General features: G+C 39.0%; 98 protein-coding genes and 2 pseudogenes (1 of these 100 running past the window's edge). 57 read left to right on the top strand and 43 right to left on the bottom strand.

The features are described from left to right. The 4 genes from glgA to KME09_14055 all read left to right on the top strand — a co-directional run. On the top strand, positions 1-1,199 hold the 3' portion of the coding sequence (gene glgA, locus KME09_14040) for a glycogen synthase GlgA (protein ID MBW4535052.1). The gene continues 226 nt to the left of window position 1, outside the view; the window shows 1,199 of its 1,425 coding nt (coding positions 227-1,425); its start codon lies off the left edge, out of view; it ends in the stop codon at positions 1,197-1,199. 92 nt (positions 1,200-1,291) lie between these two features. Further along, entirely contained in the window at positions 1,292-1,531 is a 240-nt protein-coding gene (locus KME09_14045; protein MBW4535053.1) for an Arc family DNA-binding protein, read from the top strand. Continuing rightward, positions 1,528-1,938, top strand: coding sequence for a type II toxin-antitoxin system VapC family toxin (locus KME09_14050; GenBank protein MBW4535054.1), 411 nt, complete (start codon positions 1,528-1,530; stop codon positions 1,936-1,938). Before KME09_14045 ends, KME09_14050 begins: the two co-directional genes overlap by 4 nt. Before the next feature lie 259 nt (positions 1,939-2,197). Continuing rightward, positions 2,198-3,373, top strand: a complete 1,176-nt coding sequence (locus tag KME09_14055) for a GIY-YIG nuclease family protein (protein ID MBW4535055.1) — start codon at positions 2,198-2,200, stop codon at positions 3,371-3,373. A gap of 200 nt (positions 3,374-3,573) precedes the next feature. On the opposite strand, the gene KME09_14060 is transcribed toward KME09_14055, so the two are convergent. Continuing rightward, entirely contained in the window at positions 3,574-4,308 is a 735-nt protein-coding gene (locus tag KME09_14060; protein ID MBW4535056.1) for a 2-phosphosulfolactate phosphatase family protein, read from the bottom strand. Positions 4,309-4,500: 192 nt separating this feature from the next. Between KME09_14060 and KME09_14065 the strand changes: the two genes are divergently transcribed. After that, entirely contained in the window at positions 4,501-6,069 is a 1,569-nt protein-coding gene (locus tag KME09_14065; protein ID MBW4535057.1) for a DUF1565 domain-containing protein, read from the top strand. A gap of 67 nt (positions 6,070-6,136) precedes the next feature. Continuing rightward, positions 6,137-6,667: a hypothetical protein gene (locus KME09_14070; GenBank protein MBW4535058.1), complete on the top strand. Its 531-nt coding sequence runs from the start codon at positions 6,137-6,139 to the stop codon at positions 6,665-6,667. A 319-nt stretch (positions 6,668-6,986) separates the two neighbouring features. Here KME09_14070 and KME09_14075 read toward each other — a convergent pair whose 3' ends face one another. From KME09_14075 to KME09_14085, 3 genes are all read right to left on the bottom strand, one after another. Next, positions 6,987-7,754 carry an RNA polymerase sigma factor SigF gene (locus KME09_14075; protein ID MBW4535059.1) on the bottom strand — a complete coding sequence of 256 codons (768 nt, stop codon included), beginning with the start codon at positions 7,752-7,754 and terminating at the stop codon, positions 6,987-6,989. 407 nt (positions 7,755-8,161) lie between these two features. Beyond that, positions 8,162-9,766 carry an aminotransferase class I/II-fold pyridoxal phosphate-dependent enzyme gene (locus KME09_14080; protein MBW4535060.1) on the bottom strand — a complete coding sequence of 535 codons (1,605 nt, stop codon included), beginning with the start codon at positions 9,764-9,766 and terminating at the stop codon, positions 8,162-8,164. A 323-nt stretch (positions 9,767-10,089) separates the two neighbouring features. Continuing rightward, on the bottom strand, positions 10,090-11,058 hold the full coding sequence (locus tag KME09_14085) for an RNA polymerase sigma factor, RpoD/SigA family (protein MBW4535061.1): 969 nt from the start codon (positions 11,056-11,058) through the stop codon (positions 10,090-10,092). Between the two features lie 604 nt (positions 11,059-11,662). On the opposite strand from KME09_14085, the gene KME09_14090 reads away from it, so the two are divergent. Further along, the gene (locus KME09_14090; protein MBW4535062.1) at positions 11,663-12,439 is read left to right on the top strand and encodes an RDD family protein; all 777 of its coding nucleotides are present in this window, start codon (positions 11,663-11,665) and stop codon (positions 12,437-12,439) included. A 209-nt stretch (positions 12,440-12,648) separates the two neighbouring features. Here KME09_14090 and KME09_14095 read toward each other — a convergent pair whose 3' ends face one another. From KME09_14095 to KME09_14105, 3 genes are all read right to left on the bottom strand, one after another. Continuing rightward, positions 12,649-13,338, bottom strand: coding sequence for a J domain-containing protein (locus KME09_14095; protein ID MBW4535063.1), 690 nt, complete (start codon positions 13,336-13,338; stop codon positions 12,649-12,651). 75 nt (positions 13,339-13,413) lie between these two features. Then, positions 13,414-14,367, bottom strand: coding sequence for a cysteine synthase A (cysK, locus tag KME09_14100; protein ID MBW4535064.1), 954 nt, complete (start codon positions 14,365-14,367; stop codon positions 13,414-13,416). A 540-nt stretch (positions 14,368-14,907) separates the two neighbouring features. Further along, on the bottom strand, positions 14,908-16,311 hold the full coding sequence (locus KME09_14105) for a cobyrinate a,c-diamide synthase (protein MBW4535065.1): 1,404 nt from the start codon (positions 16,309-16,311) through the stop codon (positions 14,908-14,910). Between the two features lie 164 nt (positions 16,312-16,475). On the opposite strand from KME09_14105, the gene KME09_14110 reads away from it, so the two are divergent. The 5 genes from KME09_14110 (at position 16,476) to KME09_14130 (ending at position 24,563) form a co-directional block, all read left to right on the top strand. Next, entirely contained in the window at positions 16,476-17,696 is a 1,221-nt protein-coding gene (locus KME09_14110; GenBank protein ID MBW4535066.1) for a response regulator, read from the top strand. A 158-nt stretch (positions 17,697-17,854) separates the two neighbouring features. Further along, positions 17,855-18,220: a response regulator gene (locus tag KME09_14115; protein MBW4535067.1), complete on the top strand. Its 366-nt coding sequence runs from the start codon at positions 17,855-17,857 to the stop codon at positions 18,218-18,220. Between the two features lie 219 nt (positions 18,221-18,439). After that, positions 18,440-18,922 carry a chemotaxis protein CheW gene (locus KME09_14120; GenBank protein MBW4535068.1) on the top strand — a complete coding sequence of 161 codons (483 nt, stop codon included), beginning with the start codon at positions 18,440-18,442 and terminating at the stop codon, positions 18,920-18,922. A 38-nt stretch (positions 18,923-18,960) separates the two neighbouring features. Continuing rightward, entirely contained in the window at positions 18,961-21,360 is a 2,400-nt protein-coding gene (locus KME09_14125) for a HAMP domain-containing protein (GenBank protein ID MBW4535069.1), read from the top strand. A 101-nt stretch (positions 21,361-21,461) separates the two neighbouring features. Continuing rightward, complete coding sequence (locus KME09_14130) at positions 21,462-24,563, top strand: response regulator (GenBank protein ID MBW4535070.1); 3,102 nt, start codon at positions 21,462-21,464, stop codon at positions 24,561-24,563. 159 nt (positions 24,564-24,722) lie between these two features. On the opposite strand, the gene ilvB is transcribed toward KME09_14130, so the two are convergent. The 7 genes from ilvB to KME09_14165 form a co-directional block, all read right to left on the bottom strand. After that, complete coding sequence (ilvB, locus tag KME09_14135; GenBank protein MBW4535071.1) at positions 24,723-26,576, bottom strand: biosynthetic-type acetolactate synthase large subunit; 1,854 nt, start codon at positions 26,574-26,576, stop codon at positions 24,723-24,725. Between the two features lie 211 nt (positions 26,577-26,787). Further along, on the bottom strand, positions 26,788-27,309 hold the full coding sequence (locus KME09_14140) for a hypothetical protein (protein ID MBW4535072.1): 522 nt from the start codon (positions 27,307-27,309) through the stop codon (positions 26,788-26,790). Positions 27,310-27,447: 138 nt separating this feature from the next. After that, positions 27,448-28,269 (bottom strand): SWIM zinc finger family protein, encoded by an 822-nt coding sequence (locus KME09_14145; protein MBW4535073.1) that lies wholly within the window; start codon positions 28,267-28,269, stop codon positions 27,448-27,450. Positions 28,270-28,405: 136 nt separating this feature from the next. Then, the gene (locus KME09_14150) at positions 28,406-29,188 is read right to left on the bottom strand and encodes a D-alanyl-D-alanine carboxypeptidase family protein (protein ID MBW4535074.1); all 783 of its coding nucleotides are present in this window, start codon (positions 29,186-29,188) and stop codon (positions 28,406-28,408) included. Positions 29,189-29,218: 30 nt separating this feature from the next. Next, positions 29,219-30,619, bottom strand: a complete 1,401-nt coding sequence (locus KME09_14155) for an NAD-dependent malic enzyme (GenBank protein ID MBW4535075.1) — start codon at positions 30,617-30,619, stop codon at positions 29,219-29,221. A gap of 286 nt (positions 30,620-30,905) precedes the next feature. Further along, complete coding sequence (gene trmB, locus KME09_14160; protein MBW4535076.1) at positions 30,906-31,538, bottom strand: tRNA (guanosine(46)-N7)-methyltransferase TrmB; 633 nt, start codon at positions 31,536-31,538, stop codon at positions 30,906-30,908. 33 nt (positions 31,539-31,571) lie between these two features. After that, a complete protein-coding gene (locus KME09_14165) occupies positions 31,572-32,111 on the bottom strand; it encodes a DUF4330 domain-containing protein (GenBank protein MBW4535077.1) in 540 nt (179 codons plus the stop codon). Positions 32,112-32,396: 285 nt separating this feature from the next. Between KME09_14165 and KME09_14170 the strand changes: the two genes are divergently transcribed. Further along, complete coding sequence (locus KME09_14170) at positions 32,397-32,822, top strand: TerB family tellurite resistance protein (GenBank protein MBW4535078.1); 426 nt, start codon at positions 32,397-32,399, stop codon at positions 32,820-32,822. 21 nt (positions 32,823-32,843) lie between these two features. Here KME09_14170 and KME09_14175 read toward each other — a convergent pair whose 3' ends face one another. Beyond that, complete coding sequence (locus KME09_14175) at positions 32,844-33,731, bottom strand: sugar ABC transporter permease (GenBank protein MBW4535079.1); 888 nt, start codon at positions 33,729-33,731, stop codon at positions 32,844-32,846. A 107-nt stretch (positions 33,732-33,838) separates the two neighbouring features. Continuing rightward, complete coding sequence (locus KME09_14180) at positions 33,839-34,477, bottom strand: Uma2 family endonuclease (protein MBW4535080.1); 639 nt, start codon at positions 34,475-34,477, stop codon at positions 33,839-33,841. A gap of 190 nt (positions 34,478-34,667) precedes the next feature. Here KME09_14180 and KME09_14185 point away from each other — a divergent pair, with 190 nt between their 5' ends. The 7 genes from KME09_14185 (at position 34,668) to KME09_14215 (ending at position 40,376) form a co-directional block, all read left to right on the top strand. Continuing rightward, positions 34,668-35,408: a 15,16-dihydrobiliverdin:ferredoxin oxidoreductase gene (locus tag KME09_14185; protein MBW4535081.1), complete on the top strand. Its 741-nt coding sequence runs from the start codon at positions 34,668-34,670 to the stop codon at positions 35,406-35,408. A 20-nt stretch (positions 35,409-35,428) separates the two neighbouring features. Next, complete coding sequence (locus KME09_14190) at positions 35,429-36,172, top strand: phycoerythrobilin:ferredoxin oxidoreductase (protein ID MBW4535082.1); 744 nt, start codon at positions 35,429-35,431, stop codon at positions 36,170-36,172. 689 nt (positions 36,173-36,861) lie between these two features. Then, positions 36,862-37,380 (top strand): phycocyanin subunit beta, encoded by a 519-nt coding sequence (locus tag KME09_14195; GenBank protein MBW4535083.1) that lies wholly within the window; start codon positions 36,862-36,864, stop codon positions 37,378-37,380. Positions 37,381-37,468: 88 nt separating this feature from the next. Beyond that, on the top strand, positions 37,469-37,957 hold the full coding sequence (gene cpcA / locus KME09_14200; protein MBW4535084.1) for a phycocyanin subunit alpha: 489 nt from the start codon (positions 37,469-37,471) through the stop codon (positions 37,955-37,957). Positions 37,958-38,126: 169 nt separating this feature from the next. Next, positions 38,127-38,960, top strand: a complete 834-nt coding sequence (locus tag KME09_14205; protein MBW4535085.1) for a HEAT repeat domain-containing protein — start codon at positions 38,127-38,129, stop codon at positions 38,958-38,960. 75 nt (positions 38,961-39,035) lie between these two features. Further along, complete coding sequence (locus KME09_14210; protein MBW4535086.1) at positions 39,036-39,674, top strand: Uma2 family endonuclease; 639 nt, start codon at positions 39,036-39,038, stop codon at positions 39,672-39,674. Between the two features lie 72 nt (positions 39,675-39,746). Then, the gene (locus KME09_14215; protein ID MBW4535087.1) at positions 39,747-40,376 is read left to right on the top strand and encodes a HEAT repeat domain-containing protein; all 630 of its coding nucleotides are present in this window, start codon (positions 39,747-39,749) and stop codon (positions 40,374-40,376) included. Between the two features lie 33 nt (positions 40,377-40,409). Here KME09_14215 and KME09_14220 read toward each other — a convergent pair whose 3' ends face one another. The 6 genes from KME09_14220 to KME09_14245 all read right to left on the bottom strand — a co-directional run bounded on the left by KME09_14220 (position 40,410) and on the right by KME09_14245 (position 44,992). After that, positions 40,410-40,724: a DUF202 domain-containing protein gene (locus tag KME09_14220; protein MBW4535088.1), complete on the bottom strand. Its 315-nt coding sequence runs from the start codon at positions 40,722-40,724 to the stop codon at positions 40,410-40,412. Positions 40,725-40,833: 109 nt separating this feature from the next. Continuing rightward, complete coding sequence (locus tag KME09_14225) at positions 40,834-41,889, bottom strand: TOBE-like domain-containing protein (protein ID MBW4535089.1); 1,056 nt, start codon at positions 41,887-41,889, stop codon at positions 40,834-40,836. Positions 41,890-41,925: 36 nt separating this feature from the next. After that, the gene (cysW, locus tag KME09_14230) at positions 41,926-42,729 is read right to left on the bottom strand and encodes a sulfate ABC transporter permease subunit CysW (protein MBW4535090.1); all 804 of its coding nucleotides are present in this window, start codon (positions 42,727-42,729) and stop codon (positions 41,926-41,928) included. After that, positions 42,719-43,576: a sulfate ABC transporter permease subunit CysT gene (gene cysT / locus KME09_14235; protein ID MBW4535091.1), complete on the bottom strand. Its 858-nt coding sequence runs from the start codon at positions 43,574-43,576 to the stop codon at positions 42,719-42,721. Before cysT ends, cysW begins: the two co-directional genes overlap by 11 nt. Positions 43,577-43,594: 18 nt before the next feature. Next, positions 43,595-43,885: a hypothetical protein gene (locus KME09_14240; protein MBW4535092.1), complete on the bottom strand. Its 291-nt coding sequence runs from the start codon at positions 43,883-43,885 to the stop codon at positions 43,595-43,597. A gap of 45 nt (positions 43,886-43,930) precedes the next feature. Continuing rightward, positions 43,931-44,992, bottom strand: coding sequence for a sulfate ABC transporter substrate-binding protein (locus tag KME09_14245; protein ID MBW4535093.1), 1,062 nt, complete (start codon positions 44,990-44,992; stop codon positions 43,931-43,933). A 178-nt stretch (positions 44,993-45,170) separates the two neighbouring features. Here KME09_14245 and KME09_14250 point away from each other — a divergent pair, with 178 nt between their 5' ends. After that, the gene (locus KME09_14250) at positions 45,171-45,602 is read left to right on the top strand and encodes an ACT domain-containing protein (protein ID MBW4535094.1); all 432 of its coding nucleotides are present in this window, start codon (positions 45,171-45,173) and stop codon (positions 45,600-45,602) included. Between the two features lie 232 nt (positions 45,603-45,834). On the opposite strand, the gene radC is transcribed toward KME09_14250, so the two are convergent. Further along, the gene (gene radC, locus KME09_14255; protein MBW4535095.1) at positions 45,835-46,566 is read right to left on the bottom strand and encodes a DNA repair protein RadC; all 732 of its coding nucleotides are present in this window, start codon (positions 46,564-46,566) and stop codon (positions 45,835-45,837) included. 73 nt (positions 46,567-46,639) lie between these two features. Next, positions 46,640-47,176, bottom strand: coding sequence for a bifunctional pyr operon transcriptional regulator/uracil phosphoribosyltransferase PyrR (pyrR, locus tag KME09_14260; protein MBW4535096.1), 537 nt, complete (start codon positions 47,174-47,176; stop codon positions 46,640-46,642). A gap of 168 nt (positions 47,177-47,344) precedes the next feature. On the opposite strand from pyrR, the gene pyrC reads away from it, so the two are divergent. Continuing rightward, complete coding sequence (gene pyrC / locus KME09_14265) at positions 47,345-48,364, top strand: dihydroorotase (GenBank protein ID MBW4535097.1); 1,020 nt, start codon at positions 47,345-47,347, stop codon at positions 48,362-48,364. A 140-nt stretch (positions 48,365-48,504) separates the two neighbouring features. Beyond that, complete coding sequence (locus tag KME09_14270) at positions 48,505-48,672, top strand: hypothetical protein (protein ID MBW4535098.1); 168 nt, start codon at positions 48,505-48,507, stop codon at positions 48,670-48,672. A gap of 185 nt (positions 48,673-48,857) precedes the next feature. On the opposite strand, the gene KME09_14275 is transcribed toward KME09_14270, so the two are convergent. The 3 genes from KME09_14275 to KME09_14285 all read right to left on the bottom strand — a co-directional run bounded on the left by KME09_14275 (position 48,858) and on the right by KME09_14285 (position 51,038). Then, positions 48,858-49,037, bottom strand: a complete 180-nt coding sequence (locus KME09_14275) for a hypothetical protein (GenBank protein MBW4535099.1) — start codon at positions 49,035-49,037, stop codon at positions 48,858-48,860. A 194-nt stretch (positions 49,038-49,231) separates the two neighbouring features. Beyond that, positions 49,232-50,230 (bottom strand): protein-methionine-sulfoxide reductase catalytic subunit MsrP, encoded by a 999-nt coding sequence (gene msrP / locus KME09_14280; GenBank protein MBW4535100.1) that lies wholly within the window; start codon positions 50,228-50,230, stop codon positions 49,232-49,234. Positions 50,231-50,369: 139 nt separating this feature from the next. Continuing rightward, positions 50,370-51,038 (bottom strand): HAD-IA family hydrolase, encoded by a 669-nt coding sequence (locus tag KME09_14285; GenBank protein MBW4535101.1) that lies wholly within the window; start codon positions 51,036-51,038, stop codon positions 50,370-50,372. Positions 51,039-51,171: 133 nt separating this feature from the next. Between KME09_14285 and KME09_14290 the strand changes: the two genes are divergently transcribed. The 10 genes from KME09_14290 to KME09_14335 all read left to right on the top strand — a co-directional run bounded on the left by KME09_14290 (position 51,172) and on the right by KME09_14335 (position 60,246). After that, a complete protein-coding gene (locus KME09_14290) occupies positions 51,172-51,624 on the top strand; it encodes a DUF2656 domain-containing protein (protein MBW4535102.1) in 453 nt (150 codons plus the stop codon). Between the two features lie 33 nt (positions 51,625-51,657). Further along, entirely contained in the window at positions 51,658-52,215 is a 558-nt protein-coding gene (locus KME09_14295) for a phycobiliprotein lyase (protein MBW4535103.1), read from the top strand. A gap of 655 nt (positions 52,216-52,870) precedes the next feature. Further along, positions 52,871-53,746, top strand: a complete 876-nt coding sequence (locus KME09_14300; protein ID MBW4535104.1) for a phycobilisome linker polypeptide — start codon at positions 52,871-52,873, stop codon at positions 53,744-53,746. A 119-nt stretch (positions 53,747-53,865) separates the two neighbouring features. After that, positions 53,866-54,630 (top strand): phycobilisome rod-core linker polypeptide, encoded by a 765-nt coding sequence (locus tag KME09_14305; protein ID MBW4535105.1) that lies wholly within the window; start codon positions 53,866-53,868, stop codon positions 54,628-54,630. Between the two features lie 45 nt (positions 54,631-54,675). Beyond that, complete coding sequence (locus tag KME09_14310; protein MBW4535106.1) at positions 54,676-55,440, top strand: phycobilisome rod-core linker polypeptide; 765 nt, start codon at positions 54,676-54,678, stop codon at positions 55,438-55,440. 85 nt (positions 55,441-55,525) lie between these two features. Beyond that, positions 55,526-55,834, top strand: a complete 309-nt coding sequence (locus KME09_14315; protein MBW4535107.1) for a hypothetical protein — start codon at positions 55,526-55,528, stop codon at positions 55,832-55,834. 150 nt (positions 55,835-55,984) lie between these two features. After that, the gene (locus KME09_14320) at positions 55,985-56,536 is read left to right on the top strand and encodes a phycobiliprotein lyase (GenBank protein MBW4535108.1); all 552 of its coding nucleotides are present in this window, start codon (positions 55,985-55,987) and stop codon (positions 56,534-56,536) included. Between the two features lie 156 nt (positions 56,537-56,692). Continuing rightward, complete coding sequence (locus KME09_14325) at positions 56,693-57,325, top strand: chromophore lyase CpcT/CpeT (GenBank protein MBW4535109.1); 633 nt, start codon at positions 56,693-56,695, stop codon at positions 57,323-57,325. A 114-nt stretch (positions 57,326-57,439) separates the two neighbouring features. After that, complete coding sequence (locus KME09_14330) at positions 57,440-57,748, top strand: CpeR family transcriptional regulator (protein ID MBW4535110.1); 309 nt, start codon at positions 57,440-57,442, stop codon at positions 57,746-57,748. 311 nt (positions 57,749-58,059) lie between these two features. Next, a complete protein-coding gene (locus KME09_14335) occupies positions 58,060-60,246 on the top strand; it encodes a hypothetical protein (GenBank protein MBW4535111.1) in 2,187 nt (728 codons plus the stop codon). A gap of 135 nt (positions 60,247-60,381) precedes the next feature. Here KME09_14335 and KME09_14340 read toward each other — a convergent pair whose 3' ends face one another. Then, a complete protein-coding gene (locus tag KME09_14340; protein MBW4535112.1) occupies positions 60,382-61,185 on the bottom strand; it encodes a hypothetical protein in 804 nt (267 codons plus the stop codon). Between the two features lie 5 nt (positions 61,186-61,190). Here KME09_14340 and KME09_14345 point away from each other — a divergent pair, with 5 nt between their 5' ends. Beyond that, positions 61,191-61,886, top strand: coding sequence for a TIGR04283 family arsenosugar biosynthesis glycosyltransferase (locus KME09_14345; protein MBW4535113.1), 696 nt, complete (start codon positions 61,191-61,193; stop codon positions 61,884-61,886). 50 nt (positions 61,887-61,936) lie between these two features. On the opposite strand, the gene KME09_14350 is transcribed toward KME09_14345, so the two are convergent. After that, positions 61,937-63,190, bottom strand: a complete 1,254-nt coding sequence (locus KME09_14350) for a hypothetical protein (GenBank protein MBW4535114.1) — start codon at positions 63,188-63,190, stop codon at positions 61,937-61,939. Between the two features lie 171 nt (positions 63,191-63,361). Here KME09_14350 and KME09_14355 point away from each other — a divergent pair, with 171 nt between their 5' ends. From KME09_14355 to KME09_14415, 13 genes and pseudogenes are all read left to right on the top strand, one after another. Beyond that, a complete protein-coding gene (locus tag KME09_14355; protein MBW4535115.1) occupies positions 63,362-65,842 on the top strand; it encodes a dynamin family protein in 2,481 nt (826 codons plus the stop codon). Between the two features lie 75 nt (positions 65,843-65,917). Beyond that, positions 65,918-66,016: pseudogene (locus tag KME09_14360) on the top strand (IS1 family transposase). A gap of 58 nt (positions 66,017-66,074) precedes the next feature. Beyond that, positions 66,075-66,938: a fructosamine kinase family protein gene (locus KME09_14365; GenBank protein ID MBW4535116.1), complete on the top strand. Its 864-nt coding sequence runs from the start codon at positions 66,075-66,077 to the stop codon at positions 66,936-66,938. A gap of 40 nt (positions 66,939-66,978) precedes the next feature. Next, positions 66,979-67,257, top strand: a complete 279-nt coding sequence (locus KME09_14370; protein MBW4535117.1) for a Uma2 family endonuclease — start codon at positions 66,979-66,981, stop codon at positions 67,255-67,257. Between the two features lie 261 nt (positions 67,258-67,518). Continuing rightward, entirely contained in the window at positions 67,519-67,962 is a 444-nt protein-coding gene (gene cynS / locus KME09_14375; GenBank protein ID MBW4535118.1) for a cyanase, read from the top strand. Positions 67,963-68,266: 304 nt separating this feature from the next. Further along, positions 68,267-68,668, top strand: a complete 402-nt coding sequence (locus KME09_14380; GenBank protein MBW4535119.1) for a fasciclin domain-containing protein — start codon at positions 68,267-68,269, stop codon at positions 68,666-68,668. Positions 68,669-68,907: 239 nt separating this feature from the next. Beyond that, positions 68,908-69,087 carry a hypothetical protein gene (locus KME09_14385; protein ID MBW4535120.1) on the top strand — a complete coding sequence of 60 codons (180 nt, stop codon included), beginning with the start codon at positions 68,908-68,910 and terminating at the stop codon, positions 69,085-69,087. 323 nt (positions 69,088-69,410) lie between these two features. Continuing rightward, positions 69,411-69,812 (top strand): response regulator, encoded by a 402-nt coding sequence (locus KME09_14390; GenBank protein MBW4535121.1) that lies wholly within the window; start codon positions 69,411-69,413, stop codon positions 69,810-69,812. 232 nt (positions 69,813-70,044) lie between these two features. Then, positions 70,045-70,446: pseudogene (locus tag KME09_14395) on the top strand (four helix bundle protein). Positions 70,447-71,287: 841 nt separating this feature from the next. Continuing rightward, positions 71,288-73,591, top strand: a complete 2,304-nt coding sequence (locus KME09_14400) for an NACHT domain-containing NTPase (protein ID MBW4535122.1) — start codon at positions 71,288-71,290, stop codon at positions 73,589-73,591. A gap of 252 nt (positions 73,592-73,843) precedes the next feature. After that, positions 73,844-74,365, top strand: a complete 522-nt coding sequence (locus KME09_14405) for a hypothetical protein (GenBank protein ID MBW4535123.1) — start codon at positions 73,844-73,846, stop codon at positions 74,363-74,365. A gap of 364 nt (positions 74,366-74,729) precedes the next feature. Beyond that, positions 74,730-75,215 (top strand): allophycocyanin, encoded by a 486-nt coding sequence (locus KME09_14410; protein ID MBW4535124.1) that lies wholly within the window; start codon positions 74,730-74,732, stop codon positions 75,213-75,215. A gap of 120 nt (positions 75,216-75,335) precedes the next feature. Further along, positions 75,336-75,962: a DUF2834 domain-containing protein gene (locus KME09_14415; protein ID MBW4535125.1), complete on the top strand. Its 627-nt coding sequence runs from the start codon at positions 75,336-75,338 to the stop codon at positions 75,960-75,962. A gap of 268 nt (positions 75,963-76,230) precedes the next feature. On the opposite strand, the gene KME09_14420 is transcribed toward KME09_14415, so the two are convergent. After that, entirely contained in the window at positions 76,231-76,695 is a 465-nt protein-coding gene (locus KME09_14420) for a hypothetical protein (protein ID MBW4535126.1), read from the bottom strand. A 439-nt stretch (positions 76,696-77,134) separates the two neighbouring features. On the opposite strand from KME09_14420, the gene KME09_14425 reads away from it, so the two are divergent. Further along, on the top strand, positions 77,135-78,826 hold the full coding sequence (locus tag KME09_14425; protein MBW4535127.1) for a diguanylate cyclase: 1,692 nt from the start codon (positions 77,135-77,137) through the stop codon (positions 78,824-78,826). 112 nt (positions 78,827-78,938) lie between these two features. Here the strand turns inward: KME09_14425 and KME09_14430 are convergent, their stop codons facing one another. Continuing rightward, positions 78,939-79,619: a lecithin retinol acyltransferase family protein gene (locus KME09_14430; GenBank protein MBW4535128.1), complete on the bottom strand. Its 681-nt coding sequence runs from the start codon at positions 79,617-79,619 to the stop codon at positions 78,939-78,941. Positions 79,620-79,631: 12 nt separating this feature from the next. After that, a complete protein-coding gene (locus KME09_14435) occupies positions 79,632-80,627 on the bottom strand; it encodes a GntR family transcriptional regulator (protein ID MBW4535129.1) in 996 nt (331 codons plus the stop codon). Between the two features lie 228 nt (positions 80,628-80,855). Between KME09_14435 and KME09_14440 the strand changes: the two genes are divergently transcribed. The 4 genes from KME09_14440 (at position 80,856) to KME09_14455 (ending at position 85,243) form a co-directional block, all read left to right on the top strand. Then, positions 80,856-83,126, top strand: a complete 2,271-nt coding sequence (locus KME09_14440) for a PhoD-like phosphatase (GenBank protein MBW4535130.1) — start codon at positions 80,856-80,858, stop codon at positions 83,124-83,126. A 67-nt stretch (positions 83,127-83,193) separates the two neighbouring features. Further along, positions 83,194-84,075 carry an alpha/beta fold hydrolase gene (locus KME09_14445; protein ID MBW4535131.1) on the top strand — a complete coding sequence of 294 codons (882 nt, stop codon included), beginning with the start codon at positions 83,194-83,196 and terminating at the stop codon, positions 84,073-84,075. 280 nt (positions 84,076-84,355) lie between these two features. Then, positions 84,356-84,775: a DUF2384 domain-containing protein gene (locus KME09_14450; GenBank protein MBW4535132.1), complete on the top strand. Its 420-nt coding sequence runs from the start codon at positions 84,356-84,358 to the stop codon at positions 84,773-84,775. Positions 84,776-84,778: 3 nt separating this feature from the next. After that, positions 84,779-85,243, top strand: coding sequence for an RES family NAD+ phosphorylase (locus KME09_14455; GenBank protein ID MBW4535133.1), 465 nt, complete (start codon positions 84,779-84,781; stop codon positions 85,241-85,243). A gap of 36 nt (positions 85,244-85,279) precedes the next feature. Here KME09_14455 and KME09_14460 read toward each other — a convergent pair whose 3' ends face one another. Next, positions 85,280-86,272: a methyltransferase domain-containing protein gene (locus KME09_14460; protein ID MBW4535134.1), complete on the bottom strand. Its 993-nt coding sequence runs from the start codon at positions 86,270-86,272 to the stop codon at positions 85,280-85,282. A 167-nt stretch (positions 86,273-86,439) separates the two neighbouring features. Between KME09_14460 and KME09_14465 the strand changes: the two genes are divergently transcribed. Both KME09_14465 and KME09_14470 read left to right on the top strand, forming a co-directional pair. Then, a complete protein-coding gene (locus KME09_14465; protein MBW4535135.1) occupies positions 86,440-87,195 on the top strand; it encodes an SDR family oxidoreductase in 756 nt (251 codons plus the stop codon). A 118-nt stretch (positions 87,196-87,313) separates the two neighbouring features. Then, entirely contained in the window at positions 87,314-87,484 is a 171-nt protein-coding gene (locus KME09_14470) for a hypothetical protein (protein ID MBW4535136.1), read from the top strand. 131 nt (positions 87,485-87,615) lie between these two features. Here KME09_14470 and KME09_14475 read toward each other — a convergent pair whose 3' ends face one another. The 8 genes from KME09_14475 to KME09_14510 form a co-directional block, all read right to left on the bottom strand. Next, the gene (locus KME09_14475; protein ID MBW4535137.1) at positions 87,616-88,506 is read right to left on the bottom strand and encodes an ABC transporter permease; all 891 of its coding nucleotides are present in this window, start codon (positions 88,504-88,506) and stop codon (positions 87,616-87,618) included. 34 nt (positions 88,507-88,540) lie between these two features. Continuing rightward, on the bottom strand, positions 88,541-88,795 hold the full coding sequence (locus KME09_14480; protein ID MBW4535138.1) for a Txe/YoeB family addiction module toxin: 255 nt from the start codon (positions 88,793-88,795) through the stop codon (positions 88,541-88,543). Beyond that, positions 88,792-89,067 carry a type II toxin-antitoxin system prevent-host-death family antitoxin gene (locus KME09_14485; GenBank protein ID MBW4535139.1) on the bottom strand — a complete coding sequence of 92 codons (276 nt, stop codon included), beginning with the start codon at positions 89,065-89,067 and terminating at the stop codon, positions 88,792-88,794. The genes KME09_14480 and KME09_14485 overlap by 4 nt, the downstream gene beginning before the upstream one ends. A gap of 57 nt (positions 89,068-89,124) precedes the next feature. After that, entirely contained in the window at positions 89,125-90,081 is a 957-nt protein-coding gene (locus tag KME09_14490; protein ID MBW4535140.1) for an ABC transporter permease, read from the bottom strand. Positions 90,082-90,510: 429 nt separating this feature from the next. Next, the gene (locus KME09_14495) at positions 90,511-91,578 is read right to left on the bottom strand and encodes a fatty acid desaturase (protein MBW4535141.1); all 1,068 of its coding nucleotides are present in this window, start codon (positions 91,576-91,578) and stop codon (positions 90,511-90,513) included. Positions 91,579-91,951: 373 nt separating this feature from the next. Beyond that, positions 91,952-93,292 carry a TrkH family potassium uptake protein gene (locus tag KME09_14500; GenBank protein MBW4535142.1) on the bottom strand — a complete coding sequence of 447 codons (1,341 nt, stop codon included), beginning with the start codon at positions 93,290-93,292 and terminating at the stop codon, positions 91,952-91,954. A gap of 150 nt (positions 93,293-93,442) precedes the next feature. Continuing rightward, positions 93,443-94,444 carry a glycosyltransferase gene (locus KME09_14505; protein ID MBW4535143.1) on the bottom strand — a complete coding sequence of 334 codons (1,002 nt, stop codon included), beginning with the start codon at positions 94,442-94,444 and terminating at the stop codon, positions 93,443-93,445. 82 nt (positions 94,445-94,526) lie between these two features. Next, on the bottom strand, positions 94,527-95,339 hold the full coding sequence (locus KME09_14510) for a hypothetical protein (GenBank protein ID MBW4535144.1): 813 nt from the start codon (positions 95,337-95,339) through the stop codon (positions 94,527-94,529). Positions 95,340-95,525: 186 nt separating this feature from the next. On the opposite strand from KME09_14510, the gene KME09_14515 reads away from it, so the two are divergent. The 3 genes from KME09_14515 (at position 95,526) to fba (ending at position 98,835) form a co-directional block, all read left to right on the top strand. Next, complete coding sequence (locus tag KME09_14515) at positions 95,526-96,251, top strand: Crp/Fnr family transcriptional regulator (GenBank protein ID MBW4535145.1); 726 nt, start codon at positions 95,526-95,528, stop codon at positions 96,249-96,251. Positions 96,252-96,347: 96 nt separating this feature from the next. Continuing rightward, positions 96,348-97,607, top strand: coding sequence for a transposase (locus KME09_14520; protein MBW4535146.1), 1,260 nt, complete (start codon positions 96,348-96,350; stop codon positions 97,605-97,607). 148 nt (positions 97,608-97,755) lie between these two features. Beyond that, a complete protein-coding gene (gene fba / locus KME09_14525; GenBank protein ID MBW4535147.1) occupies positions 97,756-98,835 on the top strand; it encodes a fructose-bisphosphate aldolase class II in 1,080 nt (359 codons plus the stop codon). 398 nt (positions 98,836-99,233) lie between these two features. Here the strand turns inward: fba and KME09_14530 are convergent, their stop codons facing one another. Both KME09_14530 and KME09_14535 read right to left on the bottom strand, forming a co-directional pair. Continuing rightward, positions 99,234-100,658 carry a hypothetical protein gene (locus KME09_14530; GenBank protein ID MBW4535148.1) on the bottom strand — a complete coding sequence of 475 codons (1,425 nt, stop codon included), beginning with the start codon at positions 100,656-100,658 and terminating at the stop codon, positions 99,234-99,236. A 286-nt stretch (positions 100,659-100,944) separates the two neighbouring features. Continuing rightward, entirely contained in the window at positions 100,945-102,435 is a 1,491-nt protein-coding gene (locus KME09_14535; GenBank protein ID MBW4535149.1) for an alpha/beta hydrolase, read from the bottom strand. Between the last annotated feature and the right edge of the window lie 61 nt (positions 102,436-102,496).

The raw sequence follows: 102,496 nt of genomic DNA on the forward strand, positions 1-102,496 counted from the left end.
CAGACAGTGATGTCCCGTTATATTTATTTGGTCATCCTGTTTTCGATCCCGATCGCATTTACGGAGGGGAAGATGAACCCTGGCGCTTTACATTTTTTAGCAATGGCGCAGCTGAGTTTTGCTGGAACTATTGGAAACCTGAAATAGTTCATTGTCACGATTGGCATACGGGAATGTTGCCAGTGTGGATGAATCAAGCACCTGATATTGCTACTGTTTATACCATTCATAATTTAGCTTATCAAGGCCCTTGGCGCTGGTATTTAGAGCAAATTACCTGGTGTCCTTGGTATATGCAGGGACATAATGTGATGGCTGCTGCGGTACAGTTTGCCAATCGGGTAACTACTGTTTCTCCGACCTACGCTGAACAGATCAAAACTATAGAATATGGTGAGAAGCTAGAGGGTTTACTATCATTTATTAGCGGTAAAACGAAGGGGATTCTCAACGGCATTGATGTAGATAGTTATAATCCTGCCACCGACAAGGCTTTAACCGAGAATTTTACCCATAATTCTCTAGCTAAAAGAGCCATAAATAAAGCTGCACTTCAAAAAGAATTAGGTTTAAATGTAGACCCAGATGTCTTTTTAATGAGCGTTGTCTCGCGGTTGGTAGATCAAAAAGGGATTAGCTTGCTGTTGCAGATCATCGATCGCTTTATGGCTTACAGCAATTCTCAACTGGTAGTTTTAGGAACTGGCGATCGCGAATTGGAAACTCAGCTATGGCAGCTAGCAGCACGTTTCCCAGGCAGAATGTCGGTACAGCTACTTTATAGCGACACTCTAGCACGCCGAATTTATGGTGGTTGTGATGTCTTTCTGATGCCATCTAAATTTGAACCCTGTGGCATTAGTCAGATGTTAGCCATGCGCTATGGTTGCATTCCGATAGTTAGGCGTACTGGCGGGTTAGTCGATACAGTAAGCCACCACGAACCAATGAATCAAAAAGGCACTGGCTACTGTTTCGATCGCTATGAACCGTTGGATCTATTTACCTGTATGGTGCGTGCCTCCGAAGGTTTTAGCTATAAAGATAAATGGCAAGAACTTCAACAAAGAGCAATGCTGCAAGACTTTAGCTGGGTCAAATCAGCTTTGGAATATATCAAAATGTATAAAGAAATCTTGGGACAGTCTACGGATTTAACAGTAGATGAACAGAAAAAGCTGGAGGCGTTAAGCTCGTAGTTACTATAATACGTCTGATGTGAATTAGGAAAAAGTAACGATCGTTATGCTAAGATTGCAATCAACCAAAGTGCAACCAAAATGCAACCAAAATGCCCAACATAACTATTAAGAATATCCCTGAAAATCTTTTACAAAAAATTAAAGAAAGTTCTGTTAATAACCGTCGAAGTATGAACGCAGAAATCATTTTTCGACTAGAGCAAGGATTAGTTGAAAACAAACGTAAAAAACTGAGCTTAGATAAAATACGCTCTTTGAGAGCTACTACACAACAGCATTTCCTGACAGAAGTAGAGTTGACCAAAATTAAAGATGAGGGTAGAGCGTGATTGTCGCAGACACCAATCTGATTGCCTACTTATTTATTGAGGGAGAATTTACTCTTCAAGCAGAATCGATCTATCAATTTGATCCTGACTGGGTTGCCCCGTATCTTTGGCGTTCTGAGTTTCGCAATATATTGACTCTTTATCTAAGAAAAAAAATTTTATCTTTAGCAGAAAGTAGAGCGATCGCCGATTTGGCAGAAGATCTTCTTTTAAATAACGAATTCGAGCTAAATTCAGATGCTATTTTAGATTTAGCTTTTTTTAGCTCTTTGTCAGCCTATGACTGTGAATATGTAGTGTTAGCTCAAAAACTAGGAATTAAGCTGATAACTAACGATAAAAAAATACTCCGCCTCTTTCCCGATCTGACTATCAACCTAGCAACATTTGAAAAGCGCGAAAATTAAAGGTTTTTTATGATTGTTCCCAAACCGAAATTGATTTTTAGCGATCGCAACCCAGATTAAAGCAGGAGGTAAAAAGCGATCGCTCTGTGTACTGTGATGGAAAATGCGATCGACCCTAAAACAAAATACTGGTGCGAAAACTTTTCCGATAAATTTAGACATTGCTTTACCAGAAAACACATGTGCGATCTCATTGTGATTTATGATTACAAACTAAAAAAACTATCCCTAAATTTACCAATGCCAATATTTTTGTTAAATGATTGATGACTTTAGTTTAGATAAATTACCTTCAATAAACCTTTTAAATAGAGATAAATTACCGCAAAGAGCAGGTATCTATTTTGCTGTTGATGACAAAAAGCGATTGTTATATGTTGGAAAAGCACAAAATCTTTATAAAAGATGGTTGAATCATCATAGATTCGCTCAGCTAGAGAAAATTAATAAAAAAAATACCATTATGCTGAAATGGTACGAATGTGAAAACAAAGAAGAAATTCTTACTTCACTAGAAAATTATTTTATCGAGACTTATTTTCCTGAACTCAATCAAACAAAAGTTGAATTAAAGCGAATAATTCCTGCCGAAATAACTTTAAGGGAAACATTAGTTAAAATATCTAAATATGTGATTATTTGTGGTTATGAAGAAAATAGTATTATTTTTGGATTGCCAACAGTATTTTTGAAATATGATTCACTTTCTTATAATCCCGCAAGAATTCTCAGAAGAATATTCAACGCCGATAGTAAAAAAGGCTATTTGAAATGGAGTTATTATAGCAGAAGGCAAACTACTCCTATTTGGCAAACCAAATGCAATGGAATAGCTATAGTAATAGGTTGTGACATGAATATTAATTATTATATTCAGCATGGACAAATTACAACCTTAGCTGGGATTTCGTTATTAAGTCTTGCAGAAGAAAACTATCAGCAGTGCATTTTGGAGCGAGATTGGTCGCAATCTTATCATCCGAATATAGAAGCATATGATAAAGATCCGATTTCTCTATTGTGGTCAAAAAACTTAACATTTAATCAACTTGACGCAAAAACTATTAAAAAATTTAATCAAAAAAGAACCGAATCAAAAATAGGAAAAGGTAGAGTTAGAGGTAAACAAATAGAAGTCTACTGTGAAGCTATTGGTAGAGGAAAATTTGCAATAAAAGCTTATCAAGAAGCAATAGATTGGTTTGGTGGTTGTGAAATATTGGGATTAGAAAAAGCTGATTATACATCCTCAAAAATCAACTCTGCTCCCAAGTGGTTTAAATCTCATAAGATCACAGTGAGAATTTTAGAAGAAAGTAGCTACAGATCATTATCCGCTCCAATTAGTGCAGCAAATCATGCCGAATTAGAACAAAGACTAGAGCAGATAAGACAAATTAGCCCTTGGCATCAAAAAATTAAGTTTAAACCGTAGAGAAATCTCCAATTATTTTTTTATTGTAAGGTCGCCCTGCGAGAAGACTTTGCGATCGCTTTTCTCATAACATTACAATTACGATTGGCATGAGAAGTAACTGAGCAATAAGAACTGCTTCTACCATAGCAATTACCATTACTTCCGTGGCACTACCAGAGAAATCTAAAGAACATTCAATTGCGATCGCAAACTAAAGCTCAGTACTTAACTAAAACTCCAGGCTGCTTTTGAATTGGTAAAACATCTAAAATATCAGTCTGAGAACAGTAATCAAGATCTTCATCTCCATTAAGTTTTAATAGCCTTTGTCCATGGCTACACTGACGAAAAACATTTAAGAGATTGTCTTTCCACTGTTCATAAAGAGCGATCGCACCAATCACCTCATCATTCCCAAATAGGTCGAGCAAAGACGTATCACTTTGCTGTAAAATCGACTGGGCGATCGCTCCTGCACAAGCTGTATCTTCTACGGAATAGTCTCCTTCCCAACCTGAACCGATAATCCACACGGTTTCTGGTTGAGTTTCTAGTAAATAATTAACTGCTGCTCGGCGATTGATCTGCGCTGCGGTGATTACTTGGGGTGAATGTTCGACTCGTTGCAGAGCGCGAGTCCCATTAGTTGTAGTTAGAAATAATCGTTTATCTTTGACTACGGAAGGTTTACAGGCGAGGGGAGAATTGCCCATCTCAAAGCCTTCTACCGTCATACCACCTCTTTCTCCTGCTCGCAAACGCTTATCCGCAGACCACGATTCCGCTTGACGCATCAGTTCTTCTATGTTACTAAATGTTTGAACAGCCTCAGCGCCAGCATCAAGAGCAGTGGCAATGGTGGTGGTTGCTCTTAAAACGTCAATAACTACCGCACAATCAGGTAGTCTATCTGTCGGAGTTCTCTCAGGAGTATGATAAACAAATAATTTCACGCTGGCACAAGTAAATAATTAAATACAGTCAAATACAGTCATCAAAACTTACGCAATTATACGTTATTTATCTAACCTAGATATTATTTACCGCAAAGAAGAATAACTTTGCAGTCTAAACACTCAAAGTAATGCTTGTTACTCTCCTTTAAGTCTAATTTAGCAATCTCATTTACCCTCAGAAGCGAAATTATGGAAAGCAGCGATTGTCACACCAACCCAAAACTGAGCTTGAGTTTACGCCAGTTATCGCGACTAAACCGATTGACTAATTTGCTCCTGATGGCATCGATTATTACTTTGTCCTGTAGTATTGTCCTGCAAGCCAATCCAATCATGGCACAAGAGATTGCTCAATCTCCTTCTTTAGATAAAAATAACAATACTATTTATGTCGATCCTCAAGGCGGTGATGATAATCGACTAGGTAAAAAAACATCTCCCCTGCAAACCATTACTCAAGCATTAAAAGTAGCTGCTGCTGGCAGTACGATTCAGTTAGCCAGTGGGACATATAGCGAAGCAACAGGAGAAACCTTTCCCCTGGTACTTGATAATCAGATTGTTCTCCAAGGCGATCCCCAAAATCAAGGATACAAAACAATTATTCAAGGAGATGGTTACTTCCTCAGTCCTACAGGTGCAGGACAAAATGTAGCGATCGCTGCACTCAAAGATGCAGGCGGAATCACTGGTATTACTGTCACCAACAATCACTCTAGGGGACACGGTATTTGGGTTGAATCTGCTAGTCCCCAAATAGTCAGCAATACCTTAACCCGCAATGGTAATACAGGCGTTTCTGTTAACGGTCAAAGTTCTCCATTAATCGAAAATAATTATTTTTACAACAATTTGGGTAACGGGTTACTAGTCTACGGTGATTCTCAACCTGAAGTAATTAAAAATACCTTTGAAGAAACAGGGTTTGGTATTAGCTTAGTGCAACATGCTGCTGCTAAGATTAGCGAAAATCTCTTTGATGGCAATCGCATTGGGATTATTTTGGAAGGTAGTTCCCAAGGAATTTTGCGCCAGAACGAAATTATTAATTCTGGTGAAGCTGGCTTAATGGCGATCGCTGAATCTCGCGTCGATCTTGGCACTGATGATGAACCTGGTAACAATGTCTTTCGCAGCAATAGAAAGTTAGATATTCAAAACGCTACTAGTAGCGAAATTGTGGCAGTAGGCACAGAAGTTCAAGGAGAAACCCAAGGGGACATTAATTTTGTTCAAGGAACATCTGTTGTAAGTAATGTAAGTAACGATAATTCCTTGAAGGATTTAGCACCTTTACCTCCTCTACCTCCTCGCCGAGATCTGCCACCGCCTGTAGCTCAACCTGCAACCCCCACATCAATAGAACCCGCGCCAGCCGATTTACCGGCACCGCCACCTGTAATAGCCAGCAGCACTAGTGACATTAATACAGATAACAATAATAAAGAGTTAGTATTTAGATCTTCCTCAGATTCTCTAGAAACTGCCGAGCCAGAAAATTCCCATGTCTTACCCGTACCATCCCCACCGACTATTAGCAGCTCTTCTAGCACAGCTCAAGTTAAATACAAAGTCTTAGTAGAAGTCTTAGATGATGAAGAAGCAGATGAAGTGCGATCGCTTTATCCTGAAGCTTTTGAAACCATTTTAGGCGGGGAATCTTGGCTACAGGTAGGTGCTTTTAGTAATCGGGATAAAGCCAAACGAGCAGAACAAAACTTGGTCGATCTGGGTTTAGCAACTTATCTTTTAGAATAGATGTCTAAACAGAGGTAGATGCTTTGTCCTCATCAACTCTGATAATCAATTAATTACTGGAAAAACAATGACCACAATTGTTAAGCACCGTCGCACAGGTAACGAATATATTTTGTTAGGCATTAATGGTGAGACAAACAAAGCTAATCCATCTCGCTTTATTAGTGAGCTGTTTAATCAGGAAAAGTCAGAAGTATCTTGTTCAGCAACAGTTTGTGATGTTCAGGGCAATATTTTTCTTGCTTATATTGATGATCTGGTGGTAACTGAGATAGACGGGGTTAAACCCGCCGAAATTCTGCCTGAAGCTACTTTTGAAGCCGTAAATGATAGTTCGCGATCGCGCAGCGGAGGCGGAGCCTCATCGCCAAATTCTAAAGGATTTGCACCTCCAGGCGCGCCTGTGGAGGTTGTCCAATCACCAGTTACTGAGTTTGATGAGGAGGATTTTGACGAGGAAGATTTTGAGGATGAAGATGAAGATGAACTCGATCTAGAAAGTTCTGAACCAACTGTAGCAAAGGTTTCTGTAGATGTTGTTAATAGTCTAGATGCAGCAGATCGCGATCGTATTAATGATGATGAAGATTGGATCTAAATCTTGCCACCCGATCTTAAGCTCTCAGGTATTTAATTTGTTGATTGAGATTGACGCGGTGACGGGGTGATATCAAGTCCGCTTGATTACTTCTTATAAGATCTTTGCGCCTTTGCGTCTTTGCGCGAGTTTTGATTGGGATTGTCTAAACGGACTTCATATGATGAGAAGAGAGGGAGAAAGTTTAAAAAAATAAGCATCTAAATATATAGATGCTTGCTCAATAGACTATCGAAACTGTTTTAAGAAATAATATATAAGAAATAATATATTTTCAAACCAATAAAATTAACTATATCTAATCTAAATTAGTAGGCTTTCATGCCACTTGATGTTCTAACATTGCACCTAACTGTTCGATCCCTTTATGTAAATGTCTAGTAACAGTCATGGGACTAATGCCAATATGTTTAGCAGCTTCTTTACGGGGTAGATCCCAAAGAAATACACATTCGATCGCCGCTTTGGTTTTATCTTCTAATTGGTTCATGGCTCTTTGTAGCTGAAGCTTATCATCTTCTAGTTTACGTTGTTTCATATAGTTTGGATCGGCGATCGTGTCACCAAAAGTAATTGATGAATCCAACGAATTATTAACTACTGCATCTAAACTAATTGGCAGACGATTTTGCAAGGCTAGCTGACACTCACTCCATTCTGCTAAAGGAATACCCAAACCAGCAGCTAATTCAGTATCTTTAGGTAAACGTCCTAGTTGTTCAATTAAATCTTTACGTAGTTTTTTACCTCTAGCATAAAGTTCTTGCCACCTGCGGGGAATCCGCATCATGCTACCTTTATCTCTTAAATAGTGCAGCATTTCACCACGAATATAAGGAATCGCAAAAGAACTAAATGCTGCTCCCTGCAAAGGATCGAATCTTTCGATCGCTCTAATCAAACCTAAATAACCAATTTGTTCTAAATCTTCATAAGGTTCAGCACATTTACGACAGATTTGATGTGCTACTTTTCTAACTAAACCTATATTTAACTCAACTAATTTATTACGTAATTTTAGAGAAGGATGGCGATGGTAATTTTGCAGCAATTCCATGCAGCGATAACTAAGAGTTTGTGTAGCCATAACAAAAAGTTTTTGGGATCAACAATCTATGTATATGAATCTAAATCTCATTTTCTGTTGAGAATAGAAACAATACCATCGTTGTTTTACGGAAAAAACTTAATTAAAATTTTGTATTCTCCGAACAAATACGTATTTTACGTTTGGCTATCTCTTAATTTTATTAGTTAATAAAGTGCTTATTTTAATCTAATTAAATGTAGCTTTTAACAAGTATAATTCTTTACTCAACTAAGAGTTGTGACTTTGAGTATTTAATCTTCTTCTTAGTAAAAATGCTTAGATTAATGATGATTTTATTAAAAAGCAAACAATAAGAATTAATAGCTTAATTAAAATAAAAATAGGAAGAGAAATTTCTCTTCCTGTACTGTAAAAAATATTTGGATTTAGATTGAGTTATAAAGTTATAGTTTGTTCAATTCGTCAGCAAGAATCTCAATAGTTGAACGAATTTGCGCTTCAGTATGATTGCAGGTAATAAAAAATCTTAACCTAGCAGCATTTTGCGGTACGGAAGGATAAATCATAAACGGCACGTTAATTCCTCTTTTAAACAAATTTTGCGATAGCTGAATTGATTTAAGAGAGTCCCCGACAATAATTGGGATTACAGGAGAATCTTGGCTCATGCCAGTATCTAAACCCTGTTCTTGAGCTAAGTCTAAAAATAATTTTGCTCTAGCTTGAAGGGTAGTTGCTCTGGCTGGCTCGGCTTTTAGCACCCGCACCGCTGCTAGAGTTGCAGCAGCATTAGGAGGAGACATACCAACACTAAACACGAAACCTGGGGCAGTATATTTAAGATATTCTACTAGAGCAGATGAACCTGCAATATAGCCACCACAGCTAGCAAAAGACTTACTCAGAGTTCCCATCCACAAATCGATATCATTAGGATCGAGATTGTAGTATTCGCTGATACCTCTACCAGTCTTGCCGATCGTGCCAATAGAATGAGCCTCATCTACCATTAGAAAGGTCTTATACTTCTGTTTAACTTTAACTACGGCAGGCAGGTTAGCCACATCACCATCAGTGCTGTAAACCCCTTCAATGACGATTAAGACTCTTTGATAACGATGACGGCGATCGCTGAGGATTTTTTCTAAAGCTTCGACATCATTGTGCGGAAAGGCAACTAAGCTAGCTCCAGAGAGAAAACACCCCTGAAGAATACTGTTATGACTCAGTGCGTCATAGATAACTAGATCTCCTTTGCCGAACAAATGACCAATAGTAGTGACGTTAGTTGCATGACCACCAACTAAAACAATACTCTCTTCTACACCTATAAAATCAGCCAGTTCTCGCTCCAGTTCTCTATGTAAAGGTTTTTCCCCAGAGATTAAGCGACTGGCACAGGCAGAAGTTCCGTATCGATCGATCGCCTCCTTGGCAGCCTGAGTCACCTGGGGATCGCCACACATACCGATGTAATTATAGGTAGCAAAATTAATTAGTTCACGACCATCAATGGTAGTGCGATCGTTAACTATTCCCTCTTGAGGAACAAAAAAGGGATTACCATTACCTAAGCTAGCAACCTGTTCTTGTTGAGCTAATAATTTTTTATATTCGGGAAATTCGTTAAATTGATAATTTTCTAAAGGTATATTAGAGATAAAATCTGAGCTATGACTGGGTAAAGCTTGAAGTTCTAAAGTATCAGCCTGGTTGTCAGATAAGTTTCCCTTAGCTAAATATTGAGCTAGAGTTTCAATGTTCTGATAGTCCCATAACAGGGTAGGAGGCAGACGGCAACTAAGATAATCTTCCAAATCTCCCGATAGGTTGATTGCTTCGGCCGATTCCAAACCGTATTCCTCAAAATCTTGTCCGACATCAATTTGATTTGGTTCAATCTCCAGCACTTCTGCTAGCTTATCAATGAGCCAACCCTGTATTGCTTCAGCTTTTGTCGCAGTACTTAAAACGCTAGATTGAGCGTTATTATTAGCAGAAACATTGGTGCTGTCTTTGCCATTTAAAGTTTCGTTGAATAGTGTCATTGTATACTCCTGCACCACTAAATTAAGAATTCACTGAGGAGAATTCTCTTCCCCATCGAGAAAAGAAATCCTGCGGGTCATTAAATCTGTTGGTCTAGCCGACACCTTCGAGACCATAATCGCTCACGATGGTTATTTTGCCATGAACCCCCACTAAAATACCAGGGTATTCAGCAGGGGTTAGTTTTAGTTGCTTATTTGGCAATCTTAAGATAATGGCGACCTCCCTTCCTGTTATAAATAAACAAATCTACTGAATAATAGATCGAATTTATAACAAACTTGGGGAGATCGCCAGTAATTCCTGAAAATATCTGCTAACTTTAGCTAGCTACATACTCTCTAACGTAGTTTCTACGTCTTCTCAATTGAGCTAAAGCCTGATGCTCTAACTGACGTACACGCTCGCGACTAATGCTCATTCTCTGACCAATTTTTGCCAGAGAAAGCTCATTCCCATCATCCAAACCAAAGCGTAAAGCAATGACTTCTTGTTGCTGAGGGGATAAATCTGCCATCAGACTATATAAGTCTTGGCGCAATAGCTGCTGAGTTGCATAGTGATCGGGAGAAATCCCATCATCTTCCAATAATTCAGATAATTCAGTGTCTTGGTTTTCCCCTACTCGAACATCTAAAGAGATCGGCTGACGAGCAATACTAAGATATTCACGAATCTGTTCTGGCTTAAGCTCTAATTCTTGAGCAATTTCAGCTACTTCTGCACTACGTCCGAGCTTTTGGGCTAGCTCTCGCTGAGTTTTCTTAATTTTGTTCAGCTTTTCCGTAATGTGGATGGGTAGGCGGATGGTACGAGCTTGTTGAGCGATCGCTCTTGTGATCGCCTGGCGAATCCACCAGTAGGCATAGGTGGAAAACTTATATCCTCTGGTGGGGTCAAATTTTTCCACACCTCTTTCTAAACCAAGACTACCTTCTTGAATCAGATCGAGAAATTCCATATTGCGCTTTTGATATTTTTTGGCGATCGCCACTACTAAACGCAGGTTTGCCTCGATCATCTTTCGCTTGGCTCTTTCACCTTGTTTAATGATCCTGTTAAGTTCAATTTCACTCAGTTGGACATTGGCTGCCCACTCCTTCAGGCTGAGTTCGCTTCCTAACTCTTCTTTTTCAGCTAACAGGGTCATCATTTTCTGCACTTGCTTCCCATAAACAATTTCTTGCTCGTGGGTTAATAAAGGTACTCGCCCAATTTCGTGCAAATAGTTTCTCACCATATCTGCTGAATAGTTTCCTTTGGTTGTTTTGGCAATTTTAGCTTTAGGCATTTGTACAGTTATGACTCCTTATGAACTTCAAAAGTCAGCGATACTTCTAAATCAATTAATTTGAATCCGACTAGTAAGTTTAGACGCGGAGGTGACAATAAAGGTTCAACTCGATCTAACCAAAATATTTAGTAAAAGTTAAATAACTTATTCCTGATATTTTTAAGCTGTCTAATATATTGAATGTGACAGTATTGCTACTATTCTTATATAATGCCTAGAAAATATCGATCTATCTACTTATTTTTGAGGTGGATTGCCGAACTTTAGAAGTAGTGTTTAAGGTAATTTAATCACTCTGGAATGAGTGGCAGAGGTTTTAGCTGCACAATTCTATTTCAGTCAATATTAATTTTTTCACTCGCTCATCAATCAGGGCTATTTCGTTCTAACTGTAGTGAACCAAGAAATAAATTTCTTGGCTTAAAATTAAAGTCCGTTTAAACGGACTTAATCTACTTAGACAGAGAATTTATTCTCTGGATATATAAGAATGAAATAGCCCTGCTCAATCAATGCTTAGAATCACAGTTTCTAATAGTGAATAAAGCTAGACTCAAAGCCTAAATGAATTATGATAATTTTTCTAGGCTAATAAATATCTATGCGTTTTTTTAACCAAATTAATTTACAAACTCCAGAAAGCGTTGAACTTGAGTTCACTTTAGCGGGAATTGGCAATCGTTCTTTTGCCCTAATAATTGACTATATAATTTTTGGTTTGACAATTTTACTAGTTTGGTCGCTTAGTGCTTTTTTGGCTTTCCAGCTAGTTCCTAATTTAATTGGCAATGGATTTTCAGATCGTTTAGCACAGTGGATCTGGGCAATTCAGTCAATGACTACCTTTGCGATCTACGTGGGCTACTTTGTAGTTTTAGAAACTTTGTGGCAAGGACAAACTCCAGGTAAAAAATGGACAAAAATTAGAGTTATTCGCGATAATGGCAAGCCAGAAAGACTACCTCAAGCAATTTTGCGAGCCTTACTGCGACCAGTAGACGATATGTTATTTATTGGTGTATTTTTTATTATTTTTACTCCACAAGAAAAGCGTCTGGGGGATATGTTAGCAGGAACAATTGTCGTTCAGGAAGAAGCAGCAAAACTAACAGTTGAGATTTCTACTGAGGCTGAAGATTTAGCAGTTCAACTGAGAATGGAAGCCGAAATTGACAATTTACTTCCAGAAGACTTCGCCACCATCCGCGATTTTCTCCAACGACGCAAAAACATTATGTTGGAATATCAACACCAACTTAGTCGTAAATTAGCCGAACAGGTTCGGGAAATTATTCTGTTAGATAATGTACCAGAAGGTTATAGTAACAGTCAGTTTTTAGAGGCTACTTATTTAGCTTATCAGCAGGACAAGATATAGCAGTCCTATTTGATTCATGAAACTACATTGATTGGTTTTTAGGTAGTCCTAAAGGATAAGCTCCGCAAATGCCGTGGCACATTGTACCCTTGTCCTAAAGGATAAGCTTCGCAAATGGTATACCGCTTCGCATATAGGTAGTAAGTAGTAGGTAGTAGGTAGTAGAAATTTCTCATTTCATTTAGGATTGCGATAATCTCTTAACAAGTCTATAAAAAAGAACTTACCCTTTCCTGAGCCTGACCATATAACTTGTCGGCAATTCTAAATATTTCTTGCCCAGTATGAAGATACTGATCGTTATAGTTCATGGTAAACCACTGTAATTCTTTGATCCCGTCGCCAATGTGATTGAGGGAGTAATAAAGATTGCTAGCAACCCCCGCTAATTGAGCAGGATTTGGCTGAGATGATAACTTTTGCTGTGCCTGTTGCCAATATTCATTACAGGTATCTAAATAGGCTTCAAAATCTGACATCAAACTATCATCAAACGGATCCGCTGATAAATTATCTATTTCAGACTCCAGAGGCTTAAGAATTTTACTGATTAAACGATGAATTGGGAAATAAACTTCTTGCAACCACTGTTGGTAGCTAATTTGTGGAGGTGCATAGGCGCGCTGCTGCTGATATTGCCTTTGGGCAGCAGCATTTCTAGCCTGTCGGTTTACCCAAAAATCGCTGGTCTGTCCTAGCTGTTGTTGACGGTCATATAAGCGTCTACTTTTGCTATTGCCCAAAATTTCGTAGGCAGCATTAAGAGCAACGATGCGATCGCAATTTTGCGCTTCTGGTTGACTGTCGGGATGAAACTGCTTGGCTAAACGTCGATATGACTGTTTGATTTCTTGCTGAGTAGCTTGGGAATTAACTTGGAGAACTTGATAGTGATTCACGACTAGACATTGATGGAAGTAGGCGGGTCTTAAAAATTTGGGCAGAAGATTAGTGCAAATAAATAAACTAACAAATTAATTAAAGACAGATTCAGCCAAATCGGCAAATAACGGCGTACTTAGATAACGCTCTCCAAAGCTAGGTTGAATCATCACAATTAGCTTATTTTTATTTCCTGGTCTTTGTGCCACCTTAACTGCTGCTGCCAGGGCTGCACCTGTAGAAATGCCTGATAGCAAGCCTTCTTCACGGGCTAAACGACGACCATAATGGATCGCCTCATCATCAGTAACGGTAATAACTTCGTCAATTAAATCTACTTTTAACACCTCTGGAACAAAGCCCGCACCAATGCCCTGAATTTTGTGAGATCCAGGTTGACCGCCAGAAAGAACAGGACTACTGATCGGTTCAACGGCAATTACCTGTAGTTCAGGCTTGTATCTTTTTAATACTTCTGCTACACCTGTAATTGTTCCTCCAGTACCAACTCCTGCCACAATCACATCTACTTGCCCTTCTGTGTCTGCCCAGATTTCTTCGGCAGTGGTGCTTTTATGAATTTCAGGATTAGCAGGGTTGTTAAACTGCTGTAGCATATAAGCATCAGGCAAACTATCGGTAATTTCTTGGGCTTTTCTAATACACCCACCCATTCCTTCGCTGCCAGGAGTCAACTCTAGCTGCGCACCATAAGCTTTTAACATCGCTCGTCGCTCTTTGCTCATAGTTTCTGGCATAGTCAGAATTAGCTTGTATCCTTTGGCAGCAGAAGCCATAGCGAGGGCGATTCCCGTATTGCCCGATGTTGGTTCAACCAAAATAGTTTTGCCTGGAGTAATTGCCCCCTCAGCTTCGGCAGCATTAATCATATTTACTCCAATACGATCTTTCACAGAGGCAGCAGGATTCATGCCTTCTAGCTTGACAATGATTTTGGCTAAACATCTTTCAGCTTGAGGAATGCGATTGAGCTGAACTAGAGGAGTCTTACCTACTAGTTCAGTGACATTTTTGGCAATTTTCATAAGATCCAAATTTTAGATAGCGTATCTTTATTGTGCTTGTTTATTGCCTGCTGTATCTAGCAATTTTTCAATAGTTCATAATTTTCTGGTTTGTTTCCTGTAGTGATTTTAGAAACAGATCAGAGAATAGTTATTAATGTAGCTTACAGCGAATTTTAGTTGGATAGAACCCATTACCCATTACCCATTACCCATTACTTCAATAAATTAATGTGTCTACTCAATTGAAAACTGCTGTAAGTTGTCAAATCTGAAACGATTGCCCACAAAAACTATCCGCCCCCACAAGCTAATAACAGAGTTACTGCTTATGGGGGCGGTCTAGAGGGTCTCTTAGTCGAAACCTAACTGCTGGAAGGATCTCCAACAATGTCTACCTAGTTGCTTCTAAAAGAAGCTCAAGATGCGACTGTTTAAAGAACAGCCCCAGCGCACAGCTGGCTATCATCAACTAGGAGACCCATGTTAGTACTATGTTCTGTCATGGGCATCACCTCCTGTATCCCTAAATGGTTAGTTTGATACTTATGTATCTACTGATTAATATAACGAAGTTTTATAGTTTCGGCAAGATTGGATAAATCTCCGAGCAAAAGATGTACTGACACCCCAATGTAGATGCAAATAAGAAGCGTGAACTTGTTTAACATTCCAGCCTTCAGTTGATGGCACACTGGATTGATGAACTCCCTGTAATTGCCATTGAGGAGACTGAGGAGCAATGATTAATCGAGAACGATGAAATTCATGTCCCATAGTCGTTTGTTGCGCTGTCACCATAGGACTATCTTGTAAAGCGATCGCCTGACGATAGCCCAAAGTTAATTTAGCCTGCATAGTTACCGTACTGGGAATAATTCCTACCATCGACCAGGTTTTTTGCTGAAGATCGATCAATTGTTCGCAGAGATACATTAAGCCTCCACATTCAGCGTAAGTCGGTAGATCGGCCTCAATGAGTAGTTTAAGCTGTTGCAAGACACTTTTATTTGCTGCTAGCTGTTGAGCAAATACTTCGGGAAAACCACCACCGAAATATAGTCCTTGAATGCGATCGGGAAGATTGCGATCTTGAAGAGGACTCCAAAATACTAACTCCGCTCCCAATTGGGTCAAAAGATCTAAATTATCCTGATAGTAAAAATTAAAGGCTCGATCTCTAGCAACAGCAATTCTCACGGTAGCAGATTGTTTTTGCTTAATACTTTGCTCCTGGTCAGAACAAGGCATTGTCTCGCTCCTATCCGATCTTTGACTAATTAGGGGTAGCAAGTGATGCCAATTAAATGATGTTTTAGCTAAATCAGCCAGTTGTGCAAAGATATGACTAAGATTAGCTAGTTCACTAGAGGGAACTAAACCAAGATGGCGATCGGGAATAGCTACTACTGAATTGCGCCTCAAAACTCCTAAGATTGGCAGATTAATACTTTTTAACGCTGTTTCCAATAGTTCCAAATGGCGATCGCTCGCTACCTGATTCAGAATTACGCCGACAATATTTACCTGGGGATCTAAGTTGGCATAACCATAGGCGATCGCTGCTACGGAAGTCGATAAACTAGCACAATCGATCACCAATAATACAGGTAGATTTAAAATTCTGGCGATATGAGCGGTGCTGCCATAATCATTGCGCAATTCTGGTTGTTCGGGATGATAAATACCGTCAAACAATCCCATCACCCCTTCTACAACAACCCATTCAGCATTTTGACTATGACGCTTAAAGCAATCTTTGACATAACTAGGAGAAGTCAACACAGGGTCTAGGTTACGACAGGGTAAGCCAGTTACAGCCGTGTGAAACATCGGGTCAATATAGTCTGGCCCGACTTTAAAAGATTGAACTTGCCTGTTTTGTGCTGCTAGATAAGCCAGTATACCTAGGGTGACAGTCGTTTTACCGACTCCAGAGCGATCGCCTGCAATGATTAAACCCATTTCATCTATCTCTATAGTGGGAAATATATCTAAGCTCAACCTGAATTTTAGTAGGAATTTTGGGAACTATAGAAAAAGTCTGAGAGAAACCTTCTATTTTGGAGATCTTTGAATTCCTTTTTTTTCACTTTTGCTTACTTTGCGCCAAAATTTGCAGCATTATCATGAATAATAATTTTCAGAGTCCGTTACAGGTTCTCATAGCAAAATCTAAAACAACTTGGTCTGGTTGTATCGAAATAGAGGAACCTAAAGATCCTTCAATTAGCTGGAATGTTTATCTACTGCAAGGAAAAATACAGTATATAAATACTAATTTGGGACAGCAAGAACGATTAGATTATCTTTGGCAACGATTTAAGCTAGGTTCAGAATGTCCTCAAGTTGCTCAACCAGAAGTCGAAGTTTCAGAATATGTTCAATTATGTCAAGCTTTATCTAATCAACAGCCAACAGATACAGACGTTAAAAAGCAATTATTTAGATTTTGTCGAGAGGGATTAGCTAACGTCTTAAGTATTGAGAAAGCTCATATAGAGTTAGTTCCAGCCAAACGAATTAACAAAGCAATTGTCAGCTTCGGTTTGGAAAAACTGGGAGAAAAATTAGAAGATCAGGTTAAAATTAGCAGACATATTCGAGGCTATATCGATTCACCTTTTAGTCGGCTATATTTAGAACAAAAAAATGCCTTAAAGTTTTATCAAATTTGGAAGCCTAAATATGCTGCTCCAGAACTAAAAGAAATCGCCGACAACCACAAATTGTCAACCTTTGTCAGTTTGTTTGTTGCTAAAAATAGTTTCTATCAAATTGCCAGTAAAATTAATGCTGATACGTATTTTTTGGCAAAACATTTGGAACAGTCCATTGCTGAAAAATTAATCGATCTATTGCCCTTTAAAGAACTCACGAAAGAAGAGTTACGCCTTAAAGAGCATCTTCAAGCAGATGATTCAGCTTCAGCTAATGTGGTGAATTCCACCGATTCCACTCCAACATCATCAACTTTAGTCGCCTGCATTGATGATAGTAAGACAGTTCAAAAACAAGTGAAAATGACCTTAGAAGCTGGAGGTTATCAAGTACTTAGTATTCTCGATCCGACCTTAGCCTTAAAACAATTATCTCAACATCAACCTGTGGTAATTTTCATGGATATAAACATGCCTGAACTTAATGGTTACGATCTATGTAGCCTATTAAGAAAATCTGAAAGATTTAAAGATATTCCCATTGTGATGTTGACGGGAAGAGACGGCATGATCGATCGGGTTCGAGCCAAACTAGTTGGGGCAACTGACTATCTCACTAAACCTTGCGATCCTAATAAATTAATTACTTTAGCCAAAGCATTAGAAACATCCGTTGTAACTACTAATTAGAAATTAATTAATTTTACTCAGGATGATTTTAGCTAAAAAAATGTCAAAATACGTCGGTGATCAGCAATTATCCAATGGTAGTTTTAACCCATTTCTGGGAATTATAAAACTAACCAGATTATTGACCAAAAAATAATTTAAAGAAGTAGTTAATGATTATGAAAACTATACTTATTGTTGAAGATACTCATGCAGAAAGACAAATGAGTTCTGCTTTATTGTCTCATGCTGGTTTTGAAGTAGCTGTAGCAGATAGTGCAGAAACAGCTTGGTTATGGCTCAATGCTAATCCTCTACCAAACCTCATCTTATTAGATATTGTCATGCCTGGAGAAAGTGGGCTAGATCTATGTCGTAAAATTAGAGAACATGATGGTTGGAAAGATGTTCCTATTTTATTCTGTAGTTCCAAAGCAGAAGAATTTGATCGTTTTTGGGCAATACGTCAGGGGGGCAATGAATATATTACTAAACCTTATGTTCCGCAGAATTTGGTAGACAAAGTAAATCAGTTTGTCAATTAATTGATTATCAAAGTATATTTATTTGACAATTTAGTTTTGACTAAAAATATTTGAAACCTGATAGATTGAGCCAAGTAATCAAAGATAATTTTATTCACAATGCTACTAACGGTAATCCTAAATCAATCAAAGTTGATTTTTAGTAATTAATTTTAAAAATATTTTTTGTGACTGTCATCAATAATCACATCATTGTCTATAGTTAGATGTTTCTGCTCTATGGTTATTCATCAGGAATACTTTACCGTTGAACTAGGATCAAAAATTACTTTGGGATTGCCTTTAAATGAGATGGGCATTGTCGCCCAATTCGACATAGCTAATATTTGTACTGTACCTGGAGTAGCTGAATTTTGGTATGGAGTTGTCAATTTTAAAGGTTCTTTATTGTGGATCTTAGATAGCGATCGCTTTTTTAATTTAAACCTTCAGCGCAATAAGCTAGCCCAAAAACTTACGGTAGTAGTTGTCAAAAACCAGCAGTTAGACAGTGAAAAACAAGTAGCGATCGTCACCCAACAGTTAAAAGGCATCGTGGCGGTAGAGCCATCTTGCTGTCAACCTCTAGCTGACGACGCTTTACCTCAGTTAAGTAAGTGCTGTTCTACCGTAGCTCATACAGAAGCCCAGACTATTTACCTGCTTGACGCTGCTGCTTTGCTACAACAGCTACACCAACAATCAATTTTGGTATCAACCTAAATTAAATTGCATCTATTGAATTATTAGGAATTAAGTCTATGTCTGATAACACTGGTGATATTGTAAGTAAAATAGTTGAGGCCAATGCCTTAGAAAATGCAGGAAAAGTAGAACAGGCGATCGCTCTATACCAAGAAATTTCTGATTTAGATCGCGAGGGAAATTATGGCAATGTTGCCAGGGAAGCCTTAGCTAATCTAGAGAAGAGCAAAGCTACAGCCAGCAATATCTCTACTGCTTCAACAGCTACTGTTAAGACTAATAATTTTTGGGACAAAATTAATCTTCGCACTAGAACCACTTTAATTTTGGTGGGTGTCAGTACCCTGTCCACGATTGCCGTAAGTATGATTGCTTATAGCTTTGCTCGGCAGTCTATGGTCAAGGAAATTACAACTGTCGAACAAAAGATCGCATCAGAGGTAGCAAACAAAGTTGCTTTCTATATGCGAGAACGTTTTGGGGATATTCAGATTATGTCTAATTTGACAATTCTCACTAATTCTCAGCTGCGAGCAAATACAACTGCCAAAGATAAGCAGGCTGCCTTAGATTCCTTCATCAAAGCCTATGTAATCTACGACAGTGTCGCTGTTGCCGATCTTCAGGGAAATATTCTGGCTCAATCTACGGGGAATGCTTTACCTGGCTTGGGTAATTCCAGTTACTTCCAAGCAGCGATTAAAACCAATGGCCCGATACTGAGTCAGCCACTGTTGTCAGAAGGCTCCAAGGTTTTAGCAGTTTATTTAGCTGCACCGATTAGAGATAGTGCTACAGGTAAAAATGTTGGTGTGATTCGAGCGAGGATACCAGTTAAATATCTGCGAGATGTAATTCTCTCGGAGGATCAAACAGAAAATTATCTTTTAGACAATCAAGGACGAATTTTTGCTGCTTCTGAAGAGTCAGAATTTAAAGAAATTCAAAATCTGCCAGGAAGTGTTCAACCCGCTGACGATCGCCTTGACTACTTTAACGAACTGAAAGTTGCTCGGGCAAATCAAGACGGCAAAGCATCTGGGAATAGATCCTTGATTACCGATGAAGATTTAGCCTCTTATACTCCTTTTGCAGAATTTAAAGACGAGTTCCGTTCTCAGCTACCAGATTTAGGCTGGAGTACAATTACTACTGTCGATAAAAAGCAAGCTTTCAAAGCACAGCAAGGACTGTTAATTTCTTTTGCAGCAGGAACACTGATCGTTTCTGCCTTGGTAACTGCGATCGCTTCCTTGATCGGCTACAAAGCAACTTTACCTATCTTAGAAGCTGTAGATGCCCTCAAACAATTAGGTAGCGGTAACTTTGATGTACGGATACCTGTTAAAGGACAAGATGAACTAGCCGATTTAAGTTCTAATATCAATAGGATGGCGGGGCAAATTCAAGATTTGCTCTTTACTCAAGAAGCAGAAACCAAACAACAGCGTAAAGAAAAAGAGCTGCTGCAACAGGGAGTAATGAGTCTATTGTTAGATGTTGAAGGGGCGCAAAAAGGAGACTTGACTGTGAAAGCCCAGATGACTGATGGTGCAGTTGGTTCTATTGCCGATGCCTTTAACGCGACCATGAAAAAACTCAGAGAACTTCTGCAAGAAGTGCAAGCGGTTTCAAGCGAGGTTGGTCAATTATCTTTGGCGGGGGAAGACTCAGTACGCCAGCTGTCCGAATCTGCCCTCAAACAGACTGAAGAAATTAACCAAGCATTAGGCAGCATTGAAGAAATTAATCAGTCCGTAGCTACGGTGGCTAACTATGCGCAAGAAGCAGCCAAAATTGCTCGTGACGGTTCTCTTCAAGCCAGAGAGGGAGATTTGGCGATGGATGCTACGGTCAACAGTATTGAAAAAATTCGTGGTACTGTAGCCAACACCGCCAAAAAAGTAAAACAACTGGCAGAATCTTCCCAAGAAATTGCGCAAATTGTGGAAATTATCTCGGGTATTTCCGAAAAAACCAACTTACTAGCATTTAACGCTTCGGTGGAGGCAGCACGGGCAGGAGAACACGGTGAAGGATTTAGAATCGTAGCCGAAGAGGTACGTCGTCTGGCAGATCGAATTACAGAAGCGACCAAAGATATTCAACGGCTGGTTAGCACCATTCAGCAAGATACAACCTCCGTGCTGCAAGGGATGGAAACCAGTACTTCTGAGGTGGTTAATGGGAGTGAATTAGTTCACCTGACTAAGCTCAACCTACGTAGCTTGGCAGATACCAGTAAACAAATTGATGAATATCTCAAATATATCTCCACTAGTACTACTGACCAAACCAATACTTCTGTGGTAGTTAACCAAAAAATCAACGGTATTGCCTCCATCGCTAAAATCAACTCGACCGAAGCCCAAAATGTGGTGCAATCACTGCAAACTTTGGTATCTGAAGCTAACAATCTCCAGTCTTCTATTTCCCAGTTTAAGCTAGAGGCTTAGAAGGGCGATGTAGGCTTTGCGATCGCAGCGAGTACTATTACTTCAGCAAAGTAATTAGTTACCGACACTAAGTAATAATTTATTGAAGAAATCTGATTAAAATGAGTTCTCAGTTAGACCCAGCAATCCTCGCTGCCATTACCGCCGAAGCACGTCAGTGTTTTTTAGATGAAGATGCCCCTGAGTATCTAGAGATGTTGAAAACGGGCATTCAAGACCGTGCTAATCCCGACTTTACGTCTTTGTTTCGAGCAGCTCACTCCCTCAAGGGTGGTGCTGGATTAGCTTGTTTAACTAGTTTGCAACAGCTAGCTCACAAGCTGGAAGATGTTTTAGTTGGACTACAGCAAGGACAGATTGCCGAAGTCGAGCTTGCTTGGGCTTTAGTCGAAAATAGTGTTGACGAGATTGGTTTTGTGGTGAGCCAGGCACACAACGTTGATGAAGCGATCGCCAATCCTGAATTAATTATTGCGCTTGAATCTTTGGTAGCTACTGTTTCCGACTCAGCTTCAGATTCGCCAGCATCTAACGAGCAGGGAAGTAGTAGTAATAGTAATCATGATTTAATTCGCAGTACCTTAACGGAAGAATTAGCTAATAGCTTCAGTGCGATTGAAGAATTAGAGTTAGACACCGAAGCAGAGTTGCTTGAGCCATTGTTGTCGGGTTTTGCTGATGAATGTAGTTTTTTAGCAGAAACCTTAGATCTTCCCTGGCTAGGAGAAGCCGTTGCGCCAATCGCAGCAGCATTAAAGTCTGACGCGATCGAGGCTTTATTACTAACCAAAGAAATTATTAATCAGTTACGCAATAAGATTACTGAGTACTTAGAGAATTCTGCATCAAGTTCAGAAGATGTACCACCACAGTCAGCCAACCACAGCCTAGTCGCGAAAGCTCTCAACGAAGACTTAGAAGAACTATGTCAGGCGATCGCCGAGCTAGAAATGGATACTCCTGAAGAGATCCTCAAAGAAGCCATAGCAGGTTTTGCTGATGAATGTATTTTCCTGAGCGAGACTTTAGAATTACCTTGGTTAGCCAAAGCGATCGCGCCAATTCAAGGATTATTAACTGAATGCGATCCTTTAGAAGCACTCTTAACCGTGCAAGAATTGGTTGGGGAGATTCGTCAGCAACGGGAGAACTATCTAGCCAATCATGGTGCAGCCGAAGAATTAGATGATGAACCAGAAGCAATTCTTAGTAGTCAGGTTAATCCACGTCAAAATGACCAGGCTTTAAATTCGGAGGCAGAATTCTTTGCTTTTGGTGAAGATGCTGAGGATACAGCTTTATCCACCATGATGTTTGCTCCTCCTTCCGCCCCAAACAAAATTGTTGCCAAAGTAGCAGAAGCGTCAAAACCTGCTGCTAATAATCAAGTTAAGATTTCTCTAGAAAGACTAGAGGGGATAACCAATAACGTTGAAGAATTGATCCTCAGTCAATCTCGGATTAGTCGTCAACAGAGGGTTTTAAATCAGGCAAATCGTCGCTTGCGATCGCTAACTCGTCAGTTTGAACCGATTCGCGAACAGATTCAAGATCTATATAATCAACTTGCTGTTGGCTCATTTGGCAATTCTGACGCAGATTTTGCAGCAGCTAAAAATAATCAAAATGGCTTCGATGCTTTGGAAATGGATCGCTATACCGATCTACACTCCAGCTTGCAAACTTTCCAAGAATTAATGCTCCAGATTCAGGAAACCCGCACTGATATTGACTTTATTGACCGAGAATTAGCAGAGAATCTAGAACAAAGTGAGAAAAATCTGGACACTTTATATGCCAAAGTTAATGATTCACGATTAGTTCCGTTTGAAACCCTGGCTAAACGATTTATTCCCCAAATTCGTGGTTTGAGTCAACGTTTTGATAAACTAGTGGACTTGAAAATCGAAGGAAAAAATACTTTAGTCGATCAGATTCTGCTAGAACAACTACAAACTCCCCTGACTCATTTGCTCAATAATGCCTTCGATCATGGGATTGAGTCTAAATATGAGCGTCTGGCTGCTAAAAAACCAGAAACAGCAACAATTGCTTTAAATGCCAAGCTACAAAACAACCAGCTAGTAATTACCATTAAAGATGATGGTGGCGGTATTAATCCTGAGAAAGTTTTTCAACGAGCGCTGCAAAGAGGAATTTGTCCGCCAGAAAAAACAATCAAAGATTTTCGACTAGAAGAAATAGTCAATTGGATTTTTGAACCAGATTTTTCCACCGCTGCTCAAGTTAGCGATATTTCTGGTCGAGGTATGGGACTAGATATCGTGCTTAATCTGATTCGTCAACTGCGGGGTCAGCTGTTTGTGACTACTGATGTCGGTTCAGGTTCTACCTTTACAATCAGCCTACCTTTAAACCTGAGTTTGCAATCCTTGATGCTAATTCAGTTACAAAACAGATTGATCGCCATTCCGCACACGAGTATTTTGGAGATGATACCCTATCGTGAGCTAGATTTTACCAATGAACACCAAGAGAATTTAAACTGGCAAGGTAAGACAATTTCTCTAGCATCTGTATCGAGTCTATTTCCCTGTCCCAGAAAGCCCCTACAATTGGCTCAGGGTCAAGTAGGTGTGATTTTAGAAACTTCTTTTGAACCTTTAGCTATTTTAGTCGATGCGATCGCTGGGGAAGAAAAATTAATTGTCAAACCCTTTGATGAGACTATTCCCGTCCCAACTTATATCGTGGGCTGTACTATTCTGGGTACAGGAGAGGTGATTCCTGTGATTATGCCTCAAGGAATTAGCAAAGAGGCTTTTTCCCCTGTTTCGCTACAAAATAGTACTACTACCGTTGTCCAAACTACATCTACAGTCTTGATCGCCGAAGATTCGGTAGCAACGAGAAGAATGCTCGAAAAGCTCTTACTAGCTGCGGGTTATCAGGTATTAGTCTGTCGCGATGGACAAGAAGCATTAGACCAAATTTCACAATATCAAGGACGGATTGATTTAATTTTGTCCGATATTGAAATGCCGAGAGTTAACGGTTTTGAACTTTTGGAAAAAGTCCGCGCTCAACCTGCCTTTAAAAACACGCCGATTGTGATGGCAACTTCCCGTACAGGCGATCGCCATCGACAAGAAGCAGAACGTTTGGGGGCGACAGATTACCTGGGAAAACCAGTTCAGCCACAAGAATTAATTGATACAGTAGCGAGTTGGTTAGGGAAATAGGAAATAGGTAGTAGGTAGTAGGAAATCTCCTAACGTTTTTACTTATAGCCATACTTACCACTGCCAAATGAATGAACATCAAGATCAATTATGTTCACAACTGTTCTTGAGATTGCTTAAATCATTACTCATTCGGCAATGCCTAAAACTATAACTCGGTTATAACTCAGTGCCACATTCAGGACAGAACTTATTCGCGATCGGGTTTGTCGTTCCACAATTATTGCAGTTAACAAACTCAACATCAGGCTGTTCTTTCTGGGGTAAACCCAGCATGTGAGCATTGCTTTTACCAGGGGCAATCATCGGATAACAATTTTCGTCTTTGGTAACCCGAACATCCATCAATACTGGGCCATCATGAGCTAGCATTTGGGCTATTGCACTAGCTAGTTGAGCGCGATCGCGTACAATCATTCCCTTGATCCCGTAAGCCTCCGCCAGCATGACAAAATCTGGCGCACCGATTTCCATATTAGAAGAAGAATAGCGCTCACCAAAGAAGTTTTGCTGCCACTGACGCACCATTCCCTGCCAGCCGTTATTAATAATCACGGTTTTAACGTTGATCTTAAACTGTGCCAAGGTGCCTAATTCTTGAGGATTCATTTGAAAACTCGCATCACCACTGATACAGATAGTTTCCTCATCGGGGACAGCTACTTTTACACCCATTGCAGCAGGTAAACCATAACCCATCGTCCCTAAACCAGCGCTAGAAATCCAACGACGAGGGCCATTTTTAAGAAACTGGGCTGCCCACATCTGGTGTTGACCGACATCGGTAGTGTAGAAAGCTTGGGGTGCTTGGTTGTTTAATTCAACAATTACTTCCTGGGGTGATAAGCCTTGTTCTGGATGGGGGGCGGTTAGAGGATATTTTTCCCGCCAGTGATCGATCTGTTCTAGCCAAGGTTTAGTCAGGTTGGGATTAACCGTCAAATCTGAACCTTTGGCTCGGTCTAAGATTTGCTCCAATACTTTGCGGACATCTCCGACGATTGGTACATCAGGAGTCCGATTTTTGCCCACTTCGGCAGGATCGATATCAATATGAATTACTTTGGCACGACTAGCAAACTCGTCAAGTTTAGCCGTAACGCGATCGTCAAATCTAGCGCCAACGGCAATTAAAAGGTCACATTCGCTCACAGCAAAGTTAGCATATGCGGTACCGTGCATCCCCAACATGCCAACAGCAAGGGGATTATGTTCATCAAAAGACCCCAAACCCATTAAGGTTGTCGTGACAGGAATTTTAAATTTTTCCGCTAACTCCTTTATTTGAGCATGAGCATCAGCAGCAATTGCACCACCACCTGCATAGAGCAAAGGCTTTTTCGCTTGGGAGATTAACTTTAAAGCAGCACTAATCTGCCTGGGATTCCCCTTGACCGTAGGCTTATATCCCCGAAGATTTACTGCGCCTGGCAATACGGGAACATAATCGCATTCCTCATAACCAACATCCTTGGGGATATCAATCAATACTGGGCCAGGACGACCTGTGCCAGCAATATGAAATGCTTCGGCAACAATTCGCGCCATATCTTGGGCATGACGCACTACGTAGGAATTTTTAACAATAGGAGTGGTAATCCCAAAGATATCTGTTTCTTGAAAAGCATCAGTACCAATGGCTGCCCGCGTTACTTGCCCTGTAATAATAACCATGGGAATCGAGTCTAGCTGGGCTGTGGCAATGCCTGTGACTAAATTGGTTGCTCCTGGCCCAGAAGTAGCAAAGCATACTCCCACCTTACCTGTAGCGCGAGCATAACCGTCTGCTGCGTGGGCTGCTGCCTGTTCATGACGCACCAAAATATGTTCCACTTCACCCCTGGCTTCAGAATGATATAGCTCATCGTAAATTGGTAGAATTGCACCACCAGGGTAGCCAAAAATGTGCTTAACACCATGAAGGCGAAGACTATCCATCAGGGCATAGGCACCTGTGCGACGTTGTGAAGTCTGAATTGATTGTGAACTTTGGGGAATAGTTGTAGATACCACGCTTGCTATCCGTATGACTTGCTTATTCTTATAATTGTAAAATTTGCCGTCTAATTTGCAACAAAAACTAGCATTAATTTTTACAGTTAAGCCTTTAAATATAAATGAAACTGCATTTGCTGTCGAGTAAAAACCCGCTAAAACATATAAAAATATACACTTTACAGGATGAATCTTAAATTGCTTCGGGGGCAATAAATGTTCAGCAATATTATGAATTTAAGACATTAGCTAGATAATTCGTTAAAGTATCACGGGTTTTCTGTCCTGGGCTAATTATGCGCCATCCGCAGCAGGTTTTTGGCGATCGCCATAATCCTAAATGTTCTACTTCAGGCTCGGCATAAAAACCTGGTTGTCCTGCACCTAAAATTCCTGAACTCCAGTGGGTAAAGTAATCGTGACTGACACGATACAGCGGAAAATTGGCGCTCAAGGGCATCCCCCAACCATCAAGAGCAATAAACTTGCTAATCTGACCACCTTGTAACTGCCAAGCCCAAGCTGCACCAAAGCCACCCACAACGCCCGCACTAAAAGAGATAAAAGACAAGGGTTCGGTTTTAGATAGACTTTGCTGATTGAGCCATTGAGTAACGGCGATCGCCGAATAGGGAAGATATTCTGTGGTAGGTAATACCAGGTAATTTTGTTGAATCCTGTCTTGTATACCTTGAATAAACTGTTCAGTTAGTTCAGGCGAATGAATTCCAGGACAGATGATGATCGACATAGAGCCGTACAAAATTAAATTAGAACATTAATAGTAATCGGCTCGTAAGTAGGGAGTAGGGAGTAGGAAATAGGAAATAGGAAATAGGAAATAGTATTTCAAAGTGCGTAACATCAAGCGTTTAAGTTATATCGCTTTTCAGGATGAGCGATTTAAAGCTGAAATAAGCGCTTGTTGCCCTGTCGTTTGATATACCTGGGTTAGATATTGCTTTACTGCATTGGCATCATTAGTAGCTAAAGGCATCTCACCCAAAATGTCTAACAGAGTTTTTTGTTCCATTGGTGGCACGATTGCTACTAAACTAGACTCTAGTGGCTCATTATATTGCCAAAAACCTTTTGGTTCGGGATTAATATCTTCGGCGACTGGCAGATTAAACTTGGCAAGGGCTGCTGGCTGGATATTCTTCAAAGTCTTTTGGGCTTTTTGACTACGAATCTGCCTCAGACGTTCAATGATCTGATTTTTGGTTCGTCCCCTCAGCTGAAAAATGATAAAGGGATCTTCGCTAAAGCGCTCGCCCAACTGATAATATACTGCTGCAATATGTTTACAGGGGTTAGCTTGATCGGGACAGCTACACCGCGATCGCACATCGTTGAGGGTAAAGGGAAATAGACTCAAGCCACTAGCTGTAAAGACTGCTTCAATCGTTTCGGGCATCTCTCCTGCTAAAAGTTGTGCTGAGAAGATTGCCTTTTCCGACATTTTATTGATGACAAAATTCCAGTCTTCATTACTAAAAGAGTCTAAAGACAGGGATACTTTATAAGGCTGGTTGTCGCTCCCCTGTACCTCGGCTTTGGCTCTTGAGTTGGCAAATTCCATACTGAGGACATTTCCTTCCCTCGCATAGCTGCGCCCTCGTTCCAAGCGTTTTTTAAAGCGATAGGAAGCTAGTAAATCCAACCAGCGCTCTACCCACCATTCTCGTTTTTCTACTTCAAAGTTAGTCATTTTTTTGAGCTAGTAGCTAGATTTAATTTACAGCGAATTTCAGTTAGATAGAACCCATTACCTATTACCTATTACCTATTACCCATTACTTCGATAAATTAATGTGTCTACTCAATCGAAAACTGCTGTAATAAGCCTAATTCCTCACCTTATAAAAGGTTTCCAAACTATCGCGATCGCCAACAAAACGCCAGTGCCAAGGTTCGTAACTCACTCCCTGTATATTATCAGGGGGAAAAGACATTTCAAAGCTATATTTTAAAGCATTCTGCTGAAGCCAACGAAAAGCAGGAGTTTGGGCAAAATTTATTTCTAAATTGGTTGCTGGAGCTTGACCATCACCAAGATCCACAGCATAACCTGTATGGTGTTCGCTATATCCTGGAGGAGCGCTAACTTCGGCTCTTTTAGTGGCATTTTGTACTCGCTGTTCTTTGACTCCAAAAAATAGCTGCTCTTGAGTTTTAACATCGCGAAAAGCCGAGAGTAGAGTTAAGGTTACGCCATCAGCTTTAGCAGCAGCCTGCATTTCCTGGAATTTAATAGCAGCAGCAGGACGCATTTTTAAGCTGTTATCAGCCGTTACTGGGGCTAATTCTGATTCGGCAGCAACATTATAAGGTAAATGTCCCAACAGATTGTTCTGTGTCTTATTTGGTACTGGTTCAGTTTTAGCCTGAGCCGAAATGGATGGCTGCGGTGGTACTGCACGAGTTGTCGTCTGGGGTATGGGTTCAGCCGTCGGCGGATTAACTGTGGTTGGGGTTGGTTTGGCTGAAGGTAAGAGTAAGCGCACTGAGATCAAGCCGATAATGCCGAGTAATACTACACCGCCAGCTAATAAAGGCAAAGGGAATCCAGGTTTTTTAGGTATCTCTCGGTGTTCTCGAATTGCCTCTGGAATTTCAAATTCTTCCATCATTCAGTCATCAACTAGTAGGTTTGTTTGCTAATTGTTAGTTTTTTGCGCCACATTGTCTTGTTTGGCAGCCATACATACAGCTTGAGCTACGGCGGGGGATACCCTCGAATCGAATACTGAGGGAATAATATGCTCACGATCTAAATCGGCATCAGCTACCAGATTGGCGATCGCCTTAGCCGCTTCGAGATACATATTAGTGGTAATAGCCGAGGCTCGACAATCTAATGCTCCGCGAAAAACTCCAGGAAAGGCTAACACATTATTAATTTGATTGGGATAGTCACTACGCCCTGTGGCCATAACCGCTACGTTATCATAGATTAATTCGGGCTGAATTTCAGGAATTGGATTGGCCATGGCAAAGACGATTGCTTGTTCTGCCATAGTTTGCACCATTTCAGGAGTCACAACTCCTGGCGCACTAACTCCTAAAAAGATATCGGCATTTTGCATCGCATCTGCTAAGTTGCCACTTTCATCAACGGCAAATTGCTGTTTACTCTGGTTTATATCATTTCGCTGGCTCGAAATAATACCTTTAGAATCACAAAGCACAATTTTACTTACTCCTGCCTTGCGTAACAACAGGGCGATCGCAATTCCTGCTGCTCCTGCACCATTAATGACAATTTTAACCTGACTCAAATCTTTACCAATTAATTTAAGCGCGTTATATAACGCTGCCAAAACGACAATTGCTGTGCCATGTTGATCGTCATGAAACACGGGAATATCAAGTTCTTGACGCAATCGCTGTTCGATCTCAAAACACCTCGGTGCAGCAATATCTTCTAAGTTAACTCCCCCAAATACAGGAGCAATTTCTTTGACGATCTTAATAATTTCTTCTGTATCCTGAGTATTTAGCGCGATGGGAAAAGCATCAATCCCAGCAAATTCTTTAAACAGTAAAGCCTTTCCTTCCATGACGGGTAAAGAAGCAGCAGCACCTAAGTTCCCCAAGCCTAGTACGGCGCTACCATCGGTTATAACAGCCACAGTATTACTCTTAATGGTTAGCTCATAAACTCGTTCAGGTTGTTCGGCGATCGCCCGACAAATCCTCCCCACCCCAGGAGTATATGCCATTGCCAGATCGGATTGAGAATTGAGCGGGAGCTTGCTTTCAACGCTAATTTTTCCCCCTTGATGAATGGCAAAAGTGCGATCGCTGTAACTAATTACCTTAACGCGGGGTAAGCTTTTGATTGCCTCAATAATTTTGTCTCCCTGTTCGGTACTAGAAGCATCAACCATTAATTCGCGCTGAGTGAATTTGAGATTGCGCTGCAACAGGACAATATCGCCCAAATTACCACCATGAGCCGCAATCGTACTCATGATTGAGGCTAATGCACCAGGGCGATTGGGAATTTCTAACTCGATCTTCAAGCTAAAGCTAGCGCTAGGGTTTAAATCTACCATTGTTTATCTATGTTGCAGGATTGACTATTGTAAAACGTTTCGTACTTGATAAACTGCTACATAAGTAGGTGGGTGTAATTAAATTGGAAATGAGGTTAGGGAGTAACAAGTAACGAGTAACGAGTAATATGCGGAGCGGTATCTCCCCGTCGGCTTTTGGGTGGGAATCTTCCTACCCAAAACGCGACGGAAACTATGCGAGACAAGTCCTTTAGGACGAGTAACAAATAGCTCTAAGGGTAGGGGTTTGATCAATTATTTTGCCTACCTACTTATGGGAAAACAGTTAGGTAGTAGATTTCTCAAACAAAGCTCGATAAACAGGCAGATTTTGCCCCAGTACGTATAATTCTCTTTCCGTGGCAACATTGAAAGGATTAGTTTCTAGCCAATCTGGATGCTTTGGAGTTAAATCTGAATTAGCAGCAAAGCGATCGCGCATTTCCACCGCCACTTCTTTAATGTCTGATTGCAAGAAAACTTCTCCCCCCACTGCTAAGTAATCCACCAGCAGCGTAACTAAGTCTGGCTGAACTACACGACGTTTATTGTGTTTTTTCTTAAACCAAGGATCGGGAAACTGGATGGAGATGGTTTTCAGGCTGTTTTTGGGCAAAGATTCTAAGAGTAACTTTGCTGAACTATTCATGTTGGCAAATAGATAGTGCAGATTAGTTAAGTCCAACTCAGCTCGTTCTTGATTAGCCAAATCTACTAATTGCCGACGAATTTCAATCCCCAGATAATTAATTTCAGGATTTTGCTGTGCCAAACCCAACAGAAACCTACCCCTCGCACAGCCAATATCTAAATGTAGCGGGCGGCATTTTTGATACACATCCTGCCAATCTGGTATAGCAATGGGTGACTGGAACTTGCGTGCTAGGGGGTTAACATGCTGTCGAATACGAATAGGCATAGAGAGAAATGAATTAAAGCACTTTGACGACTTTTAAGCTTCTGTGGCATCTATAGCAATTACTGTACCGCTAAAGTCATAAATATTACCCTGTAGCTGAATCGATGAACCTATTTTAATCTTTTTGCTGCCACTCAACACATAACCAGTATTGGTAACTTCAGCTTTACTGCCCAAGGTAAGGAGCAAATCCCTAACCATGACTATTTCGGGACGAGGATCGTTGAGAGCTTTCACTGTGCCGTCTGGCTGGGGTACAGCAGTGGTTCGAGGCAACACTTTACTTTCAAGGATTGAAACTTTCCCCGCAGGCTGATTGCGAATCACAATATCTGCCTGTTCTTCTGAGGTAAATGCCTGTGCTAAAACATCATACTTGGCAACACTTAACCCTCTAACTAGCACTTGGATTTCAATCGGTTTTTGTTTGGTTTGAGCAACTAAATTGCCAGTCAGGGGTGTACCTGGAAAAAAGAAAACACCGACGACAACCAATAAAATTACACAGGCAGCAGCTAAGTCAAGCAGACTCAACTTACCGAATAGTCTTCCTTTAGAGTCAATAATTTTCATAATTAGCTGTCAAAATTTCGCTGTCTTAAATTATTTGCGTTTATATTATGTCACTAGTTATCTATTTTTTAAGGCGATCGCTAATCACAGGGCAACTATGACTACAGTGAAGACGAAGAAACGAGTATTTTTTTGAAGTTGTTTGGACTTTAGCGAAGAAAGTTAGCAGATTTTTGCTGAATAATTCAATTCTTTTCTAAGATTTAGGCATAAATTAATGCCAATAATGTCAAGTAATATTACTCATCGTCGAGATCAATAGTAGTTAATTAAAGTAGCATCATTATGGTTCAATCAACTAAAAATAATAATCAAAATTTATTAGCGATACTGGTGTCAATCGCCTGGATTGACGGTGAAATTCAACCCGCAGAAGAGAAATTTTTAGCCCAGATTGCCAGCGAACAAAATCTTGATTCAACAATAAAGCTACAAGACTTGTTGGCACAGTATCAAGATTCATCTTTAGAAAAATGTTCTCAGCTTTTAGAACAGTATCTAGGTGCAAATCCTACTCTGGCAGATTACGAGCATCTTTTTGGTGCAGTTAGTAAATTAATTTATAGCGATGATGATATTGCCACCGAAGAAGCATCTCTATTAACTAAAATGCAGGATTTAGATCCAAGTAATTTAAAAACTCATTCTACTTTCGATCAAGCAATTTTGAAAATTCAAAAACTATACAAAGCAGGGTTAAACAAAAAATAGGTCATAGTCGATCGCAGGTAATTACGGTTGTTCGTTCCAAACCCGTAAATAAAGATAAACAAATATAAAGGCGATCGCTAATAGAATAGTGGCAGCAGCAGCAGCATAACCAAATTCAAAACTAGAAAAAGCCTGCTCGTAAATATAGTAAACCAAAAGATTGGTAGAATTTAGCGGCCCTCCCCCAGTAATAATATATACCTGCTCAAAACTTCTGAGGGTGAAGATCGCCGTAGTTAAGACGGCAAAAACTAAGGTGGGAGTTAATCCAGGCAGGGTAATATACCAAAACTTAGCCCAGCCGTTTGCCCCATCTAATTCTGCTGCTTCATAACGAGACTGGGGAATAATTTGTAATCCAGCCAGAAAAACGATTAAATTAAAACCCAATTGCTTCCAGCTACTTAGTAAAATCAGTACTGGCATCGCCCAAAGAGTACTACTTAACCAAGAAATCGGCTCTAAACCCCAAGCCAGCAATAAATCATTAACTCTCCCGTCGGTTTGAAACAGCCAGCGAAACGCCAATCCTACCGCCACTAAAGATGTAATCGAAGGGACAAAATACGCAGCGCGCAATAATCCCCGCAAAGCGATCAAGCGATTGAGTAAGACAGCTAAACCCAAAGGAATAATAATCGTTGGTATGACTGTAGCTATAGTGAAATAAGCCGTGTTGCCCATTACCTGCCAAAAGTCACCATCGGTAAACAGTCTTAAATAGTTTTGTCCGCCAATCCATTCAATTCCTGTAACGGTAAAGCTACCTGTCGTAAAGCTGAGATATAGCAGATAAACGATAGGATAAAACAGAAATACGCCTAATATCACTAGCGCAGGCGAGAGAAATATAACCGCAGCTACAGCGTCGCGATCGAGCCAGGCTGAAATTAGGTTTGTTTTAAACAATTTACTCATACTTATAAGTATTGAGCCATTGATTTGCCAAGAGTTGTCTTACCAGAAAAGGGCATTCCACAAAGAAGATAAAAATGTTTCATCATATCTAAAAAAAACTATAATTGCTCTTTTACCCAACTGCGAAAAGCTCTCATGCCTTTATTTCTACCTTCGCTGCGGCACTGGATCAAATATTGAGGAATGACTTCAGTTAAGGGTAAATTAGGAAAATTGCGACTAGTTAATGACTCTACATATTTACCCTCGATTAGTAACAAAATCTGTAGCTTGTTTTTTTCATATCTCCATAGTTCTGGTACACCCAAAGACTGATATATTTCTGGATGGCTGCGGTTGGTAATATCTATTTCTAAAGCCAAGTCTGGCGGTGGATCTATTGTCAAATCTAATCTGTTTTTCCCTCTTACCACAGCTTCATTCTGAATATAAAAGCAACTGTCTGGTTCAATTCCTTTAAACATTATTTGATTTTTAAAAGTAGTAGAACCGAGGGGACAAAATTCAATATCCAGTTCTTCCAGCAAAATTTCGACAAAATTACTGACATAAACTTTATTTACTTCGTGTTCTGGTAAAGGTGTCATTATTTCTAGTCTTCCTTGATCGTAAGCTATTCTAGAACTTCGACTTTCACCTAAATCTACCAAGATAGCTTCAAATTCGTCCCAACTAAGATCGTACAGAATTACTTTTTGTCCTGGGGGAACTATAATTTTTTTTACTTCCAATAACATAGTTTTTCTTATAGCGATCGCTAGATCAATAAGTTATTTCCAGATCCTAATCGAAGAACGCGATATATTGCTATTTCTTGGTGCTAGCTGCTTTCGTAAAGCTTTGTTGCTTTGTCCTCAGAAAAGGGGACGATCGCTCTAGCGCTTATATATTCTGGCTATAAGCCTTACTGTATATAGCAATAATTGTATGTTCGCGCCCTTTAAAGAATATTTAGAAGAAGAACTTTTTAAACACTTCGATTTAAGCAGTCGCTCTATTCCTGCGGGATTGGAATCTAACATTAGTGCTAGAGGTAAAAACCCCGCGACAATCCAAAGCTGGTGTTATCAAGCTGAGCAATTGAGAAAAATCCGTTATTCCTACATCGATGCTGGGGAAACTGCTCAGGTATTTAATAGCGTTGTCTATCCTGCTCATCATTACGACATACCTTTATTGGGCGTTGATTTTCTTTCCTTTGGGAAGAAGAAAATTTTAGTAGTGATGGACTTTCAACCATTATTCCGCGATCGCGCCTACCTAGAAAAGTATATTGAGCCGATGCGGGAGATCAGGGATAAATATAATGAGTTAGCCCAAGATTTGGAGATGAAATTCTACGATGCTAATCAATATTTTTCTAAATATTTGCTGTTTGCCAAGCTGGATTCTGAAGCAGTAGTAAATAGACTATTTCCCGCTTTCCAAGAATATCTATCCCTATATTGGCGAATGGTGGCTAATACTGAACCTTTAACTAATCCAGAGGACATTCAGCGGATTGTGGCAGCGCAAAAAAAATACGATCAATATAGTGCCGAACGAGATCCCGCTCATGGTTTATTTAGTAGCTATTTTGGCTCAGAATGGTCAGAAAAATTCCTCTATGAATTTCTGTTTGAGGATGCATCTCCTTTGGTAGTTCCCACCGCCACCGCCAGCAAATAGCCTAAAATAATTTTAACAGTATGACCTTATATCAACCATTTATCGAGCAAGCGATCGCCACTTTAAAGTCCAGATTAAACCTGCAACCCTACCCTATTCCTGCTGGCTTTGAACGGAAAGAAGGGGTGATGGGTAAAGGGAAAAAGCAAGAGCCAGTAAAAACTACTAGTTACGGCTTACAATCAGACAAACTAAGGCAAATTAGAGCAGCTCATGTGCAGGGGGGAGATTCACTTCAGGTACTTAATTTTGTCATTTTTCCCAAACTTAATTACGATCTGCCCTTTTTTGGTGCGGATTTAGTCACCTTACCTGGGGGACATCTAATTGCGATCGATATGCAGCCACTATTTAGTCAAAATAAAGCTTATCAGGCTAAATACAGTGACCCGATTATGCCGATGTTCCATCAGTATCAACAAGATTTACCTTGGGGTGGAGATTTTCCCCAAGAGGCTCAACAATACTTTTCTCCCGCCTTTTTGTGGACTCGCCCATCCCAGACAGAAGTAGTTGAGAATTTAGTCTTTAAAGCTTTTTGTGACTATCTCAATGCCTATATTGATTTTGTCGAACAAGCAGAAGTAGTAACCGATCCTCAACAGCTAACGGCGATTTTTCAAGCCCAAAAAAGCTACGCTGACTATCGAGCCGAAAAAGATCCCGCCAGAGGTATGCTAACTCGCATATATGGCTCAGAATGGACAGAAGAATATATTCATGGTTTCCTCTTCGATCTTGAACGTACTTTGACGTTGGCTTAAGCGATCGCGATCGCCTAATATTTAGGTTAACAGCGATCGATCGGGCAATTGTTGATAAAAGTAACAGTTGATTGCTTTGGGTTACAGAAAGATAAGATAATAAACATTAACAAATCTTGTTTCTTATAAGTATTTACCTTGTTAGGGCAGCAGTGTTTGTCCTTAAAAAATTGGCAACTAGCTGAATAATCAGGAATTAAACATTAAGCTCGACATCGAGCTAACTAGCCAGCCGAACAGCAAAAAACAAGGAACATTATTTGACCGTAACTTTAACCAAACCTAAAAGTTGGTTGAGGGTGGTCAGTAAAACCTGGAAAATTTAACAAGACGTAACAAACTATGGTTCGTTGTCGTTGTATAAAAGTTATCTGAGGGAGAAATGCCTGTAGGCGAAGCCAAGAAGCGATCGCAGAGTGCGGGTTGAATACTTCAAACTTTGTGAAATGCCTTGGATAACCGCCGTAAAGCTATCTCTTTTACGGTTTTTTATTAAGCGTGTAAAGTTTTGTTAGGTGACTTAAGAAACTCTGACTAAGTGCCTAGAGAATAGTAACTTAGCACCTTCGACAATCAACCTCTTTCTAAAAGCTAGCGATCGCGCTAGTGGCTGAAAGTAGTTTTTAAGTTAAGATTCCTTTTTGAAGTTCAACTAAACCAAATTTAATTCGAGTAGGAGATTATTTATAATGTTCGACGCATTTACTAGAGTTGTTGCTCAGGCTGATGCCCGTGGCGAATTTCTATCCAGCAGCCAGTTGGATGCTCTAAGTGCAATGGTTGCAGCTAGCAACAAACGTATGGATTCAGTTAACCGTATTACTGGTAACGCTTCCGCTATTGTGACTAACGCAGCTCGTTCTTTGTTTGCCGAGCAGCCTCAGCTAATCGCTCCTGGTGGAAACGCTTACACTAGTCGTCGTAACGCAGCTTGCTTACGCGATATGGAAATCATTTTACGCTACATCACTTACGCTATCTTTACAGGTGACGCGAGTGTGCTAGAAGATCGTTGTCTTAATGGACTGCGCGAAACTTATCTAGCTTTGGGTACTCCTGGTGCTTCTGTTGCTGTTGGCGTTCAAAAAATGAAGGAAGCTGCCTTAGCAATCATTAACGATACTAACGGTATCACTCCTGGTGACTGTAGCGCTATTTCTTCTGAAATCGCTGGCTACTTCGACCGTGCTGCTGCGTCAGTAGGTTAATTCAACGGGCATACTTGCTCTGTTGACAGCGAATATCAACCTTTGGTTGTTTAGAAAAAATTAGTAAAACAAGAGAAACATTACAATCATGAAAACTCCTTTAACTGAAGCAGTATCTTCTGCTGATTCCCAGGGTCGTTTCTTAAGCAGCACTGAAATCCAGACTGCTTTTGGTCGCTTTAAGCAAGCTAATGCTTCTTTAGAAGCAGCAAAAGCTTTGACCAGCAATTCTCAGAGCTTAATTGATGGCGCAGCTAATGCAGTATATGCTAAATTCCCCTATACTACTAGCACTCCTGGCCCTAACTACGCTTCCACTCCTACTGGTAAAGCAAAATGTTCTCGTGACATTGGTTACTACCTAAGAATGGTAACTTACTGCTTAGTTTCTGGTGGAACTGGCCCGATGGATGAGTATTTAGTAGCTGGTTTAGATGAAATCAACCGTGCTTATGAACTATCTCCTAGCTGGTACATCGAAGCTCTAAAATATATTAAAAATAATCATGGCTTGAGTGGAGATCCTGCTACTGAAGCAAATAGCTATCTTGACTATGCGATTAACACACTTAGCTAAGACTAAATGACTTGATTCGATTAGTCATCAACCTGTTCGAGTGACAGGTAACAGATGAGATTCAAATGTTTTGACTCATCAAGTGATACTCAGAGGAGTATGCGAATGCCAGCAGCAAAGCTAGTATTTGTTTACTTTTCTGAGTATTGTTGTTTTAAAGGGATGAAGAATGGAGGCTGAAGAAATAGATAGCTTAAACAATTCAAATGAAGCCGAACAGTTGACGCTAGAACAGGCGATCGCCAATCTCAATCAAAGAGAAGATTTAGGAGCGAGGTATTATGCTGCCTGGTGGCTGGGAAAGTTTAGAATCAATGACCAATCGGCGATCGCTGCTTTATTAACCGCCTTAGAAGATGAACAAGATCGCGCGCCTGATGGGGGATATCCTTTACGTCGTAATGCAGCTAGAGCTTTAGGTAAACTAGGGGATAAGCAAGCGGTAGAGCCATTAATTCGCTGTTTAGAATTTCCCGATTATTACGTGAGGGAGGCGGCTGCTCAAGCGTTGGAAAGCTTAGAGGATCGAAGATGTGTTCCTACGTTAATTAAGCTGCTAGATGGTGGAGTAGCACAGGCGACCAGAGTGGCAGGTAAGCCCCACTTAGTACAACCTTATGAAGCCGTAATTGAAGCTTTAGGCACTTTAGGCGCAACGGTCGCAATAAACTTCATTGAGCCATTTACCCAGCACTCAACCGAAAAGGTAAAGTATGCTGCTGCTAGAGCTATGTATCAGTTGACGAAACAAGAGCAGTATGGCGAGATGTTGATTCAGGCACTATCGGGAGACGATTTACAGCTACGCCGTTCAGCATTGATGGACTTAGGTGCGGTAGGATATCTCAAAGCGGGTCAGGCGATCGCAGATACTTTAGCGGAAAATAGTATGAAGTTGATTGCCCTCAAAGGACTATTAGAAACAGACTTGAAAAGTAGCAAAGATTCAGCAATCTCACCTGAGAGTATTCATATAATGAACCTTATGGATTCTCTTCTTTGACAAGAGCTAATTATCAATCAACTAGGGACAAGATTACTGTCTAAACTCTAAACCAATGTCATTGACTTCAGACTTATGCAGGTAGCCTTAGAAAAAATTGTCGTCAAACCTGGACAACAATTATTGTTGCAGGATATTAGCTGGTCAGATCTCGAAGAGATTTTAGCCGATTTAGGAGAACATCGTGGTTCCAGAATTTCTTATAGTGATGGAGCATTAGAAATAATGGTTCCTTTACCAGAGCATGAGAAGCACAAAGAGATTATTGGAGATTTAGTCAAAATTTTGCTCGAGCAATTAGGAGTTGATTTTGAATCATTGGCATCCACTACATTTAAAAGTGAAGCAATGAAACAAGCTTTAGAAGCCGATGCCTGTTTTTATATCCAAAATTATCAGGCTGTGATTGGCAAAGAGCGACTAGATTTAACCATCGATCCGCCACCAGATTTAGCGCTGGAAATTGACATAACTAATAGAACGCAGTTTGATAATTACCTGCTCTTGAAAGTTCCTGAACTATGGCGTTACAGTAAAAAAGGACTGCAAATTTATCTGTTACAAAACAACCAGTATCAAGAATCGACAACTAGCCCAAATTTTCCGCATCTGCCGATCGTCGAGTTGGTCGAACGCTACGTAAAACAAGCCCAGGTTGAAGGTAGAAGTAAAGCAATTAGAGCCTTCAAACAGTGGATTAAAGAAAATCTTTAAATTGAGTTGAGACGAGCAAGATAGTAAAATTATCTTCTAGCTATATTGCATTTAATTAGCCACCTATTGCCAATGTCCGATGTTCAACAATTAATTGAGGCGGTAAATCAAGCCGATTCTGCCGACTTACTCTTAAAAACAGTCGAAGATTTAGCGGTCGTTGGCGATCGCGCTGCTATACCTACTTTAGTTGAGGTATTAGGCTTTAACAATCCTGGTGCTGCGGTTGCTGCGGTTGACGGTCTAATCGAGATTGGCGAGCCTGTGGTTGACTATTTACTAGAGAATTTAGACGGTTATAACTACGGCGCACGAGCTTGGGCGACGAGAGTATTTGCGGGGATTGGCGATCCTGCTGCCTTAGATTTATTATTAGAAGCTGCGGTTGCTGATTTCTCTCAAAGCGTGCGTCGTGCAGCAGCTAAAGGGTTAGGGAACATTATTTGGTCTAAGCTGCCCCCAGAAGATGCGATCGGCGCGCAAAAAAAAGTCTTAGATACGCTGTTACTAGCGACAGAAGATGGAGAGTGGGTGGTGCGCTATGCTGCGATCGTCGGACTAGAAGCCTTAAGTAAAACTTTGGCAGTGAGTCAACCTGATTTACTACCAAAAATTAGGAGTAAGTTCCAGGAATTAATTACTAGCGAGTCAGAACCAGCGGTTTATGCTCGAACTAAATATGCGCTACACAATCTAAAATAGCCAATAATTAATAATTAAATAAAATAACTGTTTTTATTTAAAGATCATGGTGTTAATTGGGTTGAGAGGTAAAGTGAAAACATAATAAATAACTCCCGCGCCTAAAAGTGTTATGGTCAAGCTAAAAATTATTACCCAGCGATCTGCTGGCTGGTATCTATCTTGGTCTATATCTCGGCGAACAGCAAAGTAGTGATAAGTTGAAAGTATTACTGTGACAAGTCCTACCAAGGAAAAGATCAGTCCTAACTTCCAGCCATTTCCAGGAGTAGTAGTTGCAGGTGGTTGAACAAAGCGCAGGCGCACAATAACTACACCAAACCCCATTAAAGAGATTGCTGTCCGCATCCATGCTAGATAAGTACGCTCGTTTGCTAAGTGTTCTCTAATCCGATTGGAATTTCTGCGGTTTGATGGTTCTAAATTCACTACACCTACTCTTTCATCTTGAATAAAGCTAACTCGCTAATTGACGATTAGTAGTTGGCAAGTTAACTAAATCTTGCTTAGCTGCCTCAAAGCATTTAATTTGACGGGGTTCTAGATAGACATTTTGTTCAGTGGTTAAATCAAGACGAGCAAATTCTTCTCGGTTCAAATGAGCCATGACCGCCGAGCGATCGCCTAAAATTAATTCTAGTTGAATTTCCCAACCTAGGTGAACGATTCGCTTAACTTTTGCTGAGATGCTCTGTTTTTGGGGAGTGGTAAAAATTTCAAAATCGTGAGGACGAACAAAAAAGTTTGAGGCAGGATTAGTTTGATAGGCGTGATCGAACATTGGACTAGTATTGGGCAGAACATTTACTTCCCCTACAAAGCTCATCACAAAAGGATTAGCGGGATTATCATAAACTTCAGCTGGCGTGCCAATTTGCTCGATTCTCCCGTTGTTCATCACCACAATTTTATCGGCTACAGCCATTGCTTCTTCGCGATCGTGAGTGACAAAAATACTAGTTAGATGTACTTCATCGTGGAGACGGCGTAACCAGTTGCGTAGTTCTTGTCTAACTTTGGCATCTAATGCCCCAAAAGGCTCGTCTAGCAGTAAAACTTCTGGCTGTACGGCTAAAGCGCGAGCGAGGGCAACACGCTGTCTTTGTCCACCCGAAAGCTGATTAGGATAGCGATCGCCAAAACCTTGAAGCTGAATTAATTCTAGTAGTTCGTTGACTCTTTGTTGAATTACTTTACGGGATTTTTTCCGAATATCTAGCCCAAAAGAAATATTTTGTCTGACTGTTAGATGTTTGAATAGAGCATAGTGTTGAAAGACAAAACCGATATTGCGCTTGCGGATATCGAGATGAGTGGTATCGCGATTGTTGATCGCAACTGTGCCTCGATCTGGAGGCTCTAAACCAGCGATCGCTCTGAGTAACGTAGATTTGCCAGAACCAGAAGGGCCAAGTAGAGCAACTAAAGTTCCAGGTTCGACGTTTAAATTGATATTATCTAAAGCTTGAAAGTTACCAAATTTCTTCGAGACTTGGGCGATCTTAATACTCATAATAGTTAGTTGCTAAGTTATAGCTAGTAATAGTTTTTAATGATGGGTTTTTGTTTCGAGTATTTCTTTAAAAATTAAAGTCAATACCGCTAATGAAGCCAAGATCGCTGCTGCACCAAAAGCAGATTCTGCCTGGTAGTTTTTATAAGCCTGTTCGACAAAAATCGGTAAAGTGGCGGTTTTGCCCAGAATACTGCCAGATACTACCGATACAGCTCCAAATTCACCCATTGCTCTAGCGTTGGTTAATAAAATACCGTAAAGTAAACCCCAGCGAATATTAGGCAAGGTAACGCGGGCAAAAACTTGCCAATCACTAGCGCCCAAAGTGCGGGCTGCGGTTTCTTGTTCTTCGCCAATTTCTTCTAAAATCGGAATAACTTCACGGGCGACAAAAGGTAAAGTAACAAAGGCAGTTGCCAAGACAATTCCTGGGATGGCAAACAAAACTTTAATGTTTAAACTTGCTAGTAGGTTACCTATCCAGCCATCTTTGCCATAAAGCAGAATGATAGTTAAGCCCGCCACAACAGGTGAAATTGAAAATGGCAAGTCGATCGCACTGAGTAATAAAGTACGACCACGAAACTGATTGCGCCCAATCACCCAAGCAGCACAAAGACCAAAGATAGTGTTTAGGGGAACGGCGATCGCCGTAACGATTAGAGTTAAAATCGTCGCCTGCCAAAAATTTCGTTGATCGATCGAAGTTAAAAAGACATTAATACCCTGATGAAAAGCTTCGTAGAAAATAGCGATCGCTGGTACGAGTAACAATAATGCTAAGTAAAGTAGGGCGATCGGCAGTAACAAGTTTGATAATTTTAGTTTAGCGAGCATAGCGACGAGTCCATTGTTGTAAAAGATTGATCAGCAGCAATAGTACTAAGGAAACCAATAGCAGCACTGTACCAATTACTGTAGCGCCAGTGTAGTCATATTGTTCTAATTTTTGGAACACTAAAACAGGCGCAATTAAATCTTTAAAAGGAATGCCCGATGCTACTAATACCACCGAACCATATTCGCCTACGGCTCGGGAAAAACCTAAAGCCATTCCTGTTAAAATGGGCGGAATTAGGGGCGGTAAAATAACTCGCCAAAAGGTTTGCGAATCCGATGCACCCAAAGACCAAGCAGCCTGTTCAATTTCTGGTTCTAGTTCGAGTAAAACTGGCTGCAAAGTACGAACGATAAAAGGTAAAGAAATAAACAGCATTGCTATGAATACCCCCAGTCTAGTAAAAGCAATTTTGATCCCCATTGGTGCTACCAGTTGTCCGATCAAGCCATTATTACTGTAAATAGTTGCTAAAACTACACCAGCGACAGAAGTGGGTAGTGCAAAGGGAATGTCGATCGCAGCATCGATAATTTTTTTACCAGGAAATTGATAACGAACTAAAATCCAAGCAATCAAAGTTCCCATAATGCCGTTGAGTAAACCCGCAGCTAAAGCCGTAACAAAGGTAACTTCATAAGCAGAGAGGGCAACAGGATCGGTAGCAATCCGCCAAAATTCACTAGTGCCAATAGTTAAAGACTTGGTGATTAAGGCAGCCAGAGGCAAGAAAAGAATCAAACTTAAATAGCCGATTGTCACCACCCAAGGTAGAGAAATTTTGCTGGAGTTAGCTTGCTGATGGCGATTCGATTGTGCTTCAAAATGAGATGAAAAATTAGTCATATGATGTGCCTTACGCAACTACTGAGATGAGATCGCCAAATATTTTGTGACTCCAAGATCTTGCCAACAAGCCATCGTCAAAGATAAGTTGTCGAATGTTCCTGAAGCTTCTACCAAATACCAATCAAAGCGATCGCCATTAATCCCTGATAATTTGGAAATAACTTTTAAATCGACCTTCATCACCTCGGCTATAGTTAACAACATCAACTGAGAAAAATTGTGCTGGGGCGCTTTAAGAGCTAATTTAATCTGGAAAAGTTTAATCTTGTTGCGATAGTGTTGTAGAGTCAGTTTTTGGTTTTGCATTAGTTACAGCTGAAGATTTTTACTAAATAGAATCGACGCTTAAAATTATTTTTGGTTAATTTTGTTCATCATCTTGTCAAATCCTGCGCCATCGTCAAAAAATTCCTTCTGGATTTTATCCCAACCGCCTAAATCTTCGATGGTAAATAGTTTTGTGATGGCAGGATACTGTTGAGCAAATTCTTGACCAACTTGGGGATCGATGGGGCGAAAACCAACTTTGGCAAACTCCTGTTGTGCTTCAGGAGTGAAAAGAAATTCACTAAAAGCTTGAGCAACTTCTCTCGTTCCGCGTCGATCGACATTGGCATCAACTACCGCGACGGGACTATCAATGGAAATGTTGTAATCGGTAGGAATAAAGTAAGGTACAGCTTCACCTTTTTGTTTAGCTAATAAAACTTCATTTTCATAATTAATTAAGACATTACCCTGTCCCTGTTGATAAAAGACATCACTCGATTCACGGGCATCTTCAGGTAAGACAGGCACGTTAGCAAATATTTTTTCGGTAAAAGCATTTGCTGCTTGCTCGCTTCCTCCCGCCTGGGTGACAGAACCCCAAAGAGCAAGATAATTCCATCTGGCACCCCCTGAAGTTTTGGGGTTAGCAGTAATTACCTCGACACCTTCGTTAGTTAAATCCGACCATTTGGATACTTTGACGCTATCATCCCGCTTGACGATCGCTGCTACCGATTTATGCACAATTGATTTATTGGGTAATTCCTGTTCCCAATTGGGTTCAATTAATCCTGCCTCTTCGATTTTTTTAGTATCTAAAGCTAATGCTAAAGCGACGACATCTGCTTCTAAACCATCAATAACAGCGCGAGTTTGCGAACCAGAACCACCATAACTCTGCTCGATGATTACATCCTGTCCAGTTTTAGCTTTCCACTGTTCGACAAATTTAGGAATAATTTTCTCGTAAGCACTTTGAGTAACTGCATAAGAAACCAAAGTCAACTCGACTTCCTCTGCCTGTTGGGCTTGTGCTTGACCATTCTGACTAGCAGCTTCATTTTGGTCAGAACAACTCGCGATCGCCCCACTAGCAATTAGTCCTGCTACCATCCAACCGATAAATTGCTTACTTTTAATCATTAATTTAAGATTTTTAAGATTTAGTTTATTTGAATTCTAATCTTAATCGAATTTAAAATGAATTGCAATACATCTTAAATTGTTTTTGTAATTAAAGCAAAAAAAAGCCTAAAAAAAATAAACGATCGCCCTGTAAACAAAATTACCTGAATGGCGATCGCCTTAAATAAAATAATAGGTGAAAATTAAATTAGAAACTAAACTAATGTCAGGAGAAACCAGCCTCAGTAAATTGTTGCAATGTATGCAGCCAATCCTTTCCCCAGGAGAATATGTTTTTTGCAGCATTGGCGAGCAAGATAATCGCTATGCTCAACTCAATCCCATTGGTCAATTTCGAGAGCATGAGGCAATAACACTAATTCTTGAGCGAGAACAGGCTGATGCAGCCAGTTTGCCTTATACCTCAGTCTTTTCGATGATTACTCTTTCAATCCACTCTAGTTTAGAAGCAGTTGGTTTTCTCGCTGCTATTACTAGCAAATTAGCCGAACACGAGATTAGCGTTAATCCTATTTCAGCTTATTATCACGATCATTTATTTGTCCCTGTTTCACGTACCAAACAAGCAATAATGCTACTTCAAGAGTTTTCTAAGCGATCGCCTTAAATAAACATGAGTTCGACAAAGCAAAAAAGCTAATCTTTTTCAAGATTTAAGTTTCAGTGAGATGAAGTCCGCTTAATTACTTCTAATAAAATCTTTGCCCCAAACTAAGCGGGATAAACGTCTTTGCGTCTTTGCGACGCGAAGCTAGTGCTAAAGCATACCGCTTCGCATATCCTTTAGGGCGCGAGTTTTAATTATGATTGTTTAAACGGACTTCATATGAAACCCTGATTTACTCGCCTTGTGGAAAACGCTCCCATAAATCTGTTCCTTGTCTAAGACTGTGATGAGCGCCATTACCGAGAATCAAGTGATCTAGCAAAGGGATATCTAAATACTGTGAACCCTGTAATAATTGCTCGGTTAAATAAATATCTTCAGGAGAAGGCTCTAGATTTCCAGATGGATGATTATGAGCAATAATTAGCTTGGTTGCTCCTTGACGGACAGTTTCTCGAAAAATTTCGCGAGGATGTATTAGGGTTTCCGTAGCTGTCCCAATAGTTAAAATTTTAGTCGCCAATAAACAATTTTTGACATCTAGCATTAAGACAGCAAAACGTTCCTGATTCTGCCACATCAAGTCATTACTCAATACTGCTGCTGCGGATGCAGGACTATCTACGGCAACTCGTTCATTTGGTTTAAAGATAAAGGTGCGTTTGCCTAATTCCACCGCAGCGATGATAGTAGCAGCCTTCGCAGGGCCAATCCCAGGAATTCGCATCAACTCGCGAGGATTAACATCTCGCAAAACATCTAAAGGTGCGCGTCTATATTTGCCCAATTCTTGTAGTATATGCTGTGCTAAACCGATCGCTGATAAATTACCTCTGGTTTGTCCTGTACTAATTAAAATAGCAATCAGTTCTGCCTCAGAAAGATTTTTTGCTCCCACCGCCATCAATCTCTCACGGGGTCGCTCACTGACAGGTAAATCAGCAATTCTTAGGCGATAAGTCATAACGGCTGCAACAGAATAATAGCTTTGTATGACAAATATAACCTGCGTAATACGAAAATTAGATTAGCTGCATCTAATCTTTAATTAACTCCACCGCATCTTTACCATCAAGATCGCTAAAGTATACCTTGACCTTTTCTTCAGAAGCTGTCGGCAATTCCTTACCGATAAAATCAGGATGTATAGGGAGTTCGCGATGTCCCCTGTCAACTAATACCGCTAACCTGATTGATTCTGGTCTACCATACTCCGTAACCGCATTAAGAGCAGCACGAATAGTTCTACCTTTATAGATTACATCATCTACTAACACTACAGTTTTACCTGTCAAATCAATAGGAATCTTGGTTTTAGCAGGAATGCGCGTCCTAATTTTATCTAAATCGTCACGATAGAAAGTAACATCGATCGCCCCCACGGCAACAGAAGTATTTTCCAAAATTTCGATTTGCTTGGCTAATAAGTGAGCTAAAGGTACACCTTTGGTATGAATACCCAATAAAATTGTTTGTGATAAATCGGCAGATTTTTCGACAATTTGAGAAGCCAAACGGTTGATCGTGCGACGAATTTCTTCAGCAGATAATATAGTAACTACTTGAGCTGACATTTATTACAGTGAGCAAACACTTGTTATTTCTGGTATCTATTGATTATATATGCCTAATGTGAATTAAAAATGCTAGTGATTCATTTTTAGCTATAAGCTATAAGCTTTAAGCCATAAGCTTTTTATATTTTCTGGCTAATATTCTATAAGTTCCACGGACAGTAAATGATGACCAATCAAACTAAAACTAAACAAGTAGTAATCAATTCACCACTGGATATGCACCTGCATTTTCGAGAAGGTGGAATGGCGCAGACAGTTATTCCGCTTACTTCCTATGCTTTTGCAGGAGGGGTAATTATGCCGAATTTAGTGCCAGTGGTGGATAATTTAGAGCGCCTAACAGGATATCTTCAAGAGATTAAGACTAACCTTGGTCAAGATGTATTTGAGCCATACATGACGGTATTTTTTAAAAACTATACTTATCAAGAGCTAGAAAAGTTAAAGCCACATATTTTAGGAGTCAAGCTTTATCCTGCGGGAGTAACTACCAATAGTGAGGATGGGGTTGCTACCTTAAATCAAGCCGAGGCTACGATTAAGCATCTTGAAGAGCTAGAAATTCCTTTATTGGTACATGGAGAAACTCATGGCTTTGTGATGGATCGAGAAAAGCTGTTCTTACCAATTTTTGAAGATCTAGCGCAGAAATTTCCTCAGCTAAAGATCATCATGGAGCATATTACGACAGCCGAGGCGGTATCCCTATTAGATAAACATGAGAATATCTACGCCACTGTAACCTTGCACCATCTAATTATTACTCTAGATGACCTGGCGGGGGGTTTACTTAGACCACATTTATTCTGTAAACCGATCGCTAAACGTCCTGAAGATCGTGCAGCTTTACTTGATGCTGCTCTTAAAGCTCATCCTAAACTGATGTTTGGTAGCGACTCTGCACCTCATCCCCTCAATCAAAAAGAGGCTTGTGGTTGTGCTGCGGGGATCTTTACCGCACCGATCGCCTTACAGGCTTTAGTAGAGTTATTTGAGCGACATCAGGCGATCGCTAATTTGCAAGCTTTTGTTTCTGATAATGCTCAACGTATCTATGGCATCCAACCACCACCAAAATCCGTAACTTTAGTTGCCACCCCATTCAAAGTGCCTTCAATGTATGGTACTGTTACACCCATGTTTGCTAACCAAGAAATATCTTGGTCAATTACTCAAGTCAGTTAATTGCAGTTTACAACTGTTTTTAATGTAAAAAACGCATTTAAAATCAGCTTCGATTTAATTTTGGTAAGTTTTGATACCAATAGTCGAAAAAATCAATGTCAGCATAACTCCAGTCTTAGAATATATTGCAATATTGCAGCATGAATAACCACGCATCACTCGTAATCGCCTCAATTTTTGGTTTGGTCGCAGGAATGAGCCATGTTATGGTCTCCCAGTCCCAAAACCTACCTTTTTCTTTGTCAGAGCAGGTGATCGAATCAATTAATGGCAGTAATAGCAGTAATTTTAATCAAACTTTCAATTAAACGCTAAAACATTACCAAAAGATGAAAAGTAGCCATTATTACATTCTCCCATAAATAATAAAGGCGATCGCAAAATATAAATGCGATCGCCTGACTGAATAAATTATAAGTAAATGATTGAAAGTTGCTCTAAATAAAAACTAAATTATCTTTAATTTAGTAAGTGGTTAAATCTAAAAAGTATTTTAAAGTTCGTAGCAAAATAAACCCATCTGAGGTAGTTCAAAACACCATTGATCGGAAGTTAAAACCAACTGTTTTTTTGCTTTACTGTCCTTATTTGTTTTCTTGGCTGCCTGTGCAGGTAAGATATTAAGACTAAAAATAGTTAGAGCAAATAAAAGATAAGATAGTTGATTTTTCATGATGTTTAGTAGCTAGTAACTGTGGTTTATTAAAGTTTTTTTTATCTAAAGCCAGTATAAAATTGACGTTATAAATAACCAGTGACTATTGTCACTCTTTAAAACCCTACTTAGTCACTTAAACAATTGATTAATCGATTAAATTATTAGATCACAGACTATTTAATTAGCAAATAAACCGTTAGCGATCGACATTAATATAAATTAGCGACATACTCTCCATAGCCGTTATAGGGCAATGTTTCCTTAATTTCCCAAGACAACCCAGGCCCAGTGCTGATAAACTTCTCTGTTGCCTGTGACCAACGGGGATGGGGTACATCAGGATTGACGTTAGCCTCAAACTTATATTCGTTGGGATCGAGAGTATTCCAATAAGTTGCAGGTTGTTGCGCTAAAAACTCAATTTTAACAATCGACTTTGCTCCTTTAAAACCATATTTCCAGGGTGTTACCATCCGTAATGGTGCGCCATGTTGTTTGGGTAAATCGTGACCAAAAATACCTGTGGCAAAGAAAGCTAAATCATTAGCCATTTCTTCAATTCGTAATCCTTCCGTATATGGCCAAGGTAATGAGCCTACATGAAAACCAGGCCCTTTAGTAATTTTAGGATCGTAGAATGAGGTAAAACTAACAAACTTTGCTTTAGCAGTGGGTTCGACATCTGCTAATAATGCCTTCATGGGAAACCCAATCCAAGGCAACACCATCGACCAAGCTTCAACACAACGAAAACGATAGACCCTTTCTTCTTGAGGAAATTTCCGTTTTAAATCATCCAAGTCATAGGTACGAGGATTATTAACCAACCCCGCAATCTCTACTTTCCAGTTTTCTGTAGGTAGCTTTTGAGCGTCAAGCCAAATCTTCTTAGTACCACCAAATTCATAGAAATTATTATATTGCGCAGCGACCTTTTCTTCGACAATCGGTCGATCTACCTGCTGAAAATTAGCATTTTTCGTAACCGAGTCAATTTTTGGCAAATCAATACTTTTTTCCAACTCGATCGCGGAGGCAGATTTACCAATTCCAGCACCACCTTGACATCCAGCCAGGGGTAGTAAGCTTGCACCAATTCCAGCACCAATCAGAGTTTTAATAAAGCTGCGACGATTGTAATAAAGCCTGGGAGAAGTAATCTGATTTTCGGATATTGCCCACGATTCAGGGATACGAATCAAAGTCATTAGAGATTGATAAAATATTTTTGATAGAAGTAACTAGCTTTACTAAAATTGTAAACAAATATGATGCCGATCTTTTTTAAAACTTTTTTTAAAGTTCAAAACCTTCAAATGTTCTAAATGTCAGTTATCAGTAATTACTTTAATATCCTGGTAAATCCCAGTCTTGAGGGTTGAATTCAAGCATCGATCCAAGTATCTGATCGGCTGCTTTAAACAACTGAGGATCAAAAACAACATCAGGAATTACCACCACAGACATCCCTGCTGCGATCGCTGATTGCATTCCCGCAACCGAGTCTTCAAACACTAAACACTGTTCGGGATTAGCTTTTAGTCTTTTGGCTGCGAGCAAAAATATATCTGGTGCAGGTTTTCCTTGTTTAATCTGTGGATCATCACCCAAAGTTTTAATTGTTAATAGCTTCAGCCAATGGTGATGATTAATAGTTTTCATCTCAAAATGATGGCGAGAAGAACTAGAAGCGATCGCTTGAGGGATACGATGAGCTGCTAAATGTTGAATCAGTTCCACTGTTCCAGGTAAAACCTGCGCAGTGCCATATAAAGGATAAAGCAGTTGATTACGTTCTATTAAATACTCCCCAGCAGTCAGAGGTAGCTCTAGCAGCTCAACTAAAATCCTCGCTGAATCTAGGGTTGGTCTTCCAGCGATCGCCATTTTTGCTTGCTGATTAAAAGTCTTGCCATAGCGCTTTGCAACTTCTCTATTGACTTGTTCATACAATGATTCTGTATTTAACAGCAATCCATCTAGATCATAAATAACGTGAGTAATAGACTTAAACATAAACTTTGATTGGTCAATTTAAATTTTAGTTAAGTTTTAGTTAAATAATAAGGCGAGCGTGTCTTTGATATGCTGATAAATAGTCTTTGAATTGGAGATATTTAAAATAGTGAGCGATCGATCTACTGGAAGAATGTTACTCTCGCATAATTTCAATTTACGCAACAATGAACTTCCTGCATTAAACAGAGAAGAGTTTGCCCAAATATTCATTGATGGACTGCAAGGCACAGAAAACATTAAGTGTAGCTCGATTGATAATCCCCACTGGGTAGTAGAAATAATATTTTCTACGGATAAATTTGAGCCAAAAGAGATTGGTCAAATCTGTGGTGATATTTTGACGAATCAAAGAAAAAGTCAACAGCCTGATTCTAAAGCTATTATCGACACTTTAATCCTCGGTGGCAGAAAAACTACTCCTGCTACCAGTATGTCTCCTAATTCATTGCAAATAGGTGAATGGGGGGTGGATGTTGTCGAAACGATTCAAGCCGATGTTTTTCTAGCAGAAATAGCTTGGTCAGAAATGATCGCTTCTAAACCTAGTGATGGTATCTTCAAAATTGAATTTCTCCAAGATTAGCCTCTTTGTCTTCTCAGTTTATAAAATATACAAATGAACACCACCGTATTTGAACAGTTTTTTACTGACTGTATTGGTAATTGGCAGTCCGATCGGACTTATCATTATCTAACTCATCAAGAAATCGAGCGATCGCAAACTACTTTTGAAGTGCAGCCTCTAACCAGCGAACAAAAAGCTAAGGTACTAGCTGATAATGCTTACGAAAAGCTAAATAATTTAGAGACTTTGCCAGGGTTCAACTTGGGTTTTTATACAATTTCGGAAAAAGGGGAAGAAAAAAAACAAAATCTTAATCTGATGTTTGTCCCTAAGTCTGAAACAAATATGTTGCTAGAAGGAGATTATTTACGCGATCGCGCTTACGAAGAAGATCGCCCAATTGTTTCCCATTTTAGCTTTGATCCTCAAACCAGAGAATTACTGATGACCACCAACTATACCCGCGTGGTTTCCGTTGATTCTATTACGCTGACCAACCCGAAGTTACGTATTCGACGGATTCTTAACTATGCCAAGCCTGATGCGGGACAACCACTCAAAAACGTCCTTTTGGCTGGCTTTGGCGTAGAACAAAAGATTTTTAACTAGCTTAAGCCTTGAATTTGTTAAATACTACTCTTATTGCTTAACAATTGTTTATCTAATTCTCATTAAGTTTTACAAAACTTGATAGGATCGGTTCTAACCGCATTGTATAAATAGACTGTAAACCAGATGCCGATTCAGGTAATTGAATTAGGCTAAGGTTTGCACATGTTAGGTGTAATGGCAGATCAATTTATACTTTGTCTTTAAGACTTAAGATTTAGCTCAAACACCTGTTGAAAACTGCGCCGTATTATACAGCGCTTTAATATGATGGTGTTAGAACCCTTAAGTTAAGGACTCTATCCCAAAATATTTGTAATTAAATAAATTGGCATACAACGACTTGAGTACCTGTTAAGTAACAAAATATTAAAGATTAAGTTGTTTAATATTTTCCTACTTTGCTTTTGCTAAGTCAGCCAGAAAAAGTTTATTTCCCATTTTCAGGGAATAAAGCTATGACAAGCATTGAACAAGCAATAGATTAATATATCTGAGCTTAGATGTACTTGTCGAGTTTGTGTATCTACATAAAACTCATCCTCAAGCGTTTGGATCGAGCTATTACTGCCAACATTTAATCGATTCTGGCTGACTCAGGCGAATACATTCACTGTGTAAAAAAAATAATTTCTAAATCAAGGAGATTTATTAAATGACATTTGGACCAGCATCTGAATTAGGTGTAGGCTTATTTGAAGATACCGCTCCTATTGAATACGTACCTGGCCGTTCAGAAGAAGAAGTAGAGAGCATTATTCGTGCTGTCTACAGACAGGTACTGGGCAACGCTTACATTATGGAAAGCGAAAGAGCAATTGTTCCTGAGTCTCAGTTTAGACTAGGAAAACTAAGCGTCAGAGAATTTGTTAGAGAAATCGGCAAGTCTGATGCTTACGTTTCTCGTTTCTTTGAAACTTGCCCTCGCTACCGCTTCATCGAACTTAACTTCAAGCATTTCCTTGGTCGTGCGCCTAATGGTTATGACGAAATGAAAGCTCATAGCGCCATCCTCGATGAAGGTGGTTGGGAAGCAGAAATCGATTCTTATCTTGATAGTGACGAATATCAAGAAGCCTACGGCGAAAACTTTGTTCCTTTTTATCGGGGATATAAGAGTCGTCCTGGTCAAACTATGGTGGAGTTCACTCATATGTTTGCTTTGGCGCGTGGCGCTTCTTCCAGCGACTTCAAAGGTAGTTTATCAGGCAAAACTCCTCTTTTAAACAAAAATATAATTCAAGGTACTCCCCTGGCGGTAATTCCTCCTTCTGGTGGTGCTGCTGGCGATGGTTGGTCTTTCCAAGAACCTGCTTTGGGTGCGCGCACTCGTCAGGGTTCTGGTGCAGGAGAAAATGGCAAAGTATACCGAATTGAAGTAACTGGTTATGCTTCTGGCGCTGTTAACCGCGTATCTAAGTTCCGTCGCAGTAACAAAGTATATCTAGTACCTTATGAGCAGCTCTCCCAAGAATACCAACGTATTCATAAGCAGGGTGGCAAAATAGCTAGTATTACCCCTGTAAACTAGTTTTAAGGTTATTAATCATCATTCCCCTTAAAGACTAAAACTGTCAAAGTTACTAGTTTTAGTTTTCTAAGGGTGAATCATTTGACAAATCAATATTAATTAAGTAGGAAAAATTAGTCATGGTTGCTGTAATAGATGCGCCCGTTGAAGTTCGAGACAATAGTTCCGCTGATGACAAAGCGATCGCAATTCGCGCAGTATATAAACAAGTGCTGGGTAATCCTCATGTGATGGAAAGTGAGCGCCTGGTAAGTGCTGAATCACAGTTTTGTAATGGCAGCATCAGCCTGAGAGAATTTGTTCGCGCTGTCGCAAAATCTGACTTTTATCGCACTCGTTATTTTGAAACCTGTGCGCCTTATCGTTTTGTCGAGCTGAATTTCAAGCACCTGTTGGGACGTGCGCCCGCAGATCAGGCAGAACTTTCAGAACACATTCAACGCTGCATTAACGAAGGTTATGATGCGGAAATCGATTCTTACATTGATAGTGTGGAATATTGCGAGAAATTTGGCGAAAACATTGTTCCTTTTTACACTGGCGCTACCAGCACAATCGGTCAAAAGCAGGTCAACTATAACCGTACTCTTTCCCTGCTTCAAGGGATAGCGGGAGTCGATAGCGCCAAGAAAAATTCTCGTTTAGTAGACAGCGTAGCTACCAATAGTCCTACTCCTGCTAAGAGTCCGAGGGCTAATGCACGGATGTCTCCTTCCCCAGATGCTACTACAAAAAAATTCAGAATCGTCGTTAGAGGAGCTAAATTTGATAGTCCTCGCCGTGTTAGTAACACTGAATATATCGTACCAGGCGATCGCATGACTCCCCAGATTCAGCGCATTAACCGTACTGGTGCCAAAATCGTCAGCATTACTGAAATTTAACCATCTTTTGATCATTGAGATAATTTAATATTCAGGAGCAACAATATGTCATTTTGGGTAACGGATTTAGATCCAGTTGAACTAAGAGAACGTCAACCAAACCAAGATTTTGAGATTATCATTCGTCAAGCTTATAAACAAGTATTGGGCAATGCCTATTTATTAGAAGGCGAAACTTTAGAAACAGCCGAGTCTCTATTTAGAAATGGCGATCTTACTGTACGTGGTTTTGTCAGAGCGATCGGTCAATCTGAGCTTTATCGTTCTTTATTTTTTGAAACCTGTTCACAGTATCGTTTTATTGAAATGAACTGTAAGCACTTCCTAGGTCGTGCGCCTTTAGATCAGGCAGAAATTTCTCAGCATGTACAAATTTATAACAATCTGGGTTACGAAGCAGAAATTGATTCTTACATCGATAGCGATGAATACTTAAACGCTTACGGCGAGAACACTATTCCTTGCCCCCGTACAGAGACTAATCAGCGGAGTATCTTAAACGTTGGTTTTAATCGTACTTATGCTCTATATAATGGCTATGCCAGTAGCGATAACATTACCAATAAAGCGACGTTAATCTCTGATTTAGCTGCCAATAAGCCTACTCCAATTATCTTTCATAAAAATGCTTCTAGTGGTACTCCTGGTAGCAACAACAAACGCTTCCGCATCAAGGCGACTAAAGCTAGTATTGGTTCGCTTAACCGCCTTAGTAACCAAACCTATGAGGTTAATTACGAGCAGTTAAACGCCAAAATCAAAAACTTACACCGCACTGGAGCAAAAATTCTCAGTATTAATGAAGTTTAGGATAGTTAGCCACTATTAGTCCATTACAGTGAAAATATGGGGGAAACGCTCAATTTTCCCCAAAAAATAGGAGGAAATTTAAGCTATGTCAGGAATGATTACTACTGGAGATACTAATATTAGTACTTATGGCAATCGCACGATCGCTATAGAGGTCACTGGTGTTTGTCGTCAAGACGTAATGCGCACTAGTAACTATACAGTGAAAGTGCCTTATAGTCGTATGTCTCAGACTATTCAAAGTATTAATCGCCTGGGGGGGAAAGTAGCAGGTATTTCTTTAGGCAATACTGAAATTGAAGCTGCTACGCCCGCGCCAACTGAGGCAGAACCAAAACCTCAAGAAGATACTCAAAGACGTTCTGGCGGGAGAAAAAACCGCAACCGCAAGTAATTTTAACTTGAGATTATAATTACTTGATTTTCTAGCAGCATCCTTGATTGTTGCTAGGAATTGGTTAAACTGGACGACAATAGTTACCTTAAAATAAAAATCAATTAAAACTTTCTTTTTTTAGCTAAATACTTCCAGAGTAGAAAATCCATGAACATTGATGAGTTTGTCGAACGTTCTTTGGGAAAATGGCGATCGCAGCGCAGCGCTCACCATTTAGCATTTCACCACTTTGAAGAAGTTACTTCCCAAATTGAAATTCTTCCTCTAGAAAACGACGACGAAAAAGTGATTGCTTTATGCAAAGCAAACCAAATAGATCCGCATCTTGTTACTAGTCCTTTTTACATGACTTGGGAAGGAGAATCTGACTGGGATGAAGACGAGGTATTGGCGGGATCGACGGTTTTAGTTCCTGTCCCAGATCTCGAAAACCCTAGTCAGGGGAGACTTTTAAGAGAACAAGGGTATGCCGAAACAGTTGCAGCGATCGGGCAATATCAATTAATTGAAGATGGTTCTTTCGTGCTACATACTCAGTATGAAAGAGCAACTGCTGAAGAGAAAATTTGGTTTGCTACGCCAAACTTGCGATTTCGGGTATCTTTGATTAAAACAGGAGATGGCAAAGGAGTTACGACAGCTTCTTTTTCTTCTGAGATTCGTTCTCTGAATTTGGCTGAACAATCCAACAGTGACTAATGGGTAATAGGTAATGGGTAATGGGTAATAGGTAATAGAGTTTCAGCGGAATTAAACTGCTTGCCACAAAGTTATTTTTGAGCATCGGATTTAGTCTAAGATCTTTGATTTTTTTTGAATAATTTATTGCTGTAAAAATTTTATAAACACAAGATAATGTTGACTAGAGAAAATCATTCAGCACAAGACAATAACTTGCTTCATGAGCTTGCGCGTCTCATGTCGGGAGATTTTTCTAATCGTCAACAGTCTGATGCCGATCCCAAGAATTATGCTCATATTCGCATTTTTTTTCGTCCCCTTCCCTGGGACTTTTTTTCGGGAATTGGCTTTTATTCAGAGCAAGTTTACGATTACAATCTTTGGACTCCCTATCGTCAAGGAATTCATCGCCTCATAGATCGAGGAGATGATATTTATATTGAAAACTATAGTCTTCAAGACGCGGAAAATTATGCAGGTTCGGGTCATAATCGCGATATTCTGCTGACTATCCCTAATGATTGTATTGAACGTCGTCATAACTGTTCGATGGTGTTCTGGAAAGAAGGGGAAATGTTTCGCGGTAGTGTTGAGCCAGGAAATAAATGTCTGATTCATCGCAAAGGTGTAAATACTTATCTGGTTAGTAGCGTTGAGCTAACTGAAACAACCTGGATTAGTTGGGATCGAGGTATGGATCTAGAAAGTCACGAGCAGATTTGGGGTTCGGCAGCAGGGCCATTAAAGTTCACCAAGAAAGAAAGCTTTGCTCATGAACTACCTTGGATTGCTGAAGATAAAAGCTAAATAGTTAATTTGTTAAAGTCTTGCTTGGCTATTCAAATTATTGATTAACTGATCAAAATAAATATAAATAAATCAAGAAAAATGATTATTACATCGGAGCTAACGGTAAGAAGTATGCTGCCACCAGTAGCTCGCAAAAAAATGCAAGCTTGGATTAGAAGTCGTCATTTAATTTGTTCGGGTAACTTTTTTATACTTGAAACTCTTGAGTATTCAACCATTGAGAGATTTGAAGAGTGCGTCCAGGGATTAGGTGGAACTTTTATTGCGGTTGAACCTATTCGTAAAGTTTGGATTGGAAATCATCGTCAGGTAATTTTGTATCAGGCTAGAGCTAGTTTACATACTCCTCATCACGAATTAAAACAGTATTGGATTAAATATGGCGGCTTTTATACCAGGTTTGACGAAAAATCTTGTTAATAACGCTAGCAAACACTAAAGTCTAAGTAAGAAGAGTAAGTTTTGCATTTTGTAATCTCTTCTGGTTTTTTTGACGAAAATTTAAGTAATAATAATCAATCAATTTCGATGGTTGTGCTTTACAATACAAGTAGCTTCAGCATCTCACTAATTATTATTAATACTGCAAAAGCAATACAATAAGTTCAACAATTACACAGTCCGATAAAATAAACTTAAGTATTGACCTATATATAGCTTCACTACTAGATGAATTTTAGTTAGGTTTCAAATTAAATAGCTGAAATTAGACCTCAAAGAGCAAAATAAGTATGCCACGTAAAAAAACTAAGTCAACAAAATCTACTAATAGACCTCTTAAAACAGTCAGTTTTCTCGAAAAGTCTCAAGTAGGAATTTCTCTAACTTCCCAGGCGGTGGAAAACCTCAATGAAATTGTCGAATCCACTGGTCTATCAAAATCAGGGGTTATTGAAGGCTTGGTTACAGGAAATTTAGCGATCGCCAGTCAGATAGCAAAAAAAACGATTTCCATCGAATCAAATAGTAATAATGATTCGGAAAATATCACTACTAAAATTCAGGTAGTAGATGGTGCTGTAACACGGGAAATTCAGCCAGAAACAGGAAAATCATCAGAGGGTGAAGAAGGTCAATCTACGGCGCTGATTGAATTAAAAGAAAAGATTAAAGAACACAAGGCAAACTATCAAGCATTGAAAAAATATGCTCAAGAGCAAGAAGCCTTGGTTAAAAAACTGATCAAGCAGGTAGAATCACAAACCGCTCTCGAATCAAACGAAGAACAGCAGAAAATTGAGCAATTAGAAGCGCAGTTTAATCAGGAGTTAGATCGACTTAAGCAACAGCTAGCGGATCGAGAAGCAGGACAAAAAACTACAGCAGAAAGTTTGGCAACTAGCGAAGCTAAAATTCAAGAGCTTGAACGACAGTTATCTACACAGCAAGAGAGCGACAACACACTACAGCTTCAATTAGCAGAAAAAGAGTCAGCATTAACTAAGCTACAAAATCAGTTAGATGAAAAACAAGCTGAAATAGATAGTGTTAATCAAGTTCAAAGTCAATTAGCAGAGAAAGAATCAGCGCTAGCTCAATTACAACAACAGTTAGAAGAAAAACAAGCCGAGATTGAGAGTGCCAACAGCGATCGCTCGTCAGTTCAAAATCAACTAGCAGAGAAAGAATCAGCCTTAGCTCAATTACAACAACAGTTAGAAGAAAAACAAGCCGAGATTGAGAGTGCCAACAGCGATCGCTCTTCAGTTCAAAGTCAATTAGCAGAGAAAGAATCGGCGCTAACTCAGTTACAACAACAGTTAGAACAAAAACAAGCCGAGATTGAGAGTTTAATAGGCGATCGCTCTTCAGTCCAAAGTCAACTAGCAGAAAAAGAATCAGCCTTAGCTCAATTACAACAACAGTTAGAAGAAAAACAAGCCGAGATTGAGAGTGCCAACAGCGATCGCTCTTCAGTTCAAAGTCAATTAGCAGAGAAAGAATCGGCGCTAACTCAGTTACAACAACAGTTAGAACAAAAGCAAGCCGAGATTGAGAGTTTAATAGGCGATCGCTCGTCAGTCCAAAATCAATTAGCAGAGAAAGAATCAGCGCTAACTCAATTACAACAACAGTTAGAAGAAAAACAAGCTGAGGTAGATAGTGTTAATCGCGATCGCTCCTCAGTTCAAAATCAACTAGCAGAAAAAGAATCGGCGTTAGCTCAATTACAACAACAGTTAGAAGAAAAGCAAGCCGAGATTGAGAGTGCCAACAGCGATCGCTCCTCAGTTCAACAGCAACTTTCTCAGGCATCTGATAGCAGTAAAAATCTGCAAATTCAATTAACTGATGCTCAACAACAGTTAGGAACATTTAGGGAGCAAATCCAACAGCAGCAAGGAGAATTAGATCGTCTTCGTGCCGAGAATCAAGGTAGTCAAAAACAACTCAATGATAAGCAAGGGCAAATTGTTAACTTAGAGCAGCAAATTAACCAGCAAAAGGTTCAGATTGAAGAACAAAATAGAGTTGCTCAAGACTTACAGCATAAAGTTACACAGCAAGAGCAGCAGGTAAAAGAATTGTCGCAGCAGATTGAATCTACAGAACAGGCAATTAACCAAACAAAAGAGCAACTTCAGCGCGAGATAGGGCAAAAAGAACAGCAGCTTGCTAATTTGAGACAAGAGACAACTAAACGTAGCGAATTAGAAATAGAAATAAGCGATCGCATCAAACTAGTTGAACAGCTAAACCGACAACTAGAAGAACAGGAGAAAAACAATGGCTTATTAGATTTAAAAGGTAATGAACAACAGGAATTGATTGAAAGTCTGCGATCGCAATTAACAGAACAATCATCCTTAGCAGAGAAAATCAGCACCTCTAGTACTTACAAAACTTGGGCAATAATTCTCTTAGGAATTTTATTAACTCTAGCTTCGGTAATTTCCGCCCAGTCTTATTTACATTAGATTTGACTAAAAAACAAACATATTCACTACTTAAATCCTCTAACTTTAGGTAGAAGTTAAACTTTTGACTTTTGACTTTTGACTTTTGACTTTTGACTTTTGACTTTTGACTTTTGACTTTTGACTTTTGAATTACTATTCATTGCTCATTGTCAAATGATAGCGATATAAAGCAACTGGGCGATCGCCTGCTGCGAAGTAATCGGGATCTTGAGGTGAAAGATAAATTGCCGTCATCTGTTCGGCGCTAATCTTGCCAGCATCTAATAACTGATAGCTAGAGGTGGTTTCTACCTCGTTAAGGTAAAGTCTTTCAGGGGATCTAAATAGCTGCTGAGTAACTTCTGTGGCGATAAATTCGCGCTCTGTGGGAATTTCTCGACCTCTACCTGTTATTTTAGAGATTAGCTTACGTTCGCCTTTTAAAAAAGTTATTTGCTGATTGGGGTTATCGGGGTCAATTTTTACTTTATAGACATTCTCATCTCCTAAATAAGCTTCAGCAATTTTGGTACCGTTAAACGTCCGATCTGCAACTACTAAAGGTGACACTGATTTAAACGCTGATAGAAATCCTTTGCGGAGAGTGTCATATTCTGTGCCAAATCTAACTTGAAAAGCGATCGCGCGATCGAGGTATTGCTGATTATCGTTAAATCCTGGCGTGACAATATCTGGCGCGAGGGGGGCAATTTGTTCAGTCAAGGTACTAGTCACATTCCAAGTTCCCGCCATCCACTCAGGATATTCTAAGTCTCCTTTGGCAAGCTTGACTGAGGGTTTATGCGTCCATTGTGGGAATTGCTCAACGCGATCTGATAAAGAAGCAGCAACAGCAGTTGAATTAAAACTAAATAAAATTAGGCACATCAACATCATCTGGCTTAAATACTGTGTGATCTTGAAGAAGCGATCTTTAAAAGTAGTATTGTCCCTCATTAAACATGGCTCGATATATTATTAGCATCATTATCCCAGTTCTTAACGAAGCTACGATTATCAAAAAAACTTTGTCGCAATTGACGCAGCATTCAGAGATCGAAATTATTGTCGTTGATGGTGGAAGTCAAGATGATACAGTAGCGATCGCTAAATCTAGTGCAAAAGTCATAACTATGATCGGCAAAGGTAGAGCGGGACAAATGAACGCAGGAGCGAATGTAGCTCAATCAGATATTCTCTTGTTTCTTCATGCAGATACTCAACTACCAGCCAACTTTATCGAGCTAGTAAGCAAAACTTTAAACCAAAATCAGATCATTGCAGGCGCGTTTGAACTAGCCATTGATGCTTCGGGTATACCTTTGCGTGGGATTGAAATACTAGTCAAAGTGCGATCGCGTCTATTATCTCTTCCTTATGGCGATCAGGCACTTTTTATCTCCAAACAAGCCTTTATCAAGGCTGGCGGATTTGCTGATTTACCGATTATGGAAGACTTTGAATTTATTCAACGAGTTGGGAAGTTGGGACGAATTGCGATCGCTCCTGCTGCGGTGATAACTTCTGGAAGACGCTGGCAAAAGTTAGGAGTTTGGCAAACCACCTTAATCAACCAACTGATGATTGCAGGTTACTATCTGGGTATTTCTCCCGCCAAGCTAAGTAAGTTTTATCGTAGTAGAGGAAAACGTAAGTGATTCATTTTCCCCTCTCGTTCTTATCTACCCCAATCAGAAACGTTTAATTTCTAACACACAACTTCCAATTTAGATTCACATTCTTCCTTAGTTTGAAAATACCAATAAAGATTAGCCACAGAAAGATCAGAGGCAATTGCAATATTCTTGGTTAATATATTATGTCCAGAGGCAGCAGCGCGGTTACTGACATAAATCTCATGTTGTTTTCTTAAATCAGGCGATACTTTGAACTTAAGTTGATCGACTAAAGAAAGATAATGAGATTTTTCTTGTAAATCTTCATATTGTGTTAATTCAATTGGTTTTTCAATTATTATTAATTCTCCCTCGCTGTCTTCAAGGTTGACAGTATTAGCTTGAGGAAGTGCTAAAAGTTCTAATTCTGAGGCTGGTAAAGCATTAATATATTCAGCTTGATGTTGCCAAGTATTTAAAATTAATAAATCGCGATCACAAATACAAGCTATTTCAGGAAAGAGAAAATCAAGCTGATCTTGGGAATCACAACTTTCGATTACTTGAAGGCATTCTTGACGAATTTTGTCCTGAAGATAAATAAGGCGATCGCTTACAGCAACCAATTCATTTTGTAATTGATAAGTTAATATAATTGCCTGTTCTATTGCCCAAGCACACTCTAACCTTCTAATTTTTCCAGCAGCAGATGTTTCTAATAGTAAATCAGGATTATTATAATTTGCCACAGCTTCCCCCAATGTCTGTCTAGCGTTAGCAAGCTCAATTTTTCTACTGCTAGTATCTTGAAATTTCATTGCAGTTTGAATTAATTTTGTTGCTTCAATAAATCTTCCATGAGCTTTGATTAACTCTAAACGGTGTTGTTGAAATTTAATATTTTCAGCTACACAATCAATATGTTCCATTATCTCTATTCCATGATCTTTTAAAGCAGCTTTAAGATCGAGAAAACCATCTTTAACTTCTAATTTTAATTGTTTAACTTCATTTTTTAATTTCATGGTTTGCCATAGATTCACTGCTGTTAAACCTACTCCTAATGCTGTACCAACACCGATGACTGCGGTACTGGCTTGCAAAACTCCTAAAGTAGATTGAATAGCTTTAAATCCCTGATGGGTTTGATACATCTGCATCCCATTTAATATAGGCGATACAGGAGACATTAAAGGATTAATACTCATACCTACTGCATGACTAACAAATCTACCCGTTACCGCATCTCTCGCCATACCAATCGGTACACCAGTAGAAGTTAATACTTGAGCATATTTGCCCGCAGCCATACCAGCTTGAATTGCAGAAGGAAAACTAAATATCATTTTAAATCTTTTTTATTTTTTTGTTATTCTCTCTCCAGACTAATCTTAGTAATTTGCTTTAAACAACCGTAGTTCTTCGTATTTTAGATAAATATTCGATAAATGTTTTTTTTGAAAGCATTAGTATAAATTTTATTTAGTTACTGGGAATAATAATTATAAATAATAAAATTGACTAACTATAGAATGGATATTAATAATCGTACTGCTCAAGATAAGCTTGTTCATATTCTTGAAGTAATAACTGGATTGAGCTTGTGTGAAGAAAATGTTATTCCGTCTGTGAGTTTGATCACAGCTTTAGGTATAGCTTTAGTGAAAATTAACTCTGTATCAAAATCAAACGAAAAACAATATTTGCAAGAACATTTATACAATTTTAGTAATATTTTTAGCCTGACTAGACAATTGACGGATTTAATAATTGAATATATTCACGAGTCTGAAATAGAAACAATAAATAACAAGTTTACAGTTATCGAACAATATTTAACTAAGTCACAAAAGTTTTTATTAATTACGTATATTCATAGCGTATCTACAATCAATAACCAAAAAAATATTAAAGATATTGCAGAATTACTCAAAATACAAAATACCTATTTACAGACTATAGAAAGTATATTTTTTGAAAAAAACAATTGCAATTTAGAAGCCTCAAAGGTAGTAAAAGAATTACTTAATCCAGTAAATTTTGAATATTTAGACATTGCAGTGTCTAATGTAGCTAAAGATATGTTGGCTGTTTTAGAAAATACTCCTGAACAGCAAAAAGAGATAGAAACTACCGCAACATCTTATGAATATCTACGACAATATCAGCAATCATGTAAACAGCTAAACAACTATTGCTATGAGCTTCATCAAATTATGGATGAATATCATGAAAATAATTTAATTCCTGATACATTTCTTACACAAATCAGTGCCATATCCCATCAATTACAATCCCCAAGTTTTCGGGTTGCAGTCGTCGGAGAGTTTAGCCAAGGTAAATCGACTCTATTAAATGCCTTACTAAAAGAGGAAATACAACCCGTAAGAGCAATTCCCTGTAGCGGTACGGTAACAATATTAAAATATGGTCAACAAAAACGAGTAATCTGTCGCTATAAAGACGGTAGAGAAGAAGAAATTCCTTTAGAGCAATACCATGAAAAAGCAGCTATCTCTGAAGCCGCAGCATTAGATGGAGTTAGTGACGAATTAACTACATCGCAAATAAAAGAAATTGTTTTTGAACATCCTAATTTAGAATTATGTCGTCATGGAGTTGAAATAGTTGATTCTCCTGGTTTAAATGAACATCCCGAAAGAAGTGCAATTACGGAACAATTAATTAAGGATACCGATGCAGTAATCTTTTTAACTAATGCTTCTCGTTTATTAACTCAGGGAGAAAGGGAATTAATTAGCGAGTTAAAAACAAAACTTAACGATGGAGATAATAGTAAAGCTGCTGGTAATTTATTTATCGTTGTGAATTTTATGGATTTGCTGCGCCAAGAAACAGATAGAGCAAGTGTTAAAGAAAGAATAGAAAGATTTGCTTATAACAATAATCCAATCATCACAGGTGACAATCGAATTCATTTTATTTCTGCTCAAGCTGCTTTAGATGCCATAAAAGAAGGTTATGAAGATAAATATCTCAACTCATTTAACAGTTTAACTGAATCTATCGAGACTTTTCTAACTAGTGAAATAGGCTCAATCAAACTAAACCAGAATGTTAATAAAGTAAAAGATCTAATCCTATCATTCCAAGAGCAACAACAAGAAGATAAACAAGATGTTTTAGAACAAATAGGGGTTGTAAGCTCTTGGGATGTAGAGCTATATCAATACGTAATATACTTAAAAGAAGAAGCTATTAATGAAACAATTGATTCATGGAATGAGTGGGTGGAAGAATTAGCCGATAGAATTTATCAAGAAAGCGAAACATGGACATCTACTCACGAAGATCAAACGAAAATACTAAAATTCTTTTCTGAAAAATTTCATAATGCTTTAATAAATGAATTAAACAATTGGCTAAAACATATAATACAAAAATCAATTTTAAAAAGTAAGCTTGAATTAATAGATTCAGAAATAGAGTCAATCATAGAAGCCTTAGAGGATTTATTTGAGAATTTTGATAATCAAGTAGGAGTGAATATTAAACATCAGCTTGAATCATTCATTTCTCAACAACAAATTAGTTTAAATATAAATATTAGTAATATTGATGATAATAATGGTAATGGAGTGGGTTTTGGTTTGGGATTAAGTGGGGCAGGTTTAGTTGGTTTAGGTTTATTAGCTTTTACAGGAATTGGATTAATCCCAATTACATTAACTGCTTTAGGTAGTGGTTTTGGCTTAGGAGCATTATTTGGTGAAAGTAAACAGGATAAAATCAAGCGAATTATCTTGGAAAAAGGTTTTGAACAATTTTATGAATCTCAACAAGAAACCTTCGATAAAATATCAGAGGAAATAACTTTAGTTTTTGAAAACAAAATAAAACTATCTAGTCAAATAATTAAGGAAGCAATTTTGATTCTAGAAAATTTAATTGAAAGACAAGATAATTTATCTCAAAATCAACAAAAAATTAGTAATATCTCCTCTAAAATTAATGCTTTAATGGTACAAAGTAAATAATAAACATATTTCTTAAACAATTAAGATATTCTAAATTAAGAGTTAATTTGTTAGAAGTACAAAAATGGAAATGTAAAAGAGCGCGATCGCATCTTTTGAGACTCTTATTCGACTAAAGATTATTATCCCCAAGTTAAAGAAATCTGTTTAAATATGTACTTAAATGGTCTAGGGTTGTGGGCTAGTTAAAAACTATTAGCATGATTACAAACCTAGTATTAACTTCAAATCAATGTGGACAGAGATTGCTCAAGCTATTAGTCGAGAAACAGAACAAGAATTTGCGATCGCCAATACTAAATCTGTCAGTGGTGGCTGTATTAACCAAGGTTATCGAGTCAGCAGTAAAGATAGAACCTATTTTGTTAAGTTAAACGATGTGTCTAAAGTGGAGATGTTTGCAGCAGAAGCTTTGGGTTTAAAGCAAATGTATGCTACTAAGACAATTACTGTGCCACAACCAGTTTGCTGGGGAACAGCAGCTAATTCTAGCTATCTTGTACTGCAATGGCTAGATTTAGGAAGTGGCAGCAATCAAAGCTGGGCAGAAATGGGACGACAGTTAGCAGCGATGCACCGAGTAGGAACGAGTCAAGACTTTGGCTGGGAACTAAATAATACGATTGGCTCAACACCTCAGATTAATACCTGGATGGATAATTGGGCAGATTTTTTTGCCGAACAGCGGATTGGGTATCAATTAAAGCTGGCTAAACGTCGTGGGGGTAATTTTCCTGAGTCGAATCGCGTAGTCGATCTAGTTAGAAATAAACTTGCCGAGTGGCAGCCTCCAGTTTCCTTAGTTCATGGCGATCTTTGGTCAGGTAATGCAGCAATTAGTAGCGATGGCGCACCGATAATTTTAGATCCTGCAACTTATTATGGCGATCGCGAAACGGATCTGGCAATGACGGAACTATTTGGTGGCTTTCCAACTGCTTTTTACCAAGGTTATAACGAAGCTTGGCAATTAGACAGTGGCTATGGGCAAAGAAAAAGTATTTATAATCTATATCACGTTCTAAACCACTTCAATTTGTTTGGCGGTGGATATGCTAATCAGGCTCAAACAATCATTCAACGATTAATTCCCTAAGACATCAAATAAAAGCGATCGCGAACTAACCCATAGTACAGTGACAGGAAACTATAACCATGTTTACAGACCAATTACAGCAGGTAAAGAACCAGATCACAGTTTTAGTTTTGAAATAGAAAAAAAAATACCCGATCTGGCAATAGAAGTAGTTTTTAGTAGCGGTAGTGTTCGAGATTTGTCAAAGTATAAATATTTAGGAGTTAGTGAAGTTTGGTTCTGGCAAAACGAAGAGATAAAATTTTATCAGTTAGTCGATTCACAATACGTAGAAATTGAAATCAGCTCTCAATACTTCTCGTTTAAGCTTTGTTATTGATTAGTTAAGTAGTAGGTAGTAGGTAGTGAATAGTAGGTAGGGTTACTTGTTACTCGTTACTCGTTACTTTTCTAGCCTCATAGATTAATCCGCATTTGTTAAACGAGAAGTATTGAATCAGCTCTTGTTTGCCCAAATTATCTTCCGCATTTTTAATTGAGTTTATTAATCGAGGGCTGGGAGAAAGCCCCTTAACGATTGAAAGTGATTTTACTCAGCAATTACACTAAACAACATATATTAAACTAAGGAGCAAGAATTATGCCTATTTTAGAAATCACTGAAAAACTATTAGCAGCAAAAAAAGCCAAGGGTATTACCTTTGAAGATTTAGGAAAAGTAGTGGGACGAGACGAAACCTGGGTTGCATCGGTTATTTATCGTCAAGCCAGTGCCGACATGGACGAAGCCAACAAAATTGTAACTACTTTGGGTTTACCAGAATCAATGGCTGAACCTCTAACTATTCCACCCCTAAAAGGTTCTCTTGAACCACAAATTCCCACCGATCCTTTAATTTATCGTTTCTATGAAATAATGCAGGTATACGGAATGCCTATCAAAGCAGTAATCCATGAAAAGTTTGGCGATGGGATCATGAGTGCCATTGACTTTTCTGTAGAAGTAGAAAAAGTTGAAGATCCCAAAGGCGATCGCGTACAAATAGTTATGTGTGGAAAGTTTTTACCTTATAAGAAATGGTAATTATAGCCGTAAATAGAAATAGGAAATAGGAAATAGGAAATAGGAAATAGTATTTCAAAGATGTCCTAACATTGTTCCGTAGGGCTATAGATGAGCGATCGCTCTTTTGCCTGGAGGAGATGTTAGCGAAGTTAGTGCATACTTTGATTAAGATTTCTATGTAAAGATTTAGCTTGTTCTAGAACAATACAAACAATTTATACGTTGTTCAACCCTTTGCTTAAACACAATCTTAAATAGTAGAGTGCCATAGTGATATTTGTTAGCAATTGTTAACAGATTACACAAAACTAGGTAACAATAAATGGCTGATATCGTAGATACCGCAATTAATGCTGGTTCATTTGAAACTCTAGTTGCTGCCGTTAAAGCTGCTGGTTTAGTAGACACTCTCAAAGGTAAAGGTCCATTTACCCTCTTTGCACCCACCGATGACGCATTTGCCAAGCTTCCTAAAGGCACAGTAGATAAATTACTCAAGGATGTTCCTCAACTAAAAAAGATATTAACCTATCATGTTGTTTCAGGCAAGGTCATGGCAGCAGACGTGTCTAAAATGAAGTCGGCTAAAACAGTTGAAGGTTCAGAAGTAAAAATTGATGCTAGTAAAGGTGTCAAAGTAAATGATGCCACTGTTTCCAAAGCTGATGTGGCGGCTGATAACGGCGTGATCCATATCATTGACACAGTGTTAATGCCTGGGTAAAGGGCTTCGCCCTAGCTTTTAGCTTTTAGCTTTTAGCTCTTAGCTCAATCAGAAAAATCTAAAAGCTTTTTTTGGTAAGCAAGAACAAGGCATATCTAGATAAGTAACCGATGGTGGAGTAGTGATCTTAACAGTAAGTCGTTACTCCACCAATTTTGCCCAATATATACACATACAATTACTTCAATCTAAAATATTAAAGAACATGAGATAGATATTTTTTAAACAAGGTACAAACCATGAATAATTCGCTTAACAATTTACCTTTGGAAAAACAGTTGACACATTATGATTTTTGTCTAGCAATTCAAAATATTAACGATCTCAATGAATTAAAACATCAAGTATGTGAAATGCATTTGCTTTATTTGCGACAGCAGGAGGTATTTATTCGGATCGCAAAAAGCAGTGTAAATTAAATCTAGCGATTGATCTTATATTAACGTCAATGAAAATCTAATTTAATCAACTTCTGACTAAAACTTTTGGGAAAACAAAATCAATTTTGACAAGACTAAAATAGTAAGATTGTCAAATTTTACAACAATAATTTCTTGGAGCTAAAACTTATAAAAATTTATAAAAACAGTACAATAATAGCCTGAATTTACGGAACACTGATCGTCTACATCTATTACTTTATTCTTTAAGATAATCAGAGCAAAAAATTATTAATTAGAGATAATTATACTTTTTAATTAAGCAGAAATTATTTAAAGTTATGGTCATGCCTCTAACTGTAATGTTGTATAAAAGCCGCTCTAGAACTGTTCCTTCTGTATTAGCCGTAGATGATAATTATGATAACCTATTTCTCCTCAGCTATATTGTAGAAGCGTTAAATTGCAAATGCTATGGAGAAATTGACAGCACAAAGGTTGTGGATTTAGCGGTAGCTAAAATACCAGACCTAATTCTTCTAGATATAGTTATGCCTGGTATGTCTGGCTTTGAAGTTATAACTCAGCTTAAAGCAAATTTATTGACGCAGAATATTCCTGTAATCGCTGTAACAGGATTATCTAGTCTTTATTACCAAGAAAAAATTAGTAGTGCAGGATTTGAAGACTATATCTGCAAACCATTGATTCTTGACGAGTTTGAAGATAAACTAACCAAGTACTTAAATCTCTGTCAAGTTTAAGCAGTTAAAATTAAACAGAAGAAAGAAGGACATTAAAAGCTTTTAGCTCTTAGCTCTTAGCTTTTAGCTTTTAGCTCTTAGCTTTTAGCTTTTAGCTCTTAGCTTTTAGCTCTTAGCTCTTAGCTCTTAGCTCTTAGCTCTTAGCTCTTAGCTCTTAGCTTTTAGCTCTTAGCTCTTAGCTCTTTGAAGCACTATAGTACAATGTTAGTTAATATTATAATTACTTATTTAAATGCAGGATTTTACCAAGCTCATAATATGGCAGAAAGCCCATAATTTTACTGTTAATTTATAGAAAATAACTGCTAATTTTCCAATTGAAGAAAGATACGGTCTAACCAATCAAATAAGACGAGCTTCAGTTTCGATAGAATCAAACATAAGTGAAGGCTGCGGACGAGATGGTGATTTCGGGCGGTCAACATTTGCGGGAAACCCACAAATTACGCCCTCAGAATTTAGCCGTTTTCTTAATATAGCTCAAGGTAGCGCCTATGAAGTAAAATGCCAAATATTAATTGCTAGAGATTTAGGATATATAGATTTTAATAAATCTCTGCTTTTAACAGATAAAATAGATGAATTTTCTAGAATGATAAACTCTTTGAATCAAAAGCTAAAAGCTAAAAGCTAAGAGCTAGTAAATTAGAACGAAGGTAATTTACATTAAGCGTAGTACATATTTTTGCCAAGCCAATTTTTCTACTTTATTTTTAGGCGTTGCTAGATCGATGTATACCACAAGGGTATATCCGAAGGTGTATGCTAAAGCATTTGCGGAGCTTATCCTTTAGGACTAGCTTCGCGTCGTCCTTTAGGACAATGTGATTCGACTATTTCGCCATGCAAGCAAATCAACTAAAAAGCTAGAAGCTAATAGCTAGAAGCTAATAGCTATATGCGTAGCGGTATTATTTAGGACGTACAGATTACTCTTCAGTTACATACTTCAAAATTGTTTAAATTTAAATTTATTACTTGACTCATAAAACATAATTCCCTAAATTTCCTAGTTTATGATGTCCAAAAGTCTCTATTTAAAGTAGTATTTTGCAGCGCGTATTTAAGTAAATTTAAATTCTGATTTTTATAAATTTAATTTAATCTTATCTAGTTTATTTCACTTTGTCTGAACGATATCGTACATAACAATGATTTAGGAAAAATTTAAACTTTTTAAGTTGGATAAATTTATCTATACTCTATATTTTACAAGGCTTAGAAAATTTTACTTATGCTCAAAATAATTAAATTGCAATTAATTGATTTTGTTTAGTTGTATAGTTTATTTCTAGAAAAAGCGTTATCATCTAAATTAATCAATAAAAAATAAAAAATAAAAAATAAAAAATAAAAAATAAAAAATAAAAAATAAAAAATAAAAAATAAAAAATAAAAAATAAAAAATATTCAGGTTTTAGAATCAAATTATCAAAATCAAATATCGCGAGAAAATTTGGGGAGGCTTTTTTCTCATGGCAAAACGATCGCTTCAGGCATCTCCAGACGGGATTAAACAAGCCAAAAAAGCTTTTAATCGTAAAGGCTGGAATCAAGAAAATCTGGCAGAAGAAGTAAATTTAAAGACTCGTCAGCCAGTCTGGAGATTTTTTACAGGTCGTCCTATCGAACGTTATAATTTCATCGAACTTTGTGAAATTTTAGACTTAGATTGGCGGGAAATTGCGCTCGATCCACCAGAGGATTTTCCCGAACCAGGAACACAAGCTGCGATTAATATCGATGCCCTAGTCAAAAAAGTGCGATCGCAACGGCATTTAAAAATTCAAGCTCAGTGCGGTACTTTACAGTTATTAGATACCAATCGTCCTGTAGATCTTGAACATATCTACATCGATGTCAATCTTTTGCAGGAGATTGCTAGTCAACAGTGGACAGATATCTCGAATCTACAAAATCCGACTGTCCAAGAATTCGATCGCTTTGGTTTAGGTCAAATTTCTCAAGCCCAAACATCAGGTATGAGCATAGTTAAAGCTCATTCTAAACTTAGATTACTGGGTAAACCTGGGTGTGGTAAAACTACTTTTCTGCAACATTTGGCGATTGAATGTAATCAAGGCAATTTTGCTGCCGATTTAGTTCCCATCTTTATTCCCTTAAAAGATTATGCTGACGATTCTAAAAAGACGGGGACATTTAGCCTCTTGAATTATATTCGCGCTGAGTTGATTGCCGATGGTATTACTGAACAGTCTACGAGCAAAACTTTACTAAATAAAGGTAGAGTTTTACTTTTACTCGATGGACTCGATGAAGTTGCCCATCAAGATAACCATCCAGTCTTAAAGGAAATTCGGCAATTCTCGGAAAAATATGCCCAAAACTTGTTAATCGTCACCTGTCGAACTGCTGCCAAGACATTTAACCTTAAAGGTTTTACCGATGTTGAAATTGCTCCGTTTACCCAATCACAAATTGTTGCTTTTGCGCAGAAATGGTTTGCCGTGTTTACCAAAAAAAACGATCTCGACGAGCTAGATTTAGCAGTTCAGTTTATTGAAAAGTTGGATCTGCCTGAAAATATGTCGTTCCGCAGACTGGTAGTCACACCTTTGTTTCTTCATCTTGCTTGCTGGGTATTCCATCGCCAAGAAAAATTTCCTAATCAAAAAGCCGAATTTTATAAGCAATGTCTAGACCTACTATTGGGCAAATGGGATGAAATTAAAGGCATCGAGCGGGATGAGGTCTATCAAGGATTTTTATTACCTCAAAAGCTTAAACTGATGAGTCAGATTGCTGCTGCGACTTTTGAACGGGGAGATTACTTTTTTGAGCAAAAAACTGTCGAACAACAGATTGGCGACTTTATTAGTGATTTACCCAATGCCTCCACTGAACCAGAAGAACTCCAGTTAGATAGCGAAGTTATACTGAAGGCGATCGAGTTACAACATGGTCTATTAGCCGAACGAATGCGGGGAATTTTTTCTTTTTCCTCGTTAACTTTTCAAGAATACTTTACCGCTCGCAAAATAGTTGCCAGTCATAATTTGCAGTCACTAGAGCGGGCTTTAGAACGTTTGGTCAGTCACATTACCGAACCACGTTGGCGCGAAATCTTTTTGTTGACTACTGCAATGTTACGGAGTGCCGACTCTTTGGTACATTTGATGAAACAGGAAATTGATGCTTTAGTCGCCCAAGATCCCTATCTCCAAAAGTTTTTAACCTGGGCAAATCAGAAATCTCTCCTTAGACCTCAACCCAGTCTAGTAGCAACTCGCGCTTTTTATCTTGGTCTGACACAAACTCCCCATCTTGCTCCCCATTTCGCTCTTGCCTGTACTCTCGACCAGGGTATTTTTCTAGACACATTATTAGATAACCTAGTGTTGGAATGCGCTATGGACTCTAGTTGTGATTTTGTCCATGCTCACTCTTGTGCCGATGCTCTTAGTAATGCCCTGACTATTGTTCTCGATGTTGGGTTGCAGCAATCTTTACAACAGCTTAAAGATCGACTCCCCGATCCCAATCGAGATCGAGCAGCTTTTCAGTCATGGTATCAAGTCAATTATTTAGCCTGGAATGAGCAATTAAAAACTGCGATCGCTCTACATCGTAATCTTGAATCCAATTGGCACTTTAGCCCCGAACAAGAGGAAATTCTGCAACGCTACTATGATGCGAATAAGTTACTCCTCGATTGCCTTAACAGTAACTGTGAAGTGACCGCTACAGTGCGACAAGAGATTGAAGCTGCCTTATTATTACCTGGAAAAGAAATCGAAAACAGAGAGTGGGAGCAATGAACAGTTACCTCTTCTTAAAAAAAGAGGAATGTATAAATTAGAGCAAATAACTGACTCTAACCGCTTATATTGATTTAAATTTTATTACGAACTCAAACATAACAGACTTATCTTATACATTTTAAACATTTGTCGCAATAGATCTGTTTTAGCATACATAGGAACTCAAAATAAATAGCATTAAACAGTAGTCAATCCTACTATTAAATCATCAATCAAGTGTTGTTATTGATTGACTTTTGAATCCAAATTATGCACAAATCTCAACTTATTTCTGCGCAAATGGTTATCTTTGATACACTATTAGATAATTTATTGTTGCAATTGACCATTAGCTTTAGTTGTAGCTGTAATATTGCCCAGGCTCATGCTTGTATTGATACCCTTAGTACTGCCATAACTACTGTTCTTGATATTGGATTACCACAACCTTTACAACAATTTAAAGAACAACTTCCTAATATAGAAGATCGAGTACGATACGAGTTGTTTTGGTGTGAATTTGAGTATCTTGTCTGGATTGAAGAGTTGAAAACGGCAGTTGCCATCTATCGCAATACACAGTTTTATTGGCATTTTAATAACCAAGAAATTTTAAAACTATATTATGATGCAAATAAATTACTCATCGATTGTCTGGAGCATAACTTTGAACTAACAATTGAACTCCAACAAGAAATTGAAACTGCTTTATTATTCCCTGACAAGAAATTACCGAAAAAACAGTATACAGAAGACAAGCGATCGCTATTATCAATGAGCAGTGAACAGTGAACATTGCTCATTGTGACGCGAAGCTAATCCTTTAGGACTCATTGCTCACTGTTGAATGAGAGATAGCATCTCTGGTAAAAAAAAAGATGAGAACGAAGCTATTGATTTGAATTACAAACGTTATTAGTTTGAATTTTCCAGCAAAATAAAACATTATTTACTAATTTTATACATTTCAAACATTTGCTAGAACATGATCTCAAATATCGCTCTGTCACAGTTATAAAAGAAAGAATACTTAAGTTTAAAACAGAATTTAATTCATGCCTAAATTCTGTTTTCTCTCTCTATCGTCAACTATTTTTACAAGTCAAAAAATTAAAACATCAACTTAAATTTAAATAAATATTTTAGGAGTTAATCAATGAGTACCATTACAAAAATGATTCTCCAGGCAGATGATGAGGCTCGTTATTTTACTCCTGGAGAACTAGAGCAGATTAAGATCTTCATCAAGAGTAGCGATCGCCGTCTCCAACTTGCCCAAGCCTTGAGCCAGAGTCGCGTTCGCATTGTTGAATTAGCAGCGAATGAACTTTTTAGCAAGCATCCGCGCTTAACTGCGATTGGTGGTAATGCTCACGGAAAGGAAATGACTGCTACCTGTTTACGGGACATGGATTATTATCTACGCTTAATTTCCTATAGTATTGTTGCGGGAAACAACACGCCAATGAAAGAGATTGGTATTATTGGTGTTCGTCAAATGTACAAATCTCTCGGTACTCCCATTGATTCTGTTGCCGAAAGTGTCCGTAATATGAAAAAGATCGCGATCGCTCTTTTGCCAGGAGAAGATGTTAGCGAAGTTGGTGCATATTTCGATTATTTAATTACTACACTGGCATAAATTATTTAGATTAGATTTACAGCTTACAGCTAAAAACTAATAAATTAGAACGAAGCTAATTCACATTAAGCGTATGTTATGTGTAAACTAAGCAGTGTAAACAGAAACTATTAATTATTAATGGCGCGGAAACTTTTTTTGGGTTCGCTTTGGTTAGCTTTAACCATTTATGCGATCGCCTCTTCTTTTACGAAAACACAGCAAGGAGATTTTGAACTAATTCTCAAGATGTCTACAGGAGAATTGGCGGGAATTAACCCGATAATTATTGCTATCTTCTATATCATGGGCATTTTCCCCGTAATTTATGCAGCCTTTATTCTGTTTGACAGCAATCAAAAGATTTCCCCCTACCCTTTTTCTGCTGTCTCATTTGCAGTAGGTGCATTTGCCTTGTTGCCCTATCTTGCTCTACGTCAGACTGATATTACCTGGAATAAATCAAAGAATTGGTTGCTCAAAATACTAGATTCCCGCGTGACGGCGATCGCTTCTAGCGTTGCTTTAATTACTCTAATGATTTGGGGTTTGACTCAAGGAGATTGGTCAGACTATGTTGCTCAATGGCAAACCAGTCAATTTATCCATGTAATGAGTATCGACTTTTGCTTTCTCAGTCTTTTATTTCCCGCTATTTTAGGAGACGATATCACACGCCGAGGAGTTAAAGGCTGGCTCAAGGCGATCGCCTTTATTCCTTTATTTGGCGCTTTAATCTATTGGTGTCTGCGTCCTCAATTACCCTAATGACGTTGCTGATTTGAAGTATACCACAAGGGTACAACGTGAACCCGAAAAGTAATCTATTCGTAGCTATTAGCTATTAGCTATTAGCTTTTTAAATTCTAGTCATCAACTAAAAAAGTTAAAAATCATATTGTCCTAAAGGACGACGCGAAGCTAGTCCTAAAGGATAAGCTCCGCAAATGCTTTAGCATACACCTTTGGATATACCCTTGTGGTATACCTTGATTCAGCAACGCCACCCTAATTTAGCCCAATTTAGCCCGATCACCTATTGATGGTGATTATTGTGATGACTGTTGCTATTGGCTTTTGCTTGAGAATTTGGTTGGTTATTTTGCTTTGCGACATTGTTTACTATTGACTCTAGGCGAGTTAATGACTGTGATTGTTTGAGTTCATTTGCCGCTGGAGTTTTGGTTTCGGTAACTCCTGAAACTGGCGCAGCAGTGGTCATAATTTTAGTTCTGCTTTGAGATTTCCAATGCTCATAGCCCAAGACAGGGAAAGAAGACACTTTCTTAGCCAATGCCCAAAAGAAGACATAGCTTGCCAATAAACGTTCAAATGCACTAAAGCGGGATTCTCTTAATTCTTCGATTAAAGCTTTTTGCTCTTTACTGTTTTCGCTTTGGAAGTAGACCGAATCATTCCTCAGATGAAAATGTTCATCATCACTATTGAGAATAATCGCATTAGTAAAACCTTTATGAGCTATTTCAGGATTAGATCCCATCACCACTACTTCTGGCCCAACATTAATGTTTCTTACACCATCAGCTTGTTTACATTTATAGCATAACTGTCAGTAATTTTACGCAAAATATTGACTGAAACGTAAATATATCATAGCCGACTAGTAATTTTAAGTAATTAAACAAAGTGCGGTTGCTCATTAAAAGTAAATTAAATTTAGCTCGCAGCTTTAGAAAATACTGCTTAATAGTTATTGTCTAAAATACTATTAGTAAAAAAATAAAATTGTAGTTTTTTTAAAAAAATCTCATATTAGAGATATTAATTGTACACATATTGTATTTTAGATAAATACCTATAATCAATCAAACATTAATCAAACATTGATTGTGGATAGGCGATCGCCGATGCAATGCTCATTAAAATTAATGTTATTCGCGAAAATTTGTTCTAGCAATAAAACTACATATCCATTAAACATGAATAGAGTCTTTCGCAAACTCAACCTCCAGATTGCTTCAATACTTTTGTTTCCCTTATTGATTACCTCCCTGACAGGAATCATTTTAGGCTTAGGTAATCGTCTAGGAATTTTGCCCACAGTGGTAATTAATGCTCTATTAATAATTCATCAAGGTAGATTTTTAGGTGAAAAATTATCTGCATATTATGTTTTAATTTTAGGGTTAGGAGTACTGATAATTGGTTTAAATATTCTGATTAAAGTTAGAGATATTCTGATAGCTAAAAGAACTGAACCTGTTACCGTTAATATCTACAAAATAATAGCTTTAGTTTTACTTTTTCCTTTAGGTGTTTGTGTAGAAACTGCTGTAGCTTATCGATTGGGTACAGACTGGTTCGATCTGACTAGCCAACAAACAGCAATTTTTTGGTCTATGCATACAGGAACCCCTTTGCCTATGGTTCTGGGAATTACTTATACGTTAGCAACTGGTTTTGGCTTAATTTTATTATCTATCATAGGCGTTGAAACAAGCTTAACTACTCAAACATCATTACCTCAGAACAAAATTGTATCAGCTTCAATTTTAGATGAACAAATATCTAAATCTAGCCTACCATTATTAGATAATATTTCAATACTGCGAAACAAAATTCGCAATGCAATTATAATTTTTTCTTTAATATTTTTAGTAATTCTTTCTTTATCAATGTCGGCAATCTTGCCTTCAATTATAATTGTTGGAGCTGTCTTTACCTTTCCTGCATACTTTATCGCCGAGCGACTAATTCGAGATTGGCAAAAACAGAAAGTGGTTGAAACTAAAATTGAAGATATAGAAAGCGAGAGCGCGACTATACTAAGAGCTATTCCTGATTCCATGTTGCGGATGACTGAAGATGGTATTTGTTTAAGTTATCTTCCAGCCAAGGAAGCTAATTCTTTTGTAATTACAGGAGAAATTATTAACAAACATATCAATGAGTTTCTAGATCCTAAGATAGCCTTACAGTTGATCAAATCGGCTCAGTTGTCTTTAAAATCTGGTTTAACTAATTCTCAGCGTTTTTCTCTATTTCTGGATAATGGAGGGCAACAATATTACGAAGCTAGAATCAGTGCCATTGGCATGGCAGAAGTATTGATTATGATTCGTCAACTTTCTGATTCAAATCAACTAAAGTTTGATTCAGCATTAAAACCTAGTACTGAAGACACCATTTTCTTGCTGAGTGAGCCAGAATTAGCAGAGATTTTGGAGTTTACTCTAGAACAGATTACCGAAAACGATCGCCATCATGTTTTATGCTGTTTTGTGATTGACGATTTAACTATAGATCTTGATGCTGAATCAACTTCTGACTTACAACCCAATTCTCGGTTCAGCGAAATTTTGATGTATCAGATTGCAGCTAAAATAAAGTTTCATTTATCATCAGACTATATAGCTCGTCTCAGCGATAGTGAATTGGTTACACTAGTACATAATTGCTCTTTAGAACAAGCATCTATACTAATCAATAAATTACGCGAAGACTTAGATGATTTCTCGTTTCAGTGGCAGGACAATGAATATCCGATTAATACGAGTGTCGGCTTGCTAGAAATTAATGCAGATAGTATCAACAGCAATGATTTGATCGGTGTAGTTAAAGCAACTTGTAATATTGCCAAACAAAAGGTTGAGGTTAAGACTTTTTGGTAAGTAGGAAATAGGAAGTAGGAAATAAGAAGTAACGAGTAACGAGTAACGAGTAAAAAAACAAAGACTAAAACTAAAAACTAAAAACTAAAGCCTAGCTATCAGTAATTAGTAATTAGTAATCATTCTGACTACGAACAATATTTTCCGTTATTTCGGCCAGCTCACTTAGTTCTATTTCTAGTTTGCTTGCCTGCTGTTCATAATGCAGTTTTTTGGCGATCGCTGCTCGGGCTAAATCTTCTCGATCTTGACTTAGGGCTTTTTTAGCCACTTTGTTCCAGGTTTGGGCTTCGGCGATCGCTTCTTGATATTTTGGCTGCACCTGATTCCAGACTGACTTAATGTCAATTAGAGCTTCTGAAGTGAGTTTTTGATTACTGTTACTATCTTTGCCTGTTAGCGCTTGTTGGATAGGCTCGTATAGCCGAGAAAGATCGAGAGTAGCGATCGCTGGTAAATAGTTTCTGATTTGTTTACTGTCGCTAATTCCTGTTTTACACCAGTTAGCAAAGTGTTCACAGTTATTAGAGAGCAAATTATAGTCGCGTTCTCCCAGTCGGCTTTTAGCTCGTTCCACTACGACATCGGGAATATAGCCAAATCCTGCGCCATATTCAGCTACGTACACAGGATTACCACGACTAAAGGTAGCTATAGAAGTCTGTTCCACAACTTCGCTAGGTTTACGATAGTGGATTACTGTACCATCACCACAGTCAATTCCGTAGTGCTTATAAACTCCTGTTAATTGCCCAAAATTTCGATATACGTAAATACAGTCGCCTTTTGCCATTAAATGTTTAATTTAGCTAGATTTTTGCGTATTTTTGAGACCTAATTCTCGCTGCAACAGTTTAATTGACTTTTCGCTAATATAGCTGTCGACGCTAATCACATCAGGAATTCGGATCAGATCCTCGCGCATTGCCATAATTTCGGCTTTAACCTGATCATAGCTGGTATAGCCCGCGATCACAGTATGAGCAGCACGAATTACTGCTCGTAAGCGATCGCGATCGCTCAAAGAAGAGGTTAATACTAATAGATCATCTCCTCTTTGGCTGTTGACAATACTCGAAGCAACGCTTAAAGTTCCTTCACTCAAACTCACAATCCCTAAACAGGCTTGAGGCGGTAGCCTTTTGATGATTTCGAGTTCTTTATTGTAATCATAGATATCAATCGGAATTACGCGAAAAGAGTTAGGTGGAACAATTGCCAGTACTTCTTTAATAAAATAGCGGTTAGTGATTAATGTACCAAAGTTAATTTTTTCGAGGATTTTTTTAGGCAGCTGTTCTAATTCAATTAATTCAATTTCAATGCCTAAAGTAGTTTGTAATTCTTGTTGAATAATTTCACCTGCGGCAAGATCTCGATGAGGTACGGTTACCACCACGCGATCGCAGCAGCTAATCCGCCAGTCAATTTCTTCAAAAAATAGCTCCTTAACCTGATCTATGGTGCAGCCTAGTTCTAAAACCCGATCTACCCCTTCTTTAATTGCTCTAATTGAGGCAGCAACGGGGGAATCTGATTCATTAGCTTTATTGTCGCGTTCATGCAGCTTAACGTAAATTCCTGAGCCAGCGATGGATTCGACTAAGCCGTTTTCTTCTAGCTGCTGGTAAACTTTACTAATCGTATTGCGATGTAAGCCTGTAATCATCGCTAACTGTCGGGTACTGGGTAAGCGATGAGCAGGAGGATATTGTCCAGAAGCGATCGCAAACTGAATTTGAGCAAACAGTTGTTTGGAAGCGGGAACTTCACTATCTGACTGGATTTGAAAGTTTAGCATAAAATTCAGCGCACGAAAGGAGTTTTATGTGCGCCATTGTAGGGGTAAATTCAATTTTTTTCTCTAAATAGTTAAAAATATTTTAGTTAAAAACATCTTGGTTAAGATAATTATCTTCCCCGAAACTGGACAAAACCCCAAAAATACAACATCTAAGACAATCTGCTACGATCACATTTAAAGCAGTTCATCTAATAATCTAGTTAGTGTCTTTTTCTCTTGGCTAAAATTATTCCAGCTATTCAAGTTTTACCAAAATTAGAGCAGCTTCCGCTGATTATTACGGGCCCAATTTTGCGTCACGTTCAAACTGATGCGGTTACTGTTTGGTTAGCGTTAACCAAGCCTGATACAGTCACTCTAAGAGTATTTGAAACAGAGTCAGGCAATGGGTCTAAATTAGCCAAGCCGATTTTGCAGAGTCAGCATCAGACGATCGCTTTAGGCAAAAATCTACACGTTTTAGCGATTACCGCATTACCAATAGCAGATGTTGTACTTACTCCAGGTCAAGTGTATGCTTACGATCTGTATTTTCAGTCAGCAGAGCTTAATTTAGACCAAGCTATTAATAGTGGACAAGAAAACTGGAGAATTAGTTATTTTGCCCATCAATTGCCCACCTTTTCTCTACCACCCCAAGATCTAAATGACTTACGCATTGTTCATGGTTCTTGTCGTAAACCTCATGGCGGAGGAAGAGACACTTTGTCTTGCTTAGATAATTTAATTCAAGATGCTGCCACCCTCGCCAATCAAAGACCACATCAGCTTTTTATGACAGGGGATCAGATTTATGGTGATGATGTTGCCGATCCCATGCTGTGGTTATGTCAGGGTATCAGTCAGTTATTATTGGGTTGGTCAGAAGAACTACCTCTGGAGTGCGGCAGTATTTTAAATCATGAGTTACCCCCAGGACAAAGAACAGAAATAGCTCGGATTGAAGCGGGAATGACGGCAATGTTAGGAGGGAAAGAAGACAAGGCTAAAAGCCATTTATTCAGCTTTGGCGAATATGCTGCTGCCTATTTAATCGCCTGGTCGCCTGTTTTAATCCCTAAAAGCATTCCTAATGGCACAAATCTGGGTTTGAGCCGTAAACAGCTAAAAGTCTGGCAAAGTGAAATTGCAGCGATGACCAGCTTTTTTCAAGGTCTAGATATGGTGCGCCGAGCTTTGGCGAATATTTCTGTTTATACTATCTGTGACGACCATGATATTAGTGATGATTGGTATCTCAATCGGGAATGGTGCGATCGCGTTTTAGGCAAACCTTTGGGCAAAAGAACAGTCCAAAATGGTCTATTAAGCTACGCTATCTTTCAAGCCTGGGGCAATACACCCTATCACTTTTCCCCTGGAAGCGAAGGAGCTAAATTACTTCAGCTTGCTAGTCAATGGCTGGGATCACAGGGGCAAGATTTACAGGCGAAAGCAAAATGCGATCGCTATTTGGGCATTCCTAACAACGATCCTCGTACCAAGCTACCTCAATATCAATCAGACCAAGATGTCTTAGTTTTGGCCAGGGAGCCAGAGGCGATTCCTTGGCACTATACAGTTACGGGAGCAAGCCACGAAGTTATTGTGCTGGATACTCGTACCTGGCGCGGTTATCCCATCGCCAAATCGAACATAGCAAAATCTAAGCTTGAGCCACCGATGTTGCTGTCACCCTTTGCTTTTAAACAACAGCTACAGCAGCCGTTAAGCAATAAACCAAAGCACATTGAAGCAACTGTAGTCGTATTGCCCACTAATCTAGTTGCGTTAGGGATCATCGATCGCATTCAGCAATTTGAACTGAGTCGCGATCGCGTATTTAGTAATGATGTGGGGGACTCGTGGAATTTTCATGATACAGCCTTTATTACCCTGCTGTTGAATCTTTGTCAAAAACGCGATCGCGTGATTATTCTCTCAGGAGACATTCACTACAGTTGTGCGGTGCGCATCGTTCACCAGAATCATCAGACTCAGTCAACCTCAATTATTGTTCAGCTAACTTCTAGCGCGATTAAAAACTCAGAACTAGCCACACGGGTCATCCATACTAGGTTAAAATCACTTTTACCCGAACCGACACAACATTGGTTGGGTTGGAGTAATCTTAAGCAAATCAAGTTACCTAGACTAAAGTGGTGGGGTAAGCAGTCACAGCAAAATGCTAATCCAGATTGGCAATACCGAATTGAGTGGATTAAACGACAGCCTACTCAAGCTATGCCTTGGCGAGAACGAGGAATTACTAAATCTCCAGCGAATCTAAGACAGCGAATCTGGGACAGCATAGTAACATTGCTCTGGCGTAATCCTTGGCTACAAGAAGGGAAGGAAGTTGTGGGCAGAAATAACCTGAGTTTAGTTAGATTTAATTGGTCGGGAACTAAGCAAGTAATTCAAGATACCTATTGGCATCCCCCTTGGCAAGAAACAGCAACGGTAAAAAGTAGCTATGAAGTTCCCTTAGACGATCGCATCAAGCGTCAGGTCTAACCTGAAGATAACTCTAAGTTTAGACAAATAGAAAGACATTAAAATTGAGCTTAACAATCAAAAAACTATGACGGCGATCGCAATTACTGAACCAAAAACCTGGAACTGGCACGGACATAAAATTACCTATCAGCAAGCTGGAAATAGCGGGACAGCAGTAGTTCTAGTGCATGGTTTTGGTGCATCTTGGGGACACTGGCGTAAAAACTTACCTGTCTTGGGTGAATCTTGTCGTTGTTATGCGATCGATCTAATTGGCTTTGGGGGTTCGGCAAAACCCCAGCCAGGAATCGTGGACTATACCTTTGAAACTTGGGGACAACAACTAGCAGATTTTTGTCGTGAGGTGGTAGGTGGCCCTGCTTTTCTAATTGGTAATTCCATTGGCTGTATTGTCGTGATGCAAACAGCGGTAGATTATCCAGAATTAGCTTTAGGAGTAGCTGCGATCAACTGTTCGATTAGATTACTCCACGATCGTAAACGAGTTACCTTACCCTGGTATCGTAACTATGGTTCGATGGTGATGCAGCAGGTATTGGGCAATAAACAAATTGGGGGCTTCTTTTTCCAACAGATAGCCAAACCCAAAGTTGTCCGCAAAATCTTACTCCAGGCATATCGTCGCCCCGAAGCAGTCAGCGATGAACTGATCGATCTGCTGATGAAGCCATCTCAAGATCCTGGTGCAGCAGATGTCTTTCTCGCATTTACCCGCTATTCTCAAGGGCCTTTGCCAGAAGATTTACTTCCTCGTCTTACTTGTCCCACGGTATTACTCTGGGGAACAGAAGATCCTTGGGAACCTGTAGCGATGGGAAGAGAACTAGCTACAATACCTACTGTCGAGCAGTTTATTCCTCTGGAAGGATTAGGTCACTGTCCCCAAGATGAAGCCCCAGAAATCGTTAACCCGATCTTGTTGGACTGGATCGAACAACATCAATAAACTTTTTTCAACCTGAGAGCAAACCTTTCATACCATTTCTCCTTGAGGCTGCACTTAAATATTCTAAGTTTAAATCTCGCGCCCTAAAGGATATGCGAAGCGGTATGCTTTAGCACTAGCTTCGCGTCGCAAAGACGTTTATCCCGCTTAGTTTGGGGCAAAGGCGCAAAGGGGTTAAATTTAATTTAGTGCATTGTTATAGAGAATTAGTATCAGTCATTTGTCGTAATTTTCAAGACAATTGACATATGATGATAGATATCATTAATTGGTGAAGTCTATGGTCTATCAAGTTATCGGTAAAGTTTTAAACTTAGATTCCGAACCAACATCACTACAAGATCTAAGAGAAATAACTCATCAAGGTTTACCCAAGATGGCTGTTGAGCAAATTAAAAACCGATTAGGTCTTTCTACTGAAGAGTTAGCTAAGTATCTTCATCTGTCACCACGAACTCTACAACGTTATGATGATGCCAAGATTTTATCTGCTGATTCATCGGATCGCTTAATTCAGATTGCTAAAGTTTACGCCAAAGCTCTAGAAGTGTTTGAAGACGAATTTCTCGCAACTACTTGGCTCAAGTCTCCTAGTATAGCTTTAGGCAATCAAACACCCAGAGAACATTTGGATAGTTTTAGTGGGATAGAAATTGTCCTAAATGAATTAAATCGGATCGAATACGGAGTATATGCTTAGTTAATGTTGCTTCATCGGATTGCTAAGTCAAAATACATCCGTGACTTATCTGGAGAAGGAGCAAGACGTTCAGGAGGACGCTGGAACTATCAGGGAATTCCTGTTATTTATACCTCCGACTCCGCTGCATTAGCCACTTTAGAAATGCTGGTTCATCTTCAACTTAATCTCATACCGTTAAACTTGTCTAGCATTACGCTAAATCTACCTGACAACTTGCCGATAACCAAGCTTAATCCTCAAGATTTACCTGTTGATTGGCATTATTATCCTGCACCTATAACTTGGGTAAAGATCGCAAATCGCTGGATTGAAAAGCAGGAGTCAGTTGCCTTGTCTGTCCCATCTTCAATTTTGCCAGAGAGCGAAGATCGAAACTACATTTTAAATCTGCGTCATCAAGATTTTAATTTTATTACCATTGTTCGCGTTAGTCCTTATACCTACGATCCTCGATTGAGATCATAAAAAAAGTCTCCAGTTTTAGGATCAAATCATCAAATACTAGTTAGCACTACCCATAACTGCCTCATGGTCAGCTGATGCTCGATCTAAAGTTACATTTGCTCTCGTAGCACGGAACATACCGAAACGACATAAACCAGCACCAAAAGCCAACCGCATTAATAGCAAAGTAGGAACTTCTCGCAAAGATTTAATTAACCCTGAAAAGCCGAATAAAATCAGTCCTTTGGGTTTAACAATACCCTGCCAGATCGAATCGATCCAGGAAGGAAGAGTCTCTTGTGTCCAATCATCGGTAATCACCTCTCCCTCAACTAAGCCTGTCTCTGCCAACAGTTCAGAAAAACCTTCAATACTAGAAAAGGCTGGATGCGACCACTGATCTAATAGCTGCTTCATGACGGGTTTCTCCCAGAAATTAAGCGGAATTTGGCGATCGTCCCGTTGGTTCCAGTCCGCAACGACTAAGATTCCTCCTGGCTTCAATACGCGCAATAATTCTCTGGCAAAAACCGCTTTATCGGGCATATGAGGGCCAGCTTCCACTGACCATACCACATCAAAACTAGCATCAGGGAAAGAAAGAGCCATAGCATCATCTACCTGAAACTGAACCTTAACTCCTTTGGGGGTTAATTCTTGGGCGCGTTTAACCTGCTGAGGACTAATCGTAACTCCCGTCACGTCAAAGTTGTAGTCCTTTGCCAAAATACGACTACTGCCACCAATACCGCAACCAACATCTAATAAACTTGTGCCAGCAGGCAGATTTGCTAAACCACCCCAGCGCACCATTTCATGGACAAAATCATATTTTGCTTGGTTAAAGTCTGTAGACTTTGGTGGTGAACCATAATGCCCCAAGTGGATATGTTCACCCCAGTAAAATTCTAAAATGCCGTCTTCTGTCCACTCATCGTAAGAATTGGCGACCGAATCAGCGGATTCATAGTTACGAGGGGTCAGTAGATAGATGGCAATACCCACTACTAAAGCAAGACCGAACAAACCAAGAAGGTAATATAAGCTCATTAAAATGAATATTTAATATATTGTTACAAGTTTTCAATATAGCAATATTTGACGATCCTGAAACGAAGTGAAAGTCGAAAATATTCTTCCAGGCTGAAGCATATTTCCTAATTATTGATAACAATGTAGATGAAGTAAGTAGATGACGCAAAAATAAGAGGAGCAAGATGGTATCTAAGACAGACAAGATTTTAGTCGCTGGTGCTACTGGTGGAGTGGGACAATTAGTAGTTGCCAAGCTGCTAGCTAAAGATCTCAGTGTTCGAGCCTTAACTAGAACGAGATCGAAAGCAGAATCGATGTTCGATCAAAAAGTTGAGATAGCGCTAGGGGATATTCGTCATGCTAGTACTCTCGCCAGTGTTACCAATGGCATCAGCTACATTATCTGCTGTACAGGAACAACTGCTTTTCCTTCCCTGAGATGGGATTTTGCTAATCTGTTTCAACCTGCCAATAGTCCCCAAGCGGTAGACGGAGAAGGCGTTAAAAACTTAGTCGCTGCTGCACCTCAAGATTTAAAACGGTTTGTGTTTGTCTCTTCCTGTGGCGTATTGCGTAAAGATGAGTTTCCTTATAATATTCTCAATGCCTTCGGTGTCTTGGATGCCAAACTAATGGGGGAAAAAGCGATCGCCGCTTCGGGTTTACCCTATACGATTATCCGCCCTGCTCGACTAATTGACGGCCCTTATACTTCCTATGACCTGAATACTTTATTACGAGCCAAAACCGACGGACAAAAAGCCGTGAAAATTGCTTCAGGCGATCGCCTAAATGGTGAAACTAGTCGGATTGATGTGGCTAATGCTTGTGTTGAAGCTTTGTTTAACGACACCACCATTAATCGGGATTTTTCAATCATCAATTCAGGAGATAGAGTTAACACAACTGAATGGTCTGAGCTTTTTGCCTCACTGTAAACTGACTAAGCTGTTATTTAATTTACTGGCTTATCTCTTTTGATAGATTGACTCGGAAAAATATTTGAGTATGATGCTTAATAATTACGAATGCAAAATACTCTAGATAAAAATAATAATGAATAACAAAGATCAATCCAAAGAAATAGCTGAAAATTACGGAATCAAAGCTAAAGAGGCTATGGATAAGGTTACCGATGATCAGCCAGAAGAAGTAAAAGAAAGAGTTGATAAAGTTCAAAATGCATTTGACAAGACCATTGATTCTGCTAAAGATGCAGTTAGTTAATTACTGATTACTAGGAAATTAATCCACTTTATACTATAGCTAGAGAGCGTAGTTACTAACACTCTGTCTAGCTAGTTTTTGCTTATGTATTTTATTAATAGACATCTGCAAAGACATTTACAAATCGCCACTCACTGTTTGGGATCTAAGGCATCCCTGAGTCCATCGCCAATATAGTTAATACTTAGCACGGTTAAAAAAATAGCCATGCCAGGAAAAATAGCCATGTATGATGCAGATTCGAGGTAGTCTTGGGCATCAAACAGCATTCGTCCCCAAGTGGGTACATCGGGGGGAAAACCTAAGCCCAGAAAACTCAGGGTAGACTCGGTAATAATGGCGTTACCTACTGATAAAGTAGCAGCAACAATAATTACGCTTAAGACATTAGGGAAAAGATGAATCCAAATTAGTCTAACTGGTTTGGCGCCGATCGCTCTAGCCGCGCTGACAAATTCCAGCTCTCTCAGTTTCAAGAAATTTGCTCTAACCAACCTGGCTACCGACATCCAATTTAAACCACCAATCAGCAGCACAATTAAGATAAATACACCCAATTCTGCTCCTGCCAGCTTTTTCATCGGCTCACGGAATAAATACACGATCAGCAGCAGCAAAGGCAATTGAGGTAAGGCTAGAAACAAGTCGGTAATGCGCATCAAGATCCCGTCGATCGCCCCACCATAAAAGCCAGCGATCGCCCCGATTAATGTGCCTAAAAATATCGCCACCACCATTGAAGCCACGCCAACGATTAAAGAAACTCTTCCTCCCTGCAAGATTCGAGCTAATTGATCCTGTCCCAAAGAATCAGTCCCAAAAGGATGTTCCCAGCTAGGAGGTGTCGCAGCTGCCAAAAAGTCGATCTTATCGATGGGGGTTGTATAGAACCAAGGGGCAAAAACTACGGCTAAAGCAATAATTGATACTACAATTAAGCCAAATACCGCCGAGCGATCGCGCTTAAACTTGCGCCAACTATCTAGCCAGAGATTGCTCTCAAATTGTTTAACCGCAGTCATAAGTCAGGTCAAATAAGTTAGTGATAACTAGTTTTTAGTAATGAAATCTGCACTGGGCAATCAAAATTGAATTTGATTCAACTGCATACACCAGTCTATGCTCTTTAGTAATTCTTCTAGACCAAAATCCTGACCAATCGTATTTGAGCGGTTCAGGATCGCCAATCCCGTCATAGGGAGTTCTTTGAATGTCCCTGATTAATTTATTAATTCGCTTAAGTATTTTTTTGTCTGTCTCTATCCAATACTGATAATCCTCCCAAGCTTGTCGATCGAATATTAGTTTCATTTTGGTGAGGAATCCTCAGCCTCTTCAACTAGCTCCCTTTCTACACCTTTTCCTTCACGGAGATTAGCGATCGCTTTGTTTAACCGATTGGTATTATTTTGACTAGATAGCAAATGGAAAGTAGCTTCATAAGCTTTGAAATCATCTAAACTCATTACTACTACCGAAGGTGCATTTTGTCTGGTAACTAACAAAGGTGTCCGAGCTGCTTCAATTTGATTAAGATGAGTCGCTAAGTTTTGTCTAAAGTCTGTATAGGTTACTGCATCCATAATTGATTTTTATCAATATACGTACATATCATTGTACATCATCATAAATTATGAGATCTAATATTTAACTCTGGGGTCGAGTACAGCGTAAACCACATCAGCAATTAAATTAAACAACACAATTAAAATAGCGTAGATAAAGGTAATTGCCATCACAACGGGGGTATCACTGCGGTAGATCGAATCAATCAGCAATGCCCCAATCCCAGGAACGCGAAACACTTGTTCGGTAACCAACGCCCCTGTAAAAATAGCGGGAATGTCTAAAGCAATTAACGTCACTACAGGAATTAAAGCATTCCGCAATACATGGTTTTTGATCGTGGCAAATTTACTCAATCCTTTCGATAACGCTGTGGTGACATATTCTTGCTGTAATTCGTCTAACACTGCCGAACGAATAAAGCGCATCAAAATTGCTGCGTGATACAGTGCCAAAACCGATATGGGCATAATTGACTGTCTGACTTGAGCCAAAAAGCTCTGCCAGTCTGTGATCTGAAGAGTGCTGTTGAAAATGAAAGGAAACCAACCAAGCTGCACACTAAAAATAATAATAAACAGTAAACCTGTAAAAAAAGGCGGAATCGAAAATCCCAAAAAAGCGATCGTGGTAATAATTTGATCGGTAGCTGAATAACGTTTAACCGCCGAAATGATCCCCAACGGAAAAGCAATGAACAAACCCAATATATAGGCAGTACCGACAATCAGCAAAGTTGTGGGTAAACGTTGCCATAATAATTCTGCTACGGGACTTCTACTGTTAAAGGAATAGCCCATATCTCCTCGCATAAAAGAGCCAAACCATTTAAAATAGCGAATATGAGTAGGCTGGTCTAGACCTAAAGATTTACGGATATTTTCGCGTACTTCAGCCGTAATTGCTGGATTTGAAGCAAATTCCCCTAAAGGATCTCCAGGGGCAAGTGCCAAGATCGCAAAGATAATGATACTGATGGCCCCTAATGTTGGGATCGTCACTAACAGCCTTTTAATTAGAAATTGCCTCATGTTTGCTCAATTAGTCCAGGCTTCTACCTCAATTGCTTTTAAAGTATACAAGTTAATACCAATTCTCTATAAAAACGTATTAAATCAGATTTGATCCCTTTGCCCCAACAGCGCGATTATTCAAGGCGAAATGAATTCGCCGAATTTCGCACTCAAACTAAGCGGGATAAACGTCTTTGCGTCTTTGCCCTAAAGGGTACCGCTTCGCATAAGAGTCTACTGCGACCCTAAAGAGTTAGCTTCGCGTCAGCGAGTCCAAAAGGATAAGCTTTGCGTCTTTGCGTCTTGGCGCGAGACTTACAATCAAAATATTCAGTGCAATTTTAAAGAGAAATGGTACAAGAATAACTCCCTCAAAATGACAAAGGGATCTGGTTGACAACCAAATCCCCTAACAGCAAGCATTATAAACTTAAACTGGATTGTTATTTACCTAACCAAACTCGATCGCGACAAACGATATGCTTCGATGCTTTGGTAATTATTTTTTTCTTCATAAAGATGACAAACCTTGGTGACCTTTTGTACTAATTCCCAATTAAAGGTGCAGTCTGGATAGAGATATTCACCCCAGTTTTCCACTAGGCTTTGATGAGCCTGACGCAAGTTATACCAAGGAATAGCAGTAGTTAGGTGATGGGGAATATGCACGTTAATATCGTGACAAAGGAATTCTACCCACCAAGGATATTTGCAATTTACTGTCCCTGATAATTGAGCGCGAGCCTCATTCCATTCCTCTTCTAATTTAAAAGGAATCTCAGGCATAGTGTGATGGAACATGGTAAAGGTACTCATCCAGAAATGATATACCAGCCAAGGCATGAGCCAAAATTTAATCAAGCCTGTAATGCCGAAAGTCAAAAATACGGCTGAATAAGCCAAACCACCGCCAATCACTACTAGTAAGACTGAAAAACGAACCTGTTCTCTTTGTTTGCCTTCAAACTTACTCCAGATGAAGTGTAGTTTTGCCCAATGAGCGATCGAACCCATCCACCAAAACCAGCCGCGCATACGGCGATAAAGCCACTGTAAAGTAGGAGAGCAACTATTGAATGTTTCGGTAGTGAAAGGATCCCAGGCATTATCGACACCTAATTTATTGGTGTGCTTATGGTGGTGATTATGTAAAATACGCCATGCATGATACGGATAAATAATAGGTAAGGTCATAATATGCCCCACCAGATCATTAACCCAAATACGATTGGAGAAAGAACGATGACCACAATCGTGAGCAATTACAAAAAAGCCTTGTAAACTTGTACCTAAGAATACCCAGGCAAGAGGCAGTAGATACCAAGGTGACACTGCAACAGCCCAGTAGCCCAAGATTACGCAAATAACATTGATGACTACTTTAGTCCAAGCCTTGCGGGAGTTTTTGACAAAAACTTCTTTAGGCAGCGTGTTGATGATGTCTCGAAGCTTTATGTCGTCAGCCAACTGTGGGGATTGAGAGGATTCTGAACTCTGAGGTAATACTGCTGTCATAAAACTTGTTGGACGGTTTAAATATGATCTATTAGGGGCCAATAAAAGATACTGCCCAATAAACTGTTGTTAAAAAACGTTTTACTTATAGGCATAAAAACTTAGTTGCCCGTGAAATTGATCACTGCAATAAGTAATTAACCGATTTTTGACAGCAACAGCAAGCTTGTCCGTAACTGAGCCAAAAATTCTAAGAATATAGCTTTTTTTTACAATCCTTAATATTTATATCACAGTTGCGTCAACGTTTCGTCAACTATAAGTTTTGGATTGGGAAAATTAATTTATTTGAAACTGAAAACAAACTGAGTATTAGATTCAAATACTCAGGTAAACTATTTTGCTTATTTTTAATTATTCAAATATTTTCAACCTATCCTACCAGTAAATTTTCTTCTGGATAATGCAAACTACTAGGGCTAGGATCGCCAATAATAGCAGCAATGAGGAGTAGAATATTGACTCGTCCAATATACATTGCCAAAACGATCAGGAGTTTAGAAGCGACGCTTAAACTACTAGTGATGCCTGTCGATAATCCCACAGTGCCAAAAGCAGAAACCACTTCAAACAATACTGGTACTAGCTCAGAATTAGCCTCCAGAGAAGAAACTAAGATGGTGATGAAGACAATTGAGGCTGCTGTGCCAAAAACTACTGCTACTGCTTTAAGAATTAAGGTGCTAGGCACTTCTCGCTGATAGATAGTAACCTGACTTTTGCCCCGTAAAACTGATTTAGTAGTGTTGTACATAATCCTGAAGGTGGTAGTTTTGATGCCTCCTCCAGTACCGCTAGGGCTAGCACCAATAAACATCAAACCCATAGTAATAAATAAACCCGCAGTAGTCATTTTGCCAATGTTAATGGTATTAAATCCAGCAGTTCTGGTAGTTACAGACTGAAACCAGGCTGCCAAAAGTTTGTCCTTAAAACTAAAGGATGCTAAAGTTTCAGGATTATTCAATTCGGTCAGAAACAATGCCACTGTTCCTGCAAAGAGTAACAAAATAGTCGTAGTTAGTACTACTTTAAAATTAAGGGAAAAACAAAATCTTTCAGCCTTACCTTTGATTCTGCTAACATTCCACAGGTACATTTCGATCATTACCTGATAGCCAATACCGCCAAAGATAATCAACCCCGAAATAACTGAGTTTACGATCCAGCTGGAATGATAACTCATTAAGTTGTCAGGTAACAAACCAAACCCAGCATTATTCCAGGCGCTGATGCTGTGGAAAGTAGCATACCATAGTCCTGTTGACCAACCGTGTTCGGGAACAAAGGCGATCAATAGTAAAAAGATGCCAGTAATCTCAAAGAGCATTGTGGTGGCAATGATCGATTTCATTAAGTTGCTGCTGCCCTGTAAAAATGGGCGATCAAAGGATTCTTGAATGGCAAACTTTTGTCTTAAATCAAACTTTCTGCCCAAAAGCAAAATTAAAAAAGTGGTGCTGGTCATATAGCCTAAACCACCAACTTGGGCTAGTAGAGCAATAGTTAATTGCCCCCAAAAAGAAAAATAAGTTCCTGTATCCACTACCGCTAAACCAGTGACGCAGACGGCGGAAGTAGAGGTGAACAGAGCCACGACCAAACTGTTCCAATTCCAGGGTTCTGAAGTTATGGCAAAGGGCATCATTAGTAGTATAGTGCCAATTATAATCACAGCCACAAACCCGACACATATTGTACGAGCAATAGTCATAGCAAAATATATAGTTACTGATTATCAATTTGAATTATAAATCCTCGGTGGATCAACTCCGTGCTGGAACAAAGGGAAAATTGCCGTCTTAACGGTTTACTTCATACTAGTGTCATCAGAAGCTATTAGGAAAGTACCTTAACCCACGGTTTAATCTAACTTAAGGTTATTTGTCTGAGTCTGAAGCAACAATTTTGTCAGATCTTGCCATTCTGGTGAACTAGTTAGGCTGCTAGCATCAAACTCCACTCCCCAGTTATGGGCAAAATCAGCAAAACTTTCGACCCAAGTAATTAAAGTTTCAACACCCGAATTAAAACGATAATTCCAAGCCTGTTGAAGATATTCCATGGTTTCTGCTTGATGCCCTGTGTAATGAAGATACCAAGCAATCCAAACTAACGTACCGTGACGCACCGAATGCTCCATTAATCTAACTTCTGGGGGCAGATTTGGCTGACTAAAAAAATCATTGGTTACCGCCACTAGAGAGCGAGCTTGGGGTAAACCTTTGTGCATCGCGCTAGATTCGTGCTGACGATAGCAAACGGTTATTTGTCTAAGCCAAGCAGTTTTACAGCCTTTTAAAGCTAGTTTGAGAACTAAATTAGTATCTTCGGCGGGAGGAAAACGAGGATCAAATCCACCAACATACTGTAACCATTCTCGACGAAACATCATGGCGCTAGGCAACACGGGTTTCCAGCGTAACCAGTTGGCAAGATTTAATTCAGGAATTTGTAACCAAGGGCGTACATCGAGTAGTTTATTTCCCTGATGATCGACTCGCTGCCAGCCACTATGAATTATGCCTAGATCGGGACGTTTAAGTAGCATTTCTGCTTGGAGAGATAACTTTCCTGGCAAAAAATAATCATCCGCATCTAAAAAGGCAATAAAATTAGCTTTGGCGATCGCAATTCCGTGATTACGAGCTGCTGCTACTCCCTGATTTTTTTGCTTGATATAGCGTAGGCGATCGCGTAATGGTTCTAATACTTTCTCGGTTGCATCTGTAGAACCATCGTCAATAATAATAATTTCATAACTACAGTCTTCCTGCTGTAATACGCTTTCAACCGCTTGAACAATATAGCGATCGCAATTATAAGCAGGAATAATTACGCTGACGGCAGGTTCGGCATTAATCATGGCTATTTTATTCTGGAGCAACTGCTGGTATATATTAACTGTTGTACAGTCAAAGCACTGCCTTGTCCCTATGGTTTATTGTTTATAATTCTCTGGGTGCTGCTACCTTAAGTTTTTCTACCAAGATTTTTTCTAACCAAAATTTAACTAGGGTAATTAATCCCAGACGAGCGATCGCTTTTTGGGGATATTGTTGTTTAACCTCTCCCAGAAAGCGACAATCCGCCAGAAAAATTGCTGTATTTTGGCTCAAGCTTAAAGCTAGTTTTGACCAACGGCGAACATGAGTATTTTCTAGCCAAGCGTCTGACACTATTAATAGCTGCTGTAGTAAATTATGTTCGGCTACTTCCCTGAGCCAGAGGTTATGTTCTGGATCTAACCAGGAGATTGATTGTGGTTGTTTAATTTGCTCTAAATTAGTTACTAAGGTGATTAAGTTTTCTCTTGCTGCCAAACGTAAAAGGCTACAGCAACGAGCGTGAATATATTGTACGGGGAATAACTGAGGGGGAGTTTTATCTATGGTATAAATTGCCCTGCTGGTTGATTGTTGCTCATCAATAATGTTGCTCTGACTCCAAAAAAGCGATCGCCCTAACCATTCAGCAATTAACTTGGCGTCTAGATAAAAGTTGATCCAACCGAGGGGAACTATTTCTGTTAATAACTGCCCTTGCTCTAGATTACTCTCGTCTTTGTCAGTCAGTAAATAGCCTATTTGTTGCATAATTATTGGCGGTGACTGCTGTAAATTTGTCGCCAAAGACAAACCAAGAGGACAAGCATAAATAATGGGCAGAAATTGTGCTTGCGACAAATGGCTACTTTTATTGGGGGAAATCGTAATTTTAGCTGCTAGTAGATTTTGCACCAACTCTGGTTCAATGCTCATCTTCAACTTTTGTTGATATAAATCTAGAATTAACAGTAGTTCCTGTTTTAATAGATTCTTTACAGAAATACCTAGTTTTTCCTGATTAAGTCTTAGTTTGAAAAAGTTATGTGAATTTGTTTTTTTTGATACATTGTTGTCCATGTAAAATCAAATATGCATTAATGTTTTATTTTGCCTCTCACTATGCAACTTGCCGAAAACTCGTCCGAGGAATCTAACACCAGTTTCACCTGGCAAAATATCATTGACTGGGCGCAAACTCATTATCGCGATCGCATTTTTAATAAAGATGAACAAATACCTGCTCGCCCCCAGCTAATTTACCTAGTTAATCAAGGAGCAGTGCGTTTGGTAAGTAAAACTCAAAATGTGACCCCAGAAATTGTTGATGTCAATTTGGCTGAAACAGAAGCAGAAACAGAATTAGATCTCTTGGCAGAATCATTTTTGGGTTTTGTGGGGGCAGAAAAACCCTTTGAAATTGTGACTCAATCTTCTTTTCAGATTAGTGCTTATGCTCATGTGGATGAAACTCATATTGCCTGGCTGTATTGGCAGGATCTGGAAAATTGGCCTGGTTTTCAGCAACAACTGTACGAAGTGTTTCGTTATCAACACCAGCGTAAACTATTGTGGCTTAGTGCCTTGGGGCAAAGAAAAACCATCGATCGCCTAACTAGTTTTCTGACTTTATTACTAGAAGAATATGGCGTAGAACAACAAGAATACTGCTGCCTACCCTATACTTTAACCCATGCTCAAATCGGCAGTGCGATCGGCTCAACTAGAGTTACGGTGACAAGGCTAATGGGAAGGTTGCGCCGTCAGGGAATTATCAAAGTTCAGAGCGATAATTCTATTTGCATTAATAGCCTTCAGCTTTACGAAGTCAACCAAGATTTTAGATAAAAAACTAGCTTTATCGTTTAATAGATGGGTCGAAAACCCCGTCCTAAAGGCACGATTCTTAATTGTTTTTTGTGCTAGACATGATAGCATAAAAACATGATTGTAATAGAGTACAAAGTAAAAGCAAAACAATATCAATATTTGGCAATTGACGAAGCTATTAAGACCAGTCAGTTTGTCAGAAATAAAGCTTTGCGCTATTGGCTGGACAATAAAGGAGTTAATAAATACGACCTTAATAAGTATTGTCGTGTCATAGCCAAAGAATATGGTTTTGCCAATGAATTAAACTCTACTGCTAGACAATCATCAGCCGAACGAGCTTGGAGTGCTATTAGTCGTTTCTTTGATAACTGTAAAAAGCAAATCAAAGGCAAAAAAGGATTTCCTAAGTTTAAAAAACACTCTCGTTCGGTTGAGTATAAACAGTCTGGCTGGAAGCTAGATGAAACCACTAAAAAGCATATTACCTTTACCGACAAAAAAGGTGTCGGTAGATTGAAGCTTGTCGGTTCAAGAGATATTTACTTTTACCAGCCTGAAGAAATAAAACGGGTTCGATTGATACGTAGGGCAGATGGTTACTACTGTCAGTTTTGCATTTCAATTGAAGTAAAAGAAGATGTTGAACCTACGGGTAAATCAATCGGTTTAGACATTGGCTTAAAATATTTCTATGCCGATAGTACGGGTCATACTGAAGCCAACCCTAGATTCTACAGACAAAGCGAAAAGAGATTAAATAAGCTCAATCGTCGCAAGTCAAGGAAATTTAAGAGAGGAAAGCCTCAGTCTAAAAACTATCACCAAGCTAGAAATCGTTACGCTAGATTGCACCTGAGAATAAGTAGACAACGAGAAGAACATGCTAAGAAACTAGCGCGTACCGTATGTACATCTAACGATTGTATTGTTTATGAAGACTTGCAGGTCAAGAATCTAGTGCGTAATAGCAAACTGTCTAAATCAATATCCGATGCTGGCTGGACACAGTTTCGTAGATGGGTAGAATATTTCGGTTGGAAAATGGGAAAAATAACCATTGCCGTTCCACCACAATACACATCTCAAGATTGTCCCTCCTGCGGTAAACGGGTCAAAAAATCTCTTTCTACTCGCACCCATGCTTGTAGCTGTGGATATACAGAAGATAGAGATATTGCAGCTAGCATCAATATCCTGAAAAAAGGACTATGTACCGCAGGTCATGCGGGAACTTACGCCAGTTCTGAGAAGGGTTTCCCTCCGCAAGAAACTGGCGTGTACGCTACAGGAGATTTGCCCTCTTGGTCTTCAGGTGTAAACCTGTTGGCTAACGGCGAGTTGTTGAATGTAGAATCCCCGTCTTGTGATTAGCGGGGAGTGTCAAACAGATGTTATTTTAAAGTTCAGGGCAAATTATATTAGTCTAGATGTAAAAAATATCTTAAGATTGACAAGTAAGAAGTTAAAATTTCTTAAAAACTTACTATTTGACAAGAATATAAATTTAAGGAGAATATATATGGCGCTCGTCCCAATGCGTTTGCTTTTAGAACACGCTGCTGAAAATAACTACGGTATTCCTGCTTACAACGTCAATAACATGGAGCAAATTATCTCCATTATGGAAGCTGCTAATGAAGCTGACAGCCCTGTCATCTTACAAGCTTCTCGTGGTGCGCGCCAGTATGCTGGTGAAAATTTCCTCCGTCACTTAGTTATGGCAGCAGCAGAAAGCTATCCCCATCTTCCCATCGCTATGCACCAGGATCACGGTAATAGCCCCGCAACCTGCTATTCGGCAATTCGCAACGGCTTCACTAGCGTCATGATGGATGGTTCTTTAGAAGCAGATGCTAAAACTCCAGCCAGCTTTGAATACAACGTTAATGTTACCGCAGAAGTAGTTAAAGTAGCTCACTCTGTTGGTGCTTCCGTTGAAGGTGAACTAGGTTGCTTAGGTTCATTAGAAACTGGTAAAGGTGAAGCTGAAGATGGACACGGTTTTGAAGGTGCATTAAGCAAAGAGCAACTGTTGACCGATCCTGATGAAGCAGTAGAATTTGTCGAACGTACTCAGGTAGATGCTTTGGCAGTTGCGATCGGTACTAGCCATGGTGCATACAAGTTTACTCGCAAACCTACTGGCGAAATCCTCGCAATCAGCAGAATTGAAGAAATTCACCGTCGTTTACCTAACGTTCACTTGGTAATGCACGGTTCATCTTCCGTACCTCAAGAGTGGATCGACATCATTAATGCTAATGGTGGTAAAATCCCCGAAACTTATGGTGTACCTGTAGAAGAGATTCAAAAAGGCATCAAGAGTGGTGTACGTAAAGTTAACATCGATACTGATAACCGTCTGGCTATCACTGCTGCTATTCGTGAAGCAGCTTTCAAAGATCCTTCAAACTTTGACCCCCGCCACTTCCTCAAGCCTTCCATTGCATACATGAAAACTGTCTGTCTCAGACGTTATGAAGCGTTTGGTACTGCTGGTAATGCTGGCAAAATCAAGCAGGTTTCCTTGGATGACTATGCTGCTAAATATGCTAAAGGCGAATTGTCTACTAGCAACAAAACAACTGTTTCTGTATAGGCTTTTAGCCATTAGCTTTTAGCTTTGAATTAAAGGTTGGACTCGCAGGTTAGCAATTAGTAAGACGGCTTTTCGCTAAACTGAGTTTGATCTTTGGATGGGTGGTTAACTTTAGCCACTCATTCAGCAACGTCGTTAGAAAAAGCTTTCAATTCATAGCCACTAATACCATTTCTCAAAAGTAATAAGAGACTTGGTAGTAGCGCGTCCACTCTAACTTTTTGGGTTGAAATAATTAAAATCGGTAGTGCGAGGCACACCCCACCCTACTTAAATGAACCCAATATTTTAGCCTAGACGCGCTACTACAATTTGATTTTATCTCTCCACTTACTATTGAAAATTGGTCTAAGGTTTTGCCATAAATTTTTCCCAATCAGTTACAGCAGTTTTCAACTTTACTTAACCTGCTCTAAAATACACGAACTTTTTAATAAGTTTAAAGTCTTGGTGGATATAACTGAACAAGATGGATTTATTTCCCTCAATGCAGGAGAATATTCTGATTTTAATTGCGCGATCGCTTGTTGAGTTTCTTCTTTCCAAGAGCTATTAATTAACCAATTTTTAGCTAATAAGTATTGGGCGGTAAAAGCATTATGATCGAGTAGTAAATAATCTACATTATATTGTCGAATAAAAGACTGTAAAACTTTTAGCTCAGGACTATATTGGGCTTGTAATAGATCGATCGTCCTTTGTTTTATTTGATTATAATAAGCAGGATGATATGCCAGTGCAAACTCATCGCCGACTAAAATTGAGCGTTGGGAAAAAGCGGGTATGTTATTAACTTCAGTGCTTAAAGATGCCACTAATATGTCTTTTGGCTGTTGGGCTAAATATTGATATATTTCAGTAGCGGTACCGACTCGCCAATCTTGAAACCAATTAATCGAGACATAGGGAATAGCAGGAAAAATAATTGTCGTTAGAGCAAATAAAGTAATCAAAGCTATTTTAGTCTTCTCTAATAGATTGAATTGTTGTTTATTTTTTAACCACCTTTGACCTATATCTAACCAGATCGTCAAAACAATACCTGTAGAAATTGCTAAAACAAATTGAATTGTGTGATAAGTATAACGGCTAGGTAAATGTAGTTTGGGTAAGAATATATGTGCCAAAATAAACATTAACAAAGATGCTATTATTACCTGAGTCAAAATACTAATTTTTTTGGTAACTAATTTAGTAATTGGTAGTTTTTTATTTAATAGCCAAGGCAATGTTAAACCGCTCCAAACAAGCGTGGGAAACAATGGTAGAGTTAGACCACTAGAGCCAGCAAACCAATATTTGAGCCAGCCTACAGCAAAAAAAGGACTCCTCCCGCCTAAGTTAAATTCTGGCATCTGTCGCATTTGTAAGGCAGTTACAGTTGTTGCCAATTCAGGGGGTTTTTGGCTCATCGGATAAAGTGCGATCGCTGTCACTATAAATCCTGCAATCCACCAAAGATAATATTTTTTTTTATTGGTGAAGCTAATTATATTACTTTGTAAGCTTATTAATCTAAGACTAAGTATTACCATCTCGATTAATAAAATATGAGGATAAAATAAACCCTGGAGCAACATTATAATTAAACAGGGAATAAGAGAATCTAGAGATAGATAATATAAAAAAGCAGCAAATAAAGGATAGATAAAAGCTCTGGGGGTTGCCGAAACTAAATCATCATTGAGCCAGATTAGTTGATTAATTAATAAACTGCTAATAAATCCCGCCCAAGGAATAGGAAATATTTGCAGAGTAAATAAGTAGAGATAAATAGTTGTAATAATAGCTAACACTGGAGGTAAAAGTTTAGCTAATAAAATTGGCTCACAACCTAGTTTTGCAGCAAATAAATAGGTGAATTTAAATCCAATTGGGGCAAGTCCAGAAAAATAGTCGGCAATTAAATCATGGGGAAATAAATCAGCATCAATAAATCTTTGTAGCCAAACTACATGCTGTCTAGTGTCATCTTGGACTATATATTCTTGATTAAAAACAAAACAATAAAAGCAAATTCCGTAATACAGAGCAACTAATAAACTAATACCCAACCAAAAATTAGCAGATCGATTGCGATGATGGCTAAACTTCACGTCTTACTTTTTTTTACTTATTATCTAATAAATGCAAATTATAGGGCTTCTGGGCGATCGCCTGAAGATATGCGGTACTTAAATAGGGAATATAGCTGGGATCTTCGGCAACATAGCTTTGAAAAAAAACTAACGACAACAGATTTTGATAAGTTTTTGCTAATTGTACAGCTTTTGCTTGCGATGATTGCGCTTCTTTTGATAAAGTGACATTAGAGTGGGGTAGCTTTTCAGAAATTACCAAATAACGCTCTTTACCCACAGAATTAAACAACGGTACTTGTTCTTCTAACAAAGAAGTTAGGAAATCCTGGTCTACGACTTGAAACATAATCGGGATGTCAATCTTGTCTTGTGACTGTTCGCCAAAAAGACTGTGACCAAAAGGCACAAACATATATGCAGCCTTGATACGATCGTCTTTGAGGGTGCGCTTTGCTCTAGGTAATTCCAAAGCTCGACATTGATAGAGGATCGAAATATTAAGTAGGTTTAGGGGTTGAGCGCAATCTTGTTCTAGCTGAGTAAAATCAAACTCGGCACCTGCCAAAGAAAGAGCTGTTGTCCCACCGATAGAATAGCCAAATAGCCCTACTTGTTGTAAATCAAGCTGATGATTAAAGCGATCGCGATTGAGTTGTTCTAGTCGATCCAAAATATAACTGATATCGATCGGGCGATCGATAAAATCTGTAGCATCAAAATTCTCTCGATATAACCCTTCAACAAAAGCTTTTTGACGATTGCGATCGCTTCCTGGATGATCGGGAATAACTACCCCAAAGCCATAAGAAACTAGATAATGTGCAAACTCTTCAAAGCGATCGCGTTTTGCCCCTAAACCATTAGAAACGACGATAATCGGTATATTACCAGTCTTATTTTGCGGTAAATATAAATCAGTAACCAAATTGCGATCGCGCTGACGATCATAAAAATTTAAAGTTTGTTTAGTCCCCTGATAGTTACCTGGCTGTAATAAGTCACGAAAATTAGGATTTTTCCGCGTATTTTTCTGCACAACTTCTGGTGACAAGCTGGCAATAAATTCCTCAGTGTCTTCTTCTGCGCGATCGATCTGCTTAACTAGCTGGAGTAATTCCCCCAAGTTGAGCTTTATATCCGTGGGAAAGCGTTGCAGAAAATCCACCAAGTTAATCCCCTCCGCAGACTGCGCTGTTTGCACCAAAGCTGCACGTAAACCATGAAAACCATTAATATAGCTAGGTAGCTGTATAATCTCCCCAATGCGTTGCAGCATCTTAATCCCTACCGAAGTGTGAGCATAACGATAGACCAACACAGGATCGACATCATAACTTTGTTGGAGAAACTTCCGTAGCTGCTGGCTTTGCTCTTCTGGTATATATCTAAAATAGTAATTTAAACTATCACTTACTTCTCCTGTCTCAGCAAAAGTTGCCAAATCTTTCACCTTAACCTTAAAACCCAACAAACTATAGTTAAAATCAATCCTTTCCGCAGAAATAGTCGATCGCTCCATAGCAAGTACACTAAATAGAGTGACAACTACCAACAGTAACCCAGATCCAACACCTCTAAAC

The sequence above is a fragment of the Pleurocapsa minor HA4230-MV1 genome (genome assembly GCA_019359095.1).
GTDB lineage: Bacteria > Cyanobacteriota > Cyanobacteriia > Cyanobacteriales > Xenococcaceae > Waterburya > Waterburya minor.

What these genes read in the sequence shown, in the direction of transcription:
- KME09_14045 (MBW4535053.1), top strand. Translation starts at nt 1,292, where the DNA reads ATGCCCAACATAACTATTAAGAATATCCCTGAAAATCTTTTACAAAAA.
- KME09_14055 (MBW4535055.1), top strand. Translation starts at nt 2,198, where the DNA reads ATGATTGATGACTTTAGTTTAGATAAATTACCTTCAATAAACCTTTTA.
- KME09_14065 (MBW4535057.1), top strand. Translation starts at nt 4,501, where the DNA reads ATGGAAAGCAGCGATTGTCACACCAACCCAAAACTGAGCTTGAGTTTA.
- KME09_14070 (MBW4535058.1), top strand. Translation starts at nt 6,137, where the DNA reads ATGACCACAATTGTTAAGCACCGTCGCACAGGTAACGAATATATTTTG.
- KME09_14075 (MBW4535059.1), bottom strand. Translation starts at nt 7,754, where the DNA reads ATGGCTACACAAACTCTTAGTTATCGCTGCATGGAATTGCTGCAAAAT.
- KME09_14080 (MBW4535060.1), bottom strand. Translation starts at nt 9,766, where the DNA reads ATGACACTATTCAACGAAACTTTAAATGGCAAAGACAGCACCAATGTT.
- KME09_14085 (MBW4535061.1), bottom strand. Translation starts at nt 11,058, where the DNA reads ATGCCTAAAGCTAAAATTGCCAAAACAACCAAAGGAAACTATTCAGCA.
- KME09_14090 (MBW4535062.1), top strand. Translation starts at nt 11,663, where the DNA reads ATGCGTTTTTTTAACCAAATTAATTTACAAACTCCAGAAAGCGTTGAA.
- cysK (MBW4535064.1), bottom strand. Translation starts at nt 14,367, where the DNA reads ATGAAAATTGCCAAAAATGTCACTGAACTAGTAGGTAAGACTCCTCTA.
- KME09_14105 (MBW4535065.1), bottom strand. Translation starts at nt 16,311, where the DNA reads ATGGGTTTAATCATTGCAGGCGATCGCTCTGGAGTCGGTAAAACGACT.
- KME09_14110 (MBW4535066.1), top strand. Translation starts at nt 16,476, where the DNA reads ATGAATAATAATTTTCAGAGTCCGTTACAGGTTCTCATAGCAAAATCT.
- KME09_14115 (MBW4535067.1), top strand. Translation starts at nt 17,855, where the DNA reads ATGAAAACTATACTTATTGTTGAAGATACTCATGCAGAAAGACAAATG.
- KME09_14120 (MBW4535068.1), top strand. Translation starts at nt 18,440, where the DNA reads ATGGTTATTCATCAGGAATACTTTACCGTTGAACTAGGATCAAAAATT.
- KME09_14125 (MBW4535069.1), top strand. Translation starts at nt 18,961, where the DNA reads ATGTCTGATAACACTGGTGATATTGTAAGTAAAATAGTTGAGGCCAAT.
- KME09_14130 (MBW4535070.1), top strand. Translation starts at nt 21,462, where the DNA reads ATGAGTTCTCAGTTAGACCCAGCAATCCTCGCTGCCATTACCGCCGAA.
- KME09_14140 (MBW4535072.1), bottom strand. Translation starts at nt 27,309, where the DNA reads ATGTCGATCATCATCTGTCCTGGAATTCATTCGCCTGAACTAACTGAA.
- KME09_14145 (MBW4535073.1), bottom strand. Translation starts at nt 28,269, where the DNA reads ATGACTAACTTTGAAGTAGAAAAACGAGAATGGTGGGTAGAGCGCTGG.
- KME09_14150 (MBW4535074.1), bottom strand. Translation starts at nt 29,188, where the DNA reads ATGGAAGAATTTGAAATTCCAGAGGCAATTCGAGAACACCGAGAGATA.
- KME09_14155 (MBW4535075.1), bottom strand. Translation starts at nt 30,619, where the DNA reads ATGGTAGATTTAAACCCTAGCGCTAGCTTTAGCTTGAAGATCGAGTTA.
- trmB (MBW4535076.1), bottom strand. Translation starts at nt 31,538, where the DNA reads ATGCCTATTCGTATTCGACAGCATGTTAACCCCCTAGCACGCAAGTTC.
- KME09_14165 (MBW4535077.1), bottom strand. Translation starts at nt 32,111, where the DNA reads ATGAAAATTATTGACTCTAAAGGAAGACTATTCGGTAAGTTGAGTCTG.
- KME09_14170 (MBW4535078.1), top strand. Translation starts at nt 32,397, where the DNA reads ATGGTTCAATCAACTAAAAATAATAATCAAAATTTATTAGCGATACTG.
- KME09_14180 (MBW4535080.1), bottom strand. Translation starts at nt 34,477, where the DNA reads ATGTTATTGGAAGTAAAAAAAATTATAGTTCCCCCAGGACAAAAAGTA.
- KME09_14185 (MBW4535081.1), top strand. Translation starts at nt 34,668, where the DNA reads ATGTTCGCGCCCTTTAAAGAATATTTAGAAGAAGAACTTTTTAAACAC.
- KME09_14190 (MBW4535082.1), top strand. Translation starts at nt 35,429, where the DNA reads ATGACCTTATATCAACCATTTATCGAGCAAGCGATCGCCACTTTAAAG.
- KME09_14195 (MBW4535083.1), top strand. Translation starts at nt 36,862, where the DNA reads ATGTTCGACGCATTTACTAGAGTTGTTGCTCAGGCTGATGCCCGTGGC.
- cpcA (MBW4535084.1), top strand. Translation starts at nt 37,469, where the DNA reads ATGAAAACTCCTTTAACTGAAGCAGTATCTTCTGCTGATTCCCAGGGT.
- KME09_14205 (MBW4535085.1), top strand. Translation starts at nt 38,127, where the DNA reads ATGGAGGCTGAAGAAATAGATAGCTTAAACAATTCAAATGAAGCCGAA.
- KME09_14210 (MBW4535086.1), top strand. Translation starts at nt 39,036, where the DNA reads ATGCAGGTAGCCTTAGAAAAAATTGTCGTCAAACCTGGACAACAATTA.
- KME09_14215 (MBW4535087.1), top strand. Translation starts at nt 39,747, where the DNA reads ATGTCCGATGTTCAACAATTAATTGAGGCGGTAAATCAAGCCGATTCT.
- KME09_14220 (MBW4535088.1), bottom strand. Translation starts at nt 40,724, where the DNA reads ATGCGGACAGCAATCTCTTTAATGGGGTTTGGTGTAGTTATTGTGCGC.
- KME09_14225 (MBW4535089.1), bottom strand. Translation starts at nt 41,889, where the DNA reads ATGAGTATTAAGATCGCCCAAGTCTCGAAGAAATTTGGTAACTTTCAA.
- cysW (MBW4535090.1), bottom strand. Translation starts at nt 42,729, where the DNA reads ATGCTCGCTAAACTAAAATTATCAAACTTGTTACTGCCGATCGCCCTA.
- cysT (MBW4535091.1), bottom strand. Translation starts at nt 43,576, where the DNA reads ATGACTAATTTTTCATCTCATTTTGAAGCACAATCGAATCGCCATCAG.
- KME09_14240 (MBW4535092.1), bottom strand. Translation starts at nt 43,885, where the DNA reads ATGCAAAACCAAAAACTGACTCTACAACACTATCGCAACAAGATTAAA.
- KME09_14245 (MBW4535093.1), bottom strand. Translation starts at nt 44,992, where the DNA reads ATGATTAAAAGTAAGCAATTTATCGGTTGGATGGTAGCAGGACTAATT.
- radC (MBW4535095.1), bottom strand. Translation starts at nt 46,566, where the DNA reads ATGACTTATCGCCTAAGAATTGCTGATTTACCTGTCAGTGAGCGACCC.
- pyrR (MBW4535096.1), bottom strand. Translation starts at nt 47,176, where the DNA reads ATGTCAGCTCAAGTAGTTACTATATTATCTGCTGAAGAAATTCGTCGC.
- pyrC (MBW4535097.1), top strand. Translation starts at nt 47,345, where the DNA reads ATGACCAATCAAACTAAAACTAAACAAGTAGTAATCAATTCACCACTG.
- KME09_14270 (MBW4535098.1), top strand. Translation starts at nt 48,505, where the DNA reads ATGAATAACCACGCATCACTCGTAATCGCCTCAATTTTTGGTTTGGTC.
- KME09_14275 (MBW4535099.1), bottom strand. Translation starts at nt 49,037, where the DNA reads ATGAAAAATCAACTATCTTATCTTTTATTTGCTCTAACTATTTTTAGT.
- msrP (MBW4535100.1), bottom strand. Translation starts at nt 50,230, where the DNA reads ATGACTTTGATTCGTATCCCTGAATCGTGGGCAATATCCGAAAATCAG.
- KME09_14285 (MBW4535101.1), bottom strand. Translation starts at nt 51,038, where the DNA reads ATGTTTAAGTCTATTACTCACGTTATTTATGATCTAGATGGATTGCTG.
- KME09_14290 (MBW4535102.1), top strand. Translation starts at nt 51,172, where the DNA reads ATGTTACTCTCGCATAATTTCAATTTACGCAACAATGAACTTCCTGCA.
- KME09_14295 (MBW4535103.1), top strand. Translation starts at nt 51,658, where the DNA reads ATGAACACCACCGTATTTGAACAGTTTTTTACTGACTGTATTGGTAAT.
- KME09_14300 (MBW4535104.1), top strand. Translation starts at nt 52,871, where the DNA reads ATGACATTTGGACCAGCATCTGAATTAGGTGTAGGCTTATTTGAAGAT.
- KME09_14305 (MBW4535105.1), top strand. Translation starts at nt 53,866, where the DNA reads ATGGTTGCTGTAATAGATGCGCCCGTTGAAGTTCGAGACAATAGTTCC.
- KME09_14310 (MBW4535106.1), top strand. Translation starts at nt 54,676, where the DNA reads ATGTCATTTTGGGTAACGGATTTAGATCCAGTTGAACTAAGAGAACGT.
- KME09_14315 (MBW4535107.1), top strand. Translation starts at nt 55,526, where the DNA reads ATGTCAGGAATGATTACTACTGGAGATACTAATATTAGTACTTATGGC.
- KME09_14320 (MBW4535108.1), top strand. Translation starts at nt 55,985, where the DNA reads ATGAACATTGATGAGTTTGTCGAACGTTCTTTGGGAAAATGGCGATCG.
- KME09_14325 (MBW4535109.1), top strand. Translation starts at nt 56,693, where the DNA reads ATGTTGACTAGAGAAAATCATTCAGCACAAGACAATAACTTGCTTCAT.
- KME09_14330 (MBW4535110.1), top strand. Translation starts at nt 57,440, where the DNA reads ATGCTGCCACCAGTAGCTCGCAAAAAAATGCAAGCTTGGATTAGAAGT.
- KME09_14335 (MBW4535111.1), top strand. Translation starts at nt 58,060, where the DNA reads ATGCCACGTAAAAAAACTAAGTCAACAAAATCTACTAATAGACCTCTT.
- KME09_14340 (MBW4535112.1), bottom strand. Translation starts at nt 61,185, where the DNA reads ATGAGGGACAATACTACTTTTAAAGATCGCTTCTTCAAGATCACACAG.
- KME09_14345 (MBW4535113.1), top strand. Translation starts at nt 61,191, where the DNA reads ATGGCTCGATATATTATTAGCATCATTATCCCAGTTCTTAACGAAGCT.
- KME09_14350 (MBW4535114.1), bottom strand. Translation starts at nt 63,190, where the DNA reads ATGATATTTAGTTTTCCTTCTGCAATTCAAGCTGGTATGGCTGCGGGC.
- KME09_14365 (MBW4535116.1), top strand. Translation starts at nt 66,075, where the DNA reads ATGTGGACAGAGATTGCTCAAGCTATTAGTCGAGAAACAGAACAAGAA.
- cynS (MBW4535118.1), top strand. Translation starts at nt 67,519, where the DNA reads ATGCCTATTTTAGAAATCACTGAAAAACTATTAGCAGCAAAAAAAGCC.
- KME09_14380 (MBW4535119.1), top strand. Translation starts at nt 68,267, where the DNA reads ATGGCTGATATCGTAGATACCGCAATTAATGCTGGTTCATTTGAAACT.
- KME09_14385 (MBW4535120.1), top strand. Translation starts at nt 68,908, where the DNA reads ATGAATAATTCGCTTAACAATTTACCTTTGGAAAAACAGTTGACACAT.
- KME09_14390 (MBW4535121.1), top strand. Translation starts at nt 69,411, where the DNA reads ATGTTGTATAAAAGCCGCTCTAGAACTGTTCCTTCTGTATTAGCCGTA.
- KME09_14400 (MBW4535122.1), top strand. Translation starts at nt 71,288, where the DNA reads ATGGCAAAACGATCGCTTCAGGCATCTCCAGACGGGATTAAACAAGCC.
- KME09_14405 (MBW4535123.1), top strand. Translation starts at nt 73,844, where the DNA reads ATGCACAAATCTCAACTTATTTCTGCGCAAATGGTTATCTTTGATACA.
- KME09_14410 (MBW4535124.1), top strand. Translation starts at nt 74,730, where the DNA reads ATGAGTACCATTACAAAAATGATTCTCCAGGCAGATGATGAGGCTCGT.
- KME09_14415 (MBW4535125.1), top strand. Translation starts at nt 75,336, where the DNA reads ATGGCGCGGAAACTTTTTTTGGGTTCGCTTTGGTTAGCTTTAACCATT.
- KME09_14420 (MBW4535126.1), bottom strand. Translation starts at nt 76,695, where the DNA reads ATGGGATCTAATCCTGAAATAGCTCATAAAGGTTTTACTAATGCGATT.
- KME09_14425 (MBW4535127.1), top strand. Translation starts at nt 77,135, where the DNA reads ATGAATAGAGTCTTTCGCAAACTCAACCTCCAGATTGCTTCAATACTT.
- KME09_14430 (MBW4535128.1), bottom strand. Translation starts at nt 79,619, where the DNA reads ATGGCAAAAGGCGACTGTATTTACGTATATCGAAATTTTGGGCAATTA.
- KME09_14435 (MBW4535129.1), bottom strand. Translation starts at nt 80,627, where the DNA reads ATGCTAAACTTTCAAATCCAGTCAGATAGTGAAGTTCCCGCTTCCAAA.
- KME09_14445 (MBW4535131.1), top strand. Translation starts at nt 83,194, where the DNA reads ATGACGGCGATCGCAATTACTGAACCAAAAACCTGGAACTGGCACGGA.
- KME09_14450 (MBW4535132.1), top strand. Translation starts at nt 84,356, where the DNA reads ATGGTCTATCAAGTTATCGGTAAAGTTTTAAACTTAGATTCCGAACCA.
- KME09_14455 (MBW4535133.1), top strand. Translation starts at nt 84,779, where the DNA reads ATGTTGCTTCATCGGATTGCTAAGTCAAAATACATCCGTGACTTATCT.
- KME09_14460 (MBW4535134.1), bottom strand. Translation starts at nt 86,272, where the DNA reads ATGAGCTTATATTACCTTCTTGGTTTGTTCGGTCTTGCTTTAGTAGTG.
- KME09_14465 (MBW4535135.1), top strand. Translation starts at nt 86,440, where the DNA reads ATGGTATCTAAGACAGACAAGATTTTAGTCGCTGGTGCTACTGGTGGA.
- KME09_14470 (MBW4535136.1), top strand. Translation starts at nt 87,314, where the DNA reads ATGAATAACAAAGATCAATCCAAAGAAATAGCTGAAAATTACGGAATC.
- KME09_14475 (MBW4535137.1), bottom strand. Translation starts at nt 88,506, where the DNA reads ATGACTGCGGTTAAACAATTTGAGAGCAATCTCTGGCTAGATAGTTGG.
- KME09_14480 (MBW4535138.1), bottom strand. Translation starts at nt 88,795, where the DNA reads ATGAAACTAATATTCGATCGACAAGCTTGGGAGGATTATCAGTATTGG.
- KME09_14485 (MBW4535139.1), bottom strand. Translation starts at nt 89,067, where the DNA reads ATGGATGCAGTAACCTATACAGACTTTAGACAAAACTTAGCGACTCAT.
- KME09_14490 (MBW4535140.1), bottom strand. Translation starts at nt 90,081, where the DNA reads ATGAGGCAATTTCTAATTAAAAGGCTGTTAGTGACGATCCCAACATTA.
- KME09_14495 (MBW4535141.1), bottom strand. Translation starts at nt 91,578, where the DNA reads ATGACAGCAGTATTACCTCAGAGTTCAGAATCCTCTCAATCCCCACAG.
- KME09_14500 (MBW4535142.1), bottom strand. Translation starts at nt 93,292, where the DNA reads ATGACTATTGCTCGTACAATATGTGTCGGGTTTGTGGCTGTGATTATA.
- KME09_14505 (MBW4535143.1), bottom strand. Translation starts at nt 94,444, where the DNA reads ATGATTAATGCCGAACCTGCCGTCAGCGTAATTATTCCTGCTTATAAT.
- KME09_14510 (MBW4535144.1), bottom strand. Translation starts at nt 95,339, where the DNA reads ATGAGCATTGAACCAGAGTTGGTGCAAAATCTACTAGCAGCTAAAATT.
- KME09_14515 (MBW4535145.1), top strand. Translation starts at nt 95,526, where the DNA reads ATGCAACTTGCCGAAAACTCGTCCGAGGAATCTAACACCAGTTTCACC.
- KME09_14520 (MBW4535146.1), top strand. Translation starts at nt 96,348, where the DNA reads ATGATTGTAATAGAGTACAAAGTAAAAGCAAAACAATATCAATATTTG.
- fba (MBW4535147.1), top strand. Translation starts at nt 97,756, where the DNA reads ATGGCGCTCGTCCCAATGCGTTTGCTTTTAGAACACGCTGCTGAAAAT.
- KME09_14535 (MBW4535149.1), bottom strand. Translation starts at nt 102,435, where the DNA reads ATGGAGCGATCGACTATTTCTGCGGAAAGGATTGATTTTAACTATAGT.